Annotated in this window: 96 protein-coding genes (1 of these 96 cut by a window edge); 40 read left to right on the top strand and 56 right to left on the bottom strand. The window is 33.3% G+C overall.

What is annotated here, in order from left to right; translation table 11 throughout:
• Nucleotides 1-1034, bottom strand: the beginning of a protein-coding gene (locus Q1B37_RS04175) for a starch-binding protein (protein ID WP_299895772.1). 2470 nt of this gene lie to the left of the window's left edge; the window shows 1034 of its 3504 coding nt (coding positions 1-1034); the start codon lies at nucleotides 1032-1034; the stop codon falls past the left edge of the window.
• Between the two features lie 389 nt (nucleotides 1035-1423).
• Here Q1B37_RS04175 and Q1B37_RS04170 point away from each other — a divergent pair, with 389 nt between their 5' ends.
• Entirely contained in the window at nucleotides 1424-2482 is a 1059-nt protein-coding gene (locus tag Q1B37_RS04170; RefSeq protein WP_299895769.1) for a DUF3667 domain-containing protein, read from the top strand.
• A 2-nt stretch (nucleotides 2483-2484) separates the two neighbouring features.
• A complete protein-coding gene (gene apaG, locus Q1B37_RS04165; RefSeq protein WP_299895767.1) occupies nucleotides 2485-2871 on the top strand; it encodes a Co2+/Mg2+ efflux protein ApaG in 387 nt (128 codons plus the stop codon).
• Here the strand turns inward: apaG and Q1B37_RS04160 are convergent.
• Together Q1B37_RS04160 and Q1B37_RS04155 are read right to left on the bottom strand one after the other, a co-directional pair.
• The gene (locus Q1B37_RS04160) at nucleotides 2840-3856 is read right to left on the bottom strand and encodes a DUF6695 family protein (protein ID WP_299895856.1); all 1017 of its coding nucleotides are present in this window, start codon (nucleotides 3854-3856) and stop codon (nucleotides 2840-2842) included. The genes apaG and Q1B37_RS04160 overlap by 32 nt on opposite strands.
• Nucleotides 3857-3921: 65 nt before the next feature.
• On the bottom strand, nucleotides 3922-4641 hold the full coding sequence (locus Q1B37_RS04155; RefSeq protein WP_299895764.1) for an NRDE family protein: 720 nt from the start codon (nucleotides 4639-4641) through the stop codon (nucleotides 3922-3924).
• 162 nt (nucleotides 4642-4803) lie between these two features.
• Between Q1B37_RS04155 and pruA the strand changes: the two genes are divergently transcribed.
• The 3 genes from pruA to Q1B37_RS04140 are packed head-to-tail and all read left to right on the top strand — an operon-like array spanning nucleotide 4804 to nucleotide 7327.
• On the top strand, nucleotides 4804-6432 hold the full coding sequence (gene pruA / locus Q1B37_RS04150; protein ID WP_299895761.1) for an L-glutamate gamma-semialdehyde dehydrogenase: 1629 nt from the start codon (nucleotides 4804-4806) through the stop codon (nucleotides 6430-6432).
• Nucleotides 6433-6435: 3 nt separating this feature from the next.
• Nucleotides 6436-6861 carry a hypothetical protein gene (locus Q1B37_RS04145; protein WP_299895758.1) on the top strand — a complete coding sequence of 142 codons (426 nt, stop codon included), beginning with the start codon at nucleotides 6436-6438 and terminating at the stop codon, nucleotides 6859-6861.
• 4 nt (nucleotides 6862-6865) lie between these two features.
• The gene (locus Q1B37_RS04140; protein ID WP_299895756.1) at nucleotides 6866-7327 is read left to right on the top strand and encodes a GNAT family N-acetyltransferase; all 462 of its coding nucleotides are present in this window, start codon (nucleotides 6866-6868) and stop codon (nucleotides 7325-7327) included.
• Between the two features lie 80 nt (nucleotides 7328-7407).
• Here Q1B37_RS04140 and Q1B37_RS04135 read toward each other — a convergent pair whose 3' ends face one another.
• Nucleotides 7408-8013 carry a hypothetical protein gene (locus Q1B37_RS04135; RefSeq protein ID WP_299602718.1) on the bottom strand — a complete coding sequence of 202 codons (606 nt, stop codon included), beginning with the start codon at nucleotides 8011-8013 and terminating at the stop codon, nucleotides 7408-7410.
• Between the two features lie 83 nt (nucleotides 8014-8096).
• The gene (rsmG, locus tag Q1B37_RS04130; protein ID WP_299602721.1) at nucleotides 8097-8726 is read right to left on the bottom strand and encodes a 16S rRNA (guanine(527)-N(7))-methyltransferase RsmG; all 630 of its coding nucleotides are present in this window, start codon (nucleotides 8724-8726) and stop codon (nucleotides 8097-8099) included.
• A 137-nt stretch (nucleotides 8727-8863) separates the two neighbouring features.
• Between rsmG and Q1B37_RS04125 the strand changes: the two genes are divergently transcribed.
• From Q1B37_RS04125 to Q1B37_RS04115, 3 genes are all read left to right on the top strand, one after another.
• Nucleotides 8864-9964: an acyl-CoA desaturase gene (locus tag Q1B37_RS04125; RefSeq protein ID WP_299602724.1), complete on the top strand. Its 1101-nt coding sequence runs from the start codon at nucleotides 8864-8866 to the stop codon at nucleotides 9962-9964.
• Between the two features lie 43 nt (nucleotides 9965-10007).
• Complete coding sequence (locus tag Q1B37_RS04120; protein ID WP_299895853.1) at nucleotides 10008-11195, top strand: pyridoxal phosphate-dependent aminotransferase; 1188 nt, start codon at nucleotides 10008-10010, stop codon at nucleotides 11193-11195.
• 195 nt (nucleotides 11196-11390) lie between these two features.
• On the top strand, nucleotides 11391-11669 hold the full coding sequence (locus tag Q1B37_RS04115; RefSeq protein WP_299602727.1) for a hypothetical protein: 279 nt from the start codon (nucleotides 11391-11393) through the stop codon (nucleotides 11667-11669).
• An 8-nt stretch (nucleotides 11670-11677) separates the two neighbouring features.
• Here the strand turns inward: Q1B37_RS04115 and Q1B37_RS04110 are convergent, their stop codons facing one another.
• On the bottom strand, nucleotides 11678-13174 hold the full coding sequence (locus tag Q1B37_RS04110; RefSeq protein ID WP_299602730.1) for a potassium transporter TrkG: 1497 nt from the start codon (nucleotides 13172-13174) through the stop codon (nucleotides 11678-11680).
• Between the two features lies 1 nt (nucleotide 13175).
• Entirely contained in the window at nucleotides 13176-14525 is a 1350-nt protein-coding gene (gene trkA / locus Q1B37_RS04105; protein WP_299602733.1) for a Trk system potassium transporter TrkA, read from the bottom strand.
• A gap of 434 nt (nucleotides 14526-14959) precedes the next feature.
• Here trkA and Q1B37_RS04100 point away from each other — a divergent pair, with 434 nt between their 5' ends.
• The 3 genes from Q1B37_RS04100 to Q1B37_RS04090 all read left to right on the top strand — a co-directional run bounded on the left by Q1B37_RS04100 (nucleotide 14960) and on the right by Q1B37_RS04090 (nucleotide 17749).
• A complete protein-coding gene (locus tag Q1B37_RS04100; RefSeq protein WP_299895754.1) occupies nucleotides 14960-16054 on the top strand; it encodes a hypothetical protein in 1095 nt (364 codons plus the stop codon).
• A gap of 242 nt (nucleotides 16055-16296) precedes the next feature.
• Complete coding sequence (gene ubiE / locus Q1B37_RS04095; protein WP_299895753.1) at nucleotides 16297-17025, top strand: bifunctional demethylmenaquinone methyltransferase/2-methoxy-6-polyprenyl-1,4-benzoquinol methylase UbiE; 729 nt, start codon at nucleotides 16297-16299, stop codon at nucleotides 17023-17025.
• Nucleotide 17026: 1 nt separating this feature from the next.
• Nucleotides 17027-17749 (top strand): porin family protein, encoded by a 723-nt coding sequence (locus Q1B37_RS04090; RefSeq protein WP_299895751.1) that lies wholly within the window; start codon nucleotides 17027-17029, stop codon nucleotides 17747-17749.
• 5 nt (nucleotides 17750-17754) lie between these two features.
• On the opposite strand, the gene Q1B37_RS04085 is transcribed toward Q1B37_RS04090, so the two are convergent.
• Nucleotides 17755-18486, bottom strand: coding sequence for an RNA methyltransferase (locus Q1B37_RS04085; protein ID WP_299895749.1), 732 nt, complete (start codon nucleotides 18484-18486; stop codon nucleotides 17755-17757).
• A gap of 37 nt (nucleotides 18487-18523) precedes the next feature.
• Between Q1B37_RS04085 and Q1B37_RS04080 the strand changes: the two genes are divergently transcribed.
• The 3 genes from Q1B37_RS04080 (at nucleotide 18524) to accD (ending at nucleotide 23170) form a co-directional block, all read left to right on the top strand.
• Nucleotides 18524-21088: a BamA/TamA family outer membrane protein gene (locus Q1B37_RS04080; RefSeq protein WP_299895748.1), complete on the top strand. Its 2565-nt coding sequence runs from the start codon at nucleotides 18524-18526 to the stop codon at nucleotides 21086-21088.
• An 87-nt stretch (nucleotides 21089-21175) separates the two neighbouring features.
• Nucleotides 21176-22243 (top strand): class II fructose-bisphosphate aldolase, encoded by a 1068-nt coding sequence (fbaA, locus tag Q1B37_RS04075; protein WP_299602749.1) that lies wholly within the window; start codon nucleotides 21176-21178, stop codon nucleotides 22241-22243.
• A gap of 66 nt (nucleotides 22244-22309) precedes the next feature.
• Nucleotides 22310-23170 carry an acetyl-CoA carboxylase, carboxyltransferase subunit beta gene (gene accD / locus Q1B37_RS04070; RefSeq protein WP_299602751.1) on the top strand — a complete coding sequence of 287 codons (861 nt, stop codon included), beginning with the start codon at nucleotides 22310-22312 and terminating at the stop codon, nucleotides 23168-23170.
• A gap of 73 nt (nucleotides 23171-23243) precedes the next feature.
• Here accD and Q1B37_RS04065 read toward each other — a convergent pair whose 3' ends face one another.
• Nucleotides 23244-24074, bottom strand: coding sequence for a hypothetical protein (locus tag Q1B37_RS04065; protein WP_299895746.1), 831 nt, complete (start codon nucleotides 24072-24074; stop codon nucleotides 23244-23246).
• A 164-nt stretch (nucleotides 24075-24238) separates the two neighbouring features.
• Here Q1B37_RS04065 and rpsO point away from each other — a divergent pair, with 164 nt between their 5' ends.
• The 3 genes from rpsO (at nucleotide 24239) to Q1B37_RS04050 (ending at nucleotide 29587) form a co-directional block, all read left to right on the top strand.
• Complete coding sequence (gene rpsO / locus Q1B37_RS04060; RefSeq protein ID WP_299602757.1) at nucleotides 24239-24508, top strand: 30S ribosomal protein S15; 270 nt, start codon at nucleotides 24239-24241, stop codon at nucleotides 24506-24508.
• A gap of 244 nt (nucleotides 24509-24752) precedes the next feature.
• On the top strand, nucleotides 24753-26942 hold the full coding sequence (locus tag Q1B37_RS04055; protein WP_299895744.1) for a polyribonucleotide nucleotidyltransferase: 2190 nt from the start codon (nucleotides 24753-24755) through the stop codon (nucleotides 26940-26942).
• Between the two features lie 137 nt (nucleotides 26943-27079).
• Entirely contained in the window at nucleotides 27080-29587 is a 2508-nt protein-coding gene (locus Q1B37_RS04050) for a chondroitinase-B domain-containing protein (protein WP_299895742.1), read from the top strand.
• 53 nt (nucleotides 29588-29640) lie between these two features.
• Here Q1B37_RS04050 and Q1B37_RS04045 read toward each other — a convergent pair whose 3' ends face one another.
• From Q1B37_RS04045 to Q1B37_RS04020, 6 genes are all read right to left on the bottom strand, one after another.
• Nucleotides 29641-30360: a hypothetical protein gene (locus tag Q1B37_RS04045; protein WP_299895740.1), complete on the bottom strand. Its 720-nt coding sequence runs from the start codon at nucleotides 30358-30360 to the stop codon at nucleotides 29641-29643.
• Between the two features lie 146 nt (nucleotides 30361-30506).
• Nucleotides 30507-31334, bottom strand: a complete 828-nt coding sequence (locus Q1B37_RS04040; protein WP_299895737.1) for a hypothetical protein — start codon at nucleotides 31332-31334, stop codon at nucleotides 30507-30509.
• A 182-nt stretch (nucleotides 31335-31516) separates the two neighbouring features.
• On the bottom strand, nucleotides 31517-32572 hold the full coding sequence (locus tag Q1B37_RS04035; RefSeq protein WP_299895735.1) for a fatty acid desaturase: 1056 nt from the start codon (nucleotides 32570-32572) through the stop codon (nucleotides 31517-31519).
• On the bottom strand, nucleotides 32562-33659 hold the full coding sequence (locus tag Q1B37_RS04030) for an acyl-CoA desaturase (protein ID WP_299895732.1): 1098 nt from the start codon (nucleotides 33657-33659) through the stop codon (nucleotides 32562-32564). The genes Q1B37_RS04035 and Q1B37_RS04030 overlap by 11 nt, the downstream gene beginning before the upstream one ends.
• Before the next feature lie 151 nt (nucleotides 33660-33810).
• Nucleotides 33811-34200, bottom strand: coding sequence for a hypothetical protein (locus Q1B37_RS04025; protein ID WP_299602773.1), 390 nt, complete (start codon nucleotides 34198-34200; stop codon nucleotides 33811-33813).
• Between the two features lie 2 nt (nucleotides 34201-34202).
• A complete protein-coding gene (locus tag Q1B37_RS04020; protein WP_299895730.1) occupies nucleotides 34203-34967 on the bottom strand; it encodes a hypothetical protein in 765 nt (254 codons plus the stop codon).
• 243 nt (nucleotides 34968-35210) lie between these two features.
• Between Q1B37_RS04020 and Q1B37_RS04015 the strand changes: the two genes are divergently transcribed.
• From Q1B37_RS04015 to Q1B37_RS03990, 6 genes are all read left to right on the top strand, one after another.
• On the top strand, nucleotides 35211-36179 hold the full coding sequence (locus tag Q1B37_RS04015; RefSeq protein WP_299895727.1) for a hypothetical protein: 969 nt from the start codon (nucleotides 35211-35213) through the stop codon (nucleotides 36177-36179).
• Between the two features lie 174 nt (nucleotides 36180-36353).
• Nucleotides 36354-37217 carry a sigma-70 family RNA polymerase sigma factor gene (locus tag Q1B37_RS04010; RefSeq protein WP_027395748.1) on the top strand — a complete coding sequence of 288 codons (864 nt, stop codon included), beginning with the start codon at nucleotides 36354-36356 and terminating at the stop codon, nucleotides 37215-37217.
• A 227-nt stretch (nucleotides 37218-37444) separates the two neighbouring features.
• Nucleotides 37445-37852, top strand: coding sequence for a BLUF domain-containing protein (locus Q1B37_RS04005; RefSeq protein WP_299895724.1), 408 nt, complete (start codon nucleotides 37445-37447; stop codon nucleotides 37850-37852).
• A 113-nt stretch (nucleotides 37853-37965) separates the two neighbouring features.
• Complete coding sequence (locus Q1B37_RS04000) at nucleotides 37966-38382, top strand: BLUF domain-containing protein (protein WP_299602788.1); 417 nt, start codon at nucleotides 37966-37968, stop codon at nucleotides 38380-38382.
• Between the two features lie 42 nt (nucleotides 38383-38424).
• Nucleotides 38425-39084: a ribulose-phosphate 3-epimerase gene (gene rpe, locus Q1B37_RS03995; protein WP_299895721.1), complete on the top strand. Its 660-nt coding sequence runs from the start codon at nucleotides 38425-38427 to the stop codon at nucleotides 39082-39084.
• Entirely contained in the window at nucleotides 39084-40058 is a 975-nt protein-coding gene (locus tag Q1B37_RS03990; protein ID WP_299895719.1) for a YpdA family putative bacillithiol disulfide reductase, read from the top strand. Before rpe ends, Q1B37_RS03990 begins: the two co-directional genes overlap by 1 nt.
• Before the next feature lie 101 nt (nucleotides 40059-40159).
• Here the strand turns inward: Q1B37_RS03990 and Q1B37_RS03985 are convergent, their stop codons facing one another.
• From Q1B37_RS03985 to trxA, 7 genes are all read right to left on the bottom strand, one after another.
• Nucleotides 40160-40864: a Bax inhibitor-1 family protein gene (locus tag Q1B37_RS03985; protein WP_299895717.1), complete on the bottom strand. Its 705-nt coding sequence runs from the start codon at nucleotides 40862-40864 to the stop codon at nucleotides 40160-40162.
• Between the two features lie 140 nt (nucleotides 40865-41004).
• Nucleotides 41005-41811, bottom strand: a complete 807-nt coding sequence (locus tag Q1B37_RS03980; RefSeq protein WP_299895714.1) for a zinc-dependent peptidase — start codon at nucleotides 41809-41811, stop codon at nucleotides 41005-41007.
• A gap of 200 nt (nucleotides 41812-42011) precedes the next feature.
• Entirely contained in the window at nucleotides 42012-43397 is a 1386-nt protein-coding gene (locus Q1B37_RS03975) for an MBL fold metallo-hydrolase (RefSeq protein WP_299602798.1), read from the bottom strand.
• A 74-nt stretch (nucleotides 43398-43471) separates the two neighbouring features.
• Nucleotides 43472-43657: a hypothetical protein gene (locus Q1B37_RS03970; protein ID WP_299895710.1), complete on the bottom strand. Its 186-nt coding sequence runs from the start codon at nucleotides 43655-43657 to the stop codon at nucleotides 43472-43474.
• Between the two features lie 18 nt (nucleotides 43658-43675).
• Nucleotides 43676-44551 (bottom strand): sterol desaturase family protein, encoded by an 876-nt coding sequence (locus tag Q1B37_RS03965; RefSeq protein ID WP_299895707.1) that lies wholly within the window; start codon nucleotides 44549-44551, stop codon nucleotides 43676-43678.
• A gap of 166 nt (nucleotides 44552-44717) precedes the next feature.
• On the bottom strand, nucleotides 44718-44990 hold the full coding sequence (locus Q1B37_RS03960; RefSeq protein WP_299602807.1) for an acylphosphatase: 273 nt from the start codon (nucleotides 44988-44990) through the stop codon (nucleotides 44718-44720).
• A 13-nt stretch (nucleotides 44991-45003) separates the two neighbouring features.
• Complete coding sequence (gene trxA / locus Q1B37_RS03955) at nucleotides 45004-45303, bottom strand: thioredoxin (RefSeq protein WP_299895705.1); 300 nt, start codon at nucleotides 45301-45303, stop codon at nucleotides 45004-45006.
• A gap of 922 nt (nucleotides 45304-46225) precedes the next feature.
• On the opposite strand from trxA, the gene Q1B37_RS03950 reads away from it, so the two are divergent.
• Nucleotides 46226-46372: a hypothetical protein gene (locus Q1B37_RS03950; RefSeq protein ID WP_219006587.1), complete on the top strand. Its 147-nt coding sequence runs from the start codon at nucleotides 46226-46228 to the stop codon at nucleotides 46370-46372.
• A 97-nt stretch (nucleotides 46373-46469) separates the two neighbouring features.
• On the opposite strand, the gene Q1B37_RS03945 is transcribed toward Q1B37_RS03950, so the two are convergent.
• The 4 genes from Q1B37_RS03945 to Q1B37_RS03930 form a co-directional block, all read right to left on the bottom strand.
• Nucleotides 46470-46883, bottom strand: a complete 414-nt coding sequence (locus Q1B37_RS03945; RefSeq protein WP_299895702.1) for a DUF6691 family protein — start codon at nucleotides 46881-46883, stop codon at nucleotides 46470-46472.
• 2 nt (nucleotides 46884-46885) lie between these two features.
• Nucleotides 46886-47446: a YeeE/YedE thiosulfate transporter family protein gene (locus tag Q1B37_RS03940; protein WP_299895699.1), complete on the bottom strand. Its 561-nt coding sequence runs from the start codon at nucleotides 47444-47446 to the stop codon at nucleotides 46886-46888.
• A 68-nt stretch (nucleotides 47447-47514) separates the two neighbouring features.
• A complete protein-coding gene (locus Q1B37_RS03935; RefSeq protein WP_299895695.1) occupies nucleotides 47515-47988 on the bottom strand; it encodes an isoprenylcysteine carboxylmethyltransferase family protein in 474 nt (157 codons plus the stop codon).
• 136 nt (nucleotides 47989-48124) lie between these two features.
• On the bottom strand, nucleotides 48125-48400 hold the full coding sequence (locus Q1B37_RS03930; RefSeq protein ID WP_366944286.1) for a DUF2892 domain-containing protein: 276 nt from the start codon (nucleotides 48398-48400) through the stop codon (nucleotides 48125-48127).
• A gap of 157 nt (nucleotides 48401-48557) precedes the next feature.
• On the opposite strand from Q1B37_RS03930, the gene Q1B37_RS03925 reads away from it, so the two are divergent.
• On the top strand, nucleotides 48558-49163 hold the full coding sequence (locus tag Q1B37_RS03925; RefSeq protein ID WP_299895692.1) for a bifunctional 2-polyprenyl-6-hydroxyphenol methylase/3-demethylubiquinol 3-O-methyltransferase UbiG: 606 nt from the start codon (nucleotides 48558-48560) through the stop codon (nucleotides 49161-49163).
• Here the strand turns inward: Q1B37_RS03925 and Q1B37_RS03920 are convergent, their stop codons facing one another.
• From Q1B37_RS03920 to Q1B37_RS03905, 4 genes are all read right to left on the bottom strand, one after another.
• Nucleotides 49164-49808, bottom strand: coding sequence for a Crp/Fnr family transcriptional regulator (locus Q1B37_RS03920; protein WP_299895689.1), 645 nt, complete (start codon nucleotides 49806-49808; stop codon nucleotides 49164-49166).
• Nucleotides 49809-49857: 49 nt separating this feature from the next.
• Complete coding sequence (locus Q1B37_RS03915) at nucleotides 49858-50274, bottom strand: rhodanese-like domain-containing protein (protein ID WP_299895686.1); 417 nt, start codon at nucleotides 50272-50274, stop codon at nucleotides 49858-49860.
• 82 nt (nucleotides 50275-50356) lie between these two features.
• Nucleotides 50357-50989, bottom strand: coding sequence for a Crp/Fnr family transcriptional regulator (locus Q1B37_RS03910; protein WP_299895683.1), 633 nt, complete (start codon nucleotides 50987-50989; stop codon nucleotides 50357-50359).
• A 5-nt stretch (nucleotides 50990-50994) separates the two neighbouring features.
• Nucleotides 50995-51777 (bottom strand): patatin-like phospholipase family protein, encoded by a 783-nt coding sequence (locus Q1B37_RS03905; protein ID WP_299895680.1) that lies wholly within the window; start codon nucleotides 51775-51777, stop codon nucleotides 50995-50997.
• Between the two features lie 217 nt (nucleotides 51778-51994).
• Here Q1B37_RS03905 and Q1B37_RS03900 point away from each other — a divergent pair, with 217 nt between their 5' ends.
• Both Q1B37_RS03900 and Q1B37_RS03895 read left to right on the top strand, forming a co-directional pair.
• The gene (locus tag Q1B37_RS03900; RefSeq protein WP_299895677.1) at nucleotides 51995-52216 is read left to right on the top strand and encodes a hypothetical protein; all 222 of its coding nucleotides are present in this window, start codon (nucleotides 51995-51997) and stop codon (nucleotides 52214-52216) included.
• A gap of 36 nt (nucleotides 52217-52252) precedes the next feature.
• Complete coding sequence (locus tag Q1B37_RS03895) at nucleotides 52253-52684, top strand: hypothetical protein (protein ID WP_299602829.1); 432 nt, start codon at nucleotides 52253-52255, stop codon at nucleotides 52682-52684.
• A gap of 46 nt (nucleotides 52685-52730) precedes the next feature.
• On the opposite strand, the gene Q1B37_RS03890 is transcribed toward Q1B37_RS03895, so the two are convergent.
• The 3 genes from Q1B37_RS03890 to Q1B37_RS03880 form a co-directional block, all read right to left on the bottom strand.
• Nucleotides 52731-53900: a PepSY domain-containing protein gene (locus Q1B37_RS03890; RefSeq protein WP_299895674.1), complete on the bottom strand. Its 1170-nt coding sequence runs from the start codon at nucleotides 53898-53900 to the stop codon at nucleotides 52731-52733.
• A 198-nt stretch (nucleotides 53901-54098) separates the two neighbouring features.
• Nucleotides 54099-55382, bottom strand: a complete 1284-nt coding sequence (locus Q1B37_RS03885) for a DUF4374 domain-containing protein (RefSeq protein WP_299895672.1) — start codon at nucleotides 55380-55382, stop codon at nucleotides 54099-54101.
• A 30-nt stretch (nucleotides 55383-55412) separates the two neighbouring features.
• Nucleotides 55413-57752, bottom strand: a complete 2340-nt coding sequence (locus tag Q1B37_RS03880) for a TonB-dependent receptor (RefSeq protein WP_299895669.1) — start codon at nucleotides 57750-57752, stop codon at nucleotides 55413-55415.
• 151 nt (nucleotides 57753-57903) lie between these two features.
• On the opposite strand from Q1B37_RS03880, the gene Q1B37_RS03875 reads away from it, so the two are divergent.
• Nucleotides 57904-58929 (top strand): AraC family transcriptional regulator, encoded by a 1026-nt coding sequence (locus tag Q1B37_RS03875; protein WP_299895667.1) that lies wholly within the window; start codon nucleotides 57904-57906, stop codon nucleotides 58927-58929.
• 33 nt (nucleotides 58930-58962) lie between these two features.
• Here Q1B37_RS03875 and Q1B37_RS03870 read toward each other — a convergent pair whose 3' ends face one another.
• The 14 genes from Q1B37_RS03870 to Q1B37_RS03805 form a co-directional block, all read right to left on the bottom strand.
• The gene (locus Q1B37_RS03870) at nucleotides 58963-60093 is read right to left on the bottom strand and encodes a heparan-alpha-glucosaminide N-acetyltransferase domain-containing protein (RefSeq protein ID WP_299895664.1); all 1131 of its coding nucleotides are present in this window, start codon (nucleotides 60091-60093) and stop codon (nucleotides 58963-58965) included.
• Between the two features lie 48 nt (nucleotides 60094-60141).
• Complete coding sequence (locus Q1B37_RS03865; protein WP_299895661.1) at nucleotides 60142-62613, bottom strand: GNAT family N-acetyltransferase; 2472 nt, start codon at nucleotides 62611-62613, stop codon at nucleotides 60142-60144.
• Nucleotides 62603-65047, bottom strand: coding sequence for a GNAT family N-acetyltransferase (locus Q1B37_RS03860; RefSeq protein WP_299895658.1), 2445 nt, complete (start codon nucleotides 65045-65047; stop codon nucleotides 62603-62605). The genes Q1B37_RS03865 and Q1B37_RS03860 overlap by 11 nt, the downstream gene beginning before the upstream one ends.
• Before the next feature lie 10 nt (nucleotides 65048-65057).
• Nucleotides 65058-66242, bottom strand: a complete 1185-nt coding sequence (locus Q1B37_RS03855; protein ID WP_299895655.1) for an MFS transporter — start codon at nucleotides 66240-66242, stop codon at nucleotides 65058-65060.
• A gap of 11 nt (nucleotides 66243-66253) precedes the next feature.
• A complete protein-coding gene (locus Q1B37_RS03850; protein ID WP_299895652.1) occupies nucleotides 66254-67591 on the bottom strand; it encodes a lysine N(6)-hydroxylase/L-ornithine N(5)-oxygenase family protein in 1338 nt (445 codons plus the stop codon).
• Between the two features lies 1 nt (nucleotide 67592).
• Nucleotides 67593-69113: an aspartate aminotransferase family protein gene (locus Q1B37_RS03845; RefSeq protein WP_299895649.1), complete on the bottom strand. Its 1521-nt coding sequence runs from the start codon at nucleotides 69111-69113 to the stop codon at nucleotides 67593-67595.
• A gap of 274 nt (nucleotides 69114-69387) precedes the next feature.
• On the bottom strand, nucleotides 69388-71214 hold the full coding sequence (locus Q1B37_RS03840) for a Xaa-Pro dipeptidyl-peptidase (RefSeq protein ID WP_299895646.1): 1827 nt from the start codon (nucleotides 71212-71214) through the stop codon (nucleotides 69388-69390).
• A gap of 228 nt (nucleotides 71215-71442) precedes the next feature.
• Entirely contained in the window at nucleotides 71443-73431 is a 1989-nt protein-coding gene (locus Q1B37_RS03835) for a beta-L-arabinofuranosidase domain-containing protein (protein ID WP_299895643.1), read from the bottom strand.
• A gap of 53 nt (nucleotides 73432-73484) precedes the next feature.
• A complete protein-coding gene (locus tag Q1B37_RS03830) occupies nucleotides 73485-74969 on the bottom strand; it encodes a sulfatase-like hydrolase/transferase (protein WP_299895640.1) in 1485 nt (494 codons plus the stop codon).
• A gap of 4 nt (nucleotides 74970-74973) precedes the next feature.
• Nucleotides 74974-75609 (bottom strand): bifunctional 4-hydroxy-2-oxoglutarate aldolase/2-dehydro-3-deoxy-phosphogluconate aldolase, encoded by a 636-nt coding sequence (locus tag Q1B37_RS03825; RefSeq protein ID WP_299895637.1) that lies wholly within the window; start codon nucleotides 75607-75609, stop codon nucleotides 74974-74976.
• Nucleotides 75602-76552 carry a 2-dehydro-3-deoxygalactonokinase gene (locus Q1B37_RS03820; protein WP_299895634.1) on the bottom strand — a complete coding sequence of 317 codons (951 nt, stop codon included), beginning with the start codon at nucleotides 76550-76552 and terminating at the stop codon, nucleotides 75602-75604. Before Q1B37_RS03820 ends, Q1B37_RS03825 begins: the two co-directional genes overlap by 8 nt.
• Nucleotides 76553-76554: 2 nt before the next feature.
• On the bottom strand, nucleotides 76555-77994 hold the full coding sequence (locus Q1B37_RS03815; RefSeq protein WP_299895631.1) for an aldehyde dehydrogenase family protein: 1440 nt from the start codon (nucleotides 77992-77994) through the stop codon (nucleotides 76555-76557).
• Nucleotides 77978-79132 carry a mandelate racemase/muconate lactonizing enzyme family protein gene (locus Q1B37_RS03810; RefSeq protein WP_299895628.1) on the bottom strand — a complete coding sequence of 385 codons (1155 nt, stop codon included), beginning with the start codon at nucleotides 79130-79132 and terminating at the stop codon, nucleotides 77978-77980. The genes Q1B37_RS03815 and Q1B37_RS03810 overlap by 17 nt, the downstream gene beginning before the upstream one ends.
• Before the next feature lie 282 nt (nucleotides 79133-79414).
• Nucleotides 79415-80287, bottom strand: coding sequence for an AraC family transcriptional regulator (locus Q1B37_RS03805; protein WP_299895625.1), 873 nt, complete (start codon nucleotides 80285-80287; stop codon nucleotides 79415-79417).
• Nucleotides 80288-80692: 405 nt separating this feature from the next.
• On the opposite strand from Q1B37_RS03805, the gene Q1B37_RS03800 reads away from it, so the two are divergent.
• From Q1B37_RS03800 to Q1B37_RS03780, 5 genes are all read left to right on the top strand, one after another.
• Nucleotides 80693-83734 (top strand): TonB-dependent receptor, encoded by a 3042-nt coding sequence (locus Q1B37_RS03800; protein WP_299895622.1) that lies wholly within the window; start codon nucleotides 80693-80695, stop codon nucleotides 83732-83734.
• Between the two features lie 16 nt (nucleotides 83735-83750).
• Complete coding sequence (locus Q1B37_RS03795) at nucleotides 83751-85355, top strand: RagB/SusD family nutrient uptake outer membrane protein (protein WP_299895619.1); 1605 nt, start codon at nucleotides 83751-83753, stop codon at nucleotides 85353-85355.
• Between the two features lie 169 nt (nucleotides 85356-85524).
• Entirely contained in the window at nucleotides 85525-87939 is a 2415-nt protein-coding gene (locus Q1B37_RS03790; RefSeq protein WP_299895616.1) for a hypothetical protein, read from the top strand.
• A 5-nt stretch (nucleotides 87940-87944) separates the two neighbouring features.
• The gene (locus tag Q1B37_RS03785; RefSeq protein ID WP_299895613.1) at nucleotides 87945-88913 is read left to right on the top strand and encodes a family 16 glycosylhydrolase; all 969 of its coding nucleotides are present in this window, start codon (nucleotides 87945-87947) and stop codon (nucleotides 88911-88913) included.
• Between the two features lie 25 nt (nucleotides 88914-88938).
• A complete protein-coding gene (locus Q1B37_RS03780; RefSeq protein ID WP_299895610.1) occupies nucleotides 88939-90516 on the top strand; it encodes an MFS transporter in 1578 nt (525 codons plus the stop codon).
• Between the two features lie 120 nt (nucleotides 90517-90636).
• Here Q1B37_RS03780 and Q1B37_RS03775 read toward each other — a convergent pair whose 3' ends face one another.
• The 3 genes from Q1B37_RS03775 to Q1B37_RS03765 form a co-directional block, all read right to left on the bottom strand.
• Complete coding sequence (locus Q1B37_RS03775) at nucleotides 90637-92151, bottom strand: hypothetical protein (RefSeq protein WP_299895608.1); 1515 nt, start codon at nucleotides 92149-92151, stop codon at nucleotides 90637-90639.
• A 434-nt stretch (nucleotides 92152-92585) separates the two neighbouring features.
• Nucleotides 92586-93731 carry a formylglycine-generating enzyme family protein gene (locus tag Q1B37_RS03770; RefSeq protein WP_299895605.1) on the bottom strand — a complete coding sequence of 382 codons (1146 nt, stop codon included), beginning with the start codon at nucleotides 93729-93731 and terminating at the stop codon, nucleotides 92586-92588.
• Between the two features lie 217 nt (nucleotides 93732-93948).
• A complete protein-coding gene (locus Q1B37_RS03765) occupies nucleotides 93949-95607 on the bottom strand; it encodes a sulfatase (RefSeq protein WP_299895602.1) in 1659 nt (552 codons plus the stop codon).
• A gap of 271 nt (nucleotides 95608-95878) precedes the next feature.
• Here Q1B37_RS03765 and Q1B37_RS03760 point away from each other — a divergent pair, with 271 nt between their 5' ends.
• From Q1B37_RS03760 to Q1B37_RS03740, 5 genes are all read left to right on the top strand, one after another.
• The gene (locus tag Q1B37_RS03760) at nucleotides 95879-96925 is read left to right on the top strand and encodes an aldose epimerase family protein (protein ID WP_299895599.1); all 1047 of its coding nucleotides are present in this window, start codon (nucleotides 95879-95881) and stop codon (nucleotides 96923-96925) included.
• 167 nt (nucleotides 96926-97092) lie between these two features.
• Nucleotides 97093-100371: an Ig-like domain-containing protein gene (locus tag Q1B37_RS03755; protein WP_299895596.1), complete on the top strand. Its 3279-nt coding sequence runs from the start codon at nucleotides 97093-97095 to the stop codon at nucleotides 100369-100371.
• 247 nt (nucleotides 100372-100618) lie between these two features.
• A complete protein-coding gene (locus tag Q1B37_RS03750) occupies nucleotides 100619-102013 on the top strand; it encodes a sulfatase (RefSeq protein WP_299895594.1) in 1395 nt (464 codons plus the stop codon).
• A 316-nt stretch (nucleotides 102014-102329) separates the two neighbouring features.
• Nucleotides 102330-102833 carry a hypothetical protein gene (locus Q1B37_RS03745; protein ID WP_299895591.1) on the top strand — a complete coding sequence of 168 codons (504 nt, stop codon included), beginning with the start codon at nucleotides 102330-102332 and terminating at the stop codon, nucleotides 102831-102833.
• Between the two features lie 727 nt (nucleotides 102834-103560).
• A complete protein-coding gene (locus Q1B37_RS03740) occupies nucleotides 103561-105459 on the top strand; it encodes a glycosyl hydrolase family 28-related protein (protein ID WP_299895589.1) in 1899 nt (632 codons plus the stop codon).
• A gap of 181 nt (nucleotides 105460-105640) precedes the next feature.
• Here Q1B37_RS03740 and Q1B37_RS03735 read toward each other — a convergent pair whose 3' ends face one another.
• On the bottom strand, nucleotides 105641-106126 hold the full coding sequence (locus Q1B37_RS03735; RefSeq protein ID WP_299895587.1) for a MerC domain-containing protein: 486 nt from the start codon (nucleotides 106124-106126) through the stop codon (nucleotides 105641-105643).
• A gap of 46 nt (nucleotides 106127-106172) precedes the next feature.
• Between Q1B37_RS03735 and Q1B37_RS03730 the strand changes: the two genes are divergently transcribed.
• Nucleotides 106173-106580: a transcriptional repressor gene (locus tag Q1B37_RS03730; protein WP_299895585.1), complete on the top strand. Its 408-nt coding sequence runs from the start codon at nucleotides 106173-106175 to the stop codon at nucleotides 106578-106580.
• Nucleotides 106581-106663: 83 nt separating this feature from the next.
• Here the strand turns inward: Q1B37_RS03730 and Q1B37_RS03725 are convergent, their stop codons facing one another.
• The 5 genes from Q1B37_RS03725 to Q1B37_RS03705 form a co-directional block, all read right to left on the bottom strand.
• Nucleotides 106664-107785, bottom strand: a complete 1122-nt coding sequence (locus Q1B37_RS03725; RefSeq protein WP_299895581.1) for a glycerate kinase — start codon at nucleotides 107783-107785, stop codon at nucleotides 106664-106666.
• Nucleotides 107786-107795: 10 nt separating this feature from the next.
• Nucleotides 107796-109403 (bottom strand): sodium:solute symporter, encoded by a 1608-nt coding sequence (locus Q1B37_RS03720; protein ID WP_299895579.1) that lies wholly within the window; start codon nucleotides 109401-109403, stop codon nucleotides 107796-107798.
• A gap of 4 nt (nucleotides 109404-109407) precedes the next feature.
• On the bottom strand, nucleotides 109408-110010 hold the full coding sequence (locus tag Q1B37_RS03715; protein WP_299602903.1) for a GNAT family protein: 603 nt from the start codon (nucleotides 110008-110010) through the stop codon (nucleotides 109408-109410).
• 26 nt (nucleotides 110011-110036) lie between these two features.
• A complete protein-coding gene (locus tag Q1B37_RS03710) occupies nucleotides 110037-111341 on the bottom strand; it encodes a trehalase family glycosidase (RefSeq protein WP_299895577.1) in 1305 nt (434 codons plus the stop codon).
• Between the two features lie 84 nt (nucleotides 111342-111425).
• Nucleotides 111426-114089 (bottom strand): TonB-dependent receptor, encoded by a 2664-nt coding sequence (locus Q1B37_RS03705; RefSeq protein WP_299895575.1) that lies wholly within the window; start codon nucleotides 114087-114089, stop codon nucleotides 111426-111428.
• Between the two features lie 131 nt (nucleotides 114090-114220).
• Between Q1B37_RS03705 and Q1B37_RS03700 the strand changes: the two genes are divergently transcribed.
• Nucleotides 114221-115252 carry a LacI family DNA-binding transcriptional regulator gene (locus Q1B37_RS03700; RefSeq protein WP_299895572.1) on the top strand — a complete coding sequence of 344 codons (1032 nt, stop codon included), beginning with the start codon at nucleotides 114221-114223 and terminating at the stop codon, nucleotides 115250-115252.
• Nucleotides 115253-115343: the final 91 nt, after the last annotated feature.

Below are 115343 nucleotides of genomic sequence, written 5' to 3'. Positions count from 1 at the left end.
TTTCCAATTGCAGCACTTAACACATATACATAATTCGGATCTGCAGGAGTAACATCTATAACAAGTCGCGAAGAATTGACAGGCAAACCATTTTGTATTACATAAAAACTATTACCTCCATCAGTAGATTTATAAAAAGTATTAGAAGTTGCTGCATAGATGGTATTGGTATCACCAGGTTTTATCTTTATATCCTTAATATTTCCCACTAATGTTTTTACCCAATTTGCACCAGCATCTTCTGTTTTATAAACACCTCTACTCGTTGCCACCCATAATTTATTAGAATTATTAGGATCTATATAAATATCATTACCAATTTCGTATTGATCAGAGGCTTCGAGACCGGTTTTATTCCAGGTATACCCTCCATCAGTCGATTTCAACACACCTATCCCGTAAGAATCACTAGCATCATCATCACCTGTAGATATATAAATTACATTAGAATTATTATAGTCAATTGCGATACCAGAAACTCCAATTTGAGGCAAATCATCAGATAAAGGCTCCCAATTTTCTCCATTATCTATAGATTTCCAAATTCCTCCAGCAGGCGCTCCCACATACATAACATTAGACTGATTAGGATCGATGATCCCAACATTAATTCTCCCTTGGCCTGGTGACCACGAATTTGTAGGATCATGATCAAAAGGCCCAATTGGAAGCCAACTTTCCGTCATTTTACTGTTATACGTCTTCTTATTTTGTTTTTCTTCCCAGACATCCCACAAAAAATCAGATGTTGGTAACGTACCATCTGGCATCACTGTATTCTTATGAAACTCCTGCCATCTCTTAAAAGGTTTATGTCCGTTTCCTTTTACATTAAAATCGTTATTCTCCCAATATCGATCAAAAGCATTGACCAATTCATTAAATTTTAATGTGTTTTTAGTATCGGAAGTTGATTTTTGAAAAGTTTGAGACATCCATGGCGCATCTGCATTATATTGCGCATTTCCAATAGTAACTCTAAAAAAAATAAATAAACATAAAGCTATGCTAAAGACAAGGTTTGATTTAATCATATAAAGGTTTATTAAGTTGTTTAAAAAAAGTATTGTTGCTAAACCGTAATTTAACTACTCAAAAATACCATTTACCTTCTCTAAACACTATACCTTCATAAGCTTTAAAATCAATTTAACTGACTTATTTTCAAATACTTAAACTAACCTAAATCGATAAAGTTAAAATTATTTTTTTCGATAAAAACCTAAAAATATTGCTTAAAAACACTATCAAAATTCAACTAAAACGTTATAATCATTTTTTCCTACATTTTTATTCTATCGTTTGCGTATTTCGAACTTAAATATTTGCAACAACTTACCCAGTTTTAAAGACATTGGAAATTGTTTTATTTTGTAACGAAATACAACTACTTTAGTCTCATTATGCAAACCATCTGCTAACCATGAAAGAAAAGGGGAGATTTCTTAAAAAATATCGAGGTAATGAATGTTTAAACTGTGGAGTTCCTTTGGATGTTATAGATCGTTATTGTCATAATTGCGGCCAAATTAACACTACCAAAAAACTTTCGTTTAAAGATTTTTTTAACGAGTTCTTTGCCAGTATTTTTTCTTACGACTCTCGATTAAGACACACCATCGTGGGATTACTTTTCAAACCAGGAGTGGTTACGAAAGAATATGTCGAAGGAAAACGTATAAAATACGCCAACCCATTTAGGTTTTACCTCAGTGTCTCTATCATATTTTTTATTATTAGTGGATTGTTTATTGATTTTGACACTTTAATCCTTGAAGACCATGAGGAAAGAGATAAAAAAGAAGCATTTCAAGTCAAAATATCGAGCCCTTCATTGACCGATGAAAGCAACAAAACAGACACTATCGCTCAAAATAAAGAGCAGGAAGATTTTGTATATTATGATGAAGCTCAATTAGACACCATGAGCATATATAATGCAACTAAAGGTCGATGGAAAACTTACAAATCTCATTATAAAAAAACAGGACAGTTATCAGCTAGTTTGGCGCTAGACAGTTTGCAACATAATAAAAGTGGATATACCAAATATCTATACAGAAGAAGTATTAGAACAGGAGATCTTAATGAAAATCCAATGGAACTTTTGAAATTTGTATTTAACAAACTTCCATTTATCATTTTTTTCTTCCTTCCTTTTTTCGCTTTAACCATTTGGTTGATCTACGTTAGACGCTCCTTTAACTACATGGAACATCTGGTATTTACTTTTCATACTCAAACCATGTTTTTTATTCTAATGGGGATTGCCATATTACTAGATCAAATTACAAATAGCGAAATTGCTTCTAGCATAGCTATGTTTGTTTTTCTTTTTTATCTATATAAGGCTATGCGTAACTTTTATCAGCAAAAAAGAGCCAAAACTATTGTTAAATTTCTGTTAGTAAACATATTATTTTTTATCTTAGCAAGTATAGGTTCGATGGTGGCTATTATAGGATCTATTTTTATTTTTTAACAATGGTTGAGCAAATAACAAGAGGTATAAAAATTTCGGTAGATACTACCTTTGAAGGCACGTTCTTTAAGAACTATAAGATTCATTTTGCCTTTGGTTACCGCATCACCATAGAAAATCAAAGTAAAGATTCGGTTCAACTTACTTCGAGATTTTGGAAAATAAAAGATGCATTAAGTAATACTGAAATTGTAGAAGGTGAGGGTGTTATTGGCAAAAAACCAGTACTAAAACCAGGAGAGTCTCATACTTACAATAGTGGATGTCTTTTAAGTTCCCCTTTCGGAGCGATGAAAGGACACTACAATATGGTAAACTTCACTTCTACTAGAAAGTTTAAAGTCTTCATTCCTAGCTTTAAGCTAAGTGCTCCTTTTGCTTTAAATTAAGTTTTTTAACTAAATCAAAACGTATTTTATTCCCTTCTTGTTGTACATGACAATACTTACAATTAGAATCATATACGAACTTATATTCTTTGGTTAGACTAAAAACAGTACTCGACTTAAATACACCTCTAAAATCCTCAATTCCATGTTCGGTATATCTACTAATTTCAAACATTGATACTTCGGATGACTTTTTTATTGTAAAATATGCACTACTCCCAATTCCAGAAAGATAATGAGCATTTTCTAAAGAATTTGGCAACTTTATATTAGTAGAATATTCCATATCAGGAGTTCTTTTATCAAAATAGTTCGTAAGATTTTCTTTTAAAACGGAATTTGGATACTCCATTAAAACTCCATTCTCTACCTGAAATATTTGATTCTTCAAAGATCCTTTTTCTACATTCCCTAAAGGACTAGGTGTAAATAATTTATTCCTGAGTAAAGGTGTCCTGATACGAGATTTATCCGTGCTATTCAAAATGGTATCGGTAACAATTCTAGAGCAATTACTGCCTTCTTTTCTAAAAGTTGAATACGGAATACTTCCTCGATCCTGCATTTCAACCACGTAAGACTTGGCTTTTTCATAATTAATATAATCACAAACAGAAGCAACCAATCTTCCAGTTCCATGCGTTTTCTCAGGATGCGCCTCTAACCAAACAAGAAACTTATCCAGATTAGTCAAAGCGCCATCATCAGAGAACGTGGCCTTAAATGGAATTTCTAATTCCACATCTGTAATTGCACTACGTACCCTACCTTTCCCATGAGGCGTAATATATCTACCAAAATCGTAATACTCGGCATTTCCTGTTTTATTTTCAATTAAGACAAACGCTGCATGACCTGCCTTAATAACACCATTTTTTCCCAATCCTAAGAATTGCAAAACACTTGTAGATTTAGTCTCCTCGGCAGAAAATCTAACAAACGTATCTGGAAATGCTAATGAAATTATTTTACCCGTGTAATCCATCACAGATTTCACATTTTAATATTAATAACCTTAATTCTTTTATATAACAATAAGATACTATTTAACTAAGCAGTAATAGCACCAAAAGCTATGGTATGAACTTTGGAATTTTGAAGATCTTCGTATCGCATAGAAAGCTCTTCTTCATTATCTTTTACTACCTGAGTGATGCTTCGAGTTTTAAGAAAACCTCTGTCGATTTGTAAATCGATATTTTTATCACCGATTCCAGCATTTTTATGAAAATTCAAAAGAGATTGGGAAGTCAACGTATTTTCTTGCTCAAATGCATCAAACCAGTTTTCTCTTGTGCTTTTCATTTCTGGAGTATACAAAGTTGAAGATGACCAAATATGCGTCTGTTTTTCTAACTGTTTAAAATGTTTTTGTTTTCCATCCCAAACTAATTCATAAAACTTCAAATCCGAACTCCAGTTTGCTGCAACGATGGTAAATGGTTCTATCCCTTTGTAATCATATGATTCTATTGCTTGTTCCAAATCATCCGCTCCCAACAAGTCCTTAACCACTACTCCTCGACTTTGCCTGTAAGAAATAAGTCTTTCATGAATTTTAAAACCTCCATTAAGCAAACAAATCATCGTATTTTTATCACTGATACCAATCCAAGTACCACCAGCCACCGCATCTTTAGGAAAAAGCATTCTAGTCTTATTAATCTGATAAAACTCTGGAACCAGCGTTTTTCGATTAATTGCCTCATCTCTATTAGAGGTTAATATAAAACCGTTTTCTTGGGTGGGGATCAAAGTTACTGTACACATAGGTCTTTTGGGTCGGATAAATTTTGTACAACTTACGAAAAAAATACATACAATACTTTACTCAAGTTTATAAAAGGTTAAAATCAATATTGCCCTTTTTAATTTCCTATCTTTGCCGCTTTAAGTAAACGTACTCATCTTACAAACTAAATATATCAGATCATGGGAAAAGGTTTTTTTCAAGTTCCAACAGCTATCAATGAGCCTGTAAAGTCATATGCTCCCGGAACCCCAGAAAGAGAAGAAGTTCTGGCAACCTATAAATCAATGTATAATACTACTATTGATGTACCTCTTTATATAAATGGAGAAGAAATCAGAACTGGAGACACAGAAACAATGTCACCTCCTCACGACCATAAACATGTTTTAGGAACATATCATAAAGCTGAAAAACAGCATATACAAAAAGCTATTGACACAGCGTTAGAAGCTCGCACAAAATGGGCAAATCTTGCTTGGGAACAGCGTGCTGCTGTATTCTTAAGAGCTGCAGAATTAATTGCTGGTCCTTACAGAGCAAAGATTAATGCAGCGACGATGTTAGCGCAATCAAAAAATATTTTTCAGGCTGAAATTGATGCAGCTTGTGAATTTATAGACTTCTTAAGATTTAATGTAGAATTTATGACTCAGATCTATGAAGATCAACCAGACTCTACTTCTGGAGCTTGGAATAGATTAGAATATAGACCATTAGAAGGTTTCGTATATGCAATTACCCCTTTTAACTTTACTGCAATATCAGGAAATCTACCTGCGAGTGCTGCGTTAATGGGAAACACTGTTGTATGGAAACCAAGTGATAGTCAAATATATTCTGCAAAAGTAATTGTTGATATTTTCAAAGAAGCCGGAGTTCCTGATGGAGTAATCAATGTAGTATATGGTGATCCTGTGATGATAACAGATACTGTATTAGCAAGTCCGGATTTTGCTGGTATCCACTTTACGGGAAGTACTCATGTATTTAAAGACATTTGGGCTAAAATTGGAACCAATATCCACAACTATAAAACCTACCCTAGAATCGTAGGCGAGACTGGAGGTAAAGATTTTATTGTTGCACATCCAAGTGCGAATGCAAAACAAGTAGCAACTGGTATTTCCAGAGGAGCTTTCGAATTCCAAGGACAAAAATGTAGTGCTGCTTCCAGAGCTTATATACCAAAAAGCTTGTGGAGCGATGTAGAAAAATTCTTATTGGCAGACATCAAATCCTTCAAAATGGGATCTCCAGAGGATATGAGCAATTTCATTACTGCTGTAATTCATGAAGGATCATTCGATAAACTTGCTAAGTATATTGATCAAGCTAAAGAAGATGATAATGCTACAATTATTGCTGGCGGTGGGTATGACAAGTCAAAAGGATACTTTATAGAACCAACGGTGATTCTTACAGAAGATCCAAAATACACCACAATGTGTACTGAACTTTTTGGACCTGTGATTACAATCTATGTATACGATGACAATCAATGGGAAGAAACTTTAAAATTAGTTGATCAAACTAGTGAATATGCTTTAACAGGTGCTATTTTCTCTACAGATAGATATGCAGCTGCAGAAGCCACTAAAGCGTTAGAAAATGCTGCTGGAAACTTCTATATCAATGACAAACCAACCGGTGCTGTTGTAGGACAACAACCATTTGGAGGAGCAAGAGCTTCGGGTACTAATGATAAAGCAGGATCATACCTAAACCTATTACGTTGGGTATCTCCTCGTACGATAAAAGAAACATTTATTTCACCAGCAGACTATAGATATCCATTTTTAGGAGAATAGTAAATGCTAAAACATATTACAAGCAAACCGTATATCTCATTTTGGGTATTATCTCTATTTATGACGATATACGGTTTTTATTTTCAGAATGACACTTTAGATATCAATATACATGACACCTATTACGTAATCTCTTGGTTTCATGTTTTTTTGCTTATGTCCCTTTTATTTCTTGGTATTGGGTTGACTTATTTTACAATTCACAAATTGAATAAAACAAAAAATTTAATACTTACTTACATTCATATTATAGGAACAATTGGTGGACTTCTTTTATTTACATTGGTTCCTTATATTTTTTCTTCCGAATCAAAATGGTCATATAACGATAATCTTATTATTACTCAACTAATACTTTTATCATTAGTAACCTTGGTACAACCTATTTTGTTTATACATTTAATGATTAGTATTTTTAAGAAGAAATAACCCTATGATTATACGTCCAGCAAAAATTAAAGATCTGCCTATTCTGTTAGATTTCGAACAAGAAATTATAAAAACAGAAATCCCAATGGACCCAACTTTAATTACTTCAGAAAAAATAAATTATTATGACCTTTCTGAATACATTACAGCAGATCATACTGAAGTAGCTGTTGCAGAAATTAATGGAGAAATAGTAGGCAGCGGTTATGGACAGATAAGAGATCGAAAAGTGTTTTTCAAAGAAACGACGATGGGATATATAGGATTTATGTTTGTTAAGGAAGATTATCGAGGAATGGGAGTAAGTCAAAATATAATAAAATATTTATCAGATTGGTTCCGCTCAAAAGAAATCTATGAACTCCACTTAGATGTATATGATCAAAATCCTCGCGCCATTAAGGCGTATGAAAAAGCAGGTTTTGAAAAATATCTTGTAAAAATGAGAGTTAATTTAAAAAATTGACCCTCAGAATTAGTTATTGTTTATTTTCTATTAAAAAAAATGAATTTTTATTTTCTTTGACTTTACAAAAACAAGAAACCTCACTTTGCTTTTTTCCTTAAAAACCAAGACAATTTCATAGCTAAAGCACCATAAGCAGCACCTATTCTAATTTCTCTCTTATACGGAGCTAACTTAGCCTCAATACGCAAAGGTGATTTGGACTCCCAGACAACGTTATCAGGGTTAGCTATTTCATATATTTTAAGTGCCACTTCTATCTTACAAGGCTGTGAAAAACCTACATTATACCCAGGATACACCCACAATGTTTCTACATGCAAATTATATTTTGCTTCAGGATTATTTTCTGAAACTTTGATTTTTCTTTTTTTAGGTATTGCATAATTCAAGTTTTCGATAAACATTGGTGCATATACAGTATCTCTATCGGCAAACCAAGAACCTTTGAACCTTTCGCCAGCGCCAGATCCAGGTTTATGCCTTTCTCGTATTCGCATTTTATCTTCTATAAACTCCTCTTCTGTTTCATAACCATGCACCTTTATATTATCATACCCAAAAGTAACTGACAGTTCTTTTTCTCCCGCAAGCACAGAAATATCTCCAGAAGCTGTTTTAATTTTTTGACCTAAAACAGTTAGTGAACAAAAAATAATTAGAAGTATACTCAGCGTTTTTCTCATATTCTTAAGTGGTTAAGTATGTTTTCTCGGTAGTTTTTAGCAATTACTAATTAATAAGGAACTCTCCCTGTTTACTCTTTTTATTATAACTTATATTTTAATGGCATGTACACCACTTTTTTGGTTTCAAAAAACTCCTCTTCAAAATAATCCGACAAATCGTATTGATTCGCTTTTGGAAATGCGGAAAGTTCTTCGGTAAGATCACCTCCTTTTAAATATAGTATTCCATTAGACAATTGATGATTAGACTTTTTAGTGATATTCTTTCGAATCCATTTTACAAAATCTGGCATATTAGTTACAGCCCTGCTTACGATAAAATCAAAACGTTCATCAAAAGTTCCTGCTCTTCTTTGTTCCGCTTTTACATTAGTCAACCCCAATGCTTTTACCACTTCATTTACAACTCGAATCTTTTTTGCAATCACATCTACTAAGTAAAATTCAGTTTCTGGAAATAAAATAGCCAAAGGCACACCTGGAAATCCTCCTCCAGTACCCACATCTAAGACTTTAGCTCCAGGTTTAAATTGTTCAACTTTTGCTATACCCAGTGAATGCAAAACATGTCGTTCATATAGTAAATCAATATCTTTTCTGGATATTACATTAATCTTAGCGTTCCAATCTTTATACAAATCACCAAGCCTTTCAAATTTTTCTTTTTGATCATCAGTTAGATCGGGGAAATATTTATGTAGAATATCCATGGACTAATTTTTAAAGCGCAAAAATACATCTAAACTTGGATATATTTTACTACTTTTTAAGAAGTTAAAAAAATATAAATACCTAACTTTACCGAATAAAGTATGACGAATACCGTTAAGTCATAAATATGAAACCCATGACTACACCTAATGTGAAATTTAGCAGAGTTGATTCAGCAAAATTTTTCAGAACTCTGAATAAGCGAGTGAATCAATATTTCAAAGAAAATAATATTAAACGAACGGGAAACTGGAAGCTACATTTGAAAACAATTATCATGTTTTCGATATTCTTAACCCCATATTTTCTCATACTTACCCTTGATATATCACAATGGTGGATGCTTTTGCTTACCGTTATAATGGGTATTGGTATGGCAGGAGTTGGTATGAATGTTATGCATGATGGAAACCACGGATCTTATTCTTCTAAAAAGTGGATCAACAAACTAATGGGAAGTAGCATGTATATTCTTGCTGGAAATGTATATAATTGGCAGGTACAACATAATGTTTTACATCACACTTACACCAATATTCACGGTCATGATGAAGATATGGATGCTGGTAGAATTATTCGTTTTACAAAACATGCTAAATGGATGAAGTTTCATAAATTTCAGCATTACTACTCTGTTTTTTTATATGGCTTACTGACTTTTAATTGGGCATTAACAACAGATTTTAAACAAACTAAAAGATACCTAGCTCGAAAATTAGCTTATGGTAAACTTCCTAGCCCTATAAAACAGTGGAGCACTATTGTTATAACAAAAATTATTTACCTTCTAATTTGGATCGTAGTACCAATGGTGATTATGTCCATCGCATGGTGGAAAATCCTCATCGGTTTTTTCGTAATGCATTATGTAGCTGGTTTGATATTAAGTATCATATTCCAGTTGGCGCATATGGTGGAAGAAGCTCAAATGCCTTTACCAGACACTACTGGCACTATGAAAAACACATGGGCGATACATCAATTATTCACCACTGTAAATTTCTCAACCAAAAATAGATTAATTAACTGGTTTACTGGAGGATTAAACCATCAAGTGGAACACCACATTTTTCCACATATTAGTCACATTCATTATACCAAAATCTCTAAGATTGTAAAACAAACAGCACAGGAGTTTAATTTACCATATAATGAATATAAGACTACTCGCAAAGCGATTATCGCCCATTTTAAACATCTAAAACAGATGGGAATGAAACCTGCTATGCAATCATAACTTTTATTTATCAATTACCAAAATGAGCACACAAGTATCGGAAATGAGTATTCAATTATCAGACAAAATCAACAAATTAAAGGCCTCTGCAACCTTAGCAATGGCAGCTAAGGCTAGAGAATTAAGAGCAGAAGGTAAAGATATTATCGGTTTAAGTTTGGGTGAGCCAGACTTTAATACTCCGGATTTTATAAAAGACGCAGCCATTCAGGCTGTTAACGATAACTACAATTCTTATACACCAGTAGATGGATATGTAGAATTAAAGGACGCAATCATCACAAAATTTAAAAGAGATAACAACCTAACGTATGATCGTTCTCAGATTGTAGTGTCTACAGGTGCAAAACAATCTTTGTACAATGTTGCACAGGTATACCTAAACCCTGGTGATGAAGTTATACTTCCTTGTCCTTATTGGGTAAGTTATAGTGATATTGTAAAACTTGCAGAAGGCGTTCCTGTGGAGGTAAAAACTTCTATAGAGAATGATTTTAAAATGACCGCTGAGCAACTAGAAAACGCAATTACACCTAAGACCAAAATGATATGGTACAGTTCTCCTTGTAATCCTAGTGGATCTATATACAGCAAGGATGAATTAAGGGCATTGGCAGATGTGCTACAAAAATATCCAGACATTATCGTAGTTAGTGATGAAATCTATGAGCACATCAATTATGTAGGAGATCATGCATCTATGGCTCAATTCGAAGATATGTACGATAGAACTGTTACGGTAAACGGTGTTGCCAAAGCATTTGCGATGACAGGATGGAGAATAGGTTATATTGGAGCACCACAAGACATTGCTAGAGCTTGTAACAAAATGCAAGGTCAGGTAACTAGTGGAGCCAATTGTATTGCCCAAAGAGCAGTTATTACCGCTTTAGAAGCTCCTGTAAGCAATATCCAATATATGGTTGATGAGTTTAAAAACCGTAGAAAACTAATTTTAGATTTATTAGCAGCAATACCTGGTTTCGAATGTAATGAACCCGAAGGAGCTTTTTACGTATTCCCAGACATCTCTTATTATTTTGGAAAAACAATCGATGGCACTACTATTAATAACGCTTCAGACTTTTCTATGTTCTTATTAGAGAAAGCAAATGTTGCTACTGTTACTGGAGATGCTTTTGGAAACGGAAACTGCATCAGAATATCTTATGCTGCAAGTACTGAACAAATTACTGAAGCTATAGACAGAATTAAAAAAGCTGTTAGTTAATTAACAAAATCATATATCTTTTATTAAAAAACCGATGATTCCATAAAAATCATCGGTTTTTATTTTTTCCAAAATAAATTACCGTTTTCGGAGTTATAAGTGATGATATTCTAAAATGTTTTGGGGAAAACACTGAAGAAAGAAATAATTGTAGTTTGAACATAAATAACAATCTTAAAACCCGTATTTGTATTTATGGACATTCTTGAAAAAGAACGTATCGTTCAAAAAAATGTGCTTCAAATTTTCAAAGAGAATTTTAAAAGCCCCCTTTCAGATGATGAGATTCTAAATTATACTCCTTCGGACATCGATAATTCAACATCTTATTACGAAGCAATACTTGACATCTTTTTTATAGAACCTATTTATTTGCAAAGTGTACAAGGCAAAGTAAAAGACACCATTAAAAAGGTGGCAGAGCTTTGGCATATCAATCCTTATGCAATAGGTCCGTGGGAAGCTGCTTTTTAATATAAAGTTCACCTATTTCTCCAAAAGAACGGAGTAAGCAGTATAAGAACAGTAAACAATTCTAAACGTCCGATAAGCATTAAGAAAGAACACCACCATTTTCCAAATGCTGGTAATACATCGAAGTTATTCACAGGACTAAGTTTTCCTAAAGCTGGCCCAACATTACCAAGCGAGGAAGCTGCTCCTCCAATCGCGGTTTCGAAATCTAATCCTAGCATTCCTAAAACTAATGAACCAATTATAAACGACAACATATACAATATAAAAAACGCAAGTATATTATATACGATCTCTTTAGAAACCGCTCTTGTATTATAACGTACAGGCAATACCGCTCTTGGATGCAACGTTCTTTTAAATTCTAAAATACCATTACGAATAGTAATTAAATGCCTTACTATTTTCATACCTCCCGCTGTAGATCCAGCAGATCCACCTAAGAACATCAAACCAAAAAATATTATTTTTAAGAAAGGCGTCCAGACGGTAAAATCAGCTGAGACAAATCCTGTTGTAGTAACAACTGCCAAAACCTGAAATAATGCATGCCTAAAAGCACTCTCTGCTTCTCCTAACACCATCGGATGATCTATAACTGAATTTGCAGGATCCGCTTTCAAATAAATAATAATAGCAGAAACTGCGGTAAACACAACCATAAAAATCACATACCACTTAAACTCTTCATCTTTTAAGAATTTACCAAACTTCCCTTTAAAACCGAAATAACTTAATATAAAATTCATTCCAGCTAAAAACATGAATACAATAATAATGTATTGAATAAGCGGCTGATCATTCCAATAAGCCACACTAGCATTTTTGGTTGAAAATCCTCCAGTGGATAAGGTACTTAACGCATGATTAATAGCATCGAAGAAATCCATTCCAGCTACTTTAAGTAATATAGTTTCTGCAGCTGTATACCCAAAATAGATAAGCCACAGCCTTTTTGCCGTATCTGTAATTCTAGGATGCAACTTATCGGCACTAGGTCCAGGAGCCTCCGCAGCAAATAACTGCATACCTCCAATTCCTAATAATGGTAATATTGCTACCGCTAATACAATAATTCCCATACCACCTATCCAATGGGTAAGACTACGCCAAAAAAGCACTCCTTTTGGCACAATTTCTATTTCATTAAGTATAGAGGCGCCAGTAGTAGTATAACCAGACATCGTCTCAAAAAATGCATTGGTAAACGAGGGAATGGCATCAGAAAACAAATATGGTAATGTACCACTTAAGGACATGAAAATCCATCCAAAAGTAACAACAATATAGCCTTCTCTTTTATTAATAGACTTTTGATGCTCACGCGTAAGAAACATTAAAATTATTCCGACAAACATGGTAGATAATGCCGCTAACATGATTTGCATGGTAACACCATCTTTATAGATAAAACTAACGATAGTTGCTATCAGCATAAAACCTCCATTACAGAGCAATAAAAGCCCCATAATATGAGTAATAATTTTAAAGTTAAGCTTAGACATCTTACAGGAAAAGTTTTTCTATTTTCTTAATAGATTTTGGTAAACAGCATACCACTACTCTATCACCCGCTTTTATATAAAAACCTCCAAGAGGAATCATTCCTTCTCCATCTCTAATAACACCCGCTATAATTGCTGATCTTGGAAAATCAAGATCTCTAATCAGATTATCACTCACCTCAGATGTAGGCTTTACAACAAACTCTAGCAACTCTGCATTCATGTTATTCAGCTTTGTCATTGCCACTACTTCCCCTTTTCTAATAAATCTGAATATATTATTAGCTGCTAAAAGTTTTTTATTAATTAAGGTATCAATCCCAATCGAATGTGATAATTGAAAGTAGTCCATATTTTCTACTAAAGCTATCGTCTTCCGAACACCTTTCGATTTTGCTACTAAGCAAGACATAATATTGGTCTCTGAATTACCAGTTACAGCAATAAAAGCATCCATATCATCTATGTTCTCCTCTTCTAGCAACTCTACATTACGCCCATCACCATTGATAATCAATGCATTTGGAAGATCATCTGCTAGATCAAAAGCTTTATCCTTATCACTTTCTATAAGCTTAACCCTAAACTTATGATCACATAAATCACAAGTTGTTTTATAACCAATTTTACTCCCTCCAAGAATCATAACTTTCTTGATCTGTTCCTTAACCTTACCGGTTAACTTATACAGTTCTTCCACTCCACCTTTTGATGTTACGAAATATACCTGATCTCCTTCCTTGAATTTAGTATCTCCCCTAGGTATAATGGTATATTGGGTACCTGATCGCTGAATAGCAATGGGCATAAAATGTAATTCTGGAAAAATCTCTGCTGCTTCCCTAACAGTCTTATCTACAAAAAGAGCGGACTCAGAAAGTGTAGTCCCCACCATGGTTAGTGCTCCATCTTCAAACTCATAACTATCACTAAAAGCAGACTGATTAAGTAATAGTTCAATTTCACTTGCTGCTAATGCTTCTGGAGAAATTAATTCATCTATTCCAAACTTAATAAAACCTACTTCTTCCTTATTTTCAATAAACTCAGTATTTGATATTCTGGCGATCGTGCGTTTTGCTCCTAATTGTTTTGCTAAAACACATACGGTAATATTAGTAGTCTCACTAGAGGTAACACTTATTACCATATCAACATTTTCTACTCTGGCATCTTTAAGAATACTTATTGAAGTTGCATCTCCCTTTATCACACGTATATCCAAGTGACTATCCGCATAATTTAAACATTCTTTATCAGGATCTATCAGTGTAATATCCTGAGACTCAAATGAAAGTAATTTCGCCAAATGAAACCCTACCTCGCCTGCTCCGGCAATAATAATTTTCATCGGTGTTTTTTATTATTTATCATCAAAAGATAAAATTAAACTTCAGCAGAAACCCTGTTTTTAAAGGTGAAAAATTTCTACTGAAAAATAAAAGTCTACAAAGATAATGGAATTTAATAAACTGGTAAAATTATTAAATAACGCCTACACAAAAAGCAAATTCAAAATAGTAGTTTATCAAAAAAGATCACTTTCATTTGAAACAATCAAATCCTCTTTAAAGACAAAAAACACATCATTAAGACCAACTTATTTCTACATTTTCAAGTATAAAATCAATCAGTATGTACAGAGTTTTTACAAAAAGAGTAATATAATATCGGCACTTACTTTATTTGGAGTTATTCTCTATAAAAACTATTAAATTGGGTAACAATTTCATGATTATTGTTATTAATCATTTTACCTTAATATTCAACCATAAACCCTAAAACATGAAAAGAACAACTACTATTTTACTTTTATTATTAATTACAACTAACACTCTTTTAAGTCAAAACCTACAAATTACCAGAAGAGACTTTACAGACCCAAACAATTATATACATTCTCTTCTAGAATTAAATGAAACTAATGGAACTATTTTAGACACTTATGATTACACTGCTACATTCCCAGGATTTAACGCAGTAGAAAGTTTAACTTATAATCAAGCAACAAAAGAAGTCTTTGGCATTTCTGATAATTTAATTTTAAAATATAATATAGAAACTGGCATTGAAGATTCCTTTACTCTCCCATCATTAACTTCAGGAGATTATCAGGATGTGGTCATTGCCAATAATAGATTATTTGTTTCTAGAAGGGATTTTACAGATCCAAACAACTACATTAATTCTCTAGTAGAATTAAACCAAACCGATGGTAGCATTATTGACACATATGACTATACTGCTACATTCCCTGGATTCAATTCTGTAGAAAGTTTGACTTACAATTCAGAAACCTCAGAAATTTTCGGCATTTCTGATAATCTAATTTTAAAGTACAACATAGAAACAGCTAATGAAGGATCGTTTACATTACCATCGCTAACTTCAGGTGATTATCAGGATGTAGTCATCGCAAATAATAGGTTATATGTTTCTAGAAGGGATTTCACAGATCCTAACAACTATATTCATTCTTTGGTAGAATTAAATCAGACAGATGGCAGCGTTATTAGCACTTATGACTATACAGCTACATTTCCAGGATTTGATGCTGTAGAAAGTTTAACCTACAACCCAGAAACTTCAGAGATCATTGGTTTTTCAGAAACTTTAGTTTTAAAGTACAATATAGATACAGGAACAGAAGGTTCTTTCGACATGCCTACATTACCTTCAGGAGACTATGGAGCAATTGTGAGCACGGCCGATGACCCTTTATTATCAATAGAGGACGTTCAACTTCCTGAAGCAAATCAAAAAATCGTTACAGCTCATAATTTACTAGGACAAGAAGTTCCAGCAGATTCTACAAACGAAATTATTATTATTCTTTTTGAAAATGGCACCAGAAAAAAAGTTTATAATCTAAAAATATAAGCTTTCAAATAGCAACGAAAAGGTAATCCAACAACTCTTTCTTCAGAACTTTTAAAGCCATGAAATTGGAGAAGGTTGTTGGATTTCCTCATTTTAAATATTAACCTTAAAAAATGAAATTATCCAAATTAATTGCTATCCAGTAAGAGTGATATTAAAAAACATTTCGGATTACCGTAACTAAATGACATTCTTTTCCTACGATACCTATCAAAAATGTATATTTGCCTAAATTTTTTTGAATGTCAGAAAAGATAACGCCATACAAGGATAAAACTACCACCAAGAAAGAACAGGTTACAGAAATGTTTGATACTATTTCTGGTAACTATGATGGTCTTAACAGAGTCATTTCTTTCGGGATTGATGTGAAATGGCGTAAAAAAGTTGTCAAAATAGTTTCTAAAACGAAACCAAAAAACATTCTAGATGTAGCCACAGGAACGGGAGATCTAGCAATTAATCTAGCAGAAACGGGAGCTACCGAAATTGTTGGCTTAGACATTTCCGCAGGGATGCTAGATGTAGGAAAAGATAAAATCAAAACGAAAAAACTAGACCAAATTATCACAATGGTGAAAGGAGATGGTGAGAGTTTACCCTATGAGGATAATTATTTTGATGCTATCACTGTTGCTTTTGGTGTAAGAAATTTTGAAGATTTAGAACAAGGTTTATCAGAAATATATCGCGTATTAAAACCGAAAGGAATATTTGTTGTTCTGGAAACCTCAGTACCTACGAAAACCCCTTATAAACAAGGTTACAAACTATACACCAGCTCAATACTACCATTAATTGGAAAGATCTTTTCGAAAGATAGATCCGCTTATTCTTATCTTAGTGAAAGTGCTGCAGCTTTTCCTTATGGAAATGCTTTCAACAATATTTTGAGAAAAATTGGGTTTATAGAAGTCAAGGATCATCCGCAAACTTTTGGTGTCGCTACAATTTATACAGCAACAAAATAATATGAAAAGAATTTTTATTGCCATAGCTGTGATTGTTTGTACTCAAGATATGAGTGCACAGTTATTTTCTAAAGAACGTGTTAGAAATTTACAAAACTATGATAAGCCAAGATTAAATTGGGGGTACACCCTTGGTTTTAATACTTATGATTTTAATTTTGACTATAAAGCTACTCCAGATGGTGAAGAACCTTTATTGACCAACGACGTAGAAGTTGCTCGATCTATCGGGTTTAATGTAGGTCTATTAGGGAATTTAAGAATCAACGACTACCTAGATCTTAGACTAGAGCCTCAAGTATCATTTGTAAGAAGAGACTTAACTTTTACAGGACCTGATTTTGATGAAAATCAAAGATTCAGAGAAGTAACTTCTACCTATGTACATATACCATTACTATTAAAAGTTTCCACCAAAAGACTTAATAATTTTAAACCATTTATTGTTGGTGGAGTATCTACTTCTATAAATTTATCCAGTAATGAGAGTAATCCAGATGACAATAGTGTAGGACAGTTTAGAACAAAAACAAACACCAACTATTTTGAACTTGGATTCGGGATAGATTTTTACCTCTTTTATTTCAAATTTTCACCTTCGATACGCGGTGTGTTTGCAATGACAGACGAATTAGTCGCTGATAATGATCCTAATAGCCCTTATACATCAGCTATTGATAAAATGTCTTCTAGAGGAGTTTTTATCAACTTTACCTTTCAATAAAAACACTAAGAACGTCTAAATTCATTAAGAATTATTGCGGTAGCCGTTGCCACATTCAAGCTTTCCGTTATTTGGGTTTCGCCAAATCTTGGTATGGCTATTTTTTTTGAAACCAGTGATGCTATCTCACCAGAAATACCATTAGCTTCATTGCCCATTACAATAATTCCTTTTTTAGACAACGATTCTTGGTAAATAACCTCACCATCCATAAACGTTCCGTATACTGATACTGTATCTTTATATAAACTCAAAAAGTCAAAAAGGTTAGTATACGTTATATTAACACGTGTGATAGACCCCATAGTAGCTTGAACAACCTTTGGATTATAACAATCTACAGTTTGATCAGAACATACTAAATTAGTGATCCCAAACCAATCGCATAAACGGATAATGGTTCCAAGGTTACCGGGATCACGAACATCATCCAAAGCTACAATCAAATTATCAGTATCGATCAACTTAGCATTAGGGATATAAAAAAGCGCTAAAGCAAACTGTGGTGTCTTAAGAAAAGTAATTCCTTTTAACTCAGCTTCACTTACAATAAACGTTTTTTCTTTGGGTGTATTAAAAAAAGACTCATCCATGGAAAAAAGAGAATGAAGCTCTAAATCAGCATCTAAAAACTCCTGAATCACTTTTTTACCTTCTGCAACAAACAATCCATGTTGTTTTCGGTACTTTTTTTGATGTAAACTATTTATTAATTTCTTTTGGTTTTTGCTAACCATACAAATAATGTATTTTTGACACAATAATGAATCTCGATTGAAACACCTGTTCACAAAAATAGTATTTGTTGTAGTATCTACAATTTTTTTAATTTCCTGTAACTCAATTAAAAGAGTATCTGAAGAAGATTCTTTATTGGTTAAAAATGAAATTTTTGTTGATAGCATTAAAAGTAATGACACTAAACTTTACAATCAGCTATACCAAAAACCGAATTCAAAACTTGCATGGACTCCTTTTAGACTTCACCTCTATAATATGGCAAAGGTAAATCCTGACTCCTCTTATCAAAACTGGCTATATAAGAATCCTAAAAGAGAACAAAAATTAATTAATTTTTTATCTAAAAAACAGGTTAATCGATTAGGTGTAGCCTATTCTGGAATTAATAATTGGTTAAAAAAAGCTGGAGAAGCTCCAGTTGTAGTTGATAGTGCTAAAGCAAAAAGATCTGTAAAAAGATTGCAGTCCTATTACTGGAATAACGGTTGGTTTAATGTAAAAACAGACTACAGTATCAATTATAAAGAAGATCAAAGAGCATCCGCTTCTTATTATGTAAGACCTCACAAGCCTTACTTTATAGACACATTAAATACTAAAATCGATTCTAAAGTAGCTGATTCTATTTACAAACTACATCAAGACGAATCTGCAATCGTTGTTGGAAAACAATATAGAACCTTAGATATTGAATCAGAAAGAGAACGCTTAACCAGCTTATATAGAAATTCTGGGCTATATCATTTCGAAAAAGAATACATAAAATTTGATGCCGATACCGTAAATACAGATCAAAAAATACACCTAAATCTACTTATTAAGGACAGACAAGTAACAGAAGATGAAGAAACAAAAAGAGTACCTTTTCAGGTACATAAGATTAGCAAAGTAAATGTATTTACGGATTACTCCTATCAAAACAGAAATGAAACTCCAAAAGACAGTGCCTCATACAATGGATATAACATTTATAGTTATGACAAGTTGAGATATACTCGCAAAGCTATTGCCAACTCTATACTGATAACACCAGGAGAAATTTTTAGAGATAAAGACCGAACCCTTACGTATAATCAGATTAATAATTTAAAAACTTTTAAATATCCAAACATCCGATACATTGTAGATCCAGATGATCCAAAAGGAACCGATCTTATTGCCAATGTATTATTAACACCCAGAAAAAAATACAGTACTAATGTAGAATTCGACGTATCTACTTCTAATATTCAGGTATTCGGAATTGGTTTTAGTGGTTCATTCTTAATACGAAATGTTTTTGGTGGAGCTGAAATTTTTGAAATCTCAGGAAGAGGTAGTGTTGGATCCTCTAAAGATCCCGTAGATCCAAATGGGCAATTTTTTGACATTTCCGAAATTGGGGTCGATCTTAAATTATCATTTCCTAAAATTATTTTCCCACTTCAAACGAGGAGAATCATCCCTAAATACATGTCTCCGACTACTAATCTTATTTTCGGTATCAACACCCAACAAAACATTGGTTTAGACAAACAAAATGCTTCCGGAATATTCAACTATGAATGGAAACCAAACACAAAACTTACAAATCAGATTGATTTAGTTAATGTTCAATACGTTAGAAATCTAAATACAGGAAACTATTTCAACGTATATTCTAACTCTTTCAGCAGATTAAATAATATTGCTAATGAAGTATTAGATTCAAATTCACCATTTTTTGATCCTGAAAACGAGAACGAGACTAGATTGTCAATTCCATCTGGTGCCAATAGCTTTATAATAGAATCGCTCAGCGAAACTCCTGATCCTGATCTTACTTCAGAACAATTACAAGAAATCAGAAATATCAATGAACGAAAAGAACGACTTACAGAAGACAACCTTATTTTTGCTTCTAGCTATACCTATTTAAAAAATAATCGAGAAAATCTTTATGATGAGGATTTTTCAATTTTCAGAGCAAAAATAGAATTAGCTGGAAACGTTTTAAATACAGTTTCTAACCTAACAGGATTAAACAAAAACTCTAACGATCGTTTCGAGATCTTTGGAGTAGAATTCTCACAATATGTAAAAACAGAATTGGATTATATAAAACATTGGGATCTCGGTGGAAAAAGTGTTTTAGCCTTTAGAGCCTTTGGTGGGATCGCACTACCTTATGGAAATGCTAATAGTATTCCTTTTGCTAGAAGTTTCTTTGGTGGTGGTCCAAATGACAACCGAGCTTGGCTTCCTTATGATTTAGGACCTGGAAGTAGTGGCGGCAGAAACGAATTCAATGAAGCCAATATGAAAATTGCATTAAACGCAGAGTTTAGATACAATATTTTAGGCTCACTTAATGGAGCTTTCTTTGTAGATGCTGGTAATATCTGGAACGTTTTAGATAGTGTGGAGGAAGAAGATGCTGTTTTTTCAAGATTAGATGATATTCAGGAAATAGCCGTCGGAAGTGGTTTAGGATTGCGTTATGATTTCGATTTTTTTGTAGTTAGATTAGACCTTGGTTTTAAAACATTCAACCCTGCTCGCTTAGAAGATCAAAGATGGTTTAAAGGTTATAATTTTTCTGAAGGTGTTTATAATGTGGGGATTAATTATCCTTTCTAAAAAACAATCACACTTTTCGTCTTTAAAATTAAAATTCATTCCGTATTATTTTATTATTTTTGTAGGCTTATTAACTAAAAGTAAATTATGAGTCACAACATCAAACCAGGAGTTGCAACAGGAGACGAAGTACAGGCTATCTTTAATCATGCAAAAGAAAATGCTTACGCCTTACCAGCGGTAAATGTAATTGGATCCAATTCTATCAACGCTGTATTAGAAACTGCAGCAGAATTAAACTCACCGGTAATTATTCAATTCTCTAACGGAGGAGCTCAATTTAATGCAGGAAAAGGACTTTCTAATGAAGATCAAAAAGCTGCAATCGCAGGTGCTACTGCAGGAGCTCGACATGTACACCTAATGGCTGAAGCTTATGGGGTACCTGTAATTTTGCATACTGACCACTGTGCAAAAAAATTACTTCCTTGGATAGACGGATTGTTAGAAGCAGGAGAAGCTTTTTACAAAGAAACAGGAAAACCTTTATATAGCTCTCATATGATTGATTTATCAGAGGAGCCTATAGAAGAAAACATCGAAATCTGTAAAGAATATCTTGCTCGTATGAGTAAAATGGGGATGACTCTAGAAATAGAATTAGGTATTACTGGAGGAGAAGAAGATGGTGTGGACAATAGTGATGTAGATGATTCTAAATTATACACGCAACCAGAAGAAGTTGCTTACGCTTATGAAGAATTAAGCAAAGTAAGTGACAAATTTACCGTAGCGGCTGCTTTTGGTAATGTTCATGGTGTATATAAACCAGGAAATGTAAAATTAACTCCTAAAATTTTGAAAAACTCTCAGGAGTTTATTTCTGAAAAATATGGTGTAGAACATAACCACATTGACTTCGTGTTCCACGGAGGAAGCGGTTCTACTCTAGAAGAAATCAGAGAAGCAATTGGATACGGAGTAATTAAAATGAATATTGACACAGACTTACAGTTTGCTTTTAACGAAGGGATTAGAGATTACATGACCGGTAAGATTGATTATCTTAAAACGCAAATTGGAAATCCAGAAGGCGCTGATGAGCCTAATAAGAAATATTACGACCCTAGAAAATGGTTAAGAGAAGGTGAAATCACCTTTAAAACCCGTCTTAAAAAGGCTTTCGAGGATTTAAATAATGTAAATACATTATAACTAATAGACAACCAAGCTGAAACTCTGAATAAAAAAGAGTTTCAGCTTTTTTAATACAAATAATTTATGGCTTGGTTTAAGAGAACTCAAAAAGGTATACAAACCGCTACTGAGGACAAAAAAGACGTTCCAAAAGGACTTTGGTATAAATCTCCAACTGGTAAAATAGTTGATGCAGAACAACTGGAAAAGAACTTTTATGTAAGTCCCGAAGACGGATATCACGTAAGAATCGGTAGTAAAGAATATTTCGAAATTCTTTTTGATGATAATAAATTTAAAGAATTAGACAAAAACCTTTCCTCTAAGGACCCTCTTAAATTCGAAGACAAAAAGAAGTATACTGAACGTCTTAAAGATGCTCAGGAGAAAACGAACTTAAAAGACGCTGTTAGAACTGCAGTAGGAAAATCAAATGGTAATGACATTGTAATTGCTTGTATGGATTTTTCATTCATCGGTGGATCTATGGGAAGCGTTGTTGGAGAAAAAATAGCCAGAGCTGCAGATCATTCCTTAAAACATAACATACCCTTTATGATTATCTCTAAATCTGGAGGTGCTCGAATGATGGAAGCAGCATTATCACTTATGCAGTTAGCAAAAACTTCTGCTAAACTTGCTCAACTGGCAGATGCAGGAATTCCTTACATTTCTTTATGTACAGATCCTACTACAGGAGGAACGACTGCCTCTTTTGCAATGCTCGGAGACATCAATATTGCAGAACCAGGAGCTTTGATAGGATTTGCTGGTCCAAGAGTTGTTCGCGATACCACAGGAAAAGAACTTCCTGAAGGTTTCCAAACAGCAGAATTCCTTAAAGAACATGGGTTCTTAGACTTTATAAGCCCTAGACAAAATCTAAAAGAAAAAATAAATCTATATCTTGATCTTATCCTAAACAGACCTTTATCATCTAATTAGAGATACGATTTTTAGACAAACAAAAAAGCGTCCTTGAAAACAAGGACGCTTTTTCTTTGTTTAAACCAAATAATTACAACACAATTTCTCTTTGTTCTCCATCTGAATTGGTAAACACTGCTTTATTATCGCAAGAACCATCTCCATAATCTAAAGTACCACTGTAATTAGTTCTCACCAACTCTACTACCCCACTAACTAAAAATCTACAACTAGCTTCTCTTCTTATAGGCGTAGTGATCGTTGTACTATGCATATTACCATTTGCAAGATTTGTTTGCCATGCTCCCGTAATTAAAAACACATTATCACCCCAATTACCATTAAAGGCACCTTCTATCCATTCTCTAGTCTTACTACCTGTTCTTGATGCTTGTGTACCATCAGCAAAAGTTACTGTAAGATCTAAATCCATTGAATACTGTGGATTCCCATTAGTATTTGATTTTAATCTTGTAATTGTTTTCGCTCCTTCAAATTGCATATCGTCTATAAAGAAAGCTTCTAAGCCATAATTAATAACCAATGACATAGCATCTACATCGAGCTGATAAGACATCAGTATCTTTCCTTTTACAATATGCCCACTTCTCACCTCACAACCTTCTGTTCCAAAATCAATTGTTACCTCCTTAGAAGTATCAGTTAAAACCACAGTTATTGTAGCACAATCAGGCAAAAAACGATTATTACTGCTTTTTCCTAAGTTCTCTTCATCCTCGAAACCTTGCAATGTAAGATCACTTATTACCTCAGAACCGTCATCAATATTCGCTGTTAAGGAAGCTTCCGTCGTATCTATAGCATCAAATGATAATTGATCTGCTACTTCTTCGCTATTACATCCCACTAAAACCACAGAAAAGAATGCAATAAATCCAAATTTTAAAATGTTGTTCTTCATTATCTTAATTTTTAATGTTACTTCTCTAGGACTTACCTATTTAAAAAAGGTTTAATTAAGGACGTTTTTTTTCATAAAAAGAGTTTCTTGTCGAAAAAGTATTATATTTGCACGCTAATAGCAGAATGCTATTTATACATAAAAATCATTTAAATAATATTGGAATGTATTTAACAAAAGAAATTAAAGAAGAAATCTTCGCAAAACACGGTAAAGGTAAAAACGATACGGGTTCTGCTGAAGGACAGATTGCATTGTTTACACACAGAATTTCACACTTAACTGAACACTTAAAAAAGAATCGTAAAGATTTTAACACTGAGCGTTCACTAGTAAAATTAGTAGGTAAGCGTAGAGATCTTTTAGACTATCTTAAAAAGAAAGATATCATGAGATATCGTGCAATCGTAAAAGAATTAGGATTAAGAAAATAATCAAAAAAGAGAGGCTGTATGCCTCTCTTTTTAATTATACTCTTATTTTCTTTTTGACAAAATTTAATAAAACATTTTGATCTAGAGAAGATTAAAATGAATGCCTTAGTTTTTCATTGGTCGCACAACAACTACAACAACACAACCTTGTCCGTCCGAGTAAGACGGAAACCAATGTTTAATGAAATCTTGATATAAGAAATGCAATCGCATTATATATTGAGATTAGAATCAAAAAAAGAATATGATTCCAAAAGTGTATAGAGAGGTCATTGACCTAGGTGATGGAAGAGAAATTAGTTTAGAGACTGGAAAATTAGCAAAACAGGCACATGGTTCTGTTGTTGTACAATCAGGAAAGTGTATGCTATTATGTACTGTAGTTTCTAACTATAAAGCCGCAGATGTAGATTTCCTTCCATTAACTGTAGACTATAGAGAAAAATTTGCAGCTGCAGGTAGATATCCTGGTGGATTCTTCAAGAGAGAAGCGAGACCAAGTGATGGAGAGGTATTAACAATGAGATTAGTAGACCGTGTACTACGTCCACTATTTCCTAAAGATTATCACTCCGAAACTCAGGTAATGATTCAGTTAATGTCTCATGATGAAAATGTGATGCCAGATGCAATGGCGGCATTGGCAGCGTCTGCAGCAATACAATTATCTGATTTTCCATTTGAATGTCCTATTTCTGAAGTAAGAGTAGGAAGAATTAACGGAGAGTTTATTGTAAATCCTACAAGAGCTCAATTAGACGAATCTGATATTGATATGGTCATCGGAGCATCTGAAGATTCTGTTATGATGGTTGAAGGAGAAATGGATGAAATTTCCGAAGAGGAAATGACAGAAGCTATCAAGTTTGCACATGAAGCTATTAAGGCACAATGTATTGCTCAAAGAAAATTAGCAGAAGCATTCGGAAAGAAGGAAGTTAGAGAATACGAACCAGAAAGAAATGATGAAGATCTAGCTCAGAAAATTCATGATATGGCATATGCTAAAGTATATGCTGTAGCAAAACAAGGTTCTTCTAAGAAAGAAAGAGGTGCTGCATTTGCAGAAATCAAAGAAGAAATATTAGCTACTTTTTCTGAAGAGGAATTAGAAGACATAGGAGACTTAGTTTCTAAATATTACGGAAAAGCCGAAAAAGCAGCGGTTCGTGATTTGACACTAAACGAAGGATTACGACTTGATGGAAGAAAGACAACCGAAATTAGACCAATTTGGTGTGAAGTCGACTATCTACCATCTACACACGGATCGTCTATATTTACAAGGGGTGAAACACAGGCTTTAGCAACTGTAACTTTAGGAACTTCTAGAGAAGCTAATCAGATAGATATGCCTTCTTACGAAGGAGAAGAAACATTTTATCTACATTACAACTTCCCTCCTTTCTCTACAGGAGAAGCAAGACCAATTCGTGGAACTTCAAGAAGAGAGGTCGGACATGGTAATTTAGCGCAACGTGCTCTTAAAGGAATGATTCCTGATGACTGTCCATATACAGTTCGTGTAGTTTCTGAAATTCTAGAATCTAACGGATCTTCTTCTATGGCAACAGTATGTTCTGGAACTATGGCATTAATGGATGCTGGAGTTCAACTAAAAAAGCCAGTTTCAGGTATTGCGATGGGATTAATTTCCGATCCAGACACAGGTAATTATGCAGTATTATCGGATATTCTAGGTGATGAAGATCACTTAGGAGACATGGACTTTAAAGTTACTGGTACTGCAGATGGTATCACTGCTTGCCAGATGGATATTAAGATTAAAGGATTAAGCTATGAGATTTTAGTAAATGCATTAAAACAAGCTCGTGATGGACGTTTACACATTCTCGAAAAATTAACCGATACAATTTCTACTCCAAATGCAGATGTAAAAGGACACGCTCCAAAAATGGTTACCAGAACCATTCCTGGAGAATATATTGGTGCTCTTATCGGACCTGGAGGTAAGGTTATTCAAGAACTTCAGAAGGAAACAAATACAACTATTGTAATTAATGAAGATCCTGTTACCGAAGAAGGTATTGTAGAAATCCTTGGTACAGATCAAGAAGGAATTGATAAAGTTCTAGCAAAAATAAATGCTATTACTTTCAAACCAGAAGTAGGAAGTGTCTATGAAGTGAAAGTTGTAAAAATGCTTGACTTCGGAGCTGTTGTAGAATATATGGAAGCTCCAGGAAATGAAGTACTACTTCACGTTTCTGAATTAGCTTGGGAACGTACTGAAAATGTAAGTGACGTGGTAAATATGGGTGATGTAATGGATGTAAAATACTTTGGTATTGATTCTAGAACTCGAAAGGAAAAAGTTTCCAGAAAAGCTTTATTACCTAGACCACCAAGAAAAGATGGTGATAAACCAAGAGGTGATAGAAAACCAAGAAACAATGACAAAAAAGAGAAGTAGACTATAACATTTCTCTAAACACCTAATAATAAACGCTTTCATTATTTTTGAAAGCGTTTTTTGGTTTTACAAAAATGAATAGTATATTTGTCTGGTTGACCAAATTGGTTGACCAATTTAATTGAAGACCCTAAATCATGAACATTAAAATCTTAACAAGCACAATCGTCATTTGTGTATTGCTGACTTTTGCAAATACCCCAATATTTGCACAAACAGTTTCTAACAATTCTGAATTACAAAGCGCTATCACTAATGCATCCGCAGGATCTACCATTACACTAGCTAATGGAACTTGGACAAATGTGGTCATAAACATCAATAAAAATGGCACGGAAACAAATCCAGTTACTATCAAAGCACAAACTCCAGGTTCAGTTTTTTTCGAAGGTAATTCTAGAGTAAGTATGGGTGGTTCCTATGTTGTTTTTGAAGGAGTAGTTTTTCAAAATCCATCAAACTTAAGCACTAGCGGAAGTACAATAGAACCTATAATTGAGTTTAGAGATAGTAGTAACAATGAATGTGATCATTGTACAGTAACAAATATAAAAGTAGATAGTTATAATGGAACTACATCACAAGAAACCTTAACTTTCAAATGGATTGTGGTGTACGGACAATATAACGAAATTAGCTTCAGTTCATTTATTGGAAAACATGGTATTGGTAGTATTATCAACGACAATAGAAATGCTACTTCTACTGAATTTGCAGAGCCTGATTTTACAAAAATTCATCATAACTATTTTGCAGATCGTACACCAATTAGAGAGGTTAATCAGGATAATGATCAAGATGCTATTAGAATAGGAAACAGTAGCACCTCATTACATCCTTCTAATACTGAAGTTTATGACAATCTATTTTACAACTGGTCTGGAGAAGTAGAAATTATTTCAAACAAAAGTGGTGAAAACAAATATTACAATAATACTTTTAGAGACTATCAAGGAACGTTAACATTACGCCATGGTGATAACTGCGAAGTATACAACAACTTCTTTTTTGCCCAAAACAATCTTTTTTCGGGTGGTATTCGTGTAATTGGAGAAGGACATAGAGTATATAACAACTATATTGAAGGAGTAAATTCTGAAAAACCAGATGGTAGCAACACTAGTACAGCTGGAGCTATTAATGTTAGTAATGGAAGACCTAATACAGCCCTTAATGGATATTATCAGGTTATTGATGCTACTATAGTAAATAATACTTTTGTAAACTGTGATTATGGTTTTAGAATCGGAACTAATGTTGGAGGTAACTTAAGCTTAGCACCAGAAAACTTAATTATTGCAAATAATATCATGATTAATACTGCAGAAAGTGCAGTTGACGAGCAAACAGCACCAACAGGAACATCCGTATATCAAGGAAATATAACACAAAATGGTTCCTGGGATCTTTCAACGGGCACTAATAGTAACCAAGTAGTAACATCTGGACTTTTAGAAAATGGTCCTTTTTATTATGAATTAGGTTCTAACAGTCCTGCTATCGACGCAGCAGTTGGTAACTACCCTTTTGTTACTACGGACATCTTAGGAGGTACTCGTTCTGGAAGCCTTGATGCAGGTGCAGAAGAATTCAATTCAGGTGGATCTCGTATTCCATACACAACTGCCGATGTAGGTGTGAGTATTGGTTTTGGTGGAACTGGAATGGATACTCCAAGACTAACAGCTACTCCAACAACATTGAACGCAAATCGAAGTGGAGGAAACATTTCGTTTGAAATCAATGCTAATGTTAACTGGACTATAACCGAAAACTCCGCTTGGATAACAGTTGATAATGTTTCGGGAAGCAACTCTGCAATAATTACAGTTGACTATACAGAGAATAATACTAATGCACAGCGTACCGCAACCTTAACCATTAATGAGACTCCTGGAGGAAGTGATTTAACCACTACAGTAAACATTATACAGTCTAATCTTTTTTCAGAAGAAATCACCATAGTAGACGCAACTGCAATAGGAACTGAACAAGGAAAACCTAATGTTGGACCTCAATTTGCTTGGGATGATAATGTAACCGCATCTGAATATTGGACAGGAGACGCAAATACCGAACCTGAAGTTTCGATAACATTCGATGTATCTTGTATAAGAACCCTTAGTCAAATAGGAATTCATGTTTTAAAAGCTGATGAAAGAACGATTAATTTCGATATTGCCGTTGCCGATGATCAAAATGGTCCTTTTACCAATGTATTAACAGGACAAGATAGTGCCATCGAAAGTGGTGCTGAAAATACAGAGCAGTTATTTGCTCTTAACAATGTAACAGGAAGATATATCAAGTTTACTTCCAATGGTACCAATACAGGATCTGGTTTTGCAAGTATTGTCGAAGTGAATATCTATGGTGACCTAGAATGTGATGCTACCTTAGGAGTAGATGAAAACACTCTAGCTAGTAAGGGTATTTTATTATACCCTATTCCTTCACAAAACCAACCGATCCAAATCATTTCTAAGACAGCTATCGGTTTAGTACAAGTCTTTGATCTTAAAGGTAGAACAATCCTAAAAGAAGAGTTTAATAGTACCAATGGTACGATTAACACTAATAACTTAAGTAGTGGAACTTATATTGCTAAAATACAAGGAGCCTACGGTCGTTTTGTGATACAATAACAACAAAAAACAACCCCTCTTTAATAGGTCTTAAAGAGGGGTTGTTTTTTCTATTAGAAAAGTCTTCCTAAGACAACACCAAACTGAAAACCATATACACTTTTAACCCCATTGAGATTACCGTAAGTAGAAAGTTCGAGACCTACTACACTATTAAATGTATATCGCAAAGATATCTTAGAAAATCCCCCAAGAATGATTTTCTTACTTTCTTGTACTCTCCTATAATCCAAAGATGGCCCCGATGAACCGGGAAAACAAAAACCTCCAAAACCACAAGTAGATCCTGGAGAATATTCAACAGCATACTCATAGTCTTCGCTATAGATAATAGAAGGACCTAGCATAGCAAATATCTTAAAAGACCTTTTCTTGTTAAGAGCAAAAGACTTAAATAAATTAGGAGATAACGCATACAACCTATTATCCCTCTCACCACTATAAGGAAATCTTTTTTCAATTCCTTCAGGTAATTCTGTTCCTTCAAAGTTTTCTATCTCATCTATTGGAGGGATACCTTTTGTACTTTCTGCGGTGTAGGCAGATCTTGTAAAATCAAATCCATATCCCCATCCGTTTTTTCGTTCAAACATAATACCTCCGTAAATATCCAGCTCATTACTTTCATCACTGGCAATAGAGCTAAAACCATTGGTAAAGGCAATTGGTTTCTTCTCTCTTCTTTGTTTTTGATCGTTATCTAAATTCTGACTATAACTATATTTTGAAACACATAAGAATAGAATTGTAACACTGACCAACTTTTTCATCATATTAAAAATTTATTGTTTAGTGATGTAAACATAATAGCAATTCCACAGTCTTAGTTGTCAAAATCACGAGTATTATATTTTGTTCTTGCGATAATCACAATTGTGGAAATAGATAACACCTCAACTTATACGTTATCTATTATTTATTAAAAAAGTTCAAATGCGATTCCGATTTTATGAGCACCTATTTCTATACTTTTTCTTTCCCCTTGAACCTCTTCTGTATCAATATATGTTGACTGAAACAAGTAACTAAACGTTAATCTTTTATATCTATAACTTGCCATCCCTCCTATAATTGGTGCTCCAGCATCTCTGATTGTATTAAATCCCGAAAAGGCACCTAAACTCACAGAATTATTGATATTAATCTTATAAACCGCTTCACTTTCAGCTAGAATTGTAAAAAAGGATTTTTTATTAAATACATTATAATCCTGAAAAGCTATATTTTCAATTTCATCTAATTTATCCTGATAGGGTCCAAACTCATAGGTATACATAACTTTTAGCCCAATCGGTCTAAAATCGAATTTAGAAGTAGACACCTTAAAATTAACTCCTGCCTTTAGTCCTATATTATAAAAATCCAGCTTTTCATCTAAAGCTATAATGGTTCGACCCGAGTTCTCATCTAATTCCTCTCCCTTAAAGGTAAATGTCCCGTAAGCGGCATTAGCACCATAAAAGAAATTTAACCACTTTCGTGAAAAAGATTGATATACATCTAAAGATGCCACGGTTTTTCGATCATCTTCCTGCTGTCTAAATTGCTCCTGTTTGGCTATATCAATGGTTCCCGAAGCATAAATTTTAGAGGTGTTCTCACCATTATACAATGGTTTTGCTATATACGAGTTTACCGAACCATGACTAGCAGTAGTGTAGGCTTTAAATGGACTGGTAACGGAACAACTAATCAAGGATTGAAGTGCCACTAAAAACACTCCTTGTTTCATAAACTTTTTCATCATATCAAATTGTTTTAAAATTGTTTAGTGAACCAAACATACTTGCTATCTGAGAACTACAATTGTTAAAATCACGAGTATGAAATTTTATTCTTGTGATAATCACAATTCAGGAATCTTCAAAAAAAACACCTTCAAAAAAAATGAAGGTGCTTCAATCCTATTTTATTGATTACAAAAATTTATTATTCTATCCCCAATTGTTTTAGATGTAATAAGTGAGCTACTACTCCACCAAAATAAGAAGTTTGATTGGGAATGATTTGATGTTTCCTTAATACAGAATATAGAATTTTATTCAGTTCTGGATAATAAACATGATGAATATGTGGGAAAAGATGATGAGCAATATGATTATTAAATCCTCCGAATATAAAATTTGCAAACTTACTAAAAGGATAAAAATCATTTGAACTTTGCACCTGATTCATGAACCATGATGTTTTTATCTTACCAGAAGTGTCTTTTTCGGGATATGCCAGACCTTTTATATGATGTGTCATAAAAAAGGTAAACAATAAAAATAGCGATTGTACCATATGCATACTTATAAATGCTACTATTACCCAATACCATTTTAGGTCAATAAATATCATAGGCAATAACACCAAATAGCTTAGATAAACTATTTTTTGACACCAAAAAGAAAACTTGTATGCTAAAGAATGTTTCTTGTGATTACCAAAGTCGCTAAAAAACACTTTAAAATCTTTGATAAAAACCCAGAACAATGAATACGTTGTATACAAAAAAGGAGCATACAAATATTGGAAACGGTGAAACCATTTCATCTTCGAACCAGGAACTACTCTTATTAAATTCGTAATTTCTAAATCTGTATCATAACCTTCAACATTAGGAGCATGATGATGGGATGTTACATGCCTATCTTTCCATGCTTCTGCATGAGCTCCTACCATCGTATAAAGAGCAATGAAACATTTATGATTTAACTCCTTTTTCTTAAAAATTGTGTTATGCGAAAAATCGTGCGCAAAGTTAAATGCGAATAACATAGAAACTAACCCAAAAACAACATAAGCCAATACCAACAATTGCGGTTGTGATATTTGATAAATAAAACTATATGAAATTAGTGTAAAGGAAAAATAAATGAATCCCTTTAAGAACATCTTTTTCTGAAATCTTCGATTACAGAAATTAATTTTTTTGTAGATCTCTTCCTGAATAGCACCAAAAAGCTCTACATGATCTTTAATATATAAATGCTTAGATTTCATATTGCAAAGGTTTTGGTGATTCTTGTGTTCCCATTTTCTTTAGAAACCTAAAATGTGATTTTAGGGCATCACGATATGGCATCTCCATGTACGTAATACTATGTTTATTTGCTAATTCTCTAAATATCGGAGCCAATTTTATATAATGTACATGACATATATTTGGTAATAAATGATGTAAAGCATGTGCATTAAATCCTCCTAAAACCCAGTTTAAAAATTTGCTATCCACATTATAATCAACCGAAGTACACATCTGCAACTTTGGCCAACTCATCGACAAATTACCTTCTTTATCAGCTTCGGGATGTGCTACAAAATCCGATAAATGAGATACTCCTAAAACCGCAGTAAATATGATAGAAATTAGAAAGTGATTGAGCATAAAAGCTACTACAATATGCTCCCAACCAAATGGCAATAACAAGTCAGGAATAACAATCATGTAACCCACATAAAGTACTTTAAAGAACAAAAGCTTTACGATTTCCCATGCCGGAATTGCAACCTTAATTGTCCTACTCGAGCGATTAAATATCATTAAAAACTCTCTAAACAAAAACCAATTAAGAGAATAAAACAAATATAAAAATGGCACATATAAATATTGAAATCTATGATACCAACGTACCTTTTGACTTGTTGTCATCCTAACAAGAGGATTATTTAACACATCGATATCACTTCCTTCAATATTAGTATACAAATGATGGGATTCATTATGATTTTTGCCCCATACATATGCATTATTGCCTTGTAAATTAAAGCTTAACTGAAACAAAATTTTATTCCAGAATTTACTTTTTACTGCCACTCCATGCGCTGCATCATGAGATACATTAAATGCTGTTAACAAAACTGATATTCCCAGACCTAAATACAACAAGTAAAAACCGATTATATTTGATGACGTTATCATCAGAACATACAACAAGACTACCATCATAAAATATAGAATGATTTTAAAAATCATCTTATTATTTCCGAATTTCTCCAACCTATTAGACTCAAAATATTCTCGAATCTTCTCGGTAAGTTCTTTATAAAATTCAGAACCTTCATCTTTAGAAAATTTTATTTTTTGCATAATTATTTCTTTAAAATTAGACATATAACAGTCCTTTGGATATATGAGAAGGCATACCTTCTAATATTCCACATATGGTGAATTAACCTGAATTAATACGAAGAGTTTATAAGATATAAACTAAGTGCTCCTTTTTAGATCATTCAACATACTACTTCTTTTTTCTAGAAGTAATATCCTTAAAAACCCCTAGTTGAACATTTCCTGTTTTAGATAAGAACACCAATAGTTGTTCTTTTTTAGAATTCGCATTTATTTTCTGTGTCCGCCAATGTTTAATAAATGATAATACAGAAGTAATCTTATTAGAAGAGGAAACACTAAAAATCCCATCTTTTAGTGATCCTTTAATATATTTTGACACTTTTAGTGTTTCAGATTTCATTAAACAAATTTTTAATGTCTCTTTATCCAACACTTTAATGCGAGTGTACAATTTTTCTTTTACCGGAATAAGACCAACCAAGTTTCCAGTAAGTACGTAAAAAGCTTCGAAACCATAGTCCCCTTCGATGCTTAAGTTGCTAGTGATATTCATCATTACTAAGATGTTTTTGATTTATTTTTCTTTTTAGAAAATTGCCAATTGATAAAAGGCAAAGAGCGTCTTTCATTTTTATTCCAAAGCCCTATTTGAATACCTTTTAGTGTTTTTGTATTATTAAGAATTCCTATTTGAACCCCTTCAAAACTCTCACTTTTGGATTCAATATCGTTCCAAGCACCTATTTGCAATCCCTTAAATGTCTTAAAGTCATTAAATCCTGATATTTGAATCCCTTTTCCATCCACAACATAACTACCAAGCATTCCAAAGAGAACACCTCGTAAAACATAAGTAGAGCTGCCATAAACAGCTAATTGAATTCCATTTACTTTGTAAGAATAATTACCGAATCCTGTTATAGATATCCCATTCATTCTTCTTAAAGCTTGAACTCCTCCAGAAACAGAAATCCCATTAATATCCATAAATGATAAAGTTCCACCAGAAACATTTATTCCATTTACGATCTCTGTAGGTTTCCGATTGAAATAATTTTCAAATTCACTTTCTTTATCAGGTAGTCCGATTTTGGGAGTAAAAAATATCGAAAAACCTTTACCGAAAGGTTCAATTCTCAACCCATTTGATTTTGTTGTCTTCGTGTCTGGTTCTACTTTCTTTTGCGCCAAACCAATCGACAAACCATAAACATCCGTATTTGTACTATTAAAAAAACCAATTGGTGCTACTACCTCATTGTCTTGTCCGAAAGTAATTCTGCTTATTACCAATACCATTAAGGTTAAAATACTAATTCTCATTTTTCTTGTTTTTAAAATTTCACAAGTCAAAACTATTGTGATAAGTACAAGACAAAAAGTGATAAGTGCGAAAAGGATTTTATTTTTTTGTGATTTTCGCAAATTAATATCTCCTAATTTTGTATTTGTGAAAAAATTAAAAATCACAAAGACACTTTATATTTTTTGCGAAAATCACAAAATTGAATTATTTTTCTATCTTATTTTTCCATCGCACTATCATCAATCGTAAAAAAATAAGGAATGATACAAGAAAATTTTTTAGAGCTTATTAAAAAACAAATCTGCTCTAAAACTTCGCTCATCGATGAAGTAGCAACAGCTTTAGATATAAGCTATGATGCTGCTCATAGAAGAATTAGTAAAAAAAGTAAGTTATCTCTTGAAGAAGGAGTAACACTGGCCAAATACTTCAGTTTATCCATTGATCAGTTGTTTTCTAGTGAAGATGAGCATATTGTGGCAGTAAAAAAAACAGCTCCAGTTCAGGATATGAAAAGCTTACTGGCATACTATGAAAACTCTTATAAATCTTTATCTCCGCTCATTAACAACCCTAATGTAGAGATGATTTATTCAGCCAAAGATTTACCAATATTCTATACTTCTGATGATAATCTACTTTCTAAATTTAAGATGTATGTATGGTTAAAAATTATGGATTCTGAACTTGGTGATGTAAAATTCACTGGATTTAATCCTTCTCTATCCTTAATTGAGGCTGCTAAAAGATTAGGAAAAATGTACAATGATCTTAACTCTATAGAAATTTGGGACATCACTACCATTAATAGTACATTAAAACAGATACACTTTTATTTCGAATCCGATTCTCTTACTTCTAAAGATGCTTTACAAATCTGTGATGACCTGCAACAGTTACTACATCAAATTTCTAGAAAAATAATTGAGCAAAAAGATAATTTTAAGTTCTACTATAATGAATTGTTACTCATGAACAACCGCGTATTGGTAAAAACACCTACTGAAAGATCGCTCTATGTCCCTTTTACCATTCTTTCTTATTATAGGACCAACGATGTGATCACTTGTGATCAAGCCGAAGAATTTCTAAATATACAAATGGAAGGTTCTAAATTATTAAGTACTGCGGGAGAAAAAGAAAGAAATTTATTTTTTAATAAAATGCAGAAAAAAATTGAAGCCTTACGTTCATTAATTATTGCCAAAAATGTACTAGAATTCGAATAAGCTCGTAAACTTTTAGCTCCTATTACGACTCATATACTACCAATACTTAAGGCAGTAATAGTGCATATAAAAAAATAATTTTACTTTTTTGTAACATTTTCGTAACACCTTACGTATAATTAAGAAAAGAGAAGCCCTAAATATTCACAATATTAAATTTCAAGGATAACATAGATGAGACAACTTAAAATTACGAAGCAGGTAACGAATCGTGAAACTGCATCGCTGGATAAGTATTTGCAGGAAATAGGTAAGGTAGATCTTATTACTGCAGATGAAGAGGTGGAATTAGCTCAGCGCATTAAAGCTGGAGATGAGAGAGCCCTTGAAAAATTAACAAAAGCCAATCTTCGATTTGTGGTATCTGTTGCAAAACAATATCAAAACCAAGGATTGACATTACCTGATTTGATTAATGAAGGAAACTTAGGTTTGATCAAAGCTGCTAAACGTTTTGATGAAACTAGAGGATTTAAATTTATTTCCTATGCTGTATGGTGGATTCGTCAATCTATATTACAAGCATTAGCAGAACAATCACGTATTGTTCGATTACCATTAAATAAAATCGGTTCGATCAATAAGATAAATAAGACATATGCTTTCTTAGAGCAATCTCACGAAAGACCACCTAGTGCAGAAGAGATCGCTAAAGAATTAGACATGACGATCAATGACGTAAAGGAATCCATGAAAAATTCTGGTCGTCATGTAAGTATGGACGCTCCTTTAGTAGAAGGTGAAGATTCTAACTTATATGATGTACTAAATTCTGGAGAATCTCCAAATCCTGATAGATCTCTATTGCATGAATCACTTCGCACCGAAATTGAGCGTGCTTTAGAAACACTAACACCAAGAGAAGCTGATGTAATCCGTTTATACTTTGGTCTAGGAGATCAACACCCTATGACTTTAGAGGAAATTGGCGAAACTTTTGACTTAACTCGTGAGCGTGTAAGACAAATTAAAGAGAAAGCTATTCGTAGATTAAAACATACATCTCGTAGTAAAATATTAAAAACTTATTTAGGATAACTTTTAATTTCCTAAATTGCGGTTACAAACAGTTTATAACATAACTGTTCGTTTTTTGATTGATGAATGACCTCCGGCTGATTACCGGAGGTTTTTTCTTGAACAATATCTGTAGTTTTACACATTACTGTTGAACCACAATTAACAGTATTATTATGATTATTAAATCTTATTACTTCCCAAATTTTCTAAAAAAACTGTACCTTTAAAAGTATATAAAGGAAATTATGTGGCAAACCATTAGTTATGTAAGTACTGCAGATCCATCATTGACTACCTTAGAAATGGAAGACCTTTTCCAGCTCGTTAAACAAAAAAACAATGATCTGGGCATTACTGGTATACTTTTATATTCGGATGGTAATTTCATGCAAATACTAGAAGGTGAGAAAACTTATATACATGAGTTGTTTTCTAAGATAGAACAGGACGAGCGCCATTACAATGTTATTAAAATTTTTGATCGACAGATTGTCAACCCTTGCTTTTCAAAATACCACTCGGACTTTAAAGTTTTTGGAGAATCTTATAGTCATAATGAGCTTCAAAATTTCTTAGAAGGAGAAAAGTCTTATAATCCAGATAATTACAAAAGTGTCTCCTATCTTACTAAAAAGTTCATGAAACTTTCCTAGATAATTATTTAGTAGATCAAAAATTCACATCTTACTAAACGACTGTTAAAAACAACTGTTAAATCCATTTTTTTGCAGAAAAATTCCCTTTCAAAATTATAACTTTAAGTTATATGAAAAAACCTATTTACCATACCATATCGTATGTTAGCACTTGCTCCGAGCTTTCTGATCAAGAAATAAACGAATTATTAAATACTACAAAACTGAAAAATAATGACTTAGGAATTACAGGAATTTTGATGTATTCTGAACAAAATTTCTTTCAAATTATCGAAGGAGAAGTAACAACTATTAAAAATTTATATCAAAAGATAGTCCGTGATATTAGGCATTTTGATATTATTAAAATATTTGATAGGTCTACAGAAATTCGATGTTTTAAAACTTTTGAAAATTCCTATACTGTCGTAAATAAGGAGAAAGATTATTTAGAGCTAGAACGTTTTCTAGAATCTGAAAAGAGTTATAATCCAAAAAACTTTAAAAACATATCCTACATCGCGAATAAATTTATGAAGCTCTCTTAGTTTTAAACTTAAATAGTATTTTTGCAGCAAATTTTACTAAATATGGCTTCTAAATTAATTGCCCCTTCTGTATTAGCTGCGGATTTTGCTAACCTACAAAGAGATGTTGAAATGATAAACAACAGTGATGCTGATTGGTTTCATATCGACATCATGGATGGAGTTTTTGTACCTAATATTTCCTTTGGTATGCCAGTACTAAGAGATATCGTTAAGCATGCAACAAAAACTATTGATGTTCATTTAATGATCGTAGATCCAGACAGATATATAAAAACATTTGCGGATTTAGGTAGTAATATTTTAACCGTTCATTACGAAGCTTGCACACACCTTCATAGAACATTGCAGGCAATAAAGGCAGAAGGTATGAAAGCAGGAGTAGCGATCAATCCACATACCAATGTAAGCTTATTAGAAGATACGATCAATGATATTGATTTAGTTTGTATTATGAGTGTAAATCCAGGTTTTGGTGGACAATCCTTTATAGAGAATACTCATAAAAAGGTACAACAGCTTAAAGAAATAATCGTTCGTAATAACGCCAGTACCATGATCGAAATTGATGGTGGAGTTACTAACAAAAACGCAAAGCAACTTGTTGATGCTGGTGCAGATGTATTGGTTGCCGGTAGCTATGTTTTTAAGAGCGAAAACCCTATTGAAACTGTAAAAGGATTAAAAGAGATTATTGGATAATGAAACACATTGAGCTTATTATAATCGGTGGTGGTCCTATAGGTATTGCTTGTGGCCTAGAAGCTCAAAAAAAGGGTGTAGATTACCTCATTATAGAAAAAGGTCCAATTGTTAATTCTCTTTTTAACTACCCTGTTAATATGCAATTTTTCTCTTCTTCAGAAAAATTGGAAATTGATAATATTCCTTTTATAAGCAATGAAGCAAAGCCAAAGAGAAATGAAGCTCTAGAATATTATAGAAGAATTGTTACTTCTAATAATCTTAATATAAACTTATTCGAAAAAGTACATGCTGCTAAAAAAGAAGGAAGCCTTTTCCATATCCAAACGGAAAAAGATACGTATACATCCAATTACATAATAGTAGCTACAGGATTTTATGATATTCCGAATAAGATCAATGTTCCTGGTGAAGAACTTCCCAAAGTATCCCATTATTATAAGGATCCTCATTTTTTTGCAAAGCAAAAATTAGCGGTTATTGGTGCTAGTAATTCTGCAGTGGATGCTGCTTTAGAGTGTTATCGCAAAGGAGCAGATGTTACCATGATAGTTCGATCTCCAGAAATTGGAAAACGTGTGAAATATTGGGTACGACCTGATATCGAAAACCGAATCAAAGAAGGAAGTATTCATGCCTTTTACAACGCGAATGTAAAAGAAATACGTTCGGATAAACTGATCATTACAACACCCGAAGGTGAAGTTTCTATAGAAAATGATTACGTATTGGCTTTAACAGGATACATGCCAAATTTTGAGTTTTTAGAAAACATCGGAATTGAACTTTCGGATGATGAAAAGAAGTATCCGAAGTATGATGAAAACACTATGGAGTCTAACATCACTGGTCTTTATTTAGCTGGTGTAATTTGCGGTGGAATGGATACGCATGTTTGGTTTATTGAAAACTCTAGAATACATGCAAAAACTATCTTAAACCACATTGTTACTACTAAACAGGACTCTTAAAGGTTTCAACTAGAAAAGAACAAAATTTCGCTATAAGAAAAAGCGGGAGTTTATATTAAAACTCCCGCTTTTTAATGTTTTATTTTATCTAATCTTTGCTGTTAGTCATTAGATAAGATACTTAGAATATACCAGAATAATAACATTAATGATGCAAACAAACCTAATGAAGCACCTACATATTGATCTTCCGAGTATTTATGAACCATATTAGAGGTTTGGTATAAAATTGATCCCGAAGCTAAAACTACCATCCCAACGCTAAACCATAAACCAAGATTAAAACCAAATAACATTCCCGCTACAATTAAACCAAGGGCAATAAAAAACCCTATTGTTAACATAGATCTAAGAAAAGAGAAATCTTTTTTTGTCAAGAGTACGACACCAGACAAACCGGTAAACAATGCTAACGTAAGAATTGCTGCTTGATTTAATATATTAGCACCACCACTCTCAGCAATCATCATAGCTATCCCAATTAAAGGAATAAAAATAAACGCTTCTGCAACCACGTATAATACAAGACCTAAGTATTGCTTATTAATATCATGAGTTTTATGCGCCATTCTTTCCGCGTAATTAGTTGCCAGCATAAATCCTCCTAACATTAATAACCATCTCCATCCCTGCGTCATAGAGAAAGCAAAATTTACTAATGGCTCTATCTGAAAAAACACCCATTCTACAATTACAAATAATAACACAGCCATTGCCAGATGGGTATATGTCTTTTTATAAAAAGCTACTCTCTTTTCGTCAGTAAGAGAACTTACTACTGGAGCTACTTGCTGAAATTCTTCCATTTTTTATTTTTTTAATTTGTTATACGTACTAAGATACTTTTTATCGTTAAACATAAGTGTCAATATAGCGCAAAATGTTACCCTGATTTCTTCTTTTTTTTAGATTTAACTGATAGGTCACTTAAAAAGTAACATATAAATTAATTAATCTGAGTTTCAAAATAACGGAAATTGAGCATCCTGCTTACATATAAATAGATATCAGGAAATTGATCTCTTAACTTATCAGGAGATTCCATAAAGACCTCAACCAACACAGCGATAAACTCAAATTTATCTGTAAACGCATATTCTCTTAGTAACTTACTATCAATAATTTTATTTCTTAACGTAACTGAAGATAAATGATCTTCTAATTCTAAAAAAGTATCATGAAATATTTCTGAACTTATATTATTACATTTTAAGGAACAATAATGAATCGCATGCGTTATTTCATGAATTCCTAAATTGATACCATCATCCTGGTCTAGATTCCCAAGGTTAAAATGTTCCCAAGACAGCACTAATGCTTTAGATCTTGGATTAAATTCTCCTTTGTTCTCTGTTTTGTTTAGAATAGAATAATACGAAGACGGATATAATATGATGGTCTCTACATATTCCAATAGATAATTACGCATCCCAAAAGTCATCTGAATTACCAATAACGTAATTTGCATACGTTTTTCATCATCTACAACCAAACCTTCTCTTCCTACAAACTTTGTCGTTTCTAAAAACCGAACTACACGATGTTCAAAAAATCTTTTTTTCTGTTTGTCTAATCTATTGTATAAAGAGTTTGTTGCTAAAAAAGGCACCAAGTTCTTAGGTAACTTTTTAGGAGTAATATAGAAATGTACAAAAAAGGGCTTCTTATATTTATTTGCATATACGGTTTCCAGATATCTTGAGATATAATAAAGACATATAGCAACAATAGTCATGGCTAATATTACAGCCAAAAATTTCGGTATCCCAGGTTCAGGTTGTTCCTGAAGGGAAATAATGTATAAAAAATAAAGATTCAAAAAGCTAAAAGTAGGTTTATTAAGTTACAATAATAAAGGTTTTGAAATAAAAACTCTGTTAAATCAGTAACTAAAACGCTAAACCTTAACGAATAGTATGAAAGAAAACCTACAAATAAGGTCTTTAAATCTAACTATTTGGTGGTATTAATTCCTACTTCTTGGATGGATTTATAACCACCTGCCACATCTACCAGATTATGAATCCCTCTACTTTTTAAAATAGACGCTGCAATCACCGAACGATAACCACCTGCGCAATGCACATAAAAGGTTTCATCTTTTGGAAAATCCGCTAAGTAATCATTAATCATACTCAAAGGGGTATTAGAAGCTTTTGGAATATGTCCTCCAGAAAACTCAGATTGTTTTCGTACATCGAAAACGGGTGTGCTTTCTGTAAGTTTATTTTTAAATGTATCTGCAGTAATAGAATCTAATTGATCGATTTCTTTTCCGGCTTGTATCCAGGTTTCAAAACCGCCTTCTAAACATCCTAATGTATGATCAAAGCCAACTCTGGATAATCTGGTAACCGTTTCCTCTTCTCTACCCTCTGGAGTAACTAATAGTATGGGTTGTTTTACATCGCCTATCAATGCTCCTACCCATGGTGCAAATCCTCCATCTATACCTATAAAAATTGATCTTGGAATATGCCCTTTAACAAAATCACTCTGATGCCTTACGTCTAAAATCACTGCTCCAGTCTCATTTGCTATTTGCTCAAAAGTATCTGGATCTAACTTTTGGGTTCCACGATTTAATACTACCTGTATGTCATCATATCCTTCTTTATTCATTTTCACATTAAGTGGAAAATAAGAGGGAGGCGGTAATAAACCATCCGTAACTTCTTTTACAAACTCTTCCTTGGTCATATCCGATCTCAGCGCATAATTGGTTTGCTTCTGCACTCCTAAGGTTCCAACAGTTTCTGAACTCATATTTTTTCCACATGCTGAACCTGCTCCATGCGCTGGATACACGATAACATCATCTCCTAGCGGCATTATTTTAGTACGTAAACTATCAAATAACATCTCTGCCAACTGTTCTTGGGTCATATTCGCAGCTTTTTGCGCCAGATCAGGTCTGCCTACATCACCTAAAAACAAGGTGTCTCCACTAAAAATAGCATGATCTTTTCCTTCTGAATCTCTTAATAAATAGGTAGTACTCTCTAAGGTATGTCCTGGAGTGTGCAAGGCCACAATAGTTACATCTCCTATTTTGAATTCCTGACCATCTTCTGCAATGATTGCATCAAAAGAAGTATGAGCATTGGGTCCATATACAATCGGAGCATTAGACTCTTTAGAAAGTGTGATATGTCCACTCACAAAATCGGCGTGAAAATGTGTTTCGAAAATATATTTGATCTCGGCATTATCAGCCTTTGATTTGTCTATATATGGTTTTATTTCTCTTAGTGGATCTATGATCGCCACTTCTCCATTACTTTCTATATAATATGCTCCTTGTGCAAGGCAACCGGTATACATTTGTTCTATTCTCATCTTTCTCGGAAATAAATATCAAAAATTTTTCAAATTTATAATTAATTAAAAATACCACAAGTCATTACTTCCATTTATGAAGCACCAAGAAATTTCAGTAATTCATATACAAGAAAAGCAGGCCATACTATTGCTTTCACCACACCTAATAAACCCATCCAAAAACTTGTTGCATGACTAATATAATAGATCAAAGCACCAATAATACCTAATCCATAAACAGTATTTGAAGAAGCTTTTTTCTGTACTTTTTCTTTCATCTTATAGTAGGATAAACCCTATTTTTTGGGGTATTTAAAACCATATAGTAACTGTCCTAAAAAACTTTTAGGCACATTTTCGTCTCCCGGAAAACCTATCTTAACAGTTCCGCTATCTTCTGGAATATAATTTGTCTTAAAGATATAATCCCAAAGACTTAAACTAATTCCAAAATTTACTCCAAAAGAATTTTTAGGCAACACATAAGCATGATGATATAAATGCATCACTGGATTATTTAAAATATACTTAAGGGGTCCCCAAGTAATCTTAATATTCGCGTGATTAAAATGCCCTATCCCAATTGCCAAAAAGTGTACTATATAAGCCTGTTCTGGTTCAAACCCTCCTAAAATCATGACTCCAATAGTTTTAAGAGGTTTGTATAATATGTTTTCCATCCAATGGTATCTAAGATGTGCGGCAAACCCCATTTCCTTTACAGAATGATGTATTTTATGAAATCGCCAAAAGAAAGAAAACTTATGTAATAATACATGTGTAAACCATTGTACAAAGTCTAGAATAATAAAAAATACGAGCAACTGCAACCATTTTGGTAAGTCTGATATATTCAAAATCGTGAGACTTTGATGTGATATTCCTAAGTTGTTAAAAAATAAACTCAACAATTCATAAACCCCACTTATTACAATAGAAAACACAAAAAAGTTGAAAAACATATAGAATCCATCTAACCAAAAATCTTTTCTAAAAACTGCTTGATCTTTCCTCCATGGAAATAATAACTCCAAACTCCAAACTAATAATGAAATAGCTATTAATCCCCAGAAATAGTTGGTATACCAAGGAACTTCAAAAATAATAGAGTTCCAAGTCCAATGAAGACTATTTTTAAACGCATCAATAAATACATTCACATATTTATCCATAATACAAATTTACTAAAGAAAACCGCTTACCTTGCTATATGTCGAGTAAATGATTCCTTTCCTACACTATATGAAGAATTAGTTTTTAGAATGGTAAATGTATAAAAGGAGAACTTTGATTTCAGTAACAAAAGTTACAATCCAAAAACAACTTAGCACAGCTGTTTTAATATTGTATTTGAAACTCTTTAAAAGAAAGTACTGGTGCTTCTTTCTTATCCACATTGATAACTTTTGCAAATTGCGGACCATCCGCACACCATGCCAACAACTGTGATAACTGATCTTCATCTCCTTCGGCTTCAATATACACATCTCCATTAGGTAAATTTTTTACAATTCCTTTTATTCCTAATTCTTGCGCTTTTTCCAAAGTGCTTTTGCGATACCAAACTCCTTGTACTTTACCTGTTACAATAATATTATAATGCTTAATCATATCACTACTAGTATTATGTATAAGATTTGACTATTGAAATAATATTTTGCTTTTGCAATACTCCAGATTGTCTCCAAAGTTGCTTACCATCTTTAAAGAGTAACATTGTTGGAACTCCTCTCACCTGATATTTTGCTGCTAAAGTTTGATTTTTGTCCACATCTATTTTTACAATTTTAATAGAATCTCCTAATTCCTCCTTTACTTCCTTTAATATAGGAGCTAACATTTTACATGGACCACACCAATCTGCATAAAAGTCAATCAGGACCGGAGTAGTTGAATTTATTATATTACTAAAATTATCTTTCATCTGTTTATAATTTTATTGTTTTTTATGGTCAGATCGAACCGCCATCTAATCATATCTGCAGGTATCATCTTATTGTTATGGCTTATTTCATATATAATTATTTTTATTGAGGAAAAGTAGCTCTTTTTTCATTTAAACCTCTAATTTATTTCTAAAAAACGTCTGAAGCACCTGTATTTTGGTTAAAAAATGTTAAAATAGTACCTTTTTATACATAGTACTGTAACAAAATTAAAGTTTTGTTGTCTAGTAAGTATATAACAATTCAAAACAATATCAATTATGAGAACTTTAGACAGCAATCAAATCACAAACAAATTAAAAAGTACAAAAGGAAACATCTGGAATGCTAAAAGACGATACAGATAAACAATCAAATCAATTATTCATCAATCAAAAAAAAAATCAAAACCATGAGAACTTTAGACAACAATCAAATTTCGAACAAATTAAAAAGTACAAAAGGAAATATCTGGAATGCTAAAAGACGCTACAGATAATCAATCAAACCAATTATTCATCAATCAAAAAAAATCAACATCATGAGAACTTTAGACAGCAATGAAATTTCGAACAAATTAAAAAGTACAAAAGGAAATATCTGGAATGCTAAAAGACGCTACAGATAGACAATCAAATCAATTATTCATCAATCAAAAAAATCAACATCATGAGAACTTTAGACAACAATCAAATTTCGAACAAATTAAAAAATACAAAAGGAAATATCTGGAATGCTAAAAGACGCTACAGATAAACAATCGAATCAATTATTCATCAATCAAAAAAATCAACATCATGAGAACTTTAGACAACAATCAAATTTCGAACAAATTAAAAAGTACAAAAGGAAACATCTGGAATGCCAAAAGGCGTTATAGATAATTACAAAATCAATTATCAATCAAAAAATCTAATCATCATGAGAACATTACAAAATATAAGGAATCGATCACGAAATAGTGCTACTCCACAATACAATCGATTCGTAAATTATATAACACAATTTTACGATTATGAAGGAAATATTATTACCGGAAATAAGCGATATACGTATCAAACAGAATGATCATTTAAAGGGCTGAATCTTAAAAATTAATTTAAAATTCAGCCCTTCTCTTTCATAGCAACGACTTTAATATTTTCTTCTTATCAATTACTCTAAATTAATGTGGTAATTTATCTTTTAACAATCCGTACAAAAATGTCCCTAATATTGATGCTATTATTACAATGACAATAGGCAAATAACCAGCTCCAGCCAGAACAAATAAAGGACCTGGACAAGCTCCAGCTAAAGCCCAACCCAAGCCAAAAATTATTCCTCCTAATAGATATCTATAAAATCCTCTTTCTTTTGGAACCATGTTGATTTTATTTCCAGAGAAGGATGTTATCTTTCCTTTTTTCGCGAATTGGATAAAAACACTTCCGATGACAACAGCAGAACCAATAATTCCATACATATGGAAAGATCCAAACTGGAACATTTCGTAAATTCTAAACCATGAGGCTGCTTCTGATTTAAAAAGAACAATCCCGAATAAAATTCCGACACCTAAATAAATTACTGTTCTCATCTCTAAAATATTAATGGAAATATAAAATGAACCATTAGCAAACCTCCTATAAAAAATCCTATAACGGCTATTAAAGAAGGTAACTGCAAATCGCTTAATCCCGAAATCGCATGACCAGAGGTACATCCTCCAGCATATCTAGCTCCAAAACCAACCAATAAACCACCTACTACCAGAATTAGTAACATTATTGGATCGTTGAATACATTATCAGCATATAATTTATCTGGTGCGTAAGCATTACCAACATCACTAAAACCCATTTCTTTTAAGTCTTCTGTAATTGCATTAGACGCTATATGGACTGTTGGATCTTCAGAAAGTAAATTTCCTCCGATAAAACCTCCCAATATCATTCCCAAAGCAACAACTAGATTCCATCGCTGCGCTTTCCAATTAAATCTAAAAAAACTCGTTGTCTTTCCAGCTCCGCAAATAGCGCAGAGTGTTCTAAGGTTAGATGACATTCCCATTTTTTTATCAAGCATTAGCAATAAAATCATCACTAGTGCAATTAATGGTCCTGCAACATACCATGGCCAAGGTTGTTGTATCCAATTCATGCAATTTTATTTTCTCTACAAACTACTGGATTTAAAAAAGGAAAGTCAGTAACTATTGTTACATTACACTATTTTTTAGCTAAAAATGTGGATGTTTTTGGCAAAAATCTTCCCGTAGTCTTTTGATAATCGGCATATTCAGAAAAAAAGACCGTTAACTTCTTTTCTTCATACTTTGCTTTAAAATGAAAAAGCATGTAGATACTAAAGGATATTATTACTTTAAACGAAGAACACGTATATAATGCGTAGCCAAATACCACGCATAATATTCCTGTATAAATTGGATGTCTAATAAATTTATAAAGCCCTGTTCGAATAAGTTTTGCATCTGTTCTGGGCGAAGGAAAAGGAGATAAACTGTCTCGAAGCTGAAACAAGGCATATGCAATAATTCCCATCCCAATACCGAGTAATAAAAGTCCTAACTTATATAATAAAGATGCACAATCGAAATTGATCACTTTAGGATTTAAGAGATAGCATACAAATAATATCCCTTGAATAATAACATATACAAAATCCTTATAATCCAGTTTCATGAATACGGTTTTGAGTATTTTTAATACATTCAACTTACACTAAATTCTATATAAAAACTAATACTTCTGCATAAAAAGAAATCTGACTCCTCAGCGAAAAGTCAGATTTCATAAATTAATAATCAGAACGTTAAGCTTAGTTCTTCACCTTACAAGTATTAAGTCCAACGATTGAATATAACGGACAAATACTTACAAAGCCAGTCACTAAAAGTATTCCGCCAAATGCTAATAAAACATAGGCTAATGTACCTTGAAGTATTCCAAAATAATATAGTAATGCAATTGCTATTGCAACTATAAATCTTATGATCCTATCTGTATTTCCCATATTCTTTTTCATAGTATTATATTTTAATGAGCGTTTAGAAATTCTATTAGAAGTGTAACTATTGTAATAATGCTTATACATAAAACACAAACTATCAAAAGTTTTACTCCCTTATGTAACTTCATGTATTCTCTAGTTATGATTATATTTCTATTTTTTTATTCATATTTACATTACAAACTTAGAGAAGCAGAAACACAAAAGCTGTGACAATTGTTACAACACAAACTATTTTATAATGGCTGTCCAAAAATTACAAACCACCTTAGGAAATATTGATATCTACTTATTGGATCAAATACTTAAAGAACGATATCATAAAACCGATAAGATATTAGATGCAGGATGTGGAAGCGGAAGAAACTTGCATTGGTTTTATAATAATGAATACAATTTATACGCCGTAGATAAAGAAATAGAATCGATTGATTATATAAGAAGTGTGTATCCAAAATGGAGTAAAAAAATGGATGTTTGCGCTTTAGAACAACTAAAGTTTAAAAATGATTACTTCGATCATATTATTTGCAGTGCAGTTCTTCATTTTGCACATGATCTAACACAATTCGAGGCTATGTTCTCTGAGCTTATAAGAGTACTGAAACCTTTTGGAACACTATTTATTCGTATGACTTCCGATATTGGAATAGAAGATAAAATAACTCCCATAAACGATGGAGTCTACCTTTTAGGCGATGAATCTTATCGTTTTTTACTAACTAGAGAAATATTGTCAAATCTAATGAAAAAACACTCATTGTCTTTCTTAGAACCACTAAAGTCTACAAATGTACACGACCTTAGATCTATGACCACATTGGTTTTACAAAAAAATCCTTCTTAATTAAGTGTAATCGACTATTTCTATTGCTCCTTGTTTTAGATGAATAAAACCTTCTTGTTCTAATTTTTTGAGTAATCTGGATATTACTTCTCTTGAGGATCCTAAATCATAAGCAATTTGTTGATGCGTAGTATGTAATATTCTACGGTCTTTTAATTTCGCTTCTTTCTTTAAGTATTCTAGTAATCGTTTATCTTTTTTGGAAAAAGTGAGTATTTCAATCACTTGTAATAGTTCTTCAAACTTTAAATTAAACAGGTCATAGATAAATTCATTCCATTTCGGATACTTCTTTGCTATTGTAAGTGCTTGTTCTGCCGGAATGATTACTACTTCGGAATCCTCTTCGATGACTGCTTTTACCTGGCTAGTTTGGTTTTTGACTAATGTCGTAACAGACATCACACAGCTTTCTCCAGGTTTAATATAGTACAATAAAACTTCATTACCTTCTTCTGGTTCTTCCTTAAACACTTTAGCTAAACCAGAAATAAGTAATGGGATCACTTTTATGTATGATCCTTGTTTTAAGATAACAGTACCAGCTTCGAATCTATGAATCTGACTGATTTCAACAAGCTCGTTTTTTAATTCTGGCATTGTGGCCAGTCTCGGAAAATACCTATCTATCGCTTCTGAAATCAATCTGTTGGTTTTTTACTAAGGTAAGAATTCCTTCACTATCAAGCTAAGATTATCTTTTTGTGTTTTCGGTCCAAGCCTTATACCCTCCTTTAAAATCATAAACTTTTTCAAAACCCAAAGTAATCAATAATTTAGCCGCCCGGTGACTTCGCCAGCCAGAATAACAATAGATATAAACCGGCTCGTTCTTATTTAAGTTTTCAAATTTAGATGTAAAATTTTCTTTATCCGAAAAACTAATATTTACAGCATCATCTATAAAACCCTCTTGATACTCTTTGGGAGTTCGGATATCTATAAACTGTACATTTTTTCCTAGTACTTCTTTTTGTATTACGGATATATCTATAACCACAACTTTTTCAGAGTGTATGGAATTAGAATCTTCTCCTGTATTGTTCGCATTTTGTTGTCCGCAAGACGTGGAAACATACAATAGTAATAGAAAACTTAATATTCTTGTCATAATCTTTATTAAAACTTCTTGAAGCATATTTGGCTAAAATAAGGCTCTCTATATAAGTATTTAGTAACAAAAGTTACACGATTTAAGCCCCTAAAATTTCAATACTATTTCGATTCAATTTGATAATACCTTCTTTTTCCATTTTTTTTAATAGTCTGGAAATAACAACACGAGAAGAATGAAGATCATAAGCAATCTGTTGATGCGTAGTACTAATAAGAGGATCATTACTAATTTTAGTTTTATCTTTTAAATACTTTAGTAATCGTTCATCCATTTTTAAAAATGCAATGCTATCAATCGTTTCAATAGCTTCCATTAATCTCTTATGATAACTTTCGAACACAAAATTCCTCCAGGACTTATACTTCGTTGTCCATTCTTCCATTTTTTCTACTGGGATCATCACCAACTTAGAGTCCATTTCTGCAATTGCTTTAATTTCGCTCTTATGATGTCCAATGCAACAAGATAACGTCATTGCGCAAGTATCTCCTTTTTCTAAAAAATATAAAAGTAACTCATCACCATCTTGATCTTCTCTCAAAATTTTAATGGCTCCTTGAAGGATTAACGGCATTGATTTGATATAGCTCCCAGATCGTATCAGTTCTGCTCCCTCATGAACTTCTTTGGCTATAGCTACCTTATTAATTTCTTCTAACAGCTCCTTTTCGAAAAGGTGCGAATAACTATTATGTAATTCCTCAATCACAATGATTAGTATAATTTTTGATTCTCAAAATAACGATCTAGTTGTTTTTTAGCTTCTTCATATCCGATTTCAAAAACCTGATCTAAATTACTTGTATTGAATACTCCATGATTACTTACTTTCTTTGGATGTATAATAATATCGCATTTTGTCAACTTTGCTTCCGAATTAGGCATTGCACGCAAGTAATAAGCTCTTTGCATGACATTATGAGCATGCTTAAAATCCGTAATCTTAGGCTTTCGAATTGGAGAAACATCAATACCTATGATCATATCACATATATCCATAATAGGTGCTATCGGAAAATTATCCAAAATCCCTCCATCAGAATACAGATGCCCATCTATCATAACGGGAGAAAAAACACCTGGAAAAGCTGCCGATGCAAGTATTGGCTTTATCAATTCTCCAGTACTAAATACACTTACCCGCCCTTCTACCAAATCTGTAGCTGTTACAAAAAGTTTCTTTTCTAGACTTTCGAATGTATTATCCACAAAATGATTTACAAGGTCATCATAATATTTCTCTGAATCTAAAAAACCAGGTTTTCTTCTTGTGAATCTATTGAGTTTAAAAACCGGTGTTTTGTTAAAAAAGTCTTTGATCCCAGGAACTGAATTTCCTGCAGCATACAATGCTCCTACTATTGCTCCTGCACTAGTTCCAGAAACAAAATTAGGAAATATACCAGCCTCTTCAATTGCTTTAATCGCACCTATGTGTGCTAAACCTCTGAAACCTCCTCCAGACAAAACCAAACCTATATTACTTGGAACTTTCATTTTACTTTTCTTGCAAAATATTGTTAGGATTCTAATTTAAAGTATTCCTGAAATACTACCTATTTATTTAGATAAATTTAAAGATAGTATCCAGCGTATTTTAAGTATTATCCATCCGTCTTTCTAAAACAAAACAAAACTAGTTAATAAACAAACGTTAATCTTGTTTAATAATTTTTATAAAAAGTTAAACGTTTTTTATCTTTATAAGAAAAATATGGAATTAATAGAGAAAGCATTGGAATTTGAAGGTAGAAAGATGAGTAATATGACTACCAGTGATAGAGTAAAAGCCTCTAGAGAAGCAAAGACATTGATTTTGGCAATCAACGAAATTTATAAAAAAACAAGGGATGCTAAATTGATGGATATTATGAAGCTGTTAACCGTAAAGAAAAAGAAAATTGAAAAACGCCTGAAAGGTGTTCCAACAGTATAAACCATTACTAATTACCAGCATAAGGAATAATCACAAATGTTATTAGAAACTACCTATAAAAATAAAAAAAATAAGGAGCTCATTAATGATCTGGTTGGAAAACCCTTTTCTATATTACAATCAATCAAAATGGGCGGCATTGGATCTAAACGAATGATCATAGAAGAAGTTAGCCCTAACTTGAGAAAGATCCTTAATTCAGTTTCTGATCTCAATTACGGTAATATCGAATTACGTCCGTATGGAATTTTGATCGCTATTACCAAAGGTTTACAAAATTACACTTGGGTTATTCCTTATTATCAATTTTATCTTTACAAAACTAACGGTATTAGCATACACGCACAGGGCAAATTTGTCCATTTCAGAAACAATCGTACTCACAAGGAAAATGCGTTATTTTTTAAAAAGATGATCCGTTTAAAAACCGAATATGATCAGCAATATCCGCATGTAGATTCTTTATAGATATTTTCTAAAATAGAATATTCTTGTATTTATGTATCTAAGAATCTTATGTAATGACCAAAGAGGCATTATGCTTCTTTTTCTTTTTATATTTTCTACCATACCATAACAACACTCCGCTTACTGGTAAAGAGGCACAAAGTAAACTGGACAAAAACGCAATGATTTTACCTGCTAGTCCACCAATTGCCCCAATATGAATGTCATAATTCATACGAATTACCTTATCAGCAAAACTTGCATTTTTATATTTCCCATAAATACTTGGAGTTTCCATTTCTTTAAGCGTATACTGATCAAAGAATAGATAATCCATATTGTAATACAATCCCTTAGAATTACTTACCTCTACCAAAACAGAAGTAGTATCATTTTCTGGATAATGTAGTTCGAAACTATGTGCATTCTGATACTTTTCCTTTAGTATTGGAATCAATTGATCATATGGATAATTAGATCCTACGGTTGATGCTATGACTTGCTCACTTTCTGGGATCACAAACCTTGGATCATTAGAACCTCCCGAAGCCTTATAAGCAATGAAATAAAACCAATTAAATGCCATGACACATCCAGTAAATGCCAGTATCAATCCTAAGGAGGATACATAAAAGCCTACAACGGTATGTAGATCAAAATTCTTACGTTTCCATCTAGTATTTTTATTCCAATCAAATCGTAATCTTTGTCGCCAATTTTTCTTGTTTCTTGGCCACCAAAGGATAAGTCCGCTGATAATAATAACTAGAAATAGTAAAACGGAATAGGATACTACTCTAGAGCCGATCGCATCTGGTAACCATAATCGTAAGTGACCTTTTAGGACAAAGCCAAAAAAACCTGCATCATTATCTACTCTTTTGATAAATGCTCCTGAATAAGGATTCAGATACACACTCTGATAAAATACTTCTGGTTCTGATTCGTAAAACACCACCTCTATTGCTTCATCTGGTTGGCCGTATACAACTCCATGAATAGTTCTATTTGGTATAATTTTTTCAGCTATGTTTTTTATCTCTGATGCTACCAAAAAATCTTGATCCTGAACGTTTACATATTTATAATCGTCATAAAAGCTTTCTATTTCTTCTTTAAAAACCCATAAACAACCAGTAATAGAAACAACAAAAAGCACCAGACCTGTTGTTAGTCCAAGTATTTTATGGATTTGTAATATTCTCTTTCTCCTGTTATTTTTCTTTTTACTAGTCATTTATAGAGGAATGAAATCATACTGGATAGCTAAAAAACGATAACTAGTTATTGGGGTTTTTAAAAAGGTTTGCAAACAAAACATAGTTACCTGCAAAGACAATCTATCGAAACCTAAAAACACTATTATTCGGATAGTTGTCTTAACATTAATGCACATACATTTCTTAGTACCCAGTACGAATCACAGTTGAGTTAATTAGTTACTTATTTTAAATATTCCCTTAAGTCCAAGACCTAAAACTTTTGCTCCTTGCGTAGCGGTAGCCGTTTCTGGATCTACGATATATACATACGTCTCTGTATCGGTAGAGCTACTGATATACGCTTTTCCATCTTCTACAAACATTGGAGAAGTATAACGATGACCATGTGTTGGTACTCCAGCTACATCAGTTATTGTCTGATTTACCAAATCAATAACTACCATTTTGAAAACATCTTTCTTAAAAAATACTCCCCATTCTCCGGCTCCATTGGTATCATCTAGAATTATTCTCGCAATTGCTTTTCCGTTACCTACATAGTCCATCCAGAATATCTTTCCTCCATTAACAGCTTCTTCTACATTGAAGAAATAATCCGAATCGAATTCTGTTTCTCCATTTTTAATTCTTAAAATACCAGAAGGTTTTGAAGCTGCTGTAAAACCAGCACTCAATGCAGAAGTTGAAAAAGAATAGATATCTCCATTTTCTGTTTGCTCGATTCCTGTACTATGACCATTAACACCGATTGGGCTTGTTCTATCATCCTCGATTATCTTTTCTAATTCGAATGCTGGATAGCTATATACCGCTACATAAGCACGATCTACATCTGGAGTTATAAATGATCCATCCGCTAACCATTTATGGTACGAAACAAATAACTTTCCATCTCTAAGTACCATTCCTGTGACCCATGGAATTGATCCTGGATTTGTTGCAGTTCCATCACCCATATCAATATCTATTGGATGCTCTTTTATTTCTTCTAAAAGTCCTGTCTCTGCATTCACTATATGAAAACGTTTATCTGAAAGTCCGCCATAGGTAAGTTCTACAGCAATTAATGTATTATCATCAATGGCAGCATAATTATCTAGTGTTGACTGAAAAGCAAAATTTGCTTTTTCTACCAAATCTCCATTTTCATCTAGCTGATATGCGATACATTTATCATCATCAGAATATCCTGCTGTAAAAACAGTATTACCAGCTCCATGAAAAAATCTCCATCCTCTTAAAGGGATTCCTTGTCCTTCTACAGAAATTTCTCCAGTAGTTAAAGACTCTAAAGAAGGTAATTCCAAAATATAATCTACAGGACTCGCATCACCTACAGGAAATGCTTCAAATCCCACTACATATTTTGATACAGCTACTGGATCCGGATCTGGATCAGTAATCGTACCTCCATTATCATCACTACTACAAGAAGTAGCAATCATAGCAATTGCTACGACTAGCATTGCACTTTGTATCCATTTTATTGTTTTCATTGTATATGATTTTGATGTTTAAAAATTATTTTAGTTTGATATATAGTATCGTAGTTTTACATAAAAGGCTCTTCCAGGTTGCTGAATCTCGAAATTGTCATAGATCTTAGCATCTGTTATGTTTCTTGTCAGTACCGATAGGTTATACCTGCCATCTTTGAAAGAATATCCAAACTCTAAATTATGTGACAGTTGCTCCGGAATAATATCTCTATCCTCTGGATTCCCTTCTACAAAAGAAGTAAGTGGGTATTCGTGAACATAGTATGTACTCCAAGAGATGTTGAATTGATCTTTTGTAGCAAATACGTTTTTGAATCTACCTCCGATTCGAGCATTTCCGAATAAATAAGGGATGTTGGCGATACGTTGATTTTTTAAAAAATCAACACCTGCATTTTCTCCTGCGTTTTGATCAATAATGTTTTGGTAAGTAGCATTGAGATCTAAAAAGAAAAAATTGTTATACAGCATTCTGATTTCTCCTTCAATTCCTGTACTTCTGGCATCCGCTGTATTATAATATCTAGAGAATATACCTTCAGATCTTATGGCAATAAAATTTTTAGCATCTCTAAAAAAGATATTACTATCTAGCTGGAGCTTGAGTTTATTTATTTCTGTATTAAAAAGAGCGCCTAGATTGACATTGTAACTTTCTTCTGGTAATAATGTAGGGTTAGACTTTAATAAAAATCCATCTCCAAAAACCTCATATCCTTCAGGAATTCTAAATGTTCGTTCAAAAGAACCTTTGATCTGAAAGTCAGGTACCATCTTAAAAGTCGTTGCTAAACCGTATCCTAACTCTTCAAACGTATTTTCAAATTTGGCAAAGCGTTCTTCCTCAGTACTGGCAAAAAGATCCTCTACAATTCCTTCTGAATTCAGGAGATATCCTTTAGAAAAAATGGCTGTTTTCCATTTATTTTTTAATAAATTGAAATCATAAGAAAGCCCTACAATATTTTTATTTACAATGTGAGGATCTTGAAATGCTATTCTTCCTGTTCGTGCTTCGTCCTCTCCTCTACGTCTAATATAATTCTTGGTGTAATTAAGACTTACTGAATGATTATCACTTAAGTTATAACTGGCTAAAGCATTTATCAAATGAAGATTATCTTTAAACTCGAATAAGGTTTTACTTGCTTCAAATTCTCCTAAGGTTTGATCACCGCGTTCAATAAAATTTCCAAACCAATCGTACTTTCTTGATGAAGTATCTACCACTTTCTCTCTGTTTCGGGTAATGGATCCGTAGATTTTCAACCTCAACCTATCTTTAAAAAGATTGTTCTTTTCATACTCAATAGATCCAGAAACAATATCATTTTCTGAGAACACCTCTCCAAATGGGTTTTGTGGATCTATAGGATGTTGTATTTCGTTTTCATTAGCTGAAGCAGTAAATCCCAAGATCAATCGATCTGCAAAGGATTTTTCCAATATTCCGGTCTTAACCATAATCATTTGCGAATTATAAGCATCATGAAATCTTTCTACATCATCACGTCTAATTCCTGTATCATTGCCTAGCTCATCACGTACCTCGATATCATCAATTGTGTAATTATTATCAGAATGGTTATAAAAAGATGATAGCTGAAACATCCATCCTTTTTTACTGTAATGTTGCGCATTAATTGTTGCTCGATGCGTGTTGAAAGAACCAACATCATACGATACATCAAGAAAATCCTTTTTTCTTTTATTGGTTATAATATTTACCGCACCACCTAAGGCATCAGCTCCTAAATGAATAGGAACAACACCTTTATAAATTTCTGCTCTTTCTATCAGAGTGGCAGAAAAATTATTTAATGATAAAGAACTTCCAAAATTTTCAATGGGAATTCCATCTATAAAGAATTTTACCTGTTTTCCGGACAAACCATTTAATGAAAAGTCAAAAGCTGAACCTAAACCACCACGTTGTCGCACATTAACACCAGGGATCGTAGTTAAAATCGAATTGATATCCGCACTAGTGTTTTTAAGCTCCTTAATTTCAATCACTTCTACTTCAAAAGCCTTTTCTTTTACTTTCTGACCCGCAGTTTTAGACTTAACAATGACATCGTTAAGCTCTTCTATGTTTTCCTTTAGAACAATACGAATAAATCTTTCTTCATTAGCATCAACTCTTACCTCTAATAAGTTTGTTTCAAAACCAATAAAACTAGTCTGTAAAGTATAATTACCCTCTGGAATCGACAGATTAAATTTCCCATCAAAATTAGTGGTAGTACCAATATTATTTAACTCCAAAACACGTATAGAAGCTTCGGGTATTGGTTGGGATTTTTCATCTATGACCACTCCCTTAAGTAATGCTTGACTTTGACAACAAAGTGTAACCAAAAGCATTAAAAAGACATTAATTTTTCTTTTTAAAATAACCACTGACTGTAACGATTTTTTATCTATTTTAGCGACCCAAATAATAACTATTTATAATTAGTCTAAATAAATTTAGAATGCAAAATTAGGATCTAAGGGAAGAGAAAAATGACGCATTATGGATAAAAAAAGACGTAAAAATAATTTGACTTATAAAGAGATGGACAATGCCCCTAAAATGATTACTTTATATACTGTTTCCGAGCTTATAAACACCTATGATCGCTGCGGAATTAGCTCTAAAAAATTTCAGTTTTTAAAGGACTATGGTGTTGGGTATTTTCTAAAACATAAGTTTGAAGGATTATCTATCACAATTTTTGATGTTTTATTTGAAAAAGACTTGCACATCGAAGGTGCTACTTCAAGCGATTTTTTAGAAATGTCTTTTTTGATTGAAGGAGAACAAATCATCAGAATCGACGGTATATCAAAAGATCTAATTTATGAAAGTCAAGAATGTTATCTATTGTATTTAGAACATATAAAAGGAAGTATTTCCTATCACAAAAGGAAACGATTGAAAGAAGTTAAAGTAAGAATGAGTAAAGAGTTTATCAAAAGACATCGATTAGATGAAGAATACAATATTCTGGAAACACACTCTTTATTAAAGCTAAAAGAGAATTTTTTAAAACCATTATGCTCCAAAACCCAGAACATTCTTACCGAAATTTTAATAGACAAACGAAACGGATTATTAAAGCGATTATTCCTTGAATCCAAAGTACTCGAACTTGTTGCCTTAAAACTGGAAGATACTTCTAAGAAACCTAAAACTAATCACATCACTGCTACTGATCATATTGTTAAAAAGCTTTATAATATTCAGCATTTGATCAGCTCCGATCTGTCTAAGCAACACTCTATTCATGACTTATCTAGACGAGTGGGTATTAATGATTTCATCCTTAAAAAAGAATTTAAAGAACTGTTTGGCAAAACAATCTTTGAATATGCTACGGAATTAAGAATGAATAGGGCTCGACAATTACTACTTCATAGCAAAAAACCGATCTACGAGATTTCAGAATTAGTAGGGTATAAAAACTCTACTCATTTTACCGCTGCTTTCAAAAAAATAGAAGGCATGACCCCTAAAAAATATAGAACAAAATTATCTTCTGAAAATAATTTATCTTAACTATTATTCTATCCTTACACTTTTCCTAAATTACTAACTTTCTACGGATAATTTTTGTTTAAAAAAATACCTATTAGATGTAAGACTTTTTTTCAATTTGATAAAAATGAAATGTATCATAAATGTTAGCCCTATAAACAATGGCATTAATAGAATTGTATCCAATTCATTCATACTTTGAAAACCAAAAAATATCATCCCCCAACAAATTAAAACCCATTGAATCACATATAATGAGGTAACATGCTTACTACAATAATAAAAGGTTCTATATACCCAATTGTTTTTAGTTTTTGCAAGCAACCAATGAAATAAAGACAATACCGCAAAGTTCCATCCTGCAAGGTAAATAACACCTCCTGGTCCTAAATGGAAAAAATCATTGAAATGATACTCTTCACTTATAAACACTAAAGGCGCTCCAACGAGTATGCAGATGATACCGCCTATAAACATTCTCTTAAATAACTTATTTTGATCATAGTCCATTTCTATATACCATTGTCCAAAAAACATTCCTAATAGTATAAATGAAATCCAAGGAAATACAGAGAAATACACCCAGTATCCATCACTCCACAACAATTGAGTAATATAGCTTAATCCTACTATTCCTGATTGAAACTCTCTTAATTCTACAGACAAAAAGGCGATTATAATGGCCAATCCTAAAATCAAAAATTTATTTTTAAGATAAGCTCTTACAAATGCCAATATCAATAAGGATATTCCTGCTAATTGTAAGATATCGCCTGTTAGTAAGAGATACATATATTTTTCAATATCCAAGGGATTTTCCCATCCATATGCAGCTATAAAACTATCTGGCATAAGTCCAATCAAAATGGGAACAAGAAACTTTAGAAAATTCATTAAATAAGCTACTCCAAGAATTAATATTCCACGTTTCACTGCACTTTGAATACTCTGATTTCTAGAGATCATAAAAGACACACCCATCGTTATTAGAAAAACTGGTGTACCTCTTCCTACAAAATGAATAAAATGCCCTAAAAAAGTATCTGACTGAACATTTTGTTGAGCATGAATCCATAAGGTATGTACCATTATCATGGCAATTACACTAAATCCTCTCCCAAAATCAATAGCTAAAATCCTATTGTTTTTTAGTGTCGCTTGTGATGTCTTTTTTTGTAGTTCCATGGTAGTTTGTTTGGATTTCTGTTAAAATTTTAAATACATTAAAATGGGTTACACTATAGCAACTTCTTCTTTACCCCTTAAGTGATCTATGTTCTTAAACTGAGCTATGGGATTTTCTAAGGTTCCTTCTAAGATTAAACTTGCCATTGGATCTGCAAGATTTAGCATTTGTTGCGTGTTTTTAAGCTGTAATCTATTGAGACAACACCTATCAAATTCTGGTACAAAAAGATCATACCTATCAAACTTGGATTGTAATTCTGGATGTTCCTGCTGATAAGAATGAATACATAATGCAACTTCTTTCCAAAAATCTTCTTCTAGAAATGATAACTCTTTTTCCAAAATAGGAGCCAAAAACCTAAAAAAGCAATCAAAGACATCTGTAAAAATGCTTAAGATTTTCATCTTATCAGAAGTCTCGGTATACAATCGTTTTACCTTATTAGGCAATTCCAATTCTGGGTTAAAAACAATAACTTCTTCTGTGATATCTTTCATCAAAATTTTTACAGGAAGATGATTTTCTAATACCATAATAATGTTTTCGCCATGAGGCATAAAAACGAAACCATATTCATAAAAACAGTGTAATAAAGGCGACAGATAAGCACTTAAATATTTTCTGACCCAAAGGTTAACCTCACAAGAAGCAGCATTGATCAATGCAACAATTAAAGAGTTGCCTAGCGAATCCTTATGAAGTAACGCTGCCATAGTCATTAATTGTTGATTCTCGTGTATTTTGCTATGCGGACTTTCTCGCCATAAAGCAGATAACATTTTATTATGGGCATTTGTTTTGCCTAATAATTCATAATAGGTATTTTGAAAACCTACGGTAGCTACTTCACCTAGCATTGTGAAACCCTGTTTTTCTAAATATTGGTCTTTCTCCAACAAATCAGTTATCCAAGTGGTTATATGCGGTGTGCTTTGCATGTAAGAAGGCGAAAGTCCACGCATAAACCCCATATTTAAGATTGATAAGGCCGTTTTGGTATACATCTTTTCAGGATTACTTTTGTTATACAGTGTCCTGATAGATTGTTGTGCAGAAAAATAATCCTCTCCTTCACCTAAAAACACCAAATTTTGATTTGCTATATCTGCAGCAAATACTTGAAGTATCTTATTATTCCATTGCCATGGATGCACAGGAATAAAAATAAAAGAGCTTGTATCTAATCCTAAAGACTCTAATTTGGTATTAAATTTTGCTATTAATTGTGTTCCAAGTTCTTCTTTTATAAAAGTTTTATACTCGTATGAATCTACTGAGGTAAAAGTAGTTTTACTCTTATGCCCCGCTATCCAATAGATTTTAAAAGGTGTATCTGCTTCTGGAGAGTATTGCAGATAATCCTGATGATCAAAACCTATTCTACCATTATTAGCTACAAAACAAGGGTGGCCTTCTGTCATCGCATGTTCGATAACTTGAAAGGAATTATTGACCAATTCTTTAGCAGAAAAAGTACTATTCACTTCTTTATAAGCAGCACTCGAAAGTGTACTAGAAATTTCTTCTAAGTATACTGGTAACAGGTGTTTTGGTATTTCTAAGGTATATACAAAGTCTACTACAAATTTTAATGCATCAATAGGCACTGATTTATGATTTACTTTCTTAATGATAGATTGTGCATCCACATCCCAATGATCTAGTGCGTATATTTTGGCTTTAAATTCATAAACAATAGATGGATTATCAGCTTGCAGTTGATAAGTATTGAGTTGACTATGATTAGTTTGCTTAACTGGTTTTAAAAGTAATTCGTGGACAAATTCACTAATCGCTTTGGCCACTAAAGCGCTGTTTACTTTAGTCCAAGTAGTTGGATTAAGGTGAGTATCTGAGGTTTCTAGTTGGTTGGTATGTAAGTTGGTCATTAGATTATTATTTTCGTGCAGAGCTTTTTTCGCTATTTCATAATCTTCTGCTACGCAAAAAGCTAAGGCGGCAGTTTTTTCAGGCAATTCTATTTCTTTTTGATAAACAAACCCTGCTTTCTTATTAAGTCTATGAATCTTTTCATTTCTGACATCTGGTTCCACAACTACTCTTTCCACTTCGGGTAATTGAAAAAAATATTCAAGCACCGTACTAAAAACATTCCAAGTAAATCCTGTAATCCTTTCTTCTGAGGGTGCAACCAAAATGTGCATTCCATAATCTGTATTTTTAGCAGTATAGTATTCTGCAACTCGATCGGTAGATGCTTTGTATTTTTCCATTAAAAAGATAGGAACTCCATTATAAAAACCTACAAACACATCATAGTCCTTTCTGGAAACCAGTGTTTCATATTCCGACTGAACTTCAGCCAATGTACTATCCAGCATTCCCCAATACTTGGCATAGGGATTCGTCACCCATTGATGGATCGTATGAATGTCGCTATCAAAATCTAAATAACGTAGATGTATAGTTCCAAAATTTTCTATCGTCCTAGAGAACACGATATTTTGAATGGCTCCTATATTATTCATAATATGAAGTGAATTATCAGATGACATTAACTAAATCTTTTCTGTAGGCTGCAATTGGATTTTTCAATTTACCAGCAAACTGAAGCAAGGCAACAGGATCATCTAAATCAATCATCTGTTTATGATTGTTTAGTTGTAATCTATTCAAACAGGATAAGTGAAACTCTGGAGCGAACAAGTCATATTGCTGAAACTTAGCTTCTTTTTCTGGATACCGATCCTGATATTCCTGAATTACTTGAGCAACAACTTTCCAAAATTCTGTTTCCTCGAAATCAGCATGCGCTTCTAATATTTGTGACATGAACCTGAAAAAACCATCGAATATATCTGTAAAAACAGATAACAGTTTCACATCTTCAGGTACTGGAGCGTACATACGTTTCAAATGATCTGGCAGTATTACATCTGGGCTTAAAATGCAGGCTTCTTCTGTAATATCTTTTAAAAATGCCTTTACAGGAATATGATCTTCTAAAACCATGATAATATTCTCTCCATGCGGCATGAACACTAAATCGAAATGATAAAAACAATGTAGTAATGGACTTAAATACGCTTTCAAATACTTTTCTAGCCATCCTCCGATTGACAATCCAGACTTTTGAATAATCTTTGGCAGTAATGCTTCCCCTATGTGATCGACATGTAGGAAAGCTGCCATGGTCATGGCTTGTTGCTTTTCTGTAATATTTGCCGCTGGACTTTCTCGCCAAAGCGATGCTAGCATTTTATTGTAATCATTGTGTGGTCCAAATTCTTCGAAATAAGGGTTTACATAACTTACAGAAGCAATTTCACTTAGCATTCTAAAACCGGTTTCCTGAATATATGGATCTTCATATAACAACTCTTCTAACCAAACTGCCATTTTAGGAGCTGTACCCAAATAATATAAAGGAAGTCCTCTCATGAATCCCATGTTTAAAATGGAAAGTGCTGTTTTGGTATAGAACTTTTGGGGATTGGTATTATTAAATAAGGTTCTAATGGATTGCTGTGCTAGATATTGATCTGGACCGTATCCTAAACAAATTAAATTTCCTGTTGCAATCTCTGGTGAAAATATATTGGCTAACTTATTAAACCATTGCCAAGGGTGCATCGGAATGAAGAAATATTCATCAGGATCAAAACCTTTGTTTTGTATTGTTTCTTTAAATACTCGGATGGTATCCGCATCTAACTCTTGTTGTATGAGAGTTTCGTAGGGTAATGCGTGTATTCCTGCATACACCGCTCTACTTTTATGACCTGCTAACCAAAGTAATGAAAAAGAATTTCCAGCTTCAGGAGCGTACGACCTAAAATCACTACTATCAAAACCAATACGCCCATTATTAGCGACAAAACCAGGATGCCCCTCGGTCATGGACTGTTCGATAGTTTGAAAATCTGAGGTAGCAAGCTCTTCTGAAGTTGGATTTCCTTTTAAAAATTTAAATGCGCTTCCGTACAGCGTACTTATGATTTCTTCAAGATATATTGGCATTTGAGTATCTTTTATACCCAATTGTTTTCTAAATTCTTTAATAAACAGAATACCATCGATACTAACAGATTCGCTCTCATCATATTTTTTAATGGACTCTGAACGGATCCAAAGGTGATTTAATGCGAGTGGTTTTGCATTAAACTGGTATTGTATGGTAGGATTGTCTGTTTTCAATATATAACTATTCCAGCCATTTTTTAACTGTTCTAAAACAACAGGTTGTATCAGAAGTTCATGGCTAAATTCTGTAATGGCTTTCGTTACAAAAAGAGTATTCACTTTATTCCATACTTCTGGTTGTAAGTGAGCTATTGATTGTTGGGGTGAAACGGCATTGTCTAATGTATTCATAGCACTTCTCTTATTTATTTTTGAAATTGACTTCATTTTTTCAAATGATTCCCTTGTTAAAAATGCGAGTTGCGCAGTTTTGTTTGGGAGTTCAATAATTTTATCTAACTGAAAACCTATGCGCTGACATAGGGCAAACATCTTTTTATTTCGGATATCGGGTTCTACTAGTATTCTGTCAACGTTGAGATCTTTAAAAACAAACTCCATAATGGCAGTGAACAAATACCAAGTAAAATTTGGAATCTTAACATGTGGCGGAGCCACAATAATATGAATCCCGCAATCTCCATGTTTTGATGGATATAACGTATGTATGATATCTTCTTTAGGGTTATATCGTTCTAATACAAAAACTGGTTTCCCTTGAAATACACCTACAAAGACATCATAATGTTCTGGCTCCAACAATCGAGCATATTCTTGCCTTACTTGTTGTAGTGTATATCCTTGCATTCCCCAAAAGAATGCATAATCCATATTTACCCATTCTTGGAGAGTTTCTGAATCTTCAGATAACCGGAAAGGTCGTATTTCTATCGTTCCAAAATCTGAAAAGAATTTTGAAAAGATATTATGATATGAATGCTGAATATGGTTTTCTAATTTTTCCATTTAGAATATCTTATGATTTTAGGAGTAATTCAGAAGTCCGTTTTACACCTGTTTTAAAAATGAAATAGTACAATAATAAGGTAATCACAAAACCACCAAGCGCTACTATAAATGGAATTTGTAATCCGTTATATTCTACTAATAGACCTACAGAAAAAGAAGACAGTAATACTCCCAAATTTTGAAAAAAGTGAACTTTACTATAATCCATGGCATAAGAATCTGGTGTACTTAACTCGAAAAGCAATACATCGAATTTTACCACTCCTTGAAAAATAGCCCAGCCATAAATAATTCTACCGATAATTGTGGTAGTCGTATCAGGGATTCCTTGTAGCAACAGCCCTAGAATCCCTAATACTAGTATTGGAATTATCGCTCCAAACTGACTATCAGATTGTTCTCTTTTTGTATTGATCCATAAAGCGATTAGGGCTACGAATCCAGGGATTGCATACATCATTCCAGAAGTAAGTTTGGAATCATGTGAGGATATGCTTTCCCAATAGCTTACAAAAAAAGGTCTTATCAAAAAGTCACTGAAATATAGAATCATCGTAATGAATCCAATTTTTAGAATAAACCTATTTGGGTTCACCTTCTTTTTGGTTTCTGAAATAGTATTTTCTGGTTCAGAAATTTTAGCAGTATCGTATTTTTTACTTTTTAATAAAAAAGCACTCATTCCCATTTGGATAAAATCTCCAAGTGCCATGATTAAAAATATATAACTCGCGTCTATAAAATCTACTGTGGCACCACCGATAACTGCTCCTAATATACCTCCAAGATGCACCACTACTGATAATATCCCTATAGTAGTGGGATGCTCTTTTTTAGAAATAATTTTAAGGATATACGGATAGACTAATAAATAACTACCTTTAAACAGTACCATCACTAGCGAGATGATCCAGAAATTGATGTAAGAATCAGTGATATAACAACAGAGTGCTAAAATTCCGGCAATACATTGAGTATATACGAGAATACGAAGCTCTGCTATTTTTTTTGAAACATATGCCCAGAACGGAAATGCGATCATCACCATAAAACAAATCGCTGCAAAATAATATCCTACCTGCTCTGGATTTTTAACTCCAAACCGAACTTCAAAAAACTGCGGATAAAACGGATGTAATAAATAATCACTGACCACGGCTACTAATGTCATTATGATTAAGAAACTCTTCATCTTATTATAGTTTACGATAACAATGATCTTTCCATTATAATTTCTTCGTCTTCTGTAACCTCAAATTGTTGGAATGCAATTCTTTTTTCAATCGGGTAATAGTCTGTCCCTGTAAGTTCTTTGATAATATAAGAATTGCGATACGCAGCCATACCTAAATCTGGAGTAACAAAACCATGGGTGTGTAACTCCGCATTTTGCACAAAGATTTCGCGTCCTTCTTGATCAATAGCATAATTACGATGTACATCATATCTTCCCTGTTCATCCCATCGAATTCGATCCTTAATACCCTCTATAAATTGTGGTAATTGATACTGATATCCTGTCGCAAGTACTAATCCTTCTGTAGTATGTTTATAGTACTTATCCTGTTCGTGTTGATGTATTTCTACATAAAACTTACCTAATGTATCATCATAAACAGCACGTTTTAACTCAGAATTAGTACGTAGATTGATGTTAATATTACCTCCTACAACTCTCTTGGTATAGATCATATCAAAAATAGCTGCAATAAGATCCTGATTGATTCCTTTATATAAGTGCTTTTGATTTTTAATCAATTGATTACGCTTAGCACCTGATAGATTATAGAAATAATCTACATACTCTGGAGAAGTCATTTCTAAGGTTAATTTGGAATATTCCAACGGGAAAAATCTAGGCGATCTTGTAATCCAATTTAACTCATAACCTTTATCATCAATTTCCTGTAACAAATCATAAAAAATCTCAGCTGCACTCTGCCCACTGCCAAGAACTGTTATCTTTTTTTTGGACTGTAATTTTTCTTTATTTGGAAGGTATGCACTAGAATGAATCGCTTCATTTTTTAAAGTCTTACAACAATCTGGAACGTAAGGACTAGTGCCCGTACCTAATACGATTCTTTTGGTTTTGAAAACTTTTCTACCGTTTGTCTTTGTGCATTTAGAAAATACGGTATAACATTTTTCTTTTTCGCTATATGCAATTTCTAATACTTCTGTTGAAAACTGAACATTTGATAATTTACCTATCGCCCATTGACAATATTGATTGTATTCTTTTCGTAACATCAAAAAGTTTTCACGAATATAAAACGAGTAGATTCTACCCTGCTCTTTGATATAATTTAGAAAACTAAAAGGATTGGTTGGATCTGCTAAGGTTACCAAATCTGCCATAAAAGGAATCTGCAATGTAGTATCCTGAAGCATCATTCCTGGATGCCAATCAAATTGTTCTTTTTTATCAAGAAACAAACCATCCAATTCAGAAATAGGATCTGTTAAACATGCCAAACCTAAATTCATAGGACCTACTCCAACGGCTATAAAATCAAATATCTTTCCTTCGTTCTTCATGTTACTTTTCAATTAATGATGACTTTTCTGCTAGGTAACTCAGTCCTGTTTCCTTAATCATTTTAATGATATACAACAGATCATCAATGGTACTTTTCGGATTTAATAATGTAAACTTCAAATAGATTTTCTGGTCAAATTTTGTACTTGCTACAGAAGCCTGACCTGATTTAAATAAGGTGTTTTTTATATGTAAATTGATTGTATCATGAACATGATCTGACTCTATTTTAACATCCTTAAATCTAAATACCAATGTGCTTAGTTCTGGTTTATGGATAAGCTCAAAATATGGGTCATCCTTAATACTGTAATAGAGATCGAGTGCCAGATAATGTACTTTTTCTAGAAAAGCTCCAATGTTTTTCTCGCCTGTCATCTTTAGGGTAAACCAAAGTTTCAGCGCATCAAATCTTCTAGTTGTTTGAATAGACTTTTCTATCAGATTTGGACATTCCAAATCTCTATGCTCTAATGGATTTAGATAATCTGCGTAGTAAGAAACATATTTAAAATATTTCGTGTCATTTACTAAAAAGGTACTGGAACAAACTGGCTGAAACATGGTTTTATGAAAATCTATAGTTACAGAATTTGCATGTTCTATTCCCTTTAGAAGATGGCGATGCGTTTCGGTTAACACATAGCTACCGCCATAGGCTCCATCTACATGAAACCATATATCATATTCTTTGGCAATTTTGGCAATGATATCAATCGGGTCAAAACTTCCAAAATCAGTAGTTCCTACTGTTGCTACAACTGCTACAGGTATATTTCCTAATTGTTTTTCCTTTTCAATTGCCTGTACTAATGCTTCTGGTTTCATCTTCATTTTCTCATCAGTACTCACTGGAATTACTGCGTCATATCCCATTCCCATTAATGCAGCATTCTTTTTAATGCTAAAATGTGCTTTATCCGAACAAAAAAATCGAAACTTAGATACCTCATCAGACCAACCATTCTCTTTTAGATTCAGTCCGAAATGCCTAAAAGCATAATCATCTCTAGCAATCAATAATGCCATGAAGTTAGACTGTGTACCACCGCTAGTAAACACTCCGTCTGATGTAGAAGGTAAATTCATTTTATTACAAATCCATCGAATCATTTCCTGTTCTATATAAGTTGCGGAAATACTCTGATCCCAGGTTTCAATTGCAGTATTTACTGAAGAAGCTATCAAATCTCCTATTAAAGCAGGAAGCAAGACAGGACAATTTAAATGTGCTACATAACTAGGATGATGAAAAGCAATGGTATGATCTAAATACAATTCCTTGATTTCTTCTAATGCCTGAGTAATCGAAAGTGTTTCATTATTATCAGAAGACAACAAGTGTTTTTTTTCCTCAAAATCACATATTTCTCCCGGATAAAAATGATCTCTATCCAAGAAAGACATTACGTATTGTAAAGCCTTATGAATATAATTTTCGTAAGTATATTTCGATTGCGCATCGAAAAAATGATCAACTTTTTGATCAACGGTCAAGTTCGTTTGAGTATCGAATAACATTATTATTTTTATTTGATCTAAATAAGTTTTACAAATGTAGATGCAAACAAAAATATATTTATGACGTATCTAGGATAAAAAAAGACGTAGTTAGTATATGAGGGAGTTTTCCATTACCACCCTTCTATTTATCAACACATTAAATCGTTTACAGACGTAAAAGTTATTGCATGGTAGATATACTAAAACAACATTTCCCTTAGTATCAATCCATTTCTAATATTATCCAAACTAACATTAACTACTTGATGGATTCATTAAAATCAATCTATACTTATTTTACTGCCTTTTCAAATGCTTTAGCACCTCCAACAATAGGAATGGTAATAGATGTTTTATCGATATCAATGGTAAGTTCTGTTCCTGGTTCTGGCAATAAAGTAAACTGACTATCACTAGAAAAAATCATGAATCCAATTTGCTGTCCCTTTTTAATGATTTGATCATCTGGTTGTAGCTCAAAAGACAATTCATAAAATGCTCCTGGCTTAAGAGGTTCACTATCCGTTAAGGATTTATGATTTTGCGGATCTGCCCAACCACGGGTAATGATATTATTTGTAATTTTTCTAGTTTTCTTTTTCCATGGGAGGGATACCAACCAAACAGAAAGATTTGCCGCTTGTTTACTACTAGCCAATTTTATGCTCATCTTACAAGTTCCAGATATATGAATATCCTCTTTTAGTATGGGTGTTGTATACAATAAACGGTGATTAGATGATGGTATCATTGCTAACGAATCCCCAGAGAAATTATAGTTATCAATTAACTTTTCCAAGCCTTGTTTACTTGGTTTAGTCGCACTTAACATACCAGTTTCTTTACCTCCAGCATTTGGAAAAAAGGTTACATCCATAGCTTCAGGATTAGGATATTCCTTATAGGGTGTTGGTTTATCCTGTGGATCGTTTTCTCTAACAATCCAGGCGCGTGCATCTTTTTCGACTTCATTTTCTACTCCATGTAAATATCTAGTAAACCATTTATTCATCATCGTCATTGGTGGTGGACCGCCATGTCCATTCTGATGATAATAGATCTGAGAAGGAATTCCCATTTCCTTTGCTTTCTTATAGATTCTATAACTATGTTCTGGCATTACATTCCAATCATTAAAACCATGTGACATTAATAGTGCAGCTTTCATAGGTTTCATATGATTTAAGTAATCTCTGCCAGCCCAAAAATCATTATAATCACCTGTTATTCTATCCATCCCATTTTTCATCTCCGTATCTCGCACTGTCTTATTATTATAAGGACGTTTCGATTCATCTCCACTATGAATAAAATCATATAATACATCAATATCTTCTCCTAAATACCCACCTGGAGAACGTACTAATCCATTAGATCTATAGTAATGATAATAAGAAGTATTAGGTGCAACAGGAATAATAGCTTCTAAACCTTTTACTCCCGTAGTTGCCGCTGCTAAAGGAATTGTTCCATTATAAGAAGTTCCCGTCATCCCCACTTTTCCTGTAGACCAATATGCCTTTACCTTCTTTCCTCCTACTGGTTCTGAAAATCCGTCAATACGACCACACAACCAATCAATCACTGCTTTTGGAGCTAAGGATTCATTATCGCCTCCTACGGTAGGAGCTCCTTGTGATAATCCTGTTCCTGGAGAAGAAGAATGTACTACAATATATCCTCTTGGAACCCATTTATGAATATGTGAATTGGAAATGATTGGTCTTTGTCCTCTTCTTACAACCTCTACATGCGTTCTTGGTTTTGGTTGCGCTCCAAGTTCATGCTGTACATCCCAAAACAACCCTTCTGCATTAGCAGCTACTCCTGCAAAATAAGGACTAGACACATAAATAACAGGCAACTTTAATCCTTCTTCTTCCGTTTGATATGGACGTGTTACCGAGACATGCATTCTATCTAAGGCTCCATCACCGTCGGTATCAAATTCTGTAGGCACCCATAAATCATGACGAATCCACTTTCCAGGATTATTAAAAGCTTCTACAATTTGTGCTTCGCCGTCTTTAAATACAGGAACCGCTTTTTCTTGTGCAGTTATGAGTGTTACTAGGAATAGAAATACTATAAGAAAACGAGTATTATTTTTATGAGTCATTACAATTGAGATTTGTTACTACGATCATCTCTAGTCAGATGTAAAAGATTTCCATACAGAAATGGCAATCTAATTTTAGTATATAACAAATATAGAATACAAATATGATTTTTTCCTTTTCTAAAGAAAAAAGTAGAAAATTGTTCTATTTAAAAAAAACCTACAACTGCATTGTAGGCTTTTCAATTCTCATGAACCAAACCCCTATAATTCACTTAAATCTATATTCTAGCTCCAAACCACTGGCATAAACACAGTCATTTCCGCCTGTCCCCTATTGCTCCAAGCGAAATAAGGAACCAGTTGAGCTTTGTAAGTAGTCCAATCAGGTCGTTTTACCACATTATAAATATCATTTGATTTATCTGAGCGAATCAAAATTTCACCTTCTATAGTTGTCACTCCTCCCAAGAAATCTTCTCTATGATTTGCTTTAAAATCTTCACTTCCTTTTATATAAACATCTAAAATACTAGTATTCTCAGGTAGATCAGGAGATTCTATACAATAAACGATCGGACCTCTTTTTATCGCTATTTGATTACGAATTTCTTCTATACGCGGATGACCTTCTACAAAAGTGATTTCCATTGGCATATCTAAAACGATCACATCACCTGCTTTCCATGAGCGATTTACTACTGTATATTTTCCAGGAACAACATCTATGGTCACCGTTTCACCATTAACTTTTAAAGTACTTCCAGTTGCCCAAATCGGAATTCTAATTTTTATTTCAAAATCAGCTGTCTTACATTCTTCGACAGTAATTTTCACAATACCTTTCCATGGGTACTCTGTATCTTGTTTCAGTTTAATCTTGGATCCATCGATCATAACAGTATCCAAATGATTTCCTCCGAATAAATTTACCGATACTCCATTATCTGTAAGACTATAAGCCCATCCAGAAAGTTTGGCCAGTGTTCTTACTAAATTTGGGGGACAACAAAAACAATCTAAATATGGTTTTCTATAGGGTGTTTCTGTAATATTTTCATGCGCTTGATAATCTCTGGTATTATGAATCATACGAAGCGGATTTGCATAAAAATAATCTTTCCCTTCTATGCCTATCCCTGATAACGCACTATTATATAAAACTAACTCGATAATATCAGCATATTTCGATGCTCCATGAATTTGTAGCATTCGATAACTGAACATTGCGTTACAGAGATTGGCACAGGTTTCATTGTATGCAGTCATATTAGGCATCATATATTCATCGATAAAACCTTCTTCGATCATATCCAGATTGGTAGAAGCTCCATAATGCGCTTGACCAACAGCTCCAGTAACATACATTTTTTTACCGGTCACATTTTCCCATAATCGATCCAACGCATCAATTAAAGCTTTTTCTCCAGTTTCCGCATATACATCAGCAGCTCCAGCATAGTAGTACAAGGCAAGAACAGCATGCCCCACAGCTTCTGTAGCCTCTCTTAAGGGTGTTCTTTCTTGTACCATATCGCCAATTGGATATCCTTCTGTAGTAGAGTGATGTTCTACTTCATATTTTCCTCTATTATCAATAAAGCGTTTTGCCAGACTCAAGTATTTTTCCTCTTTGGTAATCCTATACAGTTCTACCAATCCCATTATCTGCGTTTGGTTAAACCCAAAACGCCCATAATGTTTTGTTTCTGGCATAAAAATGGTGCACAACAGATCCGCTTGTTTTATAGCTATATCTAATAAACTTCTTTGTTGAGTTGCTTTAAAATGAACACAAGCACTAATCAAAAGATGACCTATATTGTACATCTCATGATATTTTCTATTTTCGAATCGATCAACTCCATCAGTAGTTTGCACATACGTATGAATATATCCGTCTTCTTCCTGTGCATCGCCAATAATCTGAATATATTCATCCAATTTTTCTAATAACTTAGGGTCTTTAGTTTTTGCATAAACATATGCTTCTGCCTCTAAAAACTTATAGAAATCTCCATCATGCCAGAACATCCCTTGGTGTTTTCCTGTTTGTTTTCCTGCTGCTATTTTAAAGTTATTCAATGCATGACCAAGATCTCCACATAATACCTCTCCCATATACGGTAGCATTGTCTCATACAATTTATCAAACTTACTTCCCCAGAAACCGTCCGTCCATTCACAATCTGTTACTTCTAAGACTCTCATTTTGTTAAATGGGCTTCCCACAGATTTTAATTCATCTCTTTTCTCTATTTCCAAATCAATATTCATCATTGTAAGGTTTATACTTTATTAAGTTGGTTTAATCTACTTGTAATTAGGTGTTAATTCAGTTTAAAAGTTTCTTCAAACTTTGGCATTTTCATTTTATACCAATTTTCTTCAGTTTCCTCATCATGAAACCATTCGGGATCCGAATGTGTTTTTGCCCATTCATTTGATTTTTCAATCAATTCCTTTAGTATATCGGGATGTTGATTACTGATATCATTCTCTTCTCTAATATCTTTTTCGATATCATACAATTTCCAAGGAGCACGTTCAGGTTTATATGCTTTCCAATGATCTAAACGAACTCCTACCTCATTGCTTGTTTTTCTATGTCTAAGTGTAAGAATCGGTGCTCCTTTTCTAGGATTTTCCCCTACGATCAGATCACTCCATATATCTTTTCCGTCCACTATTTTGTGATCAGGCAATTCTATCTTGGCTAATCCTGCGAATGTAGGATAAAAGTCTAAAGCAGATACTGGATAATCAAAAGTCTTCCCTTTTGTTATTTTTTTTGGCCAATGAAAAAACATGGGAACACGAATTCCTCCTTCAGATGTATTTCCTTTTCTTCCTCTTAACGGAAAATTATTTCCACCTTGATCTGTCCTACCTCCATTATCACTTAGGAATACAATAAGCGTATTTTCTAATTGTTCGGTTTTTTCTAAAGTATTTATTAGCTGTCCTACTCCTCTATCCACGGCATGTACCATAGCAGCATAGGTCTTTCTTTTTTCATCTTTGATATGAGCATATACTTTCAAATCTTCTTCTTTAGCTTCTAAAGGAGTATGTGGAGCATTATAAGAAAGATACAGAAAGAAAGGGGATTCTTTCTCTGAAGCTTTGTTTACAAATTTTGATGCTTCACGAGATAATGCATCCGTGATGTACTCATTTTCATCAACTTCGGCTCCATTATATTCTAAAGGCGTAATATAATCCCAAATTTCTGTATTACCAGCATCCTTCTGTTCTTGATATGCTGCTTTAAATTGCTCTGGAAAATAATTATGTCCTCCTCCTAAAAAACCATAAAAGTCATCAAAACCCCTATTGTTAGGATGATATTTAGTTATAGTTCCAAGATGCCATTTACCAATAGCCCCTGTATAATATCCTGCTTGCTGAAGTACTTTACTAATAAAAGTTTCTTGCAATGAAATCCCTTTTCCTGCATTATTATGTGCTCTTGGTAAGTTATACTGAGAACCTATTTGATGTGGGTATCTTCCTGTCATCAATGCTGCTCTACTAGGACCGCAAAAAGGATGTGCTACATAAGCCGACGAAAAAATGATTCCATTGCTGGCCAAAGCATCTAATTCTGGTGTTTTAATATCTTCAGAACCATTGAATCCTACATCAGAATATCCAAGATCATCACATAAAATTAATACAATATTAGGTCGATCACTCTTGGATGATTCTATAATATTTTGATTCTTAACCTCAACCTGCACACTTCTTTTACATGAAGTATTCCATGTTACGATCCCTAAACAAATTAAAATCCTATACATATTAGAATTCATACTATTATTCTTTTATCATCTCTTTAATTTCCTTAAAATGTTGTGCTAAAAACTCTAAATCATTATTGGCAATGGCTTTTTTATCAAAAAGAGAGCTTCCCATTCCTACTCCTTGACATCCTACTGAAAAGAAATCAGCTATATTATTCTTTGAAACACCTCCAGTAGGTACTAATTTGATGTTATTCAAAGGTCCTTTTACGTCTTTTATAAACTGTATCCCAAGTTGAGTGGCAGGAAATATTTTTACCATATCAGCTCCTAAATCCCAAGCTTTATAAATTTCTGTTGGCGTAAAGGCTCCAGGGAACACAGGGATTTTTTCAGTTACACATGTTGTAATCACTTCTTCATTTGTAATAGGAGTAACAATAAACTGTGCTCCTACTTGTAAAGCTTCTTCTAATTCTTTCATGGTACAAACTGTACCTGCTCCAATATTCAATTCCGGAAAACTATCGAGCAACTCCTTAATTGTGCTGGTTGCGTTAGGTGAGTTCATGGTGATTTCTACTGTAGAAAATCCGCTTTCTTTATATACAGGCATAATATTCATTACAGTATCTAAAGAGTAACCACGAAGAATCCCAACGATAGGTGTACTTTCAAATCTTTCCCAAGAAAATTTTTGATCAAGCATAAGACTGTGCTATTTTTTTTTGCCCTATTAATAGTGCATTATCTATAATTTCTGGTCTAAAACAAGTAAATCTCTCAGGTGGCAAATTGGAAACCAACGCAAGCAAATAAAGCTCTCGAAGCATTCCTGAGGCACCCAAAAAGATTTTTTGATCATTTTTCTTTAGGTAAGAAAGCTCGCTACCTATAATCAATCCGGAGAGAAAATAAAAATTCATTTCCTTTGAAGTACTCTTCAATATATCACTACCTCTAATAGAAAAAAGTGTTTTCATAAATTCATCGTTTATTCCTTTTTGTACTCCTTCTAGAAAAATCCCAGAGAACTTTGGATCCCACACTGTATTTTTTACTGATAGTGATAATAAACCTGCTGTACTTAAAATTTCAAAAAGCTCTCCGCTCATGAAAGTGGAAAAATTGATAATATCATCTCCAGAAAATCTAATATGTTTCGAATGCGTTCCTGGCATGATAATAACCCCTTCGGACGCATCTGATATATGATCTATAATTCCAATTGCCTGAGTTTCTTCTCCTCTCATGACATCCGATTCTGTTCGAATTCCAGATATTAATAATGTTTGGATCTTTTCATCCAATGAAAACAAAGAACAATTGATATTTGCTCCATTAAATGGTTGCGGAACCGATGCATACGGCAACTCTTTCATTCCTATGGACGAAGTTATCATTCCAGAAGCTATGATCAATATATCATCTTTAGGTAGCTCAGTAAATATATCCAACTGTTCTAATAGATAATTTCTAAAAAAATCTTCTTGTGATACTTCCTTCTGGTTCAGAGATTGTTGATGCAATTTGCTTACTCCTACATTTGTTTTGTGCTCTTGGATTATTGTTAAATCTTTTGAATCCACCAATCTTATTCTAAAATTAGAGGTACCCCAATCACAACTCACAAATTGTTTTGGTAAATTCATTTTTACAATTGTTTGGTGACTCTCTTTCTAATCAAATAATCATCAAGTGCAAATACAGAACAATCAACCCCGATTCCACTATTTTTTATTCCTCCGTGAGGAAGGTAGATATCATATTTAAAACCGTTCAAATGCACTTCTCCAAATTCCAGTTCTTCCGTGAATTGGCGAAGCACATCATCATTTGATGAGTATACATAGGAAGCAAGACCTACATCCACACTATTCGCCAATGCAATACTTTCATTGATTGAAGAAAAAGAAGTAATAAATGCTACTGGTCCAAAAATCTCTTGTTGTAATATTTTTGCTTCATTATTTTCAAAAGCTATAACAGTAGGTTCATAATAGTAACCATCTCTTTCTACTCTATCGCCTCCATATAATAATTCACCACCTCGGTCTTGTGCAACTTTTACTATATCACCCACCTTTTTTAGGGATTGCTTATTCGCTAAAGGTCCCATTAAAACTGAAGCCTCTTCATCTTTACCATAACCAATTCCTATTTTTTTAACTTGCTGAACAAATTTTTCTACAAATTTTTCAAAAACGGAATCTTCAATATAAAATCTATTGGGTGCTACACATACCTGCCCACTATTTCCAAATTTTAAAGCTACTCCATCGGACACAGCTTTATCAATATCAGCATCTGCAAATACCACAAAAGGAGCATTCCCTCCACACTCCATACTGAAACGCTTTATCGATGTTTTACTACTCTGTTCCATTAATTTCTGAGCTGTTTCCGTAGAACCAATCATCGTAATTAATTTCGGGGTAGTACTCTCGCACAATGGAATCCCAACATCCTCTACATCGCCACATATGACATTGATGACCCCTTTTGGGAAATCAATTTCTTCACAAATCTCTCCAATCATGTACGCTGAGAGTGGTGAAAACTCAGAAGGTTTTAAAATAATACTGCATCCAGCGGCTAATGCTGGACCAAGTTTAAACCCTAAATTCAATAATGGAAAATTATACGCTAAAAAAGCAACCACTACTCCTACAGGTTGATGAATTACTTTATGCGCATGAGTACCTTCTTTATCAGCAATTGGAATATCAATTTTATTCTTGATCTCTTCTGAATAGAATGCCAGAGAGTTAGTAATACTAGTAATATCTTCCTCAGAACCTTTCCAACTTTTACCCATTTCATACATCATCATCTCTCTAAGAATCTCTGATTTTTCTAAGATCTTATCACGTAATTTCAAAATCCATTCTTCGCGCTCGTCAACTGACAATTTAGACCAATACAGAAATCCTTTTTGAGCTGCCTCTATGGTTTTTAGTGTATCTTCTTTTGTGGCCCAACTTAAGGTAGCTACAGTAGTTTCATCTAAAGGAGAAACTACATCAAAACGTTTATTCCTTTCAGCATCAATCAGTTCTCCGTTGATATATAATTTTTTATGTCCAAAGTCCATGTGTCTTTTCTATTGTATATTTTTCAATTACTTCTTCATTAATTGTAAAGCCTAAACCAACAATATTCTCATCTTGTTTTATGATTCCATCATCGAAAATTATAGAATTATTCGTTAACTCTTCTCTTAATAAATTTTCTGTTCGATCATGTTCTATGTAAAATCTTGGTTCTCGTAAACGACCAGGGATAATATCTAAGTTCATAATAAAATGCAATGCTGCTGCAAAAGCAATTCCACTTCCCCATGTATGTGGAACAATTTCAATTCCATAAACCGATGCTAATGTGGCAATTCTCTTCGCTTCTGTAAGTCCTCCCGCTGCACAAATATCTGGCTGTAAGACATCAACTGCTTTAGCATCTAAAAGCGTTTGAAATCCATAACGTAAATACTCACATTCTCCGGCTGCTATCGGTATAGAAGTTCTTTTTCTTAATTCCCCAAACTGCCCATAATATTCTGGAGAAAGTGGTTCCTCAAACCAACTTATATCATACTGTTCTACTGCGAGCGCCAACTGTATTGCTTCCTTTAGATTATAAGCATGATTAGCATCTATCATTAAAGCTATATCTGGACCTATGGCTTCTCTGATTGCCTTTACATGTTCTATATCTTTTTCAATAGTAAAACCAACTTTCATTTTAATCGCTTTATACCCAAGATCTGCGTATTGCTTTGCTTCTATTGAAAGAGACTCCGTTAGATTATTGTTATTTGTAAAATACAAGCCTGTTGCGTATGGCGTAATAAAATCTCTCTTCTTACCACCTAACAACGTATATACCGGTAGTTCTAAAATTTTACCTTTAAGATCCCACAAAGCAACATCAATAGCACTAATTGCAGCAACGAAAATTCCTTTTCTGGCGTAATCTAAAGTTCTTCGATACATTAGATCCCATAAGGTTTCCGTTTCTAAAGGATTTTTTCCTATTAAATAAGGGGCTAGATAATCGATACCTGCTTTCAGAACATTTGCCGGTCCATACCCTTCTCCCCAACCCACATGACCAGAATCAGAAGTAATTTTTACTATACATATACGCCTTTCCGAATACTCCCATTGTGAAAAAGAAAAGCTTTCTTTTAGAGTATCAAGGAGAACAAAACTTTCTATTGATTTAATCTTCACTATACTAATTGTTGTAGATTGTTTAATTTGAATTTAGTGCTTAAAAATTAGGATACCCAAAATCCCATTGTGATATTTTGAGTATTGTTTTAAATTTTAACAAATTAAATGGATATCAAACAATCCGAACAGGTTGATCTTATCCTTTACATACATTATTTTACCCTGTTGAACATTTCAACTTTTAGTAAAATTCAATTTCAAAAACCTATTCCACACCAAACAACTATAACCTACTGATTATAAGCGATCAAACTAAATATCAATACTGTTTCAAGAATATTAAAAAGTATGATACTGCTTTTGATATTCTGACGGAGTTACTCCCATGATACTTTTAAACTGCCTATTAAAATTTGTAATTGTATTAAATCCTGATTGGTAACAAATGGTAGTAATTTGGAGTTTTCCTTCTATTAATAATTTACAGGCATTGATAATTCTTATTTCATTTAGATATTGGGAAAACGACTTATGTGTTTGTTTTTTAAAATATCTACAAAATGAATTAGGAGCCATATGCGCGATAGAAGCTATTTCCTGTAATTCTATTTTTTTATGATAGTTTGTCGTCAGGTAAGAAATGATTTTAGCAATTTTTTGTTTTTCTTCTCTTCGAAAAAAGGCTGCCTGTGTTTCTCCACATAAAAACTGATGATTTTCTTTTCCTGATAAAATATTTAATATTTCCAAAATCTTAGTAATGCGAAATACACCATCACTCGCCACCAAATCCAAAAAAAGATTTTGAACTTTACTGTTCTCCTCAACAGAAAATTTGAGTCCTCTATTGGAATGATACAAAAGAGATTTAATCTTTTTCATTTCAGTTAACTCCATAAAATCACTACCCAAAAAGTCAGCTTCGAATTTCACAACAATTACATCCACGCTTTCTGTTACCGAATCTTCAGAATAATACTCACTATTATTCCTGAATAGATGAGGAAGATTACTGCCTATTAAGTATAAATCTCCAGGATTAAAATGATGTATCGAATTGCCAACATATCTTGTTCCGGAGCTCTTTAAAAAATAAATAAGTTCTAACTCTTTATGAAAGTGCCAATCTGGCTCTAAACAAGGAATCGTATCTCTTCTGATTAGAAAAGATTTATCCGGCATAAGATCATTTTCTTTATAAGTAAGTTTCATGACTAAAATAAATTATGAATACGCTGATTGTTTGGGGGTTACACGTAAAGAGAAAGAAATATGACTTTTTTAAATAATAAGTAAGCTACAAAGTTACGAACTGATTAAAACTAAAAGTTTAATTATATCAATATTTTTTTGTTAAAAATCATACAAATAACTCACAAATCACTATCTAAAATTGCAAAAATAAGAACAAGGTTAAAATAATGCATAAGTGGGTTAAAAAATGCTAATCAAGTTTTCTTCTAATGATTTAATCTTGTCTTGTGTTTAGAAAAAGTAAAATTATAGTAAAATAAAGATCATATCAGGCCAAATATATCTTTATCCGTATTCTTTACTTTTTTAGGGAAAATAATATAAAAACACAATAACTCATTTTGATAAAGTAATACATATATTATGAACATTACATCTAACGCATCAGCTAAAAATGCTTTTGCTAGTTTATTTTTTATACTTTTTTTGGGGATGTTAACTACGTATTCTCAAGAATTAATTGAGGGGTCGATAGTAGATGAAGGAGATATTCCTGTGCCAGGAGTGAATATTTTGATTGAAGGTACAGATAAAGGAGTGGTATCTGATTTTGATGGTAAATTTAGTATTTCGGCATCTATTAGTGATGTCTTAATTATTTCTTATTTAGGATATGAAACTCAGAGAATTCTTGTTGGAGAACAAAAAATCATCTCGATAAAACTAAAATCAGATTCTGAAGTATTAGATGATGTAGTTGTGGTAGGTTATGGTTCTGCCAGAAGAAAGGATTTATCAGGATCATTTTCTACTTTAAAATCAGAATCTTTTGAAAATCAACCACTTTCTCGTCCAGAAGAAGCACTACAAGGTAGAGTTTCTGGAGTATCGATTCAAAAATCTAGTGGGATTCCAGGCTCTCAAATAAAAGTTAGGGTACGAGGAGTAAATTCCGTGACTGGAAACAATGCTCCCCTAGTAGTAATTGACGGTGTTTTTGGAGGAAATTTACAAAGTATTAATCCTGCAGATATTGCCTCCATTAATGTTTTAAAAGATGCTTCTGCGTTAGCAATTTATGGTTCTCGTGGATCTAACGGAGTAATTTTAGTAACAACCAAAAAAGGGAAAGGTAAAACTAAAATAAGCCTAGAAACATTTACGATATTATCCGAAGTTTCGAGATCCATAGACAGACTGAATTCTGAACAATTTGCACGTTTCAAAAATGAGCAGCGTGTACTTAACGGAAATGATCCTATTTTTACAGATGCGGAAGTAGCTAATTTTGCTGCGAATCCAATTGACTACGAAGATGCAATTCTGAGAGAAGCTTTTGGAACAAATACACAACTATCTGTTAGCGGTGGATCTGATAAATTCAACTATTTTTTATCAGGTAATTATGTAGATCAAGATGGAGTTGTGATCACTAATGACTATGAAAGATATTCATTAAGATCTAATATTAAAACTAATATTTCTGATAGAGTATCCCTAGGAGTAAATCTTTTTGGTAGCAGGGAAACAGACATAAACAATCCGAATTCTTTTGACCGAGTTACTGGTAGTTTATTAACCAGAGCAATCACTTATGATCCTACGACTCCTATTTTTAGCGGTAATGATGGTATAAATGGAGGGTACAATATAGAATCTCTAAATTCTTTTGCGAACAACAGACCAAATCCGATTGCTGCCCTCAATAGAAGTAATCGAGAATTTATTTCTGACCGACTAAACGCTAATATTGATTTCAAATACAAAATCTCTGATCATTTCACCTACAATATGGTAGTGGGATTAGCAACTATTACCAATACCTTACAATCTTTTATCGTTGATGGAGATAATTCTACAACGGATGCCGTTGGACACACTACAGTAAACTTCAATAACACAAGAATCACTAATCACCAAGTTAGCAACATCCTTAATTACAAAAATGATTTTGGAAATCATGCTATAGATGCTACTGCTGTATATGAATTCCAAGGTTCTCGTTCTGAAAGCAACTCTTACAGCACAGTTGATGTATCGATACCTGGTTTCTTTGTGGGTGGAGATGAGGGGAATCCAGATGATCAACGATTTAGTAACGGAGGGGGACAAACAGCTATCCAATCTTTTTTAGGTAGAGCAACTTATAGTTATAATGATGATCTATACCTAACTGCTTCTCTAAGAGTAGATCAATCCTCTAGATTTCTTAGAGATAATAGAACTGGATATTTTCCATCTGTATCTTTAGCCTATGGTTTTAACAAATTGATAGAGGATAGTAAGTTTAATAATCTAAAACTTAGAGTAAGTTGGGGTGAAGTAGGAAGTCAGTTTATTTCTCCACTTGCCAATCAGGCAGGTGTTGTGAATGTATTTCCTGCAGTAACCTTCGATGGTGTTACTGCAGTAATAGGAAATAGATTTTCAAGAGCTGCAAATCCAAATATTACTTGGGAAACTACCGAACAATGGAATGCAGGTCTTGATGTAGGTTTATCCAACAGATTTTCATTGTCCTTTGATTACTTTATAAAAAATACTAGAGATCTTCTATTGGTAAGTCAACTTCCTAATTCGAATATTAATTTTTCTAGCAATGTTGGTGAAGTAAGAAACGAAGGTTTTGATATCACCTTATCAGGAGATATTATCGTTCAAAAAGATTTTATCTGGAACTCTAGCCTAGCACTTTCTCATGTAGAAAACGAAGTTATTGCTCTAAATGATGGGCAAGAGCAGATTGTAGGAAACATTCAATCTATAGATGGTACTACTAACCCTATTAACGTGATCAGAGAAGGATTACCTTTAGGACAGTTCTACGGATTTGTATTTTTAGGCACCTGGAAAAGCACAGATGATATCCCGACCAGACCTAACGGTACTCCTCTATTCCGTCCTGGTGATGCCAGATATGTTTTAGACGAAAATAACAGACCAGTTTTACAACCACTAGGAAGTGGTATTCCTAAAACAACTTGGGGTCTTAATAATACATTTACTTATAAAAACTGGGATGTAAATGTCTTTATTCAAGGAGCACATGGTTTTAAAGTATTCAATCTGGTAGAGGGAGCTATTAATGGTCAGCGAGGAGCTTTTAGAGATAACTTATCTTTTAATGCTCTTAATGCGTGGACACCTGATAATGAAACGGATATCCCAAGATTAGGAAGTAATCCATTACTAAATTCCAGTCAGTTTGTAGAAGATGGGGATTATATTAGATTAAGCAATCTCACGATAGGATATACAATACCAGATTTATTTGGAGTAAGAACTAAATTTTATGTTGGCGGTCAAAACCTGGCAATCATAACAGATTATAGTGGGTACGATCCAGAAGTTACATCAAGACCAGGTAATCCATCTTCAGCAAATACCGATGTTGGATCTGGTATTAATATTGGAGCAATACCAACTCCCAGATCATATACACTAGGAGTAAAATTTGATTTTTAATTTTAAAAAATGAAAAATGAAAGAAGATAAAAGAACAAATCACTATACAAGATTCTTTATAGCAACGCTACTAATGATATCTATAGGAATGACAAATTCTTGTGCAGATTTAGATCCCGATCTTACCGAGTTTAATGTTCCGCCAGAATCTTTTGCAAACTTAAGTGAATTAGAAACCAGTGTTTTTGGCCTATATGGTTTAGTAAGAACAGCAGCAGTTTTTACAACCTTTTACTCGCCAAGTTGGGCTGGTGATGATATTACGACACATTCTGGATTAAACAAAGGAGACTTTAGAGAGTTTGACCAACGTAACGTAAGTGCTACCAACGCTAGATTGTTAAATAACTGGAGAGGAATGTATAATATTATTAATAATACTAATATTATCTTATCCAGAGTAGACGCTTTACAAGGTTTTGACACTGTAGATCAAGATGAACTTTCACGATTATTAGGTGAAGTTTATTTTCTAAGGGGAATGGCATATTATCACCTTGCCAGAACGCATGAAAAGCTTCCGCTAGCTTTATCAAGACTTCCAGAAGCAAATGTAAGCGCCTCTTCGCGCTTAGAGGTTTTTATGCAAATTGAAGAAGATTTACTAGAAGCTGAATCTAGATTACCGATGATTAATGCAGCACTTGCATCTGCAGGTATCAGCGGAGCAACAAGAGTAAACAAAGGCTCTGCAAGAGCATTATTAGCAAGATTCTATTTGGATTGGGCTGGTTTTCCATTAAATGACTCATCAAAATATGTGCTAGCTGCAGAAATGGCCAAAAAAGTTATTGACGACAGCAGTGCGCATGGATTTGGTTTAGTAGAAAACTTTCAGGACCTGTGGAAATTAGAAAATAGATTTAATACAGAATCCTTATTTACCATTGCCTATAATAGCAGTGCAAGAATTAGAAACTTAAAATTTAATCGAGTTGGTTATCCAGGAGAAGCGCCTTTTAGAGGATGGGATGAAACTTATGGAGAAATCAAATTTTTTGAAGATTTTCCTGAGGGAGCTAGAAAAGATGCTACCTATAGAATGGATATCGATTGGAAGAATCTTACGCTTCAGAAAAGCCCTATTCTGGCAAAAATAACAGGTCCTGCAGGAGATTTACCAATGACAGGAGCTTGGCACTTTACAGAACGAAACGACTTTTATATGCGATACGCAGAGATCCTTTTAACCTATGCAGAAGCCTCAGGAAGATCAGGAAATATAACAACAGATTCCTGGGAAGCTCTGAATATGGTGAGAAGACGCGCAGCTGGATTACCATTTAACACACCAGTCACAAGTCCTGTTCCACAATTGGATCTAGAAGGAAATGAAATACCAGGATTAACCTATGTTGATATTACTACAGGAGATCTAGCAGAATTAGCCTTTACCGAAAGAAAATGGGAATTCACTGGAGAATATCTAAGATGGAATGATTTGGTAAGGATGCAACGTGTGGAACAGGCTTTATCCAACAGAACTCCATCTACTTCTATGACCAATGATGGAACACTGCTTCAAGAGGTGAATATAATAAGCGGAAGCTTAAGTACAGATAATTACTTTTCTCCTTTACCACAGGTAATTGTAGACGAAAACCCGAATCTTTTAAATTAAAAGTTTTATTGTTTTGTTAGTAATCTAGAGTTGTAATAATGGCAGAGACATTATCGTTGTTACGTTTTATGTTTCTGTCATTATTTTTAACAATAGAAAATTAATTAAACTTGTTTAGATTTTTGTTCCTTAAAAGAACTATTTCCCATAACAGCCAAACAACTATAAAGTGCCATATTTCAGAATACTTATACCAACAATACCTAAAGCCTTAACAAAATACGCGCTCTTTATTTTACTAATCTCTTTTTCCAATTGTAAGCAAGAAGAAATCACTTATGAAAAAGAAGCATTGAGTAAAATAGAAATACTCGAAAAGTTAATGGATAAAGCCAAAAGCAAAGCAATAGATGTTACTCGAGAAGAAACAACTTTGTGGTTTGCTAAAGAATTTCTAAAGTTTGCTAATTGGGATGAAACTAATAATGATGCGGTAGAAAAACTTTTTGGGTATTATGAAAAATATGAAACCGACAAAATAAAATTAGCCGATGAATTGCCTGATTTTGAAAGAAAAAAGGTTATTGAAATAATAGATATTGGAATTAAAAATTTAAATGACCTTTTAGATGGTACTATAACAAGAAAGGCAGCTCAAAAAATAGATTGGCAAAATATTACAGTAGAAGACAACAGATTAGTAAATAAAGGTAGACCCATTTTTTTGCATGATTACTTTTCTAAAACTGTTGGAGCACCATTGACAGATACCAATATTTATAATGATCATTTAGGAGCAATTTATCATACTGGGAGTCATTTATACGAAGTAAATAAGGATAGACCAAGTAATCCCTATATGCTTAATGAAGATGGTACTTTTGATGAAAAGTTATTGAGCTATATCACTGAAGTTCCAGATACAAATATTGGTTTCCTACTACTCTGGAACATGGGAGTTCCTGATTGGATGAAGAAAAAAGAACCAGAAATTGAAAAAGGTAGATCATTATTTACAGGATTTGATGTTGACAATCCGCTGTTAAGAGAAGTTTGGAGTAAAGTCATAAAAAAAACCGGAGAAGTTACTAAAGGTAAAAAAGTAACCGACCTAGGATATATTTTATCTAACGAACCTCATTGGTTTTCAGAAAAAGGACATTGGACATACAAATTCCTAGAAATGAATTCAATTTCTAGCTATACACTAAATAAATTTAGAAGTTGGCTTTCAGAAAAATATAAGAATGACATCAAAACATTAAATACGAATTGGGAAAGTAATTTCAATAGTTTTGAAGAAATTACAGTCGAAATTCCAATGGATAAAGCAAAACGCGACACTCCATTATGGTATGATTGGTGTAGATATAATATGGATAGAGGAATTGAGTGGTTTACTTTTTTACAAAATGAATTACGATCCGTAAACCCTGAGGCTGATACGCATATAAAAATCATGGCAAAACTGTTTGTAGATGATTATCGTTCTCATGGAATCGATTACGAGGCCTTAACAGAATTAACCTCTATGATCGGTGACGACGCTAAAATTACTGGAGGAAGAAATTATAGATCTAAAAAACCAGAAAAGTGGGAAGAAAAATATGCCTACTACTGGAGTGAATTGGCACATTCATATGATTTCCAGGAATCTGTTTCTCCTAACAAAATTCATATCAATTCTGAGGGGCATTTTTTATCCACCTCAGGATGGAGAGAATTAGATACTCCAATTGATTATGTGCGTAGTAGTTTTTGGTTAGCAACATTACATGGAATGGATGCTAGTATGTCCTGGTTTTGGGCGCGAGATGCAGATGGTTCTCCAGAAGATCGATTAGAAGGAGAACTAAACTTTTTTGATCCAGCATTAGCAGGTTCTTATGCAGGTTCTGCAAATATGCAGCCTCATGTGGTAAATGAAGTTTCTCAGGTGATGTATGATCTAAATAGTTTTTCTGAAGAAATACTAGCATTAAGAGATCAAAGAAGACCCTTGCGATTATTCCATTCCGAAACATCGGCTATCAATAAAAAGCATCATATGACAGAACATTCTGAATTATATGAATCTTTATACTTTGAAGGTTTAGCAATTGGTTTTGCCACTGAAAAGATCATTACAAAACAAGATCACTCTAACTGGGATGTTATAGCTGTCTACAAAACTGAATTTGTAACCGACAAAGAATTTGATGCGCTACAAAGCTATTTAGACCAAGGAGGAACTATTATTATAGACAGTTCAAACAGTTTATCAAAAAACGAATATGGGCAGTTACGCAACAAGCAATTATCCTCAGGTACTGGAAAACTTATTTATGCAGAAGAAAACAATCTTGATAGTTTTAAAAAATTAGCCATGATTTCGGTTACTGATAAAATATCTAACATCAAACTTTCTGAAAATAATGGCACGAATAACAAAACCTGTACATGGAGAATTACAGAAAAGCCAAAGGGAGAAGGATATATCATGACGATTATCAATCTAGGAAAAACCACCTCAGATTTAAAAATTAGTGACGACAACAATACTTCTTTCAGCATAAAAAACATGCTTAATGGTCAGGAATTAGATGCGAGCTTTAAACTCTCTTCTAAGGGAGTGTTGCTTTTACATATCTTAGAAAGCAAATAAGATCAATGAAAACAAAAGTACTTAGTGTTTTATGGGTAGGTTTAACTTACAGTTTTTATGCCCAAAATCAAACTGTATTTCCATTATCTGATTCGGAAAATAAGGGGAATTGGTCATTAAATACTGAGGTAAGTGATGAATTTAACGACACGGAAATTGACGAAGAAAAGTGGTATATCGTAGGGAAGTTTAAAGATGGAAAACCATTTTATAAACACCCTGACAAACCCAACAAAAAGGTTTGGAAAGGAAGAGCTCCTTCACAGTTTTCTGGTCGAAATTATCGTTTAGAGGATGGTATTTTAAACCTTGAAATACGATGGGAACCTAACTTCCCTTTTAGTGATGAAATACGAGTTCCTTTTTTTGGTGATCCCATGCCTTATGAAAATATTACCACCGCCTGTTTTATTGGTAGACGAGAATTTAAATACGGATATATTGAAATTCGGAGTAAATCAGCAGATACTCAGGTTACCAGTGCATTTTGGTCCACAGGTAATAAGATAGAAATGGATTTTTTCGAGTCCTTTGGTGATGGAATTGGACCAGAAAAACAACATCTAGATAGTGAATTATGGTGGTCTATTCGTGATTGGAAACATCTAAAGGGAAAACCTACCTATACAGAACGTAAAGATCTTGGTTTTAGAATGGCTGAAGATTTTCATGTCTATGGTTTTGAATGGAATGAAAAAGGAATTACCTATTATGTCGATGGGAAATTAATTTCCCAAGTCAGTGCAGCACAAGTAACGGATTGGGCAATAGCCAATAGAGAAGTTGATAAAAATTATAAAGGATATGTAGCTACCGTTCCTATACATTTGTGGTTAGATATGGAGATTTTTCATTGGCATGGATATCCTAAAAGTAAAGAAGAATTAGAAGCAAACAGTCCTGCAAATCAGAAAGAGGACGGAATTGTGGATTATAAAATAGATTACGTTCGCGTTTGGCAAAAACGAGGATAAATAAACCTTTTTACAAAAGATAATTATGGATAAGCAAAAAAGGAATGCCTATATCTATGCGACTATTGTGGCATTAGGAGGATTTGTGTTTGGTTTGGATGCAGCACTTATCTCAGGAGGATTTAAGTTTATTACTTCAGAATTTAATTTAAATGAATGGGAAATAGGCGCCATAGGTTTTGGACCTGGATTAGGAGTGTTAATTGCATTACCCTTATCAGCATGGTCTAGCAATAAATACGGAAGAAAAACTACCTTACAGATAATAGCCTTGCTTTATATCATCTCGGCTATTGGATCGGCTTTAGCAACTTCTTTTACTACCCTTTTTGCAGCTCGATTTTTAGGAGGTTTAGCCTTTAGTTCCATAACATTGGCATCCATGTATATGGGAGAAATTGCACCAGCAGATCAGAGAGGTAAATTGGTCTCTATGCTACAAATTAATATAGGAATAGGATTCTCTGCAGCATATTTTATCAATTATTGGATTTTACAACAAATGTCTTCAGACGCCGAATGGGTACAAACCATACAGTTAAATGAAACAGGATGGCGTTGGATGCTAGGGATTGAAATTATCCCAGCCTTGTTGTGGTTTGTATTATTATTTAAAATTCCAAAAAGCCCTGCTTGGTTGATTTATAAAAATAGAATCGAAGAAGCAAAAAAGTCTTTATTAAAAGTATACCAAGCAGAAGAAATCGAAAGTCATGTTATTGAAATGAAAGAAAGTGTAGCTATTTCTAATACAAACAGATCTGTAGGATCTCAATTATCAGAGATTTTTGGTAAGCCTATGAGAGTCATTTTGATCATTGGTCTTACTTTGGCCATAGTGCAGCAGTCCACAGGTATCAATGCGATTATGACGTATGCCTCTACGATGTTCGAGCAGCTTGGATTAGGAACTGACGGAGCATTTGCTAGTGCTATATGGCTAGGTGTTATAGGGTTATTAGCTACCATTTTTTCATTGGTGTTAATTGATAGAATTGGAAGACGTCCTTTGGTTATTGGTGGTCTCTTCTGGATCATCATAAGTTTAGGAATGTGTGCTTACGGTTTTAATCAGGCAACATATACGATTACAGAAGAGTCTGTAGCTAAAATGGGTGAAATTCCCGAAGCAGAAAAATTACAAGTATTAATTGGAAAAGAATATACTACTGATATCGAATTCAAAGAAGCTATCAAAGAAGTTATAGGTGTAGCTGCTGCACGTGATAATTCGGGTAGTTTATTAAAAGAATCTGCACACTTAAACGTATTGTTAATATTATTAGGTATTTTAAGTTTTGTAGCTGCCTTCAATTTTTCGATTGGTCCTATTATGTGGGTATTGTTTTCAGAAATTTTCCCAATACATTTGCGTGGAATTGCAATACCATTATTTGCTTTAGTATCTAGCACGGTAAGTGCGTTAGTACAATTCTTTTTTCCATGGCAACTAAGCAATATGGGAGCTAGCACCATCTTCATATTTTATGCCGTTATCGTATGTATAGGTTTGATTATTCTCTATAAATTTTTACCAGAAACCAAAAATATGACCTTAGAAGAAATTCATAGTAAACTGCAAAGAAAGTCATCATCATCTTAAACTTGTTCTATTATTCAAGTTTTATGAAAGTATTTTTGATATAGTTCAGAATATTCCAGTAATAAAAAAGGCTGTCTAAATTTTTTACACAGCCTTTTTGTCATTTACGTAAACTCTACTTTAATTACAATCTGGATAGTTTCCTGTAGCTGCTTGAATACTACTTGGGCTATTAGCACATTTAGGTTGTGTACTATCATTTACATTCTGAATAAATCCATCTGGAAAATTATTCCATTTCTGTCCAGTTATTCTCACTCCATCACCTATACTTATTCCAGCAGAAGGACCAATGTATTCAAATCCTTTAAATAACCCATAGCTGGCTCCTGGATCTGTCATCTTATTCCACTGATTGCAAGGAACAAACTTTAAGTGCTTTTGTTTTAGCTTAGCTTTGGTTCCATAATTAGCTACCACTTTACTTGCAGTTGGATTTTCAAACTTCCCAGCTTTCAAATTTCCTATTTGACTGGTGATATAACCCGATCTATTAGGATAATCTAAAATTTCTGGTGATAAATTCACTGCCCATTGTGTGCCATTATTACGTTTAAAAGCATTTTCCCTAAAAGCTCTACCGGTAAATCCTGCAAACTGAGCTTTTACGAAATCTTGGAACTGCGTTCTTCCTGCATCTGTAAGAGGAAATGCTCTTTGTGAATCAAAAATAGCTAGTGTTCCTTCGTCATATCTAATAGTAAAACCAGAGCTTGTACTGGTAATTCGTCTAGCCTTCACTTTTCCATTTTGTGCAAAATGAGGAGACAACATCAAAGAAGACAAACCTCTACTATTATGAATACCATCTGCAAAAATATCTTCCACACCACCATCTTTTGTTCCATTTTTAACATCATTTTTCATGGATCTATCATCTGTCTCTAATCGTAATGTAATTCCTCCTTCACATCGAAGATTTTTAAATAATATATTACTGCAATTGTAGGTCTGAACTAACCCATAACCTGTATGAGAACCGGTTTGACTTATGTTTTCAATGATTCCATTTTTAGCTCCAGGTTTTCTTTCAGATGCACCAGAAACATGGATCATCAGAATTGAGTTCAAAATACTTCTACGATCTTTAATATTAAAACGAGATAATTTAAAATTGTCTACTCGCCCAACTCGAGCTGCCGCTATAAATTGGTTCGTAAATCTAGCATCACACATATCTATGGTAAATCGACCTCCTTTACCAACGATACTAACATTCTCTAGACGAGCACCATTTTTACTTGCTCCAATATTAAAAATAGCTCCCCTATTCATATCTGGTTTAATAATGGTGCCAGCAGCAATTTCTAAATGTATATTGGATTTCAGTACAACTTTACCCCAAGTATAAGTGTTCTGTGGAATTTCTATAATTGCCCCATCTTTTTTATTTCGATTGATAAAAAGATTTAGTTCTGCACTCGTACTACCATCAAATCGCACTCTTTTTATATTCGGTGGTGGAGGTGTATAAAAATTTCCTGAATTAAAATTTGGCGGACTTTTATCTCCATCTAAATCTTGACTAATAGTTTCTTGAGATTCGTATTCTTCTATATTATCAAATGAACAGCTAGCGAGTCCTAAAAAGATAAGTAAAAAGCAAGTTTTTTGTATAATTGATTTGATATTCATCATTTCAAAATTTTGTGTCGCAAATCTTCAAACAAAGCATAGATTGTCCACTTCAAATCTATATTAATTTGAAAATCTAGTTTTTAAATAATGTTATTTATAAACAAGGAAAGTAATCAGTGTTAAGAATTGTACATTCTCTACACTTTGCTATGAAAAGTTTTTCTGTACTTACGACTTTAGTTAATATAAGTTTGTGTTAAATAAGATTTTGAGCAAGTCGACATTGCAATTAATTATTGTGTAAAATTATTTCAAAAATGTTACAGCTAATGAAATTCATTTACCTCAAGCAAGCACTATCTTATCTTTCTTTGAGAAGTTGATAATTCAACCGTTAAAAAACAATTAAAAACGTTATAAAAATGTCAATAAAACTAGAACTATTAATGGCTCTAGTAAGGTGTTTTATGATATATCCACATAGAACTTTACTAATTTGTTCCAGACAAAAGTTGATCTATACTAATCACAGTTCTAAATCCTATGTGATCTGTAGAAGAATCTGGAGCGGCATTCATTCTTGCTGATAATCTATAACTAGCGCAATAGGAATCACTACATAGAAAAGATCCACCTCTTATAACTTTTTCAGAAGCATAGGGATTCGGAGGATTTAAAGGTTTTATAGCTCCTTTTGGGTTAATCGAAAGATCTTGATCGGTAAAACTCTTGTAATACTCAGTATTATACCAATCTTCTGTCCATTCCCAGACATTCCCTGCCATATCATATAAACCATATTCATTAGAAGGATACTTCCCTACTTCCATTAGATGTTCTGCCCCATCAGCACGATCATTGTAAACAGGAAATTCTCCTGTCCAAGTATTTGCATACGCTGTTAACTTTGATTTATCATTTCCCCAGAAAAAAATCATATTCTCCTTTCCACCTCGCGCAGCATACTCCCATTCAGCTTCTGTAGGTAAGCGTCTGTTCGCCCATTCGCAATACGCTTGTGCATCTTCTAATGCAATATGTACTACCGGATTTTTGTCTTTACCATCTATAGAACTCCCAGGACCAGATGGATGTTTCCAGTTCGCTCCAATTTTCCAATACCACCATTGAGAATAATTCCTAAAATTTGTAACGGATGATTTTGTTTTTTTAAATACTAGAGAACCAGGCTGTAAAACAGAATCGTGAGGTTTTGGAGTATTTGGAGGCAATTGTAGTTTCAATTCCTCCCAATCCACTGATCGTTCAGCAAGTGTTATATATCCAGTTTCTTCGACGAACTTTTTAAATTGGCCATTAGTAACCTCTACAGAATCCATAAAAAAACTGTGTATAGCAACTTTATGTCTAGGTTTTTCATGATTCATTGCCATTATATCGCTATCTACCGCACCTTGATAAAAAATTCCTCCAGGAATCCACTTCATTCCTTTAGGAATGGTAACATTTTCAGGCAAATCGGTAATTAAATCTAGAAGTTGATAATCATCTGTTTGATTTTTTATCTCTGAAGAACGGTCTATATCAGAATCTTTTGTCTTTCTTTTACAGCTTGTTTGAAGACACACAAATAAAAGAGACATACATATTAGACCAAAAAATAATTTCAATTTCATCTGTTTATATTTTATTTTTCTTCAATTGTCAGATGGAATTCACCAATAATCATTTCTATGGATATTACCTTATTATCATGGTTTATTTCATATTTGATTTTTTGAATATCAAACAATTGTAGTTTCATATTTCTATATCAAAACTTCAATTTAGCTCTCAAATGTATGGATCTATTTCAAATTATCAGAGATGTTCGTTCGATGTTTTTACCCTTCATCATTCATTAGCTTGGTTTCCTTTCCACCCTGCTTCCAGTTGCTTTAATAGTACTGAAACAGTTTCTGGGTTTTCCATAGCGATATTCATGGTTTCTTCAGGATCATTTATATGATCATACAATTCCACGAATATTGGAGCTTTATTCTTGTCCTTGTAATCCTTCCATGCGATTAATCGGTACTTTTGAGTTCTCATAGAATACCCCATAAGATTCTGCTCAAATAGTGTTCTATCCCATTTTTCTTTTTGTTGTTTTTTAATACGTTCCTCTACATCAATAATCAAAGGACCAAAATATGTTTCTCTCATACCTTGCGATAGTGGATTGGCAGCCCATTCTCGTAAAGCTGGAGAAGGAAACTGACTAAAGGCTGCTTTTTTCCATGATCTGTTAGGATTATTTATTAGTGGAACAAAACTCTGTCCTTCTAGATGTTCGGGATTTTCTAAACCTGCTAACTCCACAAGGGTGGGGTACATATCTACTAACTCTACCAATGCTTCCGTGGATCTCCCCTTACTACTATCTAGCATATTAGGTGCACTTATAATCATAGGAACTCGTGTGGATATTTCATAATTGGTAGCTTTACCCCAAATTCCCATCTCTCCCAAATGCCATCCATGATCACTCCATAGCAAAATAATAGTGTTTTCTCTTAAGCCTAGTTCTTCTAAAGTTTGAATTACTTTACCTACTTGAGCGTCGATATAGGTAACAGAACTTAGATATGCATGCTTTAATACTCGGGCTAACGAGTCATTAATCTTTCCTTTTTTAGGGATACCACTTCTCACTCGTAATTCGAATGATGGATGTAATCCCATCTCTGCACCATTTTCAGGACCTTTAGTCTGTGCAGAAAGTTTAATTTTTTCTGGGTCATACATATCCCAATATTTTTTGGGAGCCAACCAGTCTAAGTGAGGCTTTTTAAAACCAACTCCCAAAAAGAAAGGCTTATCCGGATTTTTTTCCTTCAACTCCTCAAGGGTTTCTGTCGCTAATAAGGCATTATACCCATCTTCATAAAAATAATCCGGAACATCAGCTTTTTCATATGCAGGTCCTTTTCCTAAACCTTTACTAGCAGCATCTTTACCGTATTTTGCAATCATATCAGCTTTGTTTTCCTGATACATTTTTTGGTTTTCAAAAAGTGCAAAACCTCCAGGTGTTATTTCTCTTTTAAACTTCATTCTTTCCGTTGCAGGTTCCTTACTCCAAGAAAGTTTAGCGTCACTAAATGATGGTTTATGATAAATCTTACCTATTTGAATAGTTTCATACCCGTTGTTTTTAAAATGCTGAGGTAACGTAACGATATTGGGATTTAAATCCCTGAAATAGGCATAATTTTCTATGACACCAATCGTCTCTGGTCTGGAGCCTGTCATTAGACTTGCTCTAGAAGGACTGCAAATAGCCTGTTGTGTATACGCCTTATTAAAACGTAATCCATTAGCAGCTAAAGCGTCTATATTTGGTGTAATAGCAATATCAGATCCATAACACCCAAGTTCTGGACGAAGATCATCTATCGCGATAAACAAAATATTCGGCCTTGTATTTTGTTGGATATCTTTTTCTACAGTTTCTTTTTGTTTACAACTAATAAGTAGTACTAATACTATGATAAGATGAAGTAATCTCATGAATAAACATTTTGTGTGGTTTTTCTTTTGAAAAATTTATATTCAAAATAATACATCCAACGAAGGTAATTATTGCCGATAGACCCCAAAGCTCATAAATTAACCTTTAACTGCATTAAGTTAACTCTTTAATCCGACCTATTTAGTATTCCTAGTATCATTGAAAAAACAAATATTAAGCTACAGTTGTAGATTAAAATTATTACCGATATACATCTTCGAGATATTATTTAAACGTCAATTTTTCTAAAGTACAATTAAACTAGTCAAAATGCGCATCGAAAAAAACATAATTGGTTTCAGAGAAGGTAAAGAAATCTATTTATTTGAAATGTCAAATGACAACAATGTTTCTATTAAAATAACAAACTATGGCGCAACCATAACCTCGATCATCACTCCGGATCATAAAGGGAACCTGGAAGAAATAACTTGTGGTTTTGACTCTGTAAAATCCTATTTTTCGGAAGAATATTTAAATAACAACCCTTATTTCGGAGCTACTATAGGAAGATGTGCTTCTAGAATTGAAAAAGGTGCTTTCAAATTAGAAGGAAACATATACAACTTACAAGAAAATGACAGAGGAAATCATTTACATGGAGGAACTAATGGATTTGATAAAAAAATATGGCAAGCATCCTATGAAGCTAATAAAAATAGCTCCTGTATAACAATGAAATTAAAAAGTTATCATTTGGAGCAAGGATATCCAGGCAACTTAAATATTGAAGTGAGATTTGAGCTAAATAATATAAATGAACTAAGCATTTCTTACTATGCGGAAACCGATAAAACTACTCCAATATCTTTAACGAATCATACCTATTTTAATCTATCTGGTTTTAAAGAAGATATTGCTAATCATAAAGTACAGATTAATTCAGATCATATTTTAGAACTAGATACTTTTGGGATTGCAAACGGAAATAAAATTTTATTAAACCAAAAACCTGGAGATTTTAGGGAAGAAAAACTATTAGGAGATGCTATGAAGTTTTTGGAAAAAGGATATGACCATTATTATCTATTTGATAATAATTTTTTACTTCATAAAGTGGCTACTTTTTTTCACCCATCCAACAAAAGAGCATTGGATATTTCCACCACAGAACCAGGAATGCAATTTTATACAGGATATTATATTTCGGATAAATTAAAACGCGAAAACGGAGATCAATATGGGAAATTTACTGGATTCTGTTGTGAAACTCATAGATATCCGAATGCTCCAAATCTGGATAACGCCCCTAAAAGCATAACGTATCCAGAAGATCCATATAGAAGTCAAACTGTTTTTAAATTCTACACTTATTAATTTTTTAAATCAATAGAAGACTTAAAAACTCCTTCACACCAATTAAAATTAGTCAAAAATACAAAGGGGTTAAAATAATGTAATAACTGGTTAATTGGGAACTCACTATAACGTTATAGTTGATTTAGATTTGTGCGCTAATATTTAACGCAAACTCAACCAACAACATGAAAAAAAATGTTATTACAACGATGCTGTTATGCCTGCTTGTATTACAATTATATGGGCAACAACCGGCAATAACTACTAATGCCAATGATGTATTTACCTTAGTGGATGATATGTCTGATGAATTTGAAACTGGAGGTATTAATTGGTCTGGAAAATGGGAACAAAATAATAACCTCCCAAACATTGCTGCATGGAATTTAACCAACAGCTCCAACGTATCACAAGGAGACTATTTCGATAGAGGTTCTGCTAAAATTACCGCACGATATAATGGAGTAAATCCTGATGGAACATCCATTGCTATAAATGGTAAATTTTACAATGCTGGATGTCTTCAATCTAAACAATCATTGCCTCCTAATTTTGAAGGATATATTGAAGCTGTTATTAGAGGAGCCGATATCGACAATCCAGATCCACACCCTTTTAATGGCGGTATTGATAAATCAAGAGGATTATGTCCTGCTTTTTGGTTATACAGCAAATTCTTTGATAACAACCCTGCTGATGGAGGAGTTGTTTACACAGAAATCGATATACAAGAGTTACAACAACATGATTTCTATGATGGTGTTCAGGATGGTGTTGAAGACACAGAATCTAACTTACATATCGCTTTTAAAAATGGTAACGGAAGAAGATGGGTAAGACCAAAACAAAATCCTGATGAACAATTAAACAAATATTCTCTTGGTTTTGATCCTCGTGACGATTGGCATACTTATGGATGCGAAATTACACGTGACGAAATTCATTTCTTTGTAGATGGAAAAAAAGTCGGTAAAACTTTAAAAAACACTCATTGGGGTAAGTTACCTTTACGAGTAATTCTATCGCTAGGTATGAGAGTACCATTTGTAGATTTCGGAGGAAATGCATTCACTTCATTTGATCCACAAGGTGAATATCCAAATAATCAACGTCTAAAAACTCTTGCAGAAAGAGCTAGAAAACAGTTGGGAGAATTGCCTGAATCCATGTATGTTGATTATGTAAGAGTATGGAACAAAACAAGTTCTAATACAAACACTCCTCCAGAACTTGTAATTACAAGTCCTTCTTCTAATCAGCAATTTGAGCAAGGAGAAGAAATAATCATAACTACAGAAGCCTCTGATGCTGATGGAAGCATCACCAAAGTAGAATTTTATGACGGTAATCAATTATTAGGATCCAAAACGGCTATTCCTTATGAATTTACGTATACAGGAGCTCCCCAAGGAAACAGAAATATAAGAGTCATCGCTTATGATGATCAAGGAGAAAAAGCTGAAGAATCAGTGGTTATTACCATTAATTCTATAGATAACAATCCGCCAGCAAACGGGCAACCAGTAATAACTACTAATCCTGATGATGTATTTACCTTAATAGAAGACATGTCTGATGAGTTTAATAGCGGTGGTATCAATTGGTCCGGAAAATGGGAACAAAATAATAACTTACCCAACATTGCGGCTTGGAATTTAACTAATAGCTCTAATGTATCCAGAGGAGATTATTTTAATAGAGGTTCGGCTAAAATCACAGCACGATACAATGGAGTAAATCCTAATGGAACATCCATTGCTGTAAATGGTAAATTCTACAATGCAGGATGTCTTCAGTCTAAACAATCATTGCCTCCAAATTTTGAAGGATATATTGAAGCCGTTATTAGAGGAGCAGATATTGATAATCCAGATCCACATCCTTTTAATGGTGGTATTGATAAATCAAGAGGATTATGTCCAGCCTTTTGGTTGTACAGCAAATTCTTTGATAACAACCCTGCAGAAGATGGTGTAATTTATACTGAGATTGATATCCAGGAATTACAACAACACGATTTTTATAATGGAGTTCAGGATGGTGTAGAAGACACAGAATCTAACCTACATATTGCTTTCAAAAATGGTAACGGAAGAAGATGGGTAAGACCGAAACAAAACCCTGACGAGCAATTAAATAAATACCCTCTTGGTTTTGATCCTCGCAAAGGTTGGCATACCTATGGTTGTGAAATTACGCGTGATGAAATTCATTTCTTTGTAGATGGTAAAAAAGTTGGAAAAACTTTGAAAAATACACATTGGGGTAAATTGCCGTTACGAGTAATTATGTCTTTAGGTATGAGAGTACCATTTGTAGACTTTGGTGGTAATGCATTTACCTCATTTGATCCACAAGGCGATTATCCAAACAATCAAAGATTACAGACTTTAGCAGAGAGAGCAAGACAGCAATTAGGAGAATTACCTGAATCTATGTATGTTGATTACATTAGAGTTTGGAACAAAACTAACGCTGATAACAACACTCCTCCAGAACTTACAATTACAAGTCCTAACGCTAATCAACAATTCGATTTCGGAGATGAAATTATCATTAGAGCGGAAGCTTCAGATGCTGATGGAAGTATTTCTAAAGTAGAATTCTATGATGGCAATCAACTCTTAGGTACAAAAGCAAGTGCTCCATATCAATTCATCTATACAAATGCTGCTGAAGGAAATAGAAACATAAGAGTGATCGCTTATGATGATGAAGCAGAAAAAACTGAAGCATCCGTAAGCGTAATAGTTAATCCTACAGATAACGTTCCTAACCCTACAGGAGAATTTTTCATTGTACATAGAGCAACAGGTAAAAAGCTTAGAGCCGTTAACAATCAAAACGGTTCAGAAATAAAGTTATCTCCTGCACGTAATATTAGTAACTGGGTGAAATGGAAAAAAGTAAATGGTGATAATGGTTGGTTCTATTTCCAAAATGTTAAAACAAAAAAATATTTTAGACCAAAAGGAGCGAATGGAGAGGATGGAAATATTTTAGAGCAACAACCCAATACATTTACTGGTGCATGGACACAATGGAAAGAAATACCTTCCAATAACAGTTTTGTTTTTTTACGTAATAGAGCTTCTGGGAAATACATAAGACCTAAAACAAATAAAAACAATAGTGTAATAGAACTAAGACCTAATACTGAGATTAATAATCGAACCCAATGGAAACTAGTTCCTGTTAAATCTACAACATCGCGAATTAATGAATCAAATATTGAGATATATCCAAACCCTGCAGAAGATATTGTAACAATAGAATTGGATGATTTTGATGAAACTAATACAAAAGTAACCGTTATTAGTATGATTGGTAGTGTCGTTTTAACACCTCAATCAATTACAGAAAATGAAGTTGTTCTAGATGTGAGCAGATTGAAAGAAGGTATTTACTTTTTGAAAATACAAAACGGTACTCGTACTATTTCTAAAAGACTATTAATTAAATAATTCTGTAAAAGTTCGGCATAGTGACTCAACTAAGTTCATTTTCTCTTTGGAAGAGGAAATCATACCTGAAGCGAGTATTTTCATTACAAATCATCGTTATTTTTATTTTGCTCCCAATAATTGTAAAAATACTAAAATCAACAGCTTTCAGGTTATACACAAGCTATGTCGAACTTTTTTAAGTTAACATTTTACATATTACCAAAACCAAAAAACGTTGTAAATTTCAAAATTTAATAATTGCTACATGAAGTACAAGTTCTTTTTTTTAATTGCCATTTTATCGATACAATTGATCGAAGCGCAAAAAAAACCAAACATCATATTATTTTTTGCAGATGACGCTGGGTACGCTGATTTTGGTTTTCAAGGGAGTAAGGTCATGAAAACACCAAACTTAGATAAACTGGCAAAAAAAGGAGTTGTTTTTTCTCAAGGGTATGTAACCGACGCTACTTGTGGACCTTCTAGAGCTGGTCTTATCACTGGGAAATATCAACAAAGATTTGGATATGAAGAAATCAACGTGCCAGGATATATGAGCGAAAACTCTGCTTTATTAGGTGACGACATGGGATTACCTTTGGATCAAGTAACCATGGCAGATTATTTGAAAAGACTTGGATATACCAATGCATTATTTGGCAAATGGCACCTAGGAGATGCAGATCGATATCATCCATTAAAAAGAGGATTCGATGTGTTCTATGGTTTTAGAGGTGGAGACCGGAGCTATTTCAAATATGATAATTTAGCTGGCATTCATCACGACAAAAAAATAGAACGTGGTTTTAGAAGTTATGAAGAACCTGAAACCTATGTAACAGATGCTTTGGCAGATGAAACTATAAACTTTATTGAGGCTAACAAAAATAAGCCCTTTTTCGTGATGTTATCTTTTAATGCTGTACATACACCAATGGAAGCAACAAAAGAAGACTTAGCAAAATTTCCTAATCTTACCGGAAAAAGAAAGGAACTTGCTGCAATGACACTAGCTATGGATAGAGCCTGTGGTAGAGTTTTGGATAAACTAAAGGAACTTGGTTTAGATCAAAATACCATTGTAGTATTTTCTAATGATAACGGTGGACCTACCGACAAAAATGCTTCTGATAACAAGCCATTAAGTGGGACAAAATCTAATCACTTAGAAGGAGGTTTAAGAGTACCTTTTGTTTTAAGCTGGCCAGATAAAATTAAAAAAGGCAAGCACTATCATTATCCTGTTAGTACTTTAGATTTATTACCTACGTTTTATAAAGCAGGTGGAGGAAATATTAAAGACCTTACTGATATTGATGGCGTTGATCTACTTCCTTTTGTTATAAATGAAAAGGAAAAAGCTAGACCTCATAAAGAATTATACTGGAAAAAAGATGTTAGAGCTGTATTAAGAGAAGGTGATTTTAAACTGATTCGATATCCCGATAGATTGGCAGAACTCTACGATCTATCAAATGATATCTCAGAACAAAAGAATCTCGTGAATGTTTACCCTGAAAAAGTAAAAACAATGTTCAAAAAAATATTTGAATGGGAACTAACACTAGAACGTCCATTATGGTTACTAAAAAGAAAGTTCGAAAAATATGATATCGATCGTATGGATAAATATCGAAATGGAAGTTCGAATGATTAAAGAACCAAATACCGAGTTTTTCCAACAATACTTTATATCTCCAAATAAAATCCATACTAATTCTAGTATGGATTTTTTATTTATAAGCTTAACCGAGGTTTGTATCTCACGTTACTCCTATTCTCAGATAAGCAATTAAAATATTTACAGAAATACATTATCGCTCATTTTTTTAAACTAAAAAATTAGTTCAAACTAAAAATTTAGTTATATTTGTCTTTTAGAACTAAAGATTTAGTTTAATATAGAACTGTTTTTCATTAGTAAAACCTTTAGTTCAATTATTTACTCCATTTATTAATTAAAAAATGCAATCATGATTAAAAAAAGTAATCAACTAACCATCAAAAAAATTAAAGCTTTACTTCTGTTACCATTTTTATGTGCAATACTAGCATTTAATAGTATAACTATTGGTAACGAGATAGTAAACAACAACACTTTATCTGATCCAGAACCTACCTGTATTAATAAACAATCAAAATATGATAAAGGCTTAGATAATTACCTAAAAATCAAAACCAATGACATTACTGAAGCTCTTATTTATATTGTAAACACAAAAACATCAGAAACGATTAGAACAGTTCACTTAAAACCTTCTCAGTTCCATAAAGTAAAAAACATCCCTGAAGGAATTCACAGAGTAGATGTTATTTATGGAACCAATTATACAGAGACTTCAGAAAATGAGAGCTGCAAAGGCTATTTCAAAAACGTATTAGTTCAAAAGAAACTAAAAACTACTATAAATTTTGAAAAAGTTCAAAACTATGTACCTTCTTATTCTTTACTTATAGACATACAAGAAGCGTTATAAAGACTAACAGTAATTCCTGAGCGGAAAATGCTCAGGAATTTAAATCATTCGCTTACATTCCCCGATTAACATGTTTCAATCGTTAATTATTTTATAAGTTCATTCTAAACATTTAGAACACCATATCTTCATTACATTCTAAGAGATAAAAAACAAGAGGTTAAAAAAGAACAAGTGATGGATAATTTTATGTATTTGATAAAAAGGCAAATACACTAATTTTAAACCTATCAAAAATTGGTTCCCTCCCAACCTATTAACCTTCTTAAATTCGAAAAAATGAACTTAACTCGCAAAAAATTTCACATCAAAAAGTACTCTTATTATAATTCGCATCAAGACGCTTATGATCCAATAAAATGATATAAATCTTCTACTTGATTGATATCAATAGAATATAAACGATACTGCCCAATTAACAGACCATCTTCGTTTCTGCTTATTATTTTAAGAATTATTTTTACAGACTTCTAATTTTTAGAAGTTTACTCTTTCCAGACATTATATCTTAGAAACGGTATTAATTATTTTCTACATCTTGATATTCAAAAAAGTCTTTGAATAATATATCTGTACTGATGTTAACTACTTGTTTGTACTATATAAAAAGTAGTAAAACAACTTACGAATACCATTGTTTCATTTCTCTGTTTTTCTCATTTCTTAATAACTAACAATAGAAAGAGAAACAAAAACTACTACACTTAAACATTTAAAAACTTAACTCATGAAAAAAACTAATCTCCATTATGTTATGTTGGCATGTGCCATCATAATACTAATTCTACCGACTGTAAAAATTTATAGCCAAAAATCTATCGGAGATCCTGCGGTTACATTCGATAATTCCAGAAATGATCCAAAATATCCGTTTATGCGAGAATGGCAAAAAGCGGGTGTTGAGGGTGGAATTCCACTAAGAAATACATTACCCATAAAGATTTTATTAACTCCAACAGATTCTGAAGGCATCCAAGACGCTATTGATGATATAGAGACTAATGGAACGCCTAGTGTTATTTTATTAAAAAAGGGAACTTATTCAATAGATCGTCCAATACATCTAAAATCAAATGTAATATTAAGAGGTGAAAACAAAAATGAAGTATTACTAGAAGTTACCGTTAGATCAAGACGTGACAATGATGAGCAAGTCTTCACATTTGATGATATCCAAAAATCTGGTTTAGAGGATTTAACTTTCGAATATATACCTCCTAAATCCATAACACTTTTCGATGATCGCAATGTAGATCTTAATCGTTATTGTGGGAGTCGTTGTTTTAGTAATGATCCCGCAGGAGAAAAAAACTTGTACGTTTCTTTTGTTCGAATGACCCGCAAATCCAAAAACTGCTGGATCGATAATTGTACGTTTAAAAATTCTGGCTCAGATCCTCTAGAGATATGGGGAAATCACATCACCTGCAGAAATAATACTATAGACGCCTGTTACAATAAAGGTGGTGGAGGTAATGGATACTATGATATCCGTGGAGATTATAACCTTTTTGCCTACGAGAAAGTAAGAAGGATTAGACATTTTACTATTCAGCAAAATGCTAAGTATAATGTAGTAACTCAATGTAAGATAGAAGTAGATGTTAATTTTCATAATGGTGACAAGGGTTATAATCTAGTAGAAAACAATACGATTACCAGTTTAAGATGGAGATCATGGGCAGCTTTTGCCTCTGGTGGATCAAAATATGGACATAAAAAACCAGGTCCAAACAATATAGTTTTTAATAATATAACCCGTGGAAGAGGAAATTCAGAACGCTTTAGTGGTGATGATAAAGTATTCGTTTTTGATCAGTATTCAGAACCACGATTATTACGAAACCAAGCTCCCATCGGTGATACTTTCTATCCTGTAGTATTAGATGGTTCTGACGCAAATAATACTGGCGGAGATGAGAATGAAGAAGAAGATTGCAATAATGCTTTAGTTTTAAAAGCTTCAGAAGACGCTTATCTCCAAGGCACTGCTCGATATAACAAGAGAGAACTTCGAGTAGAAGATAGTAGAAGAGTTTCCTATCTTAAGTTTTCGTTTCCTTCTTCTACAAAACAAAAGGTAAAAAGCGCTAAACTAGAGCTTACTGTATCCTCGGATAGTGGAAATGGATTGATCGAAGTCTATCAAGGAGATTCAAACAATTGGAAAGAAACAACTCTTTCTACTACTAATAAACCGAATATAAAAACAAAATTGGGGTCTCTTAATACGCTTTATAAATTAAAAAAGTCCTACCAATGGACGCTATCCAATATCACCCCAGGAAAGACTATATCTCTTATTATAAAACAAAAAGGTGGAAACGACGTTTCCTTTTCTTCAAAGGAAAATACCAATCCTCCAAAATTAATTCTAGAATTAGAATGTGAAAAAAGATTTACTCAGAGTTTAAACTTAACGATTTTTCCAAATCCTACTAGCGACTTTTTAACTATTTCTGGAGTAAAATCTGGAGAATCTATAATCGTATATGATCTTTCAGGAAAAAAGAGAAAATCAATAATAGCAGTAGATGAAGAAGAACGATTAGAGCTCTCAGAATTACCATCAGGTCAATATATGATTAAAGCATCAGGTAAAAGTTCACTATTTATTAAAGAATAAAATGATCTAAAAGAATTCATGGTGACTATAAAGCTTGATTTATCTTACGAAACAAGGTAAGAGTAAACATAATCGACATACCATAAAACTAAATTCCTGAGTATTTAGAATTTTAAACACTCAGGAATTTAAAAGTTATAATAGATGTAACTCGTCTGTATTTATTGACAATACGAGAGGGCTACAACTTTTTAGAATCACTTTCAAGCTTTACTTTTTTAACATTAAAAAGATTAAGCAAATGCATTCCTATTAACATGAAAGATCCAACATACATCAACCATTTCCCATATGATATATGAAAAAGTTCAGATAAAAGTCCAATGGTAAAAATGCTCCACGCACTCCAAAAAATCCATTTAACTATGCTATTACTAGTATGTCTGGCAGAATACCAAACGGCTATTAAACTTAGCCCTAAAAAAAGATAATCCAGCAACGCCCAAAACCCTGCTCCATGACCATGCTTATTGAGTGTATTCTCCAAAATTGGTCTGGTAGCAAAAAACAAAGGAGTTAATGTACAATGCACTGCACAAAGACTACTTGTCGTAACTCCAAGCCAGTCAGAATAGTTTATTTTTTCAATTCGATACATATAGAAATAAGTCCAAAGAATATCTTTAAAAGTTGACTTTTCAGCTGCGAATGCACACAAATCAAACATACATTATTGCAACCAAGTCGCAAAAGTAATCAAAAAAAATTTGCTAGTGCAACTTAGTTGCGATAAATTTGTTTCTATGGGAGTAGTTAGAAAAACTAAATCTGTGAATAGATTACTTCACGCTTTTGATCAGTGCGAAACTGCTATCTCTACGATAGCATTGGTGGAGCAATTCAAAACCGAAATGAATAAATCCACTGTATACCGCATTCTAGATCGTCTAGAAATTGAAGGTACTTTGCATTCCTTTATTGGAAAAGATGGGCTTAGATGGTATGCATTGACTTATTGCTCACATACAAATCCTTCGGATATTCATCCACATTTTCAATGTAATGAATGTGGTAAAACTGAGTGTTTGCCCATTAGTATTTCCATTCCTGAAGTTTACAAATACAATATAGAATCTGCAGCCTTACTCTTAACAGGTAAGTGTAAAAATTGTATTCCCTAACATTGAATAAATATTCAACTAAGTACCTATATAAAAATCACCTACAGACTTCTTTATAAAGGAGTACGGTTTCTTCTATCTTCCTAAAATTTACTCATAAACTTTTTAGCGATTTCTTCTAAATAGTTATCTGCATTACTCATTGCATCTTTTATTCCTGTAGCATATTTTATGACTTCATCTACATACGAAATATTGAAATTGTTGATACTATCTTGATTTAATTCTATTGCTCCACAAAAGACTGCTACGTTAATATTTTTGTCTTTTGCTACACTTGTAACTCCCTTAATTGTTTTACCCAATAGTGTTTGATCATCTAACTTCCCTTCTCCAGAAATGATCCAATCTGCATCCTCTATTTTTTCATTAAATCCTGCAAGTTTTTTGATTAACTCAATACCAGGTTCTAAGGTTCCTTTTAAAAATACTTTAGACGCAATTCCCATTCCTCCAGCGGCACCAGCTCCTTGTACAGATTGTGGTTCTACATTAAAAACAGCACGTAACACTACCGAAAAGTCTTGTAATCCTTTATCTAACATTTCAATATCCTGTGAATTTGCTCCTTTTTGCGCAGCATAAGTAAATGCGGCTCCATTTTTTCCATACAATGGATTTGTTACATCACAAGCAATCTGAAATTGTACGTGACTTAATTTAGGTGTAACCCCATCTGTATTGATCGATGCTATTTTAGATAAATTCGCTCCAATTGGTTTGACCGACTGATGATTTTTATTTAAAAATTGATATCCAAGAGCAGCCGCCATACCTATACCACAATCATTTGTGGCACTGCCTCCTAACCCTAAAATCACCTTAGTTGCTCCTTTATTTATAGCATCCAAAATCATTTCTCCGGTGCCATAAGTAGTTGCATTTTTACAATCAAACTGATCTTCTTTCAATAACTTCATTCCGGAAGCTTCTGCCATTTCGATAAATGCAATTTGGGTAGTTTCTGAATATAAATAGGATGCTTTTATAGGCTTAAAAAAAGGATCATTTACTTCTATGGTTACCGTTTCTCCATTTAAATAATAGTTCACCACCTCTATCGTTCCATCTCCGCCGTCAGCTAATGGTAATTTTACAATATCTATATCTGATCTAACTGATTTAATGCCTCTTTCCACAGCTAAGCAAAATTCCATAGCTGTCAGCGAATTTTTAAATTTATCTGGTGCTAAAACTATTTTCATAGCAAACAAATTAGCCTAATATCTTAACAATAGATAATGCCAAAAGACATATAATTACGAAATACACTAAAAGTACGATAACTTCACGTTTCCCTTCTTTGTAGAATACAACCTTTAAACCTTCTTTTTGGGTTCCATTTATCACCAAGCTTAAAGTATATCCAACAACGATAGTAACAATACAACCTATCGCATTCCACCAAAACCAAAATACTTCAGGCACATATAACCACAGCAACATATTAAAAAGCACCCCCGCTACAATACCAATATTAGCTCCGATTGCGTGTGTCTTTTTTGTAAGAATTGCTAATATAAATGCTGCCAAAATAGGTCCATAGAATATAGAACTAATCTTATTAATCACTTCGATTACCGTACCTTCAATGTTTCCAGCAAAAAATGCAAAAAACAAGCATACCAATCCCCAGAAAACAGATAACAATCTGGAATACGTAACATATTTCTTATCTGGCATATCAGGCTTAAATCTCTTGATAAAATCTTCTAAAGTGACTGCCGATAATGAATTTACAGTAGAACTTAAAGACGACATGGCTGCAGACATAATGGCCACAATTAGAATTCCTATAATACCATTAGGAAGATATTTTATAATAAATACTGGTACCATTAGATCTGCACGCTTCCCTTCTAAACTACTTATGTTATCTTGATAGACAACATCCATTAGCTCCTGAAAACCTATATCTTGGATCAATAAAGTTCCTAGGACTAATCCCATTAAACAATACGTAAGTGTAACTGGAAACCGAAGTAATCCATTAGCCAATAATAATCTTTTTATAGTAGGCATCCCTTTAGCAGATAGTAATCGCTGAGATTGTGTTTGGTCTGTCCCATAATAAGAAGCATATAAAAAGATCCCTCCTATCACCATAGGCCAAAAACCAAATTCGTCATTTTTATCTGCATTATTGAAACCCCATTTCGAAAAATCCACTGCAGTTAGCCTATCCTTATCGACATGAGTTAAGAAGTTTTCGAAACCTCCTAATTCGCTTATACCATAAACTAAACAGACGATGATCCCAAAAAATAAAATACACATCTGTATGACATCTCCCCAAATCACAGCTTTCATTCCTCCTTGAAACGAATAAATCATTGTTATGATACCAATTAACAATACAGAAATCCAGAAATCAATCCCTATCGTAGCCTGTAAGATAAGTGCCATGGTATACACCATAACACCAGTTGCGACTGAACGGCTTATCTGAAATACAAAACTTATTAATAATCTGGATGAAGCATCAAAACGTTTTTCTAAAAATTCATAAACGCTAACAATGCCAGAATTATATAACGAAGGGATGATAGCAACCAACAAAAAAGCCATTGCTAACGGAACTCCAAATTCATACGTTAACCATTGTAATCCTCCTTCTTCTTTTAAACCTACAAATGCTGGCGCAGAAATAAAACTAATAGCGGACAACTGTGTGGCCATCGTAGACAAACTAAGAGGAAACCAACTCATGGATTGTCCTCCTAGAAAGTAATCCTTAGAATTCTTATTTTCCTTAAAAAAGTATCCTATTCCCAAAAAAGCCAGTAAATAAACAACTATAATGATGTAATCTATATAATTCATAAGTTTATGCTTTTATATTTAACTTCTTACGTAATTCAGGTTTTATAGAATGCATCCATTCACTTTTCAAAATACTCAATAAAACAATATCAGTTCTTCCTGTTCCGTCTAAAGAAGGGATAAAATTTCGTAACACCCCTTCTTCTATGCAACCTAAACTTTTTAATGCAGATAGGCTTACTTGATTTTCTTCATGCACACCAAATCCAACACGCTCTACTTCTAAATTTTCAAAAATAAATTCTAGTAACAGATACTTACTGTTCTTATTTACCGTAGTCCCTCTAAAATCTTTACCATACCATGTATGCCCCAATTTGATGATCTTTAACTGTTCGGAATAATCATACAATCTAGTTGTTCCTGCCGATCTACCTTGGATTTTATCATATACTATAAACGGATACTCTTTTGAGACCTTTCTATTCTCTAAAGCCTGAGAAACATATACTTCTAATTGCTCAAAACTTCTTCCTTTTTCTAACAAATAAGTCCAGATATCAGGATCGTTTGATTGCACAGAAAGCTCCTTTACATGTTTCTTTTGTAACGGAGATAATCTTACCGTATCATTTTCTAGTATATAGTCTTTTGAAAAATCTAACATTTTCCCATTTTTAATTTCAATGATCTTTACGAACGAATTAAATCAATAAGCAATGCCGCGCTCCAAGAAAAATTGTTACCGCCATATCCTGCATTTTCTTTTTCATGGATTTCTTTTCTAGAATCAAAATATTCATAGAATCCATTCTTTTCTATGATTTCAATACTATCCTTTTTGATACGCTCCGCAACATCAACATATTCATATTCTGATACTCCGCGATATAACATCCAATTTAGATTTATCCACACAGGTCCTCTCCAATATTTCTTAGGATTAAACCGATCACTAGTGGGATCAAAAGAAGCACATAAATATTGATGATCACCACCAAACTTGTCCAGCATTAATTTGATCATAGAAGTAGCTCTTTGCTTATTCGGAATACCTGCAAACAGAGGTGAGAATGAGGATGAAGACAAATATTTAAGAGGTTTTTCATTCCTTAAATCATAATGTATATACGCCCCAATTTCTTCATCAAATAATTTTGCGTTGAATGAATGTATCGCCTTGCTCTGCCAGTTGTGTAATTGTTTAATTTTTTCCTCATTATCCTCTATAAGATGATATAACTTAATTAAGGACTCATTAGATTTTATTAATAAAGCATTGAATAGTGGATCTTGTACCAAAAATGGTGATAGCTCTGCAATTTTTTGGTCATTATAGTTATGTTCTTTTGCTATTTCTATAATATGTAAATAGTGATCATATTCCCTCTTCGAAGGTCTTTGTGATGCATCTACATGTGTAGTATCTCTTCTTTCGAAAGTGTACTCTGGAGGATTCATAGTCTCCCAAATATCATCCCAGATCGGAGAATTATCTGTTCCTGATTCCCAATTATGGTATATATAAATTAATCCTTCATCTTTAGGATCTCTATTATTATAAAAATATTCATGATTAAAATATACTTTATCAATAACCGTCTTTATAAAATTAAGAGTCGCTTCTTTATCTGAACTAATTCTATATAATTCTTCCAATACAAATCCTGTTACTGGAGGTTGCGTCATCCCAGTGGTTTTATATTTTTTGGATGCTTGTGGATGCAAACTTGAGTGGTGAAAATCTGCTCCAGGAAAATACGAATCCGTTTCACTATGAAAAATGATATGTGGAATAAAACCATTATCCCACTGTGCATCTAGTAATGTAAAAATTTCTTTCTCTGCTTTGGGCATATCAAAATGCGCAAAGCCAATTGCAATTAAACCAGAATCCCAAAACCACTGAAAAGGATATAAATTCTCGCATGGTATACTAAAGTTACCTTTCCAGTTTTTGTTTAAAACTTCAATTGCTTTTTTCTCTAATGGTGTCATAACAATTCTTGTGGATTAATAAAAGTGCATCACTTGCAGTGAGCTACAAGTGATGTCTTAGTTATCATAAATTCATTAAATGGTTTAAAAACTATAGGTAGCAGTTAGGAAAAATCTACGTGGTAGAATAGGCCTTCCAAAGAAAAATTCTCCATCTGCCGATTGCCCAGCTATTCCCGCTCTAGGATTACCTTCAGTCAGTCCATCACTATCGAACAAATTAAATACAGAAAGTCCAACTCTTATAGAGTTCGTATTTTGCGTTTCGAAAGTATACCCTCCTCCAATTCTTACTATAGAAATAGCATCTAGTTCTACGTTATTAGAATCATCGGTAAATTTAGCACCCGTATGATTTAAGGTAAAATTGGCGTCAATCTTGGAATTATCATAATTGACTCCCAAACTTCCTAAAAAGTTAGGTTGTCTACCGATTTCATTTCCTTCATTAATAGTAGATGTAGTATTATTTACTAAGTCTGTTGTTTCATTTTTAGTAATCTCATGATTCTGATAGGTAAGTGTCGCATTAATAGTAAGATCATCTATTAATCGGTATTGCCCTGTAGCTTCTAATCCAAAAGTCCTCGTTGTTTGTTCACTTCTGGCTTGGTCTACTAATTGTCCTCCAGATATGGCTTGATCAATTCTGATACGATCACTTAGGTTTACAAAGTAACCCGCTACCGAACCAGAAAAAGCGCCTGTTCCAAACTTAGCTCCTAACTCTCCTTGAATAATAGTTTCTGCTTCATAATTCGTATCTCTAATACCTGGTGTAGGTGCAAAACCTCTTTGCTGTGGAAAGAAAAACCCTCTAGAAAAATTCGCATACAGATTAGTAGATTCTGTCAGCTCATATAATCCAGCTAAAGAAATCGCCCAAGCTGTATCATCAATTTCACCAGTTGTAAAACTACCATCTGCAAAACTTACATTTTGTAAATCTGCTGTTAACTCAGGATCCTCGTATACCTGTGTTTCTTCTAATCCTCCTCTTCTAAAAGTACCTTTTGTATTTTCGATACGAAGTCCAACATCAAAACGCCATTTATCAAATACCATTTCATCAGTAAAATAAAAAGCAGTTCTACTTTGAGTTAGAAAATTATTGGCAGTCATACCTATTCTGTTATACAACCCTCCATCAGAATAAATCACATTACCTCCTCCTGCTTCGGTATAACTTAAATTTACCAATCGTGGATTATTATTAAATTCAGAAAGTACTCTGTATTGAAAATTCACATCTTCAGCTTCCGTTCTTCCCAGAAAAGTCCCTAATGTAAAGGTATGATTTCCATCTCCTGATTTCAGTATTAAGTTTGCTTCTCCAGAATAATCGGTCATCGGTCTTAAACGATCTACATGCAGATTTTCTACCACCAAATCGGTTCCATTAATCTGCTCTCCGGATCCACCTTGATAGGTAGCATCAAAAGCTGTATTTCCAGGAGCGATCTCGGCCACATAATTATCTAATGTGATTGGATTTCCGAAATTACCATTACCTCCTACATACAAAGCAAAATTGTGCTGATAATTAGCATACTTTGCTTTCGCTTTAAACTTCAAATTATCGGTTAGGTTATAATTAAAATCTGCTAAAAGATATCCTCCACGAGTAAAAACACCATCATCGATCGGACTTTGATATACGCCTCCTGGTGTTAGAAAAGAAGTATTTGCTAGTTCTCCTGATAAAAGTTGTTCTACTTCATCTCCGTCATTTCCTCTAATACGCTCTCTAGATCCTCCTTGTAGCGGCAATGGTAAAAAGAACTGTGCTCTATCATTGATAAATTGTCCATGTACTGTAAAAGAACCATTATCAAATTTCTTTTTGATATTCGCTCTAAATTGCACACCTCTGGTATCCAATCCAGTTTCAATAGGACCATTATCTTTTCTTACAAAACCTGTAAAGGCGTAATAAGTATTAGAATCTTCTCCACCTAATCTTCCTCCAGTATAAAAGTCTGTTTTTAATCTTCCCCTATTTCCATATTCAACATTAATTAAAGTTTCATCATTCGTATCCCCTGTTTTACTTGTATAGTTTATAATACCAGCAACCGATCCAGCACCATATAGTACGGCAGCACCACCACGTACAAATTCTACTCCTTTGAAACCGATATCAGGTCTAGCATATACATCATGTGCGGAAGAATTTAAACCAAAGGTGCTGATTAGTGGCATTCCATCATATTGCAGTGGGTTAAATACATACTGACCTCCAGAAGGAAGTCCTCTAACAAATAAGTTCGTCGCGGTTTCTCCTCCTCCACCTTCTGCAGTAATACCTGGTACATCTCTTAAGATATCTGCCTGGCTATTGGCTGATAACTTTGTGATTTCTTCTATTCCTTTAGAGCTAATGGATAAAGGTGCCTGCTTTTGTGATCTAAACGTAGAAGAGGCAGTAAGTACTACTTCATCTAGGGTATTACCTTCCTCTAAAGTAATTTGAAGTGTTATCGGTGTTCCATTAAGCTCAATGGATTCTGTATAGGTTTTAAACCCCAAAAAAGAAACCTGTATTTTCTTAGAACCGGTAAGATTTGTAGAAAAATTGAATTTTCCATCAAAATCTGATACTGCTCCTGAATTACTATCTAAAATAGTGATGTTCGCTCCTAATAGAGGCACACCTGCATTATCTGTAACAGTTCCTGAAATCTCTGTTTGCGAGAATACTACTATTGTGCCAAATACACACAGTAATAAAGTGATAGCTTTTTTCATTATAAATATGTTTATGTGAAATATGACTTAAATTTATTGCTATAATCTTATAAAAAAGACTAAAAAATTATCATTTTTGTATGCAAACGTTTTCGCAAACGTTTGCATTTTGATTCCATAAATTCCACATTATGAAAAAAGAAATCACCACCATGAAAATGTTAGCGCAGGCTTTAAACCTCTCCATTTCTACAGTTTCTAGAGCGCTAAATGACCATCCTGATATAAGTGAAGAAACTAAAATCAAAGTGAAACAGCTTGCACAATCCAAAAACTACATCCCTAACATTTTCGCTAAAGGATTTAGAAAACATAAATCCAATATCATTGGTGTAATTGTACCAAACATTACTCATTATTTTACAGCAACAATCGTTAGAGGAATCCTAGAACAAGCTTCATTACAAGGATACCGTGTTATTATCTCAGAATCCAACGATGATGTCAATAAACAAAATGAAATGTTCCATACCATGATACAGTTCGGAGTAGATGGAATATTAGCTTCTTTGACCAAAATGACTCGAGACATTGGGAATATCCTACCTATTATCGATACGCTTCCACTTATTTTATTCGATAAAGTCTCTGATAAAATTCCTTGTACTCAGATTACCATCAATGATGAAGATGCTGCTTTTAATGCTGTGGAACATCTCATTAATATAGGTAAGAAAAGAATTGCAATCATTAAAGAAAGAGAATTCTCATATACTTCAGAAAAAAGATATGCAGGATATTTAAGAGCTTTAAAAGAACATCAAATAGAAGTTGATGAAAAAATAATCATTAGTGTTGATGACATCTCTTTACAACAAGGAAAAAGAATGGCTAATATTTTATTGAGTATTAAAAATAGACCCGATGCAATTTTTGCCATTACGGATAGTGCTGCTATTGGTGTCATACAAACTCTTAATAAGTTTAATATTAAAATCCCTGAGGATATTGCCGTTGTTGGTTTTAGCAATTCTAGAAACGCAACCATAATCAAGCCCAATCTTACCACAGTAAATCAACCAGGGAATACTATCGGAAAAACGGCTACGAAATATCTCATCCAGGAAATTGAAAACGAAAATGATAACGATGTGATTGTAAAAAAAACGATCGAAATCAAAACAGAATTGATCGTTCGGGAATCAACTTTTAGTGTATCCTAAAAGCCATTTCTATTTGAATAGAAGTAAACCATCTATGCTATTTAGATTATGTGTATTTTTATTTTCAAGGATTTTTAAAAACTACGATCTA

The sequence above is a fragment of the uncultured Aquimarina sp. genome, from assembly GCF_947492965.1.
Classification (GTDB): Bacteria; Bacteroidota; Bacteroidia; order Flavobacteriales; family Flavobacteriaceae; genus Aquimarina.
The sequence above is the reverse complement of the archived record's forward strand: the minus strand, read 5'-3'. Positions and strand labels throughout refer to the sequence as shown.

Bases quoted from the DNA above. Each gene is read 5' to 3' on its own strand.
- Q1B37_RS04170 (WP_299895769.1), top strand. From the start codon at position 1,424: ATGAAAGAAAAGGGGAGATTTCTTAAAAAATATCGAGGTAATGAATGT.
- apaG (WP_299895767.1), top strand. From the start codon at position 2,485: ATGGTTGAGCAAATAACAAGAGGTATAAAAATTTCGGTAGATACTACC.
- Q1B37_RS04160 (WP_299895856.1), bottom strand. From the start codon at position 3,856: ATGGATTACACGGGTAAAATAATTTCATTAGCATTTCCAGATACGTTT.
- Q1B37_RS04155 (WP_299895764.1), bottom strand. From the start codon at position 4,641: ATGTGTACAGTAACTTTGATCCCCACCCAAGAAAACGGTTTTATATTA.
- pruA (WP_299895761.1), top strand. From the start codon at position 4,804: ATGGGAAAAGGTTTTTTTCAAGTTCCAACAGCTATCAATGAGCCTGTA.
- Q1B37_RS04145 (WP_299895758.1), top strand. From the start codon at position 6,436: ATGCTAAAACATATTACAAGCAAACCGTATATCTCATTTTGGGTATTA.
- Q1B37_RS04140 (WP_299895756.1), top strand. From the start codon at position 6,866: ATGATTATACGTCCAGCAAAAATTAAAGATCTGCCTATTCTGTTAGAT.
- Q1B37_RS04135 (WP_299602718.1), bottom strand. From the start codon at position 8,013: ATGAGAAAAACGCTGAGTATACTTCTAATTATTTTTTGTTCACTAACT.
- rsmG (WP_299602721.1), bottom strand. From the start codon at position 8,726: ATGGATATTCTACATAAATATTTCCCCGATCTAACTGATGATCAAAAA.
- Q1B37_RS04125 (WP_299602724.1), top strand. From the start codon at position 8,864: ATGACTACACCTAATGTGAAATTTAGCAGAGTTGATTCAGCAAAATTT.
- Q1B37_RS04120 (WP_299895853.1), top strand. From the start codon at position 10,008: ATGAGTATTCAATTATCAGACAAAATCAACAAATTAAAGGCCTCTGCA.
- Q1B37_RS04115 (WP_299602727.1), top strand. From the start codon at position 11,391: ATGGACATTCTTGAAAAAGAACGTATCGTTCAAAAAAATGTGCTTCAA.
- Q1B37_RS04110 (WP_299602730.1), bottom strand. From the start codon at position 13,174: ATGTCTAAGCTTAACTTTAAAATTATTACTCATATTATGGGGCTTTTA.
- trkA (WP_299602733.1), bottom strand. From the start codon at position 14,525: ATGAAAATTATTATTGCCGGAGCAGGCGAGGTAGGGTTTCATTTGGCG.
- Q1B37_RS04100 (WP_299895754.1), top strand. From the start codon at position 14,960: ATGAAAAGAACAACTACTATTTTACTTTTATTATTAATTACAACTAAC.
- ubiE (WP_299895753.1), top strand. From the start codon at position 16,297: ATGTCAGAAAAGATAACGCCATACAAGGATAAAACTACCACCAAGAAA.
- Q1B37_RS04090 (WP_299895751.1), top strand. From the start codon at position 17,027: ATGAAAAGAATTTTTATTGCCATAGCTGTGATTGTTTGTACTCAAGAT.
- Q1B37_RS04085 (WP_299895749.1), bottom strand. From the start codon at position 18,486: ATGGTTAGCAAAAACCAAAAGAAATTAATAAATAGTTTACATCAAAAA.
- fbaA (WP_299602749.1), top strand. From the start codon at position 21,176: ATGAGTCACAACATCAAACCAGGAGTTGCAACAGGAGACGAAGTACAG.
- accD (WP_299602751.1), top strand. From the start codon at position 22,310: ATGGCTTGGTTTAAGAGAACTCAAAAAGGTATACAAACCGCTACTGAG.
- Q1B37_RS04065 (WP_299895746.1), bottom strand. From the start codon at position 24,074: ATGAAGAACAACATTTTAAAATTTGGATTTATTGCATTCTTTTCTGTG.
- rpsO (WP_299602757.1), top strand. From the start codon at position 24,239: ATGTATTTAACAAAAGAAATTAAAGAAGAAATCTTCGCAAAACACGGT.
- Q1B37_RS04055 (WP_299895744.1), top strand. From the start codon at position 24,753: ATGATTCCAAAAGTGTATAGAGAGGTCATTGACCTAGGTGATGGAAGA.
- Q1B37_RS04050 (WP_299895742.1), top strand. From the start codon at position 27,080: ATGAACATTAAAATCTTAACAAGCACAATCGTCATTTGTGTATTGCTG.
- Q1B37_RS04045 (WP_299895740.1), bottom strand. From the start codon at position 30,360: ATGATGAAAAAGTTGGTCAGTGTTACAATTCTATTCTTATGTGTTTCA.
- Q1B37_RS04040 (WP_299895737.1), bottom strand. From the start codon at position 31,334: ATGATGAAAAAGTTTATGAAACAAGGAGTGTTTTTAGTGGCACTTCAA.
- Q1B37_RS04035 (WP_299895735.1), bottom strand. From the start codon at position 32,572: ATGAAATCTAAGCATTTATATATTAAAGATCATGTAGAGCTTTTTGGT.
- Q1B37_RS04030 (WP_299895732.1), bottom strand. From the start codon at position 33,659: ATGCAAAAAATAAAATTTTCTAAAGATGAAGGTTCTGAATTTTATAAA.
- Q1B37_RS04025 (WP_299602773.1), bottom strand. From the start codon at position 34,200: ATGATGAATATCACTAGCAACTTAAGCATCGAAGGGGACTATGGTTTC.
- Q1B37_RS04020 (WP_299895730.1), bottom strand. From the start codon at position 34,967: ATGAGAATTAGTATTTTAACCTTAATGGTATTGGTAATAAGCAGAATT.
- Q1B37_RS04015 (WP_299895727.1), top strand. From the start codon at position 35,211: ATGATACAAGAAAATTTTTTAGAGCTTATTAAAAAACAAATCTGCTCT.
- Q1B37_RS04010 (WP_027395748.1), top strand. From the start codon at position 36,354: ATGAGACAACTTAAAATTACGAAGCAGGTAACGAATCGTGAAACTGCA.
- Q1B37_RS04005 (WP_299895724.1), top strand. From the start codon at position 37,445: ATGTGGCAAACCATTAGTTATGTAAGTACTGCAGATCCATCATTGACT.
- Q1B37_RS04000 (WP_299602788.1), top strand. From the start codon at position 37,966: ATGAAAAAACCTATTTACCATACCATATCGTATGTTAGCACTTGCTCC.
- rpe (WP_299895721.1), top strand. From the start codon at position 38,425: ATGGCTTCTAAATTAATTGCCCCTTCTGTATTAGCTGCGGATTTTGCT.
- Q1B37_RS03990 (WP_299895719.1), top strand. From the start codon at position 39,084: ATGAAACACATTGAGCTTATTATAATCGGTGGTGGTCCTATAGGTATT.
- Q1B37_RS03985 (WP_299895717.1), bottom strand. From the start codon at position 40,864: ATGGAAGAATTTCAGCAAGTAGCTCCAGTAGTAAGTTCTCTTACTGAC.
- Q1B37_RS03975 (WP_299602798.1), bottom strand. From the start codon at position 43,397: ATGAGAATAGAACAAATGTATACCGGTTGCCTTGCACAAGGAGCATAT.
- Q1B37_RS03970 (WP_299895710.1), bottom strand. From the start codon at position 43,657: ATGAAAGAAAAAGTACAGAAAAAAGCTTCTTCAAATACTGTTTATGGA.
- Q1B37_RS03965 (WP_299895707.1), bottom strand. From the start codon at position 44,551: ATGGATAAATATGTGAATGTATTTATTGATGCGTTTAAAAATAGTCTT.
- Q1B37_RS03960 (WP_299602807.1), bottom strand. From the start codon at position 44,990: ATGATTAAGCATTATAATATTATTGTAACAGGTAAAGTACAAGGAGTT.
- trxA (WP_299895705.1), bottom strand. From the start codon at position 45,303: ATGAAAGATAATTTTAGTAATATAATAAATTCAACTACTCCGGTCCTG.
- Q1B37_RS03950 (WP_219006587.1), top strand. From the start codon at position 46,226: ATGAGAACATTACAAAATATAAGGAATCGATCACGAAATAGTGCTACT.
- Q1B37_RS03945 (WP_299895702.1), bottom strand. From the start codon at position 46,883: ATGAGAACAGTAATTTATTTAGGTGTCGGAATTTTATTCGGGATTGTT.
- Q1B37_RS03940 (WP_299895699.1), bottom strand. From the start codon at position 47,446: ATGAATTGGATACAACAACCTTGGCCATGGTATGTTGCAGGACCATTA.
- Q1B37_RS03935 (WP_299895695.1), bottom strand. From the start codon at position 47,988: ATGAAACTGGATTATAAGGATTTTGTATATGTTATTATTCAAGGGATA.
- Q1B37_RS03930 (WP_366944286.1), bottom strand. From the start codon at position 48,400: ATGTATAAGCATTATTACAATAGTTACACTTCTAATAGAATTTCTAAA.
- Q1B37_RS03925 (WP_299895692.1), top strand. From the start codon at position 48,558: ATGGCTGTCCAAAAATTACAAACCACCTTAGGAAATATTGATATCTAC.
- Q1B37_RS03915 (WP_299895686.1), bottom strand. From the start codon at position 50,274: ATGACAAGAATATTAAGTTTTCTATTACTATTGTATGTTTCCACGTCT.
- Q1B37_RS03905 (WP_299895680.1), bottom strand. From the start codon at position 51,777: ATGAAAGTTCCAAGTAATATAGGTTTGGTTTTGTCTGGAGGAGGTTTC.
- Q1B37_RS03900 (WP_299895677.1), top strand. From the start codon at position 51,995: ATGGAATTAATAGAGAAAGCATTGGAATTTGAAGGTAGAAAGATGAGT.
- Q1B37_RS03895 (WP_299602829.1), top strand. From the start codon at position 52,253: ATGTTATTAGAAACTACCTATAAAAATAAAAAAAATAAGGAGCTCATT.
- Q1B37_RS03890 (WP_299895674.1), bottom strand. From the start codon at position 53,900: ATGACTAGTAAAAAGAAAAATAACAGGAGAAAGAGAATATTACAAATC.
- Q1B37_RS03885 (WP_299895672.1), bottom strand. From the start codon at position 55,382: ATGAAAACAATAAAATGGATACAAAGTGCAATGCTAGTCGTAGCAATT.
- Q1B37_RS03880 (WP_299895669.1), bottom strand. From the start codon at position 57,752: ATGCTTTTGGTTACACTTTGTTGTCAAAGTCAAGCATTACTTAAGGGA.
- Q1B37_RS03875 (WP_299895667.1), top strand. From the start codon at position 57,904: ATGGATAAAAAAAGACGTAAAAATAATTTGACTTATAAAGAGATGGAC.
- Q1B37_RS03870 (WP_299895664.1), bottom strand. From the start codon at position 60,093: ATGGAACTACAAAAAAAGACATCACAAGCGACACTAAAAAACAATAGG.
- Q1B37_RS03865 (WP_299895661.1), bottom strand. From the start codon at position 62,613: ATGTCATCTGATAATTCACTTCATATTATGAATAATATAGGAGCCATT.
- Q1B37_RS03860 (WP_299895658.1), bottom strand. From the start codon at position 65,047: ATGGAAAAATTAGAAAACCATATTCAGCATTCATATCATAATATCTTT.
- Q1B37_RS03855 (WP_299895655.1), bottom strand. From the start codon at position 66,242: ATGAAGAGTTTCTTAATCATAATGACATTAGTAGCCGTGGTCAGTGAT.
- Q1B37_RS03850 (WP_299895652.1), bottom strand. From the start codon at position 67,591: ATGAAGAACGAAGGAAAGATATTTGATTTTATAGCCGTTGGAGTAGGT.
- Q1B37_RS03845 (WP_299895649.1), bottom strand. From the start codon at position 69,113: ATGTTATTCGATACTCAAACGAACTTGACCGTTGATCAAAAAGTTGAT.
- Q1B37_RS03840 (WP_299895646.1), bottom strand. From the start codon at position 71,214: ATGACTCATAAAAATAATACTCGTTTTCTTATAGTATTTCTATTCCTA.
- Q1B37_RS03835 (WP_299895643.1), bottom strand. From the start codon at position 73,431: ATGAATATTGATTTGGAAATAGAGAAAAGAGATGAATTAAAATCTGTG.
- Q1B37_RS03830 (WP_299895640.1), bottom strand. From the start codon at position 74,969: ATGAATTCTAATATGTATAGGATTTTAATTTGTTTAGGGATCGTAACA.
- Q1B37_RS03825 (WP_299895637.1), bottom strand. From the start codon at position 75,609: ATGCTTGATCAAAAATTTTCTTGGGAAAGATTTGAAAGTACACCTATC.
- Q1B37_RS03820 (WP_299895634.1), bottom strand. From the start codon at position 76,552: ATGAATTTACCAAAACAATTTGTGAGTTGTGATTGGGGTACCTCTAAT.
- Q1B37_RS03815 (WP_299895631.1), bottom strand. From the start codon at position 77,994: ATGGACTTTGGACATAAAAAATTATATATCAACGGAGAACTGATTGAT.
- Q1B37_RS03805 (WP_299895625.1), bottom strand. From the start codon at position 80,287: ATGAAACTTACTTATAAAGAAAATGATCTTATGCCGGATAAATCTTTT.
- Q1B37_RS03800 (WP_299895622.1), top strand. From the start codon at position 80,693: ATGAACATTACATCTAACGCATCAGCTAAAAATGCTTTTGCTAGTTTA.
- Q1B37_RS03795 (WP_299895619.1), top strand. From the start codon at position 83,751: ATGAAAGAAGATAAAAGAACAAATCACTATACAAGATTCTTTATAGCA.
- Q1B37_RS03785 (WP_299895613.1), top strand. From the start codon at position 87,945: ATGAAAACAAAAGTACTTAGTGTTTTATGGGTAGGTTTAACTTACAGT.
- Q1B37_RS03780 (WP_299895610.1), top strand. From the start codon at position 88,939: ATGGATAAGCAAAAAAGGAATGCCTATATCTATGCGACTATTGTGGCA.
- Q1B37_RS03775 (WP_299895608.1), bottom strand. From the start codon at position 92,151: ATGAATATCAAATCAATTATACAAAAAACTTGCTTTTTACTTATCTTT.
- Q1B37_RS03770 (WP_299895605.1), bottom strand. From the start codon at position 93,731: ATGAAATTGAAATTATTTTTTGGTCTAATATGTATGTCTCTTTTATTT.
- Q1B37_RS03765 (WP_299895602.1), bottom strand. From the start codon at position 95,607: ATGAGATTACTTCATCTTATCATAGTATTAGTACTACTTATTAGTTGT.
- Q1B37_RS03760 (WP_299895599.1), top strand. From the start codon at position 95,879: ATGCGCATCGAAAAAAACATAATTGGTTTCAGAGAAGGTAAAGAAATC.
- Q1B37_RS03755 (WP_299895596.1), top strand. From the start codon at position 97,093: ATGAAAAAAAATGTTATTACAACGATGCTGTTATGCCTGCTTGTATTA.
- Q1B37_RS03750 (WP_299895594.1), top strand. From the start codon at position 100,619: ATGAAGTACAAGTTCTTTTTTTTAATTGCCATTTTATCGATACAATTG.
- Q1B37_RS03745 (WP_299895591.1), top strand. From the start codon at position 102,330: ATGATTAAAAAAAGTAATCAACTAACCATCAAAAAAATTAAAGCTTTA.
- Q1B37_RS03740 (WP_299895589.1), top strand. From the start codon at position 103,561: ATGAAAAAAACTAATCTCCATTATGTTATGTTGGCATGTGCCATCATA.
- Q1B37_RS03735 (WP_299895587.1), bottom strand. From the start codon at position 106,126: ATGTTTGATTTGTGTGCATTCGCAGCTGAAAAGTCAACTTTTAAAGAT.
- Q1B37_RS03725 (WP_299895581.1), bottom strand. From the start codon at position 107,785: ATGAAAATAGTTTTAGCACCAGATAAATTTAAAAATTCGCTGACAGCT.
- Q1B37_RS03720 (WP_299895579.1), bottom strand. From the start codon at position 109,403: ATGAATTATATAGATTACATCATTATAGTTGTTTATTTACTGGCTTTT.
- Q1B37_RS03715 (WP_299602903.1), bottom strand. From the start codon at position 110,010: ATGTTAGATTTTTCAAAAGACTATATACTAGAAAATGATACGGTAAGA.
- Q1B37_RS03710 (WP_299895577.1), bottom strand. From the start codon at position 111,341: ATGACACCATTAGAGAAAAAAGCAATTGAAGTTTTAAACAAAAACTGG.
- Q1B37_RS03705 (WP_299895575.1), bottom strand. From the start codon at position 114,089: ATGAAAAAAGCTATCACTTTATTACTGTGTGTATTTGGCACAATAGTA.
- Q1B37_RS03700 (WP_299895572.1), top strand. From the start codon at position 114,221: ATGAAAAAAGAAATCACCACCATGAAAATGTTAGCGCAGGCTTTAAAC.